General features: G+C 65.9%; 98 protein-coding genes and 1 pseudogene (2 of these 99 cut by a window edge). 52 read left to right on the top strand and 47 right to left on the bottom strand.

From position 1 onward, the window contains the following. The 9 genes from hprK to kdsD all read right to left on the bottom strand — a co-directional run. Positions 1-303 carry the beginning of an HPr(Ser) kinase/phosphatase gene (hprK, locus tag LJ656_RS05550; protein WP_230508264.1) on the bottom strand. 666 nt of this gene lie to the left of the window's left edge, so the window shows 303 of its 969 coding nt (coding positions 1-303); the start codon lies at positions 301-303; its stop codon lies off the left edge, out of view. Between the two features lie 74 nt (positions 304-377). Then, positions 378-893 (bottom strand): PTS sugar transporter subunit IIA, encoded by a 516-nt coding sequence (locus LJ656_RS05545; RefSeq protein WP_167048288.1) that lies wholly within the window; start codon positions 891-893, stop codon positions 378-380. A 341-nt stretch (positions 894-1,234) separates the two neighbouring features. Further along, positions 1,235-1,591, bottom strand: coding sequence for a ribosome hibernation-promoting factor, HPF/YfiA family (hpf, locus tag LJ656_RS05540; protein ID WP_075295280.1), 357 nt, complete (start codon positions 1,589-1,591; stop codon positions 1,235-1,237). A 170-nt stretch (positions 1,592-1,761) separates the two neighbouring features. Then, positions 1,762-3,279, bottom strand: coding sequence for an RNA polymerase factor sigma-54 (locus LJ656_RS05535; protein ID WP_230508263.1), 1,518 nt, complete (start codon positions 3,277-3,279; stop codon positions 1,762-1,764). A gap of 205 nt (positions 3,280-3,484) precedes the next feature. Beyond that, positions 3,485-4,273 (bottom strand): LPS export ABC transporter ATP-binding protein, encoded by a 789-nt coding sequence (lptB, locus tag LJ656_RS05530; RefSeq protein WP_230508377.1) that lies wholly within the window; start codon positions 4,271-4,273, stop codon positions 3,485-3,487. A 5-nt stretch (positions 4,274-4,278) separates the two neighbouring features. Continuing rightward, complete coding sequence (gene lptA, locus LJ656_RS05525) at positions 4,279-4,950, bottom strand: lipopolysaccharide transport periplasmic protein LptA (RefSeq protein ID WP_230508262.1); 672 nt, start codon at positions 4,948-4,950, stop codon at positions 4,279-4,281. Between the two features lie 32 nt (positions 4,951-4,982). Further along, a complete protein-coding gene (lptC, locus tag LJ656_RS05520; protein WP_230508261.1) occupies positions 4,983-5,582 on the bottom strand; it encodes an LPS export ABC transporter periplasmic protein LptC in 600 nt (199 codons plus the stop codon). Then, positions 5,579-6,139, bottom strand: a complete 561-nt coding sequence (locus LJ656_RS05515) for a KdsC family phosphatase (protein ID WP_230508260.1) — start codon at positions 6,137-6,139, stop codon at positions 5,579-5,581. Before LJ656_RS05515 ends, lptC begins: the two co-directional genes overlap by 4 nt. After that, entirely contained in the window at positions 6,139-7,122 is a 984-nt protein-coding gene (gene kdsD, locus LJ656_RS05510; RefSeq protein ID WP_230508259.1) for an arabinose 5-phosphate isomerase KdsD, read from the bottom strand. Before kdsD ends, LJ656_RS05515 begins: the two co-directional genes overlap by 1 nt. A gap of 205 nt (positions 7,123-7,327) precedes the next feature. On the opposite strand from kdsD, the gene LJ656_RS05505 reads away from it, so the two are divergent. From LJ656_RS05505 to purU, 5 genes are all read left to right on the top strand, one after another. Then, entirely contained in the window at positions 7,328-9,331 is a 2,004-nt protein-coding gene (locus LJ656_RS05505; protein ID WP_230508258.1) for a monovalent cation:proton antiporter family protein, read from the top strand. Between the two features lie 150 nt (positions 9,332-9,481). Then, entirely contained in the window at positions 9,482-10,048 is a 567-nt protein-coding gene (locus tag LJ656_RS05500) for an adenine phosphoribosyltransferase (RefSeq protein ID WP_230508257.1), read from the top strand. A 19-nt stretch (positions 10,049-10,067) separates the two neighbouring features. Continuing rightward, the gene (locus LJ656_RS05495) at positions 10,068-10,682 is read left to right on the top strand and encodes a LysE family translocator (RefSeq protein ID WP_230508256.1); all 615 of its coding nucleotides are present in this window, start codon (positions 10,068-10,070) and stop codon (positions 10,680-10,682) included. A 12-nt stretch (positions 10,683-10,694) separates the two neighbouring features. Further along, complete coding sequence (locus LJ656_RS05490; protein WP_230508255.1) at positions 10,695-11,555, top strand: NUDIX hydrolase; 861 nt, start codon at positions 10,695-10,697, stop codon at positions 11,553-11,555. A 97-nt stretch (positions 11,556-11,652) separates the two neighbouring features. Further along, positions 11,653-12,522, top strand: coding sequence for a formyltetrahydrofolate deformylase (purU, locus tag LJ656_RS05485; protein ID WP_230508254.1), 870 nt, complete (start codon positions 11,653-11,655; stop codon positions 12,520-12,522). Between the two features lie 62 nt (positions 12,523-12,584). Here the strand turns inward: purU and LJ656_RS05480 are convergent, their stop codons facing one another. The 3 genes from LJ656_RS05480 to uvrA all read right to left on the bottom strand — a co-directional run bounded on the left by LJ656_RS05480 (position 12,585) and on the right by uvrA (position 18,067). Beyond that, a complete protein-coding gene (locus tag LJ656_RS05480) occupies positions 12,585-13,817 on the bottom strand; it encodes a PepSY-associated TM helix domain-containing protein (RefSeq protein ID WP_230508253.1) in 1,233 nt (410 codons plus the stop codon). Positions 13,818-14,066: 249 nt separating this feature from the next. After that, complete coding sequence (locus tag LJ656_RS05475; protein WP_230508252.1) at positions 14,067-15,158, bottom strand: AI-2E family transporter; 1,092 nt, start codon at positions 15,156-15,158, stop codon at positions 14,067-14,069. A 35-nt stretch (positions 15,159-15,193) separates the two neighbouring features. Next, a complete protein-coding gene (uvrA, locus tag LJ656_RS05470) occupies positions 15,194-18,067 on the bottom strand; it encodes an excinuclease ABC subunit UvrA (protein ID WP_230508251.1) in 2,874 nt (957 codons plus the stop codon). A 298-nt stretch (positions 18,068-18,365) separates the two neighbouring features. Here uvrA and LJ656_RS05465 point away from each other — a divergent pair, with 298 nt between their 5' ends. Beyond that, the gene (locus LJ656_RS05465; RefSeq protein WP_230508250.1) at positions 18,366-19,553 is read left to right on the top strand and encodes an MFS transporter; all 1,188 of its coding nucleotides are present in this window, start codon (positions 18,366-18,368) and stop codon (positions 19,551-19,553) included. 146 nt (positions 19,554-19,699) lie between these two features. Then, positions 19,700-20,233 (top strand): single-stranded DNA-binding protein, encoded by a 534-nt coding sequence (locus tag LJ656_RS05460; RefSeq protein WP_230508249.1) that lies wholly within the window; start codon positions 19,700-19,702, stop codon positions 20,231-20,233. A 120-nt stretch (positions 20,234-20,353) separates the two neighbouring features. Here the strand turns inward: LJ656_RS05460 and LJ656_RS05455 are convergent, their stop codons facing one another. Next, a complete protein-coding gene (locus LJ656_RS05455) occupies positions 20,354-21,154 on the bottom strand; it encodes a bestrophin-like domain (RefSeq protein ID WP_230508248.1) in 801 nt (266 codons plus the stop codon). A gap of 237 nt (positions 21,155-21,391) precedes the next feature. On the opposite strand from LJ656_RS05455, the gene LJ656_RS05450 reads away from it, so the two are divergent. Continuing rightward, complete coding sequence (locus tag LJ656_RS05450) at positions 21,392-23,038, top strand: methyl-accepting chemotaxis protein (protein WP_230508247.1); 1,647 nt, start codon at positions 21,392-21,394, stop codon at positions 23,036-23,038. A 52-nt stretch (positions 23,039-23,090) separates the two neighbouring features. Here the strand turns inward: LJ656_RS05450 and LJ656_RS05445 are convergent, their stop codons facing one another. The 7 genes from LJ656_RS05445 to LJ656_RS05415 form a co-directional block, all read right to left on the bottom strand. Beyond that, positions 23,091-23,897: a c-type cytochrome gene (locus LJ656_RS05445; protein ID WP_230508246.1), complete on the bottom strand. Its 807-nt coding sequence runs from the start codon at positions 23,895-23,897 to the stop codon at positions 23,091-23,093. Continuing rightward, entirely contained in the window at positions 23,894-25,519 is a 1,626-nt protein-coding gene (locus LJ656_RS05440; RefSeq protein ID WP_230508245.1) for a b(o/a)3-type cytochrome-c oxidase subunit 1, read from the bottom strand. Before LJ656_RS05440 ends, LJ656_RS05445 begins: the two co-directional genes overlap by 4 nt. Continuing rightward, positions 25,506-26,075, bottom strand: coding sequence for a cupredoxin domain-containing protein (locus tag LJ656_RS05435; protein WP_230508244.1), 570 nt, complete (start codon positions 26,073-26,075; stop codon positions 25,506-25,508). The genes LJ656_RS05440 and LJ656_RS05435 overlap by 14 nt, the downstream gene beginning before the upstream one ends. A 2-nt stretch (positions 26,076-26,077) precedes the next feature. Next, entirely contained in the window at positions 26,078-26,320 is a 243-nt protein-coding gene (locus tag LJ656_RS05430; RefSeq protein ID WP_230508381.1) for a hypothetical protein, read from the bottom strand. A gap of 8 nt (positions 26,321-26,328) precedes the next feature. After that, positions 26,329-27,669, bottom strand: a complete 1,341-nt coding sequence (locus tag LJ656_RS05425) for a c-type cytochrome (protein WP_230508243.1) — start codon at positions 27,667-27,669, stop codon at positions 26,329-26,331. Continuing rightward, positions 27,666-28,394: a c-type cytochrome gene (locus LJ656_RS05420; RefSeq protein WP_230508242.1), complete on the bottom strand. Its 729-nt coding sequence runs from the start codon at positions 28,392-28,394 to the stop codon at positions 27,666-27,668. The genes LJ656_RS05425 and LJ656_RS05420 overlap by 4 nt, the downstream gene beginning before the upstream one ends. Before the next feature lie 592 nt (positions 28,395-28,986). Further along, the gene (locus LJ656_RS05415) at positions 28,987-29,877 is read right to left on the bottom strand and encodes a LysR family transcriptional regulator (protein WP_230508241.1); all 891 of its coding nucleotides are present in this window, start codon (positions 29,875-29,877) and stop codon (positions 28,987-28,989) included. Between the two features lie 95 nt (positions 29,878-29,972). On the opposite strand from LJ656_RS05415, the gene LJ656_RS05410 reads away from it, so the two are divergent. The 8 genes and pseudogenes from LJ656_RS05410 (at position 29,973) to LJ656_RS05375 (ending at position 40,604) form a co-directional block, all read left to right on the top strand. After that, positions 29,973-31,388: an MFS transporter gene (locus tag LJ656_RS05410; RefSeq protein ID WP_230508240.1), complete on the top strand. Its 1,416-nt coding sequence runs from the start codon at positions 29,973-29,975 to the stop codon at positions 31,386-31,388. A gap of 296 nt (positions 31,389-31,684) precedes the next feature. Continuing rightward, the gene (locus tag LJ656_RS05405; protein WP_230508239.1) at positions 31,685-32,359 is read left to right on the top strand and encodes a response regulator; all 675 of its coding nucleotides are present in this window, start codon (positions 31,685-31,687) and stop codon (positions 32,357-32,359) included. Positions 32,360-32,589: 230 nt separating this feature from the next. Beyond that, positions 32,590-32,790, top strand: a pseudogene (locus LJ656_RS05400) (response regulator transcription factor); the annotation flags it as partial. Positions 32,791-32,870: 80 nt separating this feature from the next. Beyond that, on the top strand, positions 32,871-33,071 hold the full coding sequence (locus LJ656_RS05395; RefSeq protein ID WP_230508238.1) for a hypothetical protein: 201 nt from the start codon (positions 32,871-32,873) through the stop codon (positions 33,069-33,071). 16 nt (positions 33,072-33,087) lie between these two features. Further along, on the top strand, positions 33,088-33,837 hold the full coding sequence (aqpZ, locus tag LJ656_RS05390; protein WP_230508237.1) for an aquaporin Z: 750 nt from the start codon (positions 33,088-33,090) through the stop codon (positions 33,835-33,837). Continuing rightward, entirely contained in the window at positions 33,834-38,525 is a 4,692-nt protein-coding gene (locus tag LJ656_RS05385) for an ATP-binding protein (RefSeq protein WP_230508236.1), read from the top strand. Before aqpZ ends, LJ656_RS05385 begins: the two co-directional genes overlap by 4 nt. 492 nt (positions 38,526-39,017) lie before the next feature. After that, on the top strand, positions 39,018-39,452 hold the full coding sequence (locus tag LJ656_RS05380) for a CHRD domain-containing protein (protein WP_230508235.1): 435 nt from the start codon (positions 39,018-39,020) through the stop codon (positions 39,450-39,452). A gap of 183 nt (positions 39,453-39,635) precedes the next feature. After that, positions 39,636-40,604, top strand: a complete 969-nt coding sequence (locus tag LJ656_RS05375) for an alpha/beta hydrolase (RefSeq protein ID WP_230508234.1) — start codon at positions 39,636-39,638, stop codon at positions 40,602-40,604. Here the strand turns inward: LJ656_RS05375 and LJ656_RS05370 are convergent. Then, positions 40,601-41,440: an EcsC family protein gene (locus tag LJ656_RS05370; RefSeq protein WP_230508233.1), complete on the bottom strand. Its 840-nt coding sequence runs from the start codon at positions 41,438-41,440 to the stop codon at positions 40,601-40,603. The genes LJ656_RS05375 and LJ656_RS05370 overlap by 4 nt on opposite strands. 139 nt (positions 41,441-41,579) lie before the next feature. On the opposite strand from LJ656_RS05370, the gene LJ656_RS05365 reads away from it, so the two are divergent. Both LJ656_RS05365 and LJ656_RS05360 read left to right on the top strand, forming a co-directional pair. Further along, the gene (locus LJ656_RS05365; RefSeq protein WP_230508232.1) at positions 41,580-43,175 is read left to right on the top strand and encodes an MFS transporter; all 1,596 of its coding nucleotides are present in this window, start codon (positions 41,580-41,582) and stop codon (positions 43,173-43,175) included. A gap of 30 nt (positions 43,176-43,205) precedes the next feature. Next, positions 43,206-43,703 (top strand): MarR family winged helix-turn-helix transcriptional regulator, encoded by a 498-nt coding sequence (locus LJ656_RS05360; protein ID WP_230508231.1) that lies wholly within the window; start codon positions 43,206-43,208, stop codon positions 43,701-43,703. A 100-nt stretch (positions 43,704-43,803) separates the two neighbouring features. On the opposite strand, the gene LJ656_RS05355 is transcribed toward LJ656_RS05360, so the two are convergent. Continuing rightward, complete coding sequence (locus tag LJ656_RS05355) at positions 43,804-45,081, bottom strand: amino acid deaminase (RefSeq protein ID WP_230508230.1); 1,278 nt, start codon at positions 45,079-45,081, stop codon at positions 43,804-43,806. Between the two features lie 154 nt (positions 45,082-45,235). Between LJ656_RS05355 and LJ656_RS05350 the strand changes: the two genes are divergently transcribed. The 3 genes from LJ656_RS05350 (at position 45,236) to LJ656_RS05340 (ending at position 48,076) form a co-directional block, all read left to right on the top strand. Then, positions 45,236-46,126 (top strand): MurR/RpiR family transcriptional regulator, encoded by an 891-nt coding sequence (locus tag LJ656_RS05350; RefSeq protein ID WP_230508229.1) that lies wholly within the window; start codon positions 45,236-45,238, stop codon positions 46,124-46,126. 3 nt (positions 46,127-46,129) lie between these two features. Beyond that, positions 46,130-47,611, top strand: a complete 1,482-nt coding sequence (locus tag LJ656_RS05345) for an N-acyl-D-amino-acid deacylase family protein (RefSeq protein WP_230508228.1) — start codon at positions 46,130-46,132, stop codon at positions 47,609-47,611. 78 nt (positions 47,612-47,689) lie between these two features. Next, positions 47,690-48,076 carry a RidA family protein gene (locus LJ656_RS05340; protein WP_008923846.1) on the top strand — a complete coding sequence of 129 codons (387 nt, stop codon included), beginning with the start codon at positions 47,690-47,692 and terminating at the stop codon, positions 48,074-48,076. A gap of 105 nt (positions 48,077-48,181) precedes the next feature. Here the strand turns inward: LJ656_RS05340 and queF are convergent, their stop codons facing one another. Genes queF through ilvA form a run of 3 tightly spaced genes read right to left on the bottom strand, consistent with a single transcriptional unit; the run spans position 48,182 to position 51,496 of the window. Next, positions 48,182-49,006 (bottom strand): NADPH-dependent 7-cyano-7-deazaguanine reductase QueF, encoded by an 825-nt coding sequence (gene queF / locus LJ656_RS05335; RefSeq protein ID WP_230508227.1) that lies wholly within the window; start codon positions 49,004-49,006, stop codon positions 48,182-48,184. Then, positions 49,003-49,905 (bottom strand): 5'-nucleotidase, encoded by a 903-nt coding sequence (locus LJ656_RS05330; RefSeq protein WP_230508226.1) that lies wholly within the window; start codon positions 49,903-49,905, stop codon positions 49,003-49,005. The genes queF and LJ656_RS05330 overlap by 4 nt, the downstream gene beginning before the upstream one ends. Before the next feature lie 25 nt (positions 49,906-49,930). Continuing rightward, positions 49,931-51,496 carry a threonine ammonia-lyase, biosynthetic gene (gene ilvA, locus LJ656_RS05325; RefSeq protein WP_329958819.1) on the bottom strand — a complete coding sequence of 522 codons (1,566 nt, stop codon included), beginning with the start codon at positions 51,494-51,496 and terminating at the stop codon, positions 49,931-49,933. A 527-nt stretch (positions 51,497-52,023) separates the two neighbouring features. Here ilvA and LJ656_RS05320 point away from each other — a divergent pair. The 18 genes from LJ656_RS05320 (at position 52,024) to LJ656_RS05235 (ending at position 74,789) form a co-directional block, all read left to right on the top strand. Then, the gene (locus tag LJ656_RS05320) at positions 52,024-56,118 is read left to right on the top strand and encodes a DUF3683 domain-containing protein (protein WP_230508224.1); all 4,095 of its coding nucleotides are present in this window, start codon (positions 52,024-52,026) and stop codon (positions 56,116-56,118) included. Between the two features lie 34 nt (positions 56,119-56,152). Next, positions 56,153-56,581, top strand: coding sequence for an HIT family protein (locus tag LJ656_RS05315; protein ID WP_230508223.1), 429 nt, complete (start codon positions 56,153-56,155; stop codon positions 56,579-56,581). An 85-nt stretch (positions 56,582-56,666) separates the two neighbouring features. Next, positions 56,667-57,080, top strand: coding sequence for a gamma-butyrobetaine hydroxylase family protein (locus LJ656_RS05310; protein ID WP_230508222.1), 414 nt, complete (start codon positions 56,667-56,669; stop codon positions 57,078-57,080). A 70-nt stretch (positions 57,081-57,150) separates the two neighbouring features. Beyond that, the gene (gene ubiE / locus LJ656_RS05305) at positions 57,151-57,882 is read left to right on the top strand and encodes a bifunctional demethylmenaquinone methyltransferase/2-methoxy-6-polyprenyl-1,4-benzoquinol methylase UbiE (RefSeq protein WP_230508221.1); all 732 of its coding nucleotides are present in this window, start codon (positions 57,151-57,153) and stop codon (positions 57,880-57,882) included. A gap of 37 nt (positions 57,883-57,919) precedes the next feature. Beyond that, positions 57,920-58,915: a Tim44 domain-containing protein gene (locus tag LJ656_RS05300; RefSeq protein WP_230508220.1), complete on the top strand. Its 996-nt coding sequence runs from the start codon at positions 57,920-57,922 to the stop codon at positions 58,913-58,915. 170 nt (positions 58,916-59,085) lie between these two features. Beyond that, positions 59,086-59,730, top strand: a complete 645-nt coding sequence (locus LJ656_RS05295; protein WP_230508219.1) for a ubiquinone biosynthesis accessory factor UbiJ — start codon at positions 59,086-59,088, stop codon at positions 59,728-59,730. A 15-nt stretch (positions 59,731-59,745) separates the two neighbouring features. Beyond that, complete coding sequence (gene ubiB / locus LJ656_RS05290) at positions 59,746-61,323, top strand: ubiquinone biosynthesis regulatory protein kinase UbiB (protein ID WP_230508218.1); 1,578 nt, start codon at positions 59,746-59,748, stop codon at positions 61,321-61,323. 42 nt (positions 61,324-61,365) lie between these two features. Further along, positions 61,366-61,989, top strand: a complete 624-nt coding sequence (locus LJ656_RS05285; protein WP_230508217.1) for a methyltransferase domain-containing protein — start codon at positions 61,366-61,368, stop codon at positions 61,987-61,989. Between the two features lie 190 nt (positions 61,990-62,179). Continuing rightward, the gene (locus tag LJ656_RS05280) at positions 62,180-62,512 is read left to right on the top strand and encodes an FmdB family zinc ribbon protein (RefSeq protein WP_230508216.1); all 333 of its coding nucleotides are present in this window, start codon (positions 62,180-62,182) and stop codon (positions 62,510-62,512) included. 76 nt (positions 62,513-62,588) lie between these two features. Then, positions 62,589-63,245 carry a DUF502 domain-containing protein gene (locus LJ656_RS05275; protein WP_230508215.1) on the top strand — a complete coding sequence of 219 codons (657 nt, stop codon included), beginning with the start codon at positions 62,589-62,591 and terminating at the stop codon, positions 63,243-63,245. A 75-nt stretch (positions 63,246-63,320) separates the two neighbouring features. After that, the gene (aspS, locus tag LJ656_RS05270) at positions 63,321-65,120 is read left to right on the top strand and encodes an aspartate--tRNA ligase (RefSeq protein ID WP_230508214.1); all 1,800 of its coding nucleotides are present in this window, start codon (positions 63,321-63,323) and stop codon (positions 65,118-65,120) included. A 255-nt stretch (positions 65,121-65,375) separates the two neighbouring features. After that, complete coding sequence (nudB, locus tag LJ656_RS05265; protein WP_230508213.1) at positions 65,376-65,894, top strand: dihydroneopterin triphosphate diphosphatase; 519 nt, start codon at positions 65,376-65,378, stop codon at positions 65,892-65,894. Beyond that, complete coding sequence (gene clsB, locus LJ656_RS05260) at positions 65,891-67,147, top strand: cardiolipin synthase ClsB (RefSeq protein WP_230508212.1); 1,257 nt, start codon at positions 65,891-65,893, stop codon at positions 67,145-67,147. The genes nudB and clsB overlap by 4 nt, the downstream gene beginning before the upstream one ends. A 296-nt stretch (positions 67,148-67,443) precedes the next feature. Continuing rightward, entirely contained in the window at positions 67,444-68,043 is a 600-nt protein-coding gene (locus tag LJ656_RS05255; protein ID WP_230508211.1) for a TetR/AcrR family transcriptional regulator, read from the top strand. Positions 68,044-68,137: 94 nt separating this feature from the next. After that, complete coding sequence (locus LJ656_RS05250) at positions 68,138-69,925, top strand: acyl-CoA dehydrogenase C-terminal domain-containing protein (protein WP_230508210.1); 1,788 nt, start codon at positions 68,138-68,140, stop codon at positions 69,923-69,925. Positions 69,926-70,036: 111 nt separating this feature from the next. Next, a complete protein-coding gene (locus tag LJ656_RS05245; RefSeq protein WP_230508209.1) occupies positions 70,037-72,472 on the top strand; it encodes a 3-hydroxyacyl-CoA dehydrogenase/enoyl-CoA hydratase family protein in 2,436 nt (811 codons plus the stop codon). A gap of 223 nt (positions 72,473-72,695) precedes the next feature. Continuing rightward, positions 72,696-73,895: an acetyl-CoA C-acyltransferase gene (locus LJ656_RS05240; RefSeq protein WP_230508208.1), complete on the top strand. Its 1,200-nt coding sequence runs from the start codon at positions 72,696-72,698 to the stop codon at positions 73,893-73,895. Positions 73,896-74,009: 114 nt separating this feature from the next. Further along, positions 74,010-74,789 carry an enoyl-CoA hydratase gene (locus LJ656_RS05235; protein ID WP_230508207.1) on the top strand — a complete coding sequence of 260 codons (780 nt, stop codon included), beginning with the start codon at positions 74,010-74,012 and terminating at the stop codon, positions 74,787-74,789. 24 nt (positions 74,790-74,813) lie between these two features. Here the strand turns inward: LJ656_RS05235 and fdhD are convergent, their stop codons facing one another. Beyond that, positions 74,814-75,686 (bottom strand): formate dehydrogenase accessory sulfurtransferase FdhD, encoded by an 873-nt coding sequence (gene fdhD, locus LJ656_RS05230; protein ID WP_425605902.1) that lies wholly within the window; start codon positions 75,684-75,686, stop codon positions 74,814-74,816. Between the two features lie 118 nt (positions 75,687-75,804). Between fdhD and LJ656_RS05225 the strand changes: the two genes are divergently transcribed. Beyond that, a complete protein-coding gene (locus tag LJ656_RS05225; RefSeq protein WP_075295390.1) occupies positions 75,805-76,281 on the top strand; it encodes a nitrate reductase associated protein in 477 nt (158 codons plus the stop codon). A gap of 203 nt (positions 76,282-76,484) precedes the next feature. Continuing rightward, positions 76,485-79,724 (top strand): sensor domain-containing protein, encoded by a 3,240-nt coding sequence (locus LJ656_RS05220; protein WP_230508206.1) that lies wholly within the window; start codon positions 76,485-76,487, stop codon positions 79,722-79,724. 53 nt (positions 79,725-79,777) lie between these two features. Here LJ656_RS05220 and LJ656_RS05215 read toward each other — a convergent pair whose 3' ends face one another. Both LJ656_RS05215 and LJ656_RS05210 read right to left on the bottom strand, forming a co-directional pair. Beyond that, positions 79,778-80,389, bottom strand: a complete 612-nt coding sequence (locus LJ656_RS05215; RefSeq protein ID WP_230508205.1) for a glutathione S-transferase family protein — start codon at positions 80,387-80,389, stop codon at positions 79,778-79,780. A 65-nt stretch (positions 80,390-80,454) separates the two neighbouring features. Beyond that, positions 80,455-80,850: an acyl-CoA thioesterase gene (locus LJ656_RS05210; protein WP_230508204.1), complete on the bottom strand. Its 396-nt coding sequence runs from the start codon at positions 80,848-80,850 to the stop codon at positions 80,455-80,457. A 325-nt stretch (positions 80,851-81,175) separates the two neighbouring features. Between LJ656_RS05210 and LJ656_RS05205 the strand changes: the two genes are divergently transcribed. Beyond that, positions 81,176-83,086 carry an ABCB family ABC transporter ATP-binding protein/permease gene (locus tag LJ656_RS05205; protein ID WP_230508203.1) on the top strand — a complete coding sequence of 637 codons (1,911 nt, stop codon included), beginning with the start codon at positions 81,176-81,178 and terminating at the stop codon, positions 83,084-83,086. 21 nt (positions 83,087-83,107) lie between these two features. Here LJ656_RS05205 and murU read toward each other — a convergent pair whose 3' ends face one another. Continuing rightward, positions 83,108-83,815 carry an N-acetylmuramate alpha-1-phosphate uridylyltransferase MurU gene (murU, locus tag LJ656_RS05200; RefSeq protein WP_230508202.1) on the bottom strand — a complete coding sequence of 236 codons (708 nt, stop codon included), beginning with the start codon at positions 83,813-83,815 and terminating at the stop codon, positions 83,108-83,110. Between the two features lie 9 nt (positions 83,816-83,824). After that, a complete protein-coding gene (locus LJ656_RS05195) occupies positions 83,825-84,892 on the bottom strand; it encodes an aminoglycoside phosphotransferase family protein (RefSeq protein WP_230508201.1) in 1,068 nt (355 codons plus the stop codon). Between the two features lie 225 nt (positions 84,893-85,117). On the opposite strand from LJ656_RS05195, the gene LJ656_RS05190 reads away from it, so the two are divergent. The 4 genes from LJ656_RS05190 (at position 85,118) to rsmA (ending at position 90,905) form a co-directional block, all read left to right on the top strand. Beyond that, positions 85,118-87,490 (top strand): LPS-assembly protein LptD, encoded by a 2,373-nt coding sequence (locus tag LJ656_RS05190; protein ID WP_230508200.1) that lies wholly within the window; start codon positions 85,118-85,120, stop codon positions 87,488-87,490. Between the two features lie 65 nt (positions 87,491-87,555). Continuing rightward, on the top strand, positions 87,556-88,920 hold the full coding sequence (locus LJ656_RS05185; RefSeq protein ID WP_230508199.1) for a peptidylprolyl isomerase: 1,365 nt from the start codon (positions 87,556-87,558) through the stop codon (positions 88,918-88,920). A gap of 13 nt (positions 88,921-88,933) precedes the next feature. Further along, on the top strand, positions 88,934-89,944 hold the full coding sequence (pdxA, locus tag LJ656_RS05180) for a 4-hydroxythreonine-4-phosphate dehydrogenase PdxA (protein WP_230508198.1): 1,011 nt from the start codon (positions 88,934-88,936) through the stop codon (positions 89,942-89,944). 118 nt (positions 89,945-90,062) lie between these two features. Then, the gene (rsmA, locus tag LJ656_RS05175; RefSeq protein ID WP_230508197.1) at positions 90,063-90,905 is read left to right on the top strand and encodes a 16S rRNA (adenine(1518)-N(6)/adenine(1519)-N(6))-dimethyltransferase RsmA; all 843 of its coding nucleotides are present in this window, start codon (positions 90,063-90,065) and stop codon (positions 90,903-90,905) included. Positions 90,906-90,924: 19 nt separating this feature from the next. On the opposite strand, the gene LJ656_RS05170 is transcribed toward rsmA, so the two are convergent. Then, the gene (locus LJ656_RS05170) at positions 90,925-91,893 is read right to left on the bottom strand and encodes a DMT family transporter (protein WP_230508196.1); all 969 of its coding nucleotides are present in this window, start codon (positions 91,891-91,893) and stop codon (positions 90,925-90,927) included. Between the two features lie 240 nt (positions 91,894-92,133). Between LJ656_RS05170 and gloA the strand changes: the two genes are divergently transcribed. After that, positions 92,134-92,520 (top strand): lactoylglutathione lyase, encoded by a 387-nt coding sequence (gene gloA, locus LJ656_RS05165; protein ID WP_230508195.1) that lies wholly within the window; start codon positions 92,134-92,136, stop codon positions 92,518-92,520. A gap of 60 nt (positions 92,521-92,580) precedes the next feature. Here the strand turns inward: gloA and LJ656_RS05160 are convergent, their stop codons facing one another. The 8 genes from LJ656_RS05160 to LJ656_RS05125 all read right to left on the bottom strand — a co-directional run bounded on the left by LJ656_RS05160 (position 92,581) and on the right by LJ656_RS05125 (position 101,901). Next, entirely contained in the window at positions 92,581-93,492 is a 912-nt protein-coding gene (locus tag LJ656_RS05160; RefSeq protein WP_230508194.1) for a M48 family metallopeptidase, read from the bottom strand. Between the two features lie 40 nt (positions 93,493-93,532). Then, complete coding sequence (locus tag LJ656_RS05155) at positions 93,533-94,291, bottom strand: lysophospholipid acyltransferase family protein (protein WP_230508193.1); 759 nt, start codon at positions 94,289-94,291, stop codon at positions 93,533-93,535. Between the two features lie 52 nt (positions 94,292-94,343). Next, positions 94,344-94,898: a D-glycero-beta-D-manno-heptose 1,7-bisphosphate 7-phosphatase gene (gmhB, locus tag LJ656_RS05150; RefSeq protein WP_230508192.1), complete on the bottom strand. Its 555-nt coding sequence runs from the start codon at positions 94,896-94,898 to the stop codon at positions 94,344-94,346. Between the two features lie 10 nt (positions 94,899-94,908). Then, a complete protein-coding gene (glyS, locus tag LJ656_RS05145) occupies positions 94,909-97,008 on the bottom strand; it encodes a glycine--tRNA ligase subunit beta (RefSeq protein ID WP_230508191.1) in 2,100 nt (699 codons plus the stop codon). 15 nt (positions 97,009-97,023) lie between these two features. Continuing rightward, positions 97,024-98,031 (bottom strand): glycine--tRNA ligase subunit alpha, encoded by a 1,008-nt coding sequence (glyQ, locus tag LJ656_RS05140; protein ID WP_075295440.1) that lies wholly within the window; start codon positions 98,029-98,031, stop codon positions 97,024-97,026. 180 nt (positions 98,032-98,211) lie between these two features. Next, complete coding sequence (locus tag LJ656_RS05135; protein WP_230508190.1) at positions 98,212-99,822, bottom strand: FMN-binding glutamate synthase family protein; 1,611 nt, start codon at positions 99,820-99,822, stop codon at positions 98,212-98,214. A gap of 240 nt (positions 99,823-100,062) precedes the next feature. Continuing rightward, entirely contained in the window at positions 100,063-101,301 is a 1,239-nt protein-coding gene (mnmA, locus tag LJ656_RS05130; RefSeq protein WP_230508189.1) for a tRNA 2-thiouridine(34) synthase MnmA, read from the bottom strand. A gap of 120 nt (positions 101,302-101,421) precedes the next feature. Beyond that, positions 101,422-101,901 carry an NUDIX hydrolase gene (locus tag LJ656_RS05125; protein WP_230508188.1) on the bottom strand — a complete coding sequence of 160 codons (480 nt, stop codon included), beginning with the start codon at positions 101,899-101,901 and terminating at the stop codon, positions 101,422-101,424. A gap of 283 nt (positions 101,902-102,184) precedes the next feature. On the opposite strand from LJ656_RS05125, the gene LJ656_RS05120 reads away from it, so the two are divergent. From LJ656_RS05120 to LJ656_RS05110, 3 genes are read left to right on the top strand one after another with little or no spacing between them, the layout of a single operon-like run. Then, a complete protein-coding gene (locus tag LJ656_RS05120; protein WP_230508187.1) occupies positions 102,185-103,327 on the top strand; it encodes a Re/Si-specific NAD(P)(+) transhydrogenase subunit alpha in 1,143 nt (380 codons plus the stop codon). Between the two features lie 13 nt (positions 103,328-103,340). Next, the gene (locus LJ656_RS05115) at positions 103,341-103,667 is read left to right on the top strand and encodes an NAD(P) transhydrogenase subunit alpha part 2 (protein ID WP_230508186.1); all 327 of its coding nucleotides are present in this window, start codon (positions 103,341-103,343) and stop codon (positions 103,665-103,667) included. Further along, entirely contained in the window at positions 103,668-105,119 is a 1,452-nt protein-coding gene (locus tag LJ656_RS05110) for an NAD(P)(+) transhydrogenase (Re/Si-specific) subunit beta (protein WP_230508185.1), read from the top strand. Between the two features lie 61 nt (positions 105,120-105,180). Here the strand turns inward: LJ656_RS05110 and LJ656_RS05105 are convergent, their stop codons facing one another. From LJ656_RS05105 to LJ656_RS05070, 8 genes are all read right to left on the bottom strand, one after another. Continuing rightward, positions 105,181-105,921: a helix-turn-helix transcriptional regulator gene (locus LJ656_RS05105; protein ID WP_230508184.1), complete on the bottom strand. Its 741-nt coding sequence runs from the start codon at positions 105,919-105,921 to the stop codon at positions 105,181-105,183. Positions 105,922-105,975: 54 nt separating this feature from the next. Beyond that, on the bottom strand, positions 105,976-106,356 hold the full coding sequence (locus LJ656_RS05100; RefSeq protein ID WP_230508183.1) for a VOC family protein: 381 nt from the start codon (positions 106,354-106,356) through the stop codon (positions 105,976-105,978). Between the two features lie 277 nt (positions 106,357-106,633). Then, a complete protein-coding gene (locus LJ656_RS05095) occupies positions 106,634-107,923 on the bottom strand; it encodes a THUMP domain-containing class I SAM-dependent RNA methyltransferase (protein WP_230508182.1) in 1,290 nt (429 codons plus the stop codon). Between the two features lie 29 nt (positions 107,924-107,952). Then, complete coding sequence (locus LJ656_RS05090) at positions 107,953-110,190, bottom strand: site-specific recombinase (RefSeq protein ID WP_230508181.1); 2,238 nt, start codon at positions 110,188-110,190, stop codon at positions 107,953-107,955. 260 nt (positions 110,191-110,450) lie between these two features. After that, the gene (locus LJ656_RS05085) at positions 110,451-111,260 is read right to left on the bottom strand and encodes a PqiC family protein (protein ID WP_230508180.1); all 810 of its coding nucleotides are present in this window, start codon (positions 111,258-111,260) and stop codon (positions 110,451-110,453) included. Beyond that, positions 111,257-112,918: a PqiB family protein gene (locus tag LJ656_RS05080; protein WP_230508179.1), complete on the bottom strand. Its 1,662-nt coding sequence runs from the start codon at positions 112,916-112,918 to the stop codon at positions 111,257-111,259. Before LJ656_RS05080 ends, LJ656_RS05085 begins: the two co-directional genes overlap by 4 nt. Further along, positions 112,911-113,561, bottom strand: coding sequence for a paraquat-inducible protein A (locus tag LJ656_RS05075; protein ID WP_230508178.1), 651 nt, complete (start codon positions 113,559-113,561; stop codon positions 112,911-112,913). Before LJ656_RS05075 ends, LJ656_RS05080 begins: the two co-directional genes overlap by 8 nt. Before the next feature lie 7 nt (positions 113,562-113,568). Continuing rightward, entirely contained in the window at positions 113,569-114,300 is a 732-nt protein-coding gene (locus LJ656_RS05070) for a paraquat-inducible protein A (protein ID WP_230508177.1), read from the bottom strand. A gap of 432 nt (positions 114,301-114,732) precedes the next feature. Here LJ656_RS05070 and LJ656_RS05065 point away from each other — a divergent pair, with 432 nt between their 5' ends. Beyond that, the gene (locus LJ656_RS05065) at positions 114,733-115,293 is read left to right on the top strand and encodes a cytochrome b (protein WP_230508176.1); all 561 of its coding nucleotides are present in this window, start codon (positions 114,733-114,735) and stop codon (positions 115,291-115,293) included. Positions 115,294-115,301: 8 nt separating this feature from the next. Beyond that, positions 115,302-115,343, top strand: partial view of a YceI family protein gene (locus tag LJ656_RS05060; RefSeq protein ID WP_230508175.1) — the beginning only. The gene runs 522 nt beyond the window's last position; only the first 42 of its 564 coding nucleotides appear in the window; the start codon lies at positions 115,302-115,304; its stop codon lies off the right edge, out of view.

Raw genomic sequence — 115,343 nt, 5'->3', positions numbered from 1 at the left:
GGCAACGCCGCCGGCCACCACCAGGAACGGCGGCTCCAGCGCGATCAGCTCGGCCATATGGCGCGAGCGATCTTCGTCGGTCTGGCGTTTGTAGTAGTCGATTTCGGCGTCGCCCAGCACCTGGATCCGGTTCGGGTGGATCAGGTTCAGGTGGCCGACGAGGTCCGCGCTCGATGTGGCGTTCGCGACCGATTCCACGGAAAACCCGCGCTCCCAGCCTTCATGCCCGGTCAGCCAGCTGAGTTTCAGCATGGCGGCGTTGTCGTCGAAAATGCTCTGGGCGTTGATGCTGGACGTATCCATGAGTCAGTGACTCCAGTGTGAGCCGCTTGCCGGGCCGTACCTGCGTGCGCGTCTGAATTACCGCCGGCAATGCATCAAGGTTGCCATTGAGTGAGCAGCCGATGCAACGATTCGCGGTCTTCTTCCGTGTGCAGACGCTCGCGGGCCTCGCGATCGGACAACAACTGGGCGATCTCGGAGAGGATTTCGAGGTGCTGCTGGGTGGCCTGTTCGGGGACGAGCAGGAAAATCAGCAGGGATACCGGCTGACCGTCCGGGGCTTCGAAGGGGATGGGTTCTGCGAGTCGGACGAAGGCGGCGAGCGGTTGCTTGAGGCCTTTGATCCGCCCATGCGGGATCGCGACGCCTTCGCCGAGCCCGGTCGAGCCGAGGCGTTCGCGCGCAAAAAGATTGTCTGTGACGGTACTACGGGCGATGCCGTTCTGGTTCTCGAATATCAGGCCCGCTTGCTCGAACACGCGTTTCTTGCTGGTGACCGATAGTCCGATGACGACGTTCTCGAGGGGAAGAAATTTGGCTAAACGATTCATGTTGACAGGCGAAAACGTGGCCTGGGTTCTCCCCACCGGGGCGTTTAAATGGCGTTCCATTCGTTCGATGCTCTTGAGGACAGGGACAGACGGTGAATGTCGCCACCCGCAAAACTTTCGCCGGTCGCACTTCGTAAGAGCTGGCTTGACCCCGATGGTAACCGGAACATTATAGAACAGGGTAACGGCCGATGGTGCGGCGCGCCATTCATGCATATCAGGTTTTTCACGGCTTGCGCAATCGCGCATGTCGCATTGCGCAAACTTCGTTGCATCGCGCGCAAGGTGATTGCTCCGGGCGGTCTGGCGTTGCGCGAAAACCTTCGTCGCAAACGAAAAACCGCCCGGATGAGGGCGGTTCGAAGCGAACTACGGAAATGAGGAGTTTCCTCTAATTTCCCTTATTGCGGCGGCACATCCACTAGCGGTGCCGGCTGATATTTGATCGCCTCGTGCGCATGGCCCTGCAGACGGTCCTTGTGGCGTATTACCTGCCTGTCGAGCTTGTCGATCATCAGATCGATCGCAGCGTACAAATCACTGTCACAACTCTCGACGAAAATGTCTTTACCCTTCAGATGGAGGTTGATCTCAACCTTCTGACGCTTGTCCTTTTCCTTATGGTTGTCGACCGAGAGGACCACACTGCCGTCGATGACCTGATCGAAATGTCTTAGCACCCTGTCCAGTTTGGTGATCACGTATTCGCGCAACGCAGGCGTTACTTCGAGGTGGTGTCCACTGATCTTGAGATTCATAGTGCTTCTCCAAGCTAATGGCCGCTTGGTCCGCACAATGGCAAAGGTCCGGTCGATCTGACGGCTCGCCTGTGTCGCCCCCCGGTGACGATCATCTGGCAGGTCGCAGCGGCCGACCTGTCCGCCAGGTGCGGAGCGGCCGGTAAATGCTCGCTGCAAAACGCAGCGGGCTACAGAGACTTGCGCAGGTTGACTGCCGGGATCTTGAGCGCTTCACGGTATTTCGCAACGGTACGCCGTGCGACCACGAAGCCCTGTTCCGCCAGCAGTTCGGCTATGCGACTGTCTGAAAGTGGCGATTTCGGGTTTTCCGCTCCTATCAGTTGTTTGATCAGCGCGCGAATGGCCGTGGATGAGGCCGCGCCGCCGGTGTCGGTCGAAACGTGCGAGCCGAAAAAATACTTGAATTCCAGCGTCCCGAATGGGGTCAGCATGTATTTACCGGTTGTCACACGCGAGACCGTCGACTCGTGTAGGCCCAGCGTATCAGCAATTTCCCGCAAAACCAAGGGGCGCATGGCAATTTCGCCGTGCACAAAAAAGCTCTTCTGACGCTCGACGATCGCCTGCGCAACCCGCAAGATCGTCTCGAAACGCTGCTGGATATTCTTGATCAGCCAGCGTGCTTCCTGAAGTTGCTGGCGCAACGATCCGCTACCCGGATCGCCGCGGTTATTGCGCAGAATGTTCGCGTACAGATGGTTGATACGCAGCTTCGGCACCACCTCCGGATTCAGTTCGGCCTGCCATCCTTGTGCGGTTTTGCGCACCATGATGTCGGGCACCACGTAGTCCGCTTCGGCCTTGCCGTAGGCTGCGCCGGGAAACGGTTCGAGCGAGCGGATCAATACGTGCGCGTCGCGCAGATCGTCGTCGCTGGCTTTCAGGTGCTTGCGCAGACGCGTGAAATCGCGCGCGGCGAGCAGTTCCAGGTAATGGCCGACAATGTCTAGCGCGAGCGTACGCGTGGGCGACGGCTCGAGGCGCAGCAGTTGCAGCTTCAGACATTCGGACGCCGAGCGTGCGCCGACCCCGGCCGGGTCGAAGCTGTGCAGCAGTGCGAGCGCCGCATTCACTTCGTCCATATCGACTTCGAGTTCTTCGGGCAGATCGGCCAGCACTTCCTCGAGCGTCGCGGCGAGGTAGCCGTCGTCGTCGAGCGATTCGATCAGAAAGGTGATCAGCGCGCGGTCGCGCGGGCTGGCCTGGGTGACGCGCAACTGCGCCATCAGGTGATCGCGCAGCGAGGTGCTCGATTCGTGGATTTGCAGCGGCGGCAGGTCGTCATCGTCCGACGCGTTGCCGGAGCGGCCGTAGTCGTCGAGGTTCCATTGGGACGAATCGCTGCTGCTGTCGCCCGCGAGGCCGTTGTATTCGTCGACGCCCTGCGGTTCGCCGCTTTCGGCGCGCTCGCCGGAGCCGTCGGATGAGCCCGAGCCATTGCCGGACATCGGATCGCTCGGCGCGGAAGAACCCGGCGTCTGCGCGATCACCGAACCGTCGGCCGCCACCCGCAATGGGCTCGCGATCCACTCGTCCTCGTTTTCGAGGAGCGGATTCTGCGAGATTGCCATCGCGACTTCCTGCTGCAATTCGAGCGTAGACAACTGCAGCAGCCGGATGGACTGCTGAAGTTGCGGCGTCAGCGCAAGATGCTGCGATAGGCGGAGTTGGAGGCTGGCTTTCATGGCAAGTTGAGATTCATTGTAGAGAGTTTGCCACGACCGCGATACCTTGCGGCACTCGCAATTTACGGATACGCCTATTGCAGGCGCCGCGAATCGTCGGCCGGCGCCGCCGGAAAAATCGACGTTGGGGAATGTGCGGTTGCCGCAAAAAGCGGCGACAGGGGCCGGCCGAACGCGTTCGCGTGACCGGCGATCCTGTGGGTGCTTACATGCGGAAATGCTCGCCCAGATAGACGCGCCGCACGCTTTCGTTCTCGATGATTTCGCTGGGCGCGCCGGCCGCGAGCACGCTGCCGTCGCTGATGATGTACGCGTGGTCGCAGATGCCGAGCGTTTCGCGCACGTTGTGATCGGTGATCAGCACGCCGATATTGCGCTGCTTCAGGAATTTGACGATCTTCTGGATTTCCAGCACCGCGATCGGGTCGACCCCGGCGAACGGTTCGTCGAGCAGAATGAAGCTCGGGTTGGTCGCCAGCGCGCGGGCGATTTCGACCCGGCGGCGCTCACCGCCCGACAGCGACAGCGCCGGATTGTCACGCAGATGCGCGATCTGCAACTCGTCGAGCAGCGCTTCGGTGCGCGACGTGATCGCATCCTTGCTGAGCCGCTTGCCGTTTTCCTCATGCTGCAATTCCAGCACCGCGCGAATGTTCTGCTCGACGGTGAGCTTGCGGAACACCGAAGCTTCCTGCGGCAGATACGACAAACCCAGCGACGCGCGCTTGTGGATCGGCAGCAGGCTGATCGATTTGCCGTCGAGGTCGATCTCGCCGGCATCGAGCGGCACGAGGCCGACGATCATATAGAACGAGGTGGTCTTGCCGGCGCCGTTCGGGCCCAGCAGGCCGACCACTTCGCCGCTTTTCACGTCGAGCGACACGTCCTTGACGACCGTGCGCGAGCCGTAGCGCTTCTTCAGATTGCGCACGACCAGCGAACTGCTGGTGCCGGCCGGCTTGCGATGGGGCAGGGGCGCGGTGGGGGTGCTGATGGTGCTCACTGGTTCGGCGCTCCCTGGATCGAGTTGGACGGCGCGAGCGCGGCCGACGCGCCGGTTATCGGCGCGGCGCCGGCGTTGCGCGGCGTCAGCATCGCGCGCACGCGGCCGGTCGGATTGCCCGGACCGGCGACGTCCTTGCCCGCCTTCGCGGTATAGAAGTCGTTCTGGCCGTCGTATGTGATCACGCTGCCGCGCACGGTGTCGAGCAGCGTGGTCAGACCTTGCAGGCGGCGCACCGTTGCGTTGGTGGTGAGCGTGGTCAGGTCCTGCCTGCCGTCGTAGTCGATCCGCACGGCCGTGCCTTCGATGTACTCGTCGAGACCTTCGCGCTTCTGGCGGAAATACGACAGATTGCCGCCGCTCGACGTGCCGGTCGCGTACTGGTAGCCCTGCGGGTCTTGCGACACCTCGACGCGATCTGCCTTGATCAGGATCGTCCCCTTGGTGGCGACCACGTGGCCGGTGAAGATGCTGACCTGGCGAAGGTCGTCGTAAGTCATGTTGTCCGCTTCGATGTTCAGCGGCTTGTCCTTGTCGGCACGGTCCGCGTGCGCGAGCGGCGCGAAGCCGGCGAGCGGCAGCGCGACCAGCAGCGCGGCGAGTCCGGCGCGGCACGCGGACAGCGCGCGCGAGCGGCCGGTATCAAAACGGGGGAGCGATTCGTTCATGCAGTCACGCCTGGAATGGATGGCCCGGGTTGTTAGTGGGACGAGCCGCCGCCGGCGTCGGATGCGGCGATTGCGCCTCTTACATTGCCGAACAGCTGCATAACCCGGGTGACATTGTTGTATTTCATGCCGCTGGCTGTCATTACCGACACGCCGCGCTGAAGTTTAACTGGCTTTTCAGTCTCGATCACATCGTCGTTCACGAGCACCCTGAAATGCTCGGAGTCGGCCTGCATCTGCGGATCGCCCGCGCCCGGCGCGCGCAGGATCCGCGCATTGCCGTACAGATCGACGATCGACGCGTCCGCGTTGACCGTACCGGTGTCGCCGGTCGCGGTGACGATCGGCTTGCCGGGCTGGAACGCGCGCATCGCCGGCTTGACGAGGTCGCTCACTTCGGTGTCCTCGTAATGGATCAACGATTGCGCGGTCAGCCGGTATTGCGTCGCGCCCGACTGATCGAGCTCGGACACCGAGAAGTTGTCCGCGAAGTAGTCCGGCGTGTGCTCTTTCGGACGCGCCACGTCTTCGTTCTTGCGCGGCAACGTGGCTTGCAGCAGCCACCAGGTGATGCCCGCGAGCGCCGCCATCGCGATCAGCGGGATCAGCGAAGTCCAGCGAAACTGATTCATCCGACGAGCCCTTTCTGCTCGCCGCTGCATGCCTGCGCCAGCAACGCTTCATATTTGTTCTGCGCGCGCAGCAGCGTGTCGCAGACTTCGCGCGCCGCGCCGTAGCCGCCGCGGGCCTCGCTGACCCAGTGGGCGCGCGCGATCACTTCGGGATGCGAATTGGCCGGCGCGGCCGCGAAGCCGACTCGCAGCATCACCGCCAGATCGACCCAGTCGTCGCCCATGTAGCCGCAATCTTCGGCGGCGAGGCCGGTCTTCTGCAGCAGGTCGGCGAACGCCTGCGGTTTGTCCTGCACGCCCTGATAGACGTGCGCGACGTTCAGATCCTTGACCCGCGCCGCGACGATGCCGGACTTGCGCCCGGTGATGATCGCGGTCTCGATGCCGGCCTGGCGCAGCAGCTTCATGCCGTGGCCGTCCATCGAGTTGAAGCCTTTCATCGTGTCGCCTTCCGCCGTGAACAGCAGACCGCCGTCGGTCAACACGCCGTCGACGTCGAAAATCATCAGCTTGACGCGGCTGGCGCGTTCGGTAGCGGTAGGAGCGGTCACGGCCATCAGATCACCTTCTTGGAAAACAGGTCGTGCATGTTGAGCGCGCCGATCAGCTTGCCCGCGTCGTCGACGACCAGCATCTGATTGATGCGATAGCGCTCCATCAGTTCCACGGCGGCCACCGCGAGCTCGTCCGGGCCGATCGTGCGCGGGCCGGCGGTCATTACCGAGGCGATCGGCAACTGGCGGAAATCGCCGTCGCGTTCGAGCACGCGGCGCAGGTCGCCGTCGGTGAAGATGCCGGTCACGCGGCCTTCGTGGTCGACGATCGCGGTCATGCCCATGCGCTTCGCGGTCAACTGGAAGAGCGCGTCGCTGACGGTCGCTTCCGGCGTGACCTGCGGCAACTGGTCGCCGGTACGCATCACGTCGCGTACATAAGTGAGCAGGCGCCGGCCGAGCGCGCCGCCCGGATGCGAGCGCGCGAAGTCGTCGCGGCCGAAGCCGCGCGCGTCGAGTACCGCGACCGCGAGCGCGTCGCCGAGCGCGAGCGCGGCGGTGGTGCTGGCGGTGGGCGCGAGATTCATCGGACAGGCTTCTTTCGCGACGCCGGAATTCAGATGCACGTCGGCCAGTTGCGCGAGGCTCGAGCCGGGGCGGCCGGTCATCGCGATCAGCTTCGCGCCGATCCGCTTGATGAGCGGCAGGATCGCCATCAATTCGTCCGTTTCGCCGGAATTGGACAGCGCGAGGAACACGTCGTCGGCGGTCACCATGCCAAGGTCGCCATGGCTGGCTTCCGCGGGATGCACGAAGAACGCGGGGGTGCCGGTACTGGCCAGCGTGGCCGCGAGCTTGCGGGCCACGTGGCCCGACTTGCCGATGCCGGAGACGACGACCCGTCCGCGGCAACCCAGGATGAGATCGACCGCGCCGACGAACTCGCCGTCGAGCTGGTCGCGAAGCGCGCGCACGGCGTCTGCTTCGATGTCGAGTACGTCGCGAGCAAGCGTGAGTGCCCTGTCGCCATTGATTTTCGCTATCATGCGCGGAGTATAGCAAAGGCGCCTGTTCGCCGCGCCGGCCGGGCTGCGCCCGACGGCTGTCCGCATCAGCCTGTCGACAACCTCTTTTTCAGCCGTTTTGCCGCCTGTTGGCTGCTTTTTAACCGGCTCCCCGACCCTGTCGCACGGCGCTCTCGTGCGTGGTTCCGCTGACGAACGAGGACGCTTTACCCATGCGTTTTTGCCGATGATCTCTCCGCTCGAGATGACCTTGTTCCTGCTGCTGGCATCGGTGGCGGGCGTGGTGATCTTTCGTTTCCTGAACCTGCCGCCGATGCTCGGCTATCTGACCGTCGGCATCGTGGTCGGGCCGCACGCGTTCGGGCTGATTCCGGATTCGGCCGGCGCGCAGAACCTCGCCGAATTCGGCGTCGTGTTCCTGATGTTCTCGATCGGCCTCGAATTCTCGCTGTCGAAGCTGCGCTCGATGCGCCGGCTCGTGTTCGGCCTCGGTCTGTTGCAGGTGATCGGCACGGTCGCGGTGGCGGTGTCGCTCGGCTTTGTGCTGGAGCGCTGGGTGCACATCACATGGCAGGCGAGCGTCGCGCTCGGCGGCGCGCTGGCGATGTCGTCGACGGCGATCGTCAGCAAGATGCTCGCGGAGCGGCTCGAGATCGAGACCGAGCACGGCCGCAACATCTTCGGCGTGCTGCTGTTCCAGGATCTCGCGGTGGTGCCGCTCCTGATCATCATCTCCGCGCTCGGCGGCCGCTCGGAGAACCTCGCCAGCGCGCTCGGCATCGCGGCGGTCAAGATCGTCGTCGCGCTGGCGCTGCTGCTGATCGTCGGGCAGAGCTTCATGACGCGCTGGTTCAACGTGGTCGCGCGACGCCGCTCGCAGGAACTGTTCGTCCTCAATCTGCTGCTGGTCACGCTCGGCGCCGCGTTCATCACCGACAAATTCGGCCTGTCGCTCGCGCTCGGCGCGTTCATCGCCGGCATGCTGATCGCCGAGACGCCGTACCGGCATCAGGTGGAAGAGGACATCAAGCCGTTTCGCGACGTGCTGCTCGGCCTGTTCTTCGTCACGACCGGGATGCTGCTCAATCCCGAGGTGATCTGGCAGCACCCGCTGATCGTGCTGGGCTTTTTCATCGGCCCGGTGCTGCTGAAGGCGGTCATGATCACCGGCCTCGCGCGGCTGTTCGGCGCGTCGCCGGGCGTCGCGATGCGCACCGGCATCGGGCTCGCGCAGGCCGGCGAGTTCGGTTTCGTGCTGCTGAACCTGATTCTCGACCGCCATCTGGTCAACCCGACGCTGCTGCAGGCGATCCTCGCGGCGATGCTGCTGTCGATGCTGGCCGCGCCGTTCATGATCCAGAACGCGGACCGGATCGTGCTGCGGCTGTCGTCGACCGAGTGGATGATGCAGTCGCTGCAGATGACCCGCATTGCGACGCAAAGCCTCAAGCAGAGCGGCCACGTGATCATCTGCGGCTATGGCCGCGCGGGCCAGAACCTTGCGCGCATGCTCGAGCACGAAGGGCTCTCGTACGTCGCGCTCGACCTCGACCCGGACCGTGTATCGGCGGCGGCGGCGGCCGGCGAATCGGTGGTATTCGGCGACGCCGGGCGGCGCGAGTCGCTGCTCGCGGCCGGTCTGCATCGCGCGGCCGCGATCGCGATTACCTATGCGAACACGCCGTCGGCATTGCGCGTGCTGCACAACATCCACGAGATGGAGCCGACGCTGCCGGTGATCGTGCGCACGGTCGACGACGCCGATCTGGAAAAACTGCTGGCCGCCGGCGCGACCGAGGTGATTCCGGAGATCGTCGAGGGCAGCCTGATGCTCGCGTCGCACACGCTGGTCGTGATGGGCGTGCCGATGCGGCGCGTGGTAAGGCGCGTCGAGGAGATGCGCGACGAGCGCTACTCGCTGCTGCGCGGCTATTTCCACGGCGCCGACGACGTCGATGACGACGACGGCCACGAACAGGTGCGGCTACAATCGGTGCCGGTCGACGAGAGCGCCGACGCGGTAGGGCGCACGCTCGCGGAACTCGGCCTGTTCGAACTCGGGCTCGAAGTGACCGCGATCCGCCGGCACGGCATCCGCGGGGTCGAGCCGGATCCGTCGACGAAACTGCGAGCGAGCGACATCGTGGTGCTGCGCGGCTTGCCCGAACAACTGGCGCAGGCCGAGGAGCGGTTGTCGAAGAAGCGCCGCGCGGGCGCCGCCGCGGCTTGAGGTTCGCGGCCACCGCCCGCCGCCGAGGTAACTCATCTGGCGGCGCGACGAGGAATCGCCCTTCACCCGGGCCATGACGCAAGCCCGGCCCGCCGGGCCCCTCTGATTCAGGCTTTTCACCGGACCTAGCGAGGTCCATCCGGAGACATCATGTCCAACGCGCTCCACAGCGCGCCGCTCGATGCGGCCGACTACATCAGAAGTCACATACGCACGGTGCCCGACTGGCCGCAGCCGGGCGTGCAGTTTCGCGACATCACGCCGCTGCTGCAGGAGCCGAAGTCGCTGCGCGTGCTGATCGACCTGTTCGTGCAGCGCTATATCGACGCGAAGCTCGACTACATCGCCGGGCTCGACGCGCGCGGCTTCATCATCGGCCCGATCGTCGCGCACGAGCTGAGCGTCGGCTTCATTCCGATCCGCAAGGCGGGCAAGCTGCCGTACAAGCGGATTTCGCAATCGTATGAACTGGAATACGGCACCGCGACCGTCGAGATTCACGAAGACGCGTGCAAGCCGGGCGACCGTGTCGTGATCATCGACGATCTGATCGCGACCGGCGGCACGATGATGGCCGGCAAAATGCTGCTCGAGCGGCTCGGCGCGAGCATCGTGGAAGGCGCCGCGATTGTCGACCTGCCGGAACTCGGCGGTTCGAAGCTGCTGCGCGACGGCGGCCTCGAGCTGTACACGGTGACGAGTTTCGACGGCCACTAAGTTTCCCGAGAGCCACGCGATGCCCAACTTCCTGCTGTTTCTCGCCACCTCGATCGCGATCACGGTCGCGCCCGGTCCCGACAATCTGCAGGTGCTCGCGCGCGGCATTTCGCAGGGCCGCGCAGCCGGCCTCGTCGCGGCGCTCGGCTTTGCCGCCGGCATCACGTTTCACACCACGCTGGCCGCGCTCGGCGTCGCCGCGCTGCTGCGCTCGTCGCCGCTCGCGTTTGAGGCGATCAAACTCGTAGGCGCCGCGTATCTGGTCGGGATCGGCATCAAGGCGCTGCGCAGCGAGGGGCTCGCGACCGCCCATCAGCGCCCGCCGCAGCCGCTCGCCGCGGTGTTCCGCCAAAGCGTGCTCGGCAATCTGCTCAATCCGAAGGTCACGCTGTTCTTCATCGTGTTCCTGCCGCAGTTCGTGCAGCCGCACGGCGCGCAAAGCGTGACCGTGCAGATGCTGGAGCTCGGCGTGCTGTTCATGCTGCAAACGGTCGTGGTGTTTTCGCTGTTCGGCGTATGCGCGGGGGTGATCGGCAACTGGCTGCGCCGCCGCCCGCGGGTCGGCGTGTGGCTCGACCGGCTGGCCGGCGCGACCTTTATCGCGATCGGCATTCGCGTCGCGTTGCGCGACTGACTGGAGTTTTCTATGAGCTTGCCTTGCATCGCCGCCGCGCGCCGCTTCGACGCGAACGCGCATCGGCCGTTTCTGATCGGCGCCGAACAGGTCGGCTGGATTCGCGACAGCGACGTGCCGCTGCTCGCGCGCTGGCCCGACGTGTTCGAGATCGACCGGGCCGGCGTCACGCTGGTCGCCGCGTTCGATACCGTCGATCTGCGCAGCGCGGCGCTCGCGTCGGTGATCGGCGCGCTCGCCGCCGACGGCCGCATCCCGGGTTGGCGCGACGAAACCTACGCGATCCGTAACGCGTTCGACGCGCCGCCGCTCGCGTATATCGAACGCGCCGCGTCGCGCTTCTTCGGCACGATGACCTACGCGGTGCATCTGAACGGCGTCGTAGAATACGCGGATGGCGGCGCGCCTCAGATGTGGATCGCGCGCCGCAGCGACACCAAGGCGACCGATCCCGGGATGCTCGACAATGTCGTCGCCGGCGGGATCGGCTGGGGCTTCGGGGTCGCCGAGACGATCGTGAAGGAGTGCTGGGAAGAAGCCGGCATTCCGCGGGAGATCGCGTCGCGCGCGGTCGCGGGCCGCACCGCGCACGTGCTGCAGTCGTTGCCGGAAGGCACCCAGGCCGAGCAGGTTTTCATCTACGACCTCGCGCTGCCTGCCGATTTCGCGCCGCGTAATCAGGACGGCGAAGTGGGCGAGCACCGGCTCGCGCGGATCGACGAAGTCGCGCGCTGGATCGAGGAAGGCGCGCTGACGGTCGACGCGAGTCTCGCGACGCTCGATTGCCTGCTGCGCCGCCGCTGGATCGACGAGGACGCGTGCGGCGGGATCGACGCGCTGTTCGTGCCGCCGGCGCCTGGTTTCAGGGGCTAAGGCCCCGCGCGGGAAGCACCGGCGCCTCAAGCATCCGCGCATCCAGACAGCACACACCGAAACAAACCACGCATTGAAGAAGGGAGTCACGAAGGTCATGTCGACCGATCACAGCTTTATCCTCAAACTGTCGTGCGCCGACCGGCCCGGCATCGTTCACGCCGTGTCCGGCTTTCTGTTCGAGCGTGGCAGCAATATTCTCGACTCCGCGCAGTTCGGCGACAGCCGCACCGGCGAGTTCTTCATGCGCGTGCACTTTCAGCAGGTGGGCGGCGATCCGGGACTCGACGCGCTGCGCGCGTCGTTCGTGACGCTCGCCGAACAGTTCGGCATGAGCTGGGAATTGCACGATGCGTCGGTGAAGCCGCGCGTCGTGATCATGGTGTCGAAGATCGGCCACTGCCTGAACGATCTGCTGTTCCGCTACCGCACCGGCCAGCTGAACATCGAGATCCCGGCGATCATCTCGAACCACAAGGAGTTCTACCAGCTCGCCGCGAGCTACGACATTCCGTTCCATCACTTCCCGCTGCTCGGCGGCACGTCGGACGCCAAGGCCGCGCAGGAAGCACGCGTGCTCGAAGTGATCAACGAGCATCAGGCCGACCTCGTGGTGCTCGCGCGCTACATGCAGATCCTGTCGCCGCAGCTGTGCGAAGCGCTGGCCGGCCGCGCGATCAACATCCATCACTCGTTCCTGCCGAGCTTCAAGGGCGCCAAGCCGTACTACCAGGCGTTCGACCGCGGCGTGAAGCTGATCGGCGCGACCGCCCACTACGTGACGACCGATCTCGACGAAGGCCCGATCATCGAGCAGGAAGTCGAGCGCGTCGATCACAGCATGACGCCGGAGCAACTGACGGCGATCGGCCGCGACGTCGAATGCGTGACGCTCGCGCGCGCGGTGAAGTGGCACGTCGAGCATCGCGTGGTGCTCAACGGCAGCAAGACGGTGGTGTTCCGCTAAAAAATGCGCCGGTCAAGCCGGCGCATTTTTTTTTCCACGTCTGGTTTGTCTTCCTTCGGCCTTTACGGCTGCGCTGCCGCGCCGCCGGCCTGATTGCCGTTGCGCGCGAGATTCGCGTTTTGCGCGGAGCGGCGCCGGCCATTGAACTTCTTCAGCCAGATCAGCAGTCCGGTCACGCTCAGCGTGGCGACCGCAATCCCGACCGCGCTGATCAGAATCCGCCCGCCCAGACCGAGGATCCGCCCCGAGTGCAGCGGGAACTGTAGCTGCATGAAGATATCGCCGGCGGTGCCGCGGCCCGGAATCTGCGCGGCGAGCGGCTTGCCGGTCACCGCATCCCAATAGAGCCACGGGTTGCCGAGGCCGCTGCCGTGATCGTTGCCGGCCGTGTAGTAGCCGACGCCGTACGTATGCAGCAAGTGGGCGTAGTAGAGACCGCCAGGCGGCGCGCTCAGATGCTTGTCGCGGCCGGCCTGCTCGGCCAGTGCGACGATGCGCTCGCGGCTCAGTATCTGATCGCCCGGTTGCGGCTTGCGCAGGATTTCCGGGTTGTTGATCGGATCGGGCGTGAGCGTCGAGATGCGCGAGACGAGCGGCCGGACCACCTGCGACGGCAGATTCATCGAGATCGACGTCAGCGCGACCAGCATCAGCAGAGCCCAGATCCACACGCCGCCCGAGCGGTGCAGATCGAACGTCAGCGCGTAACCGCCGCGCTTCACGCGGAACGCCAACGACTTGCGCCACGCCTTCACGCTCGGAAACGACAGGAACAGCGCGATCATGCTGTCGAACAGCCACACGATGCCGACGATCCCCATCAGCCACGTACCGGTGTCGAAGCCGCCGGCGAACGGCAGATGCAGCGTGTAGTGCAGCTTGTAGATGAACGGAATCAGATTGAGCGGCGCAAGCGACACGGCGCCCCATTCGCGCCGTCCCTGGATTTCGGCGGTGACCGGATCGACGGCGATCTGGTTGAACTCGAGCGGGTAGGGCTGTTGGGTCGCCGGGTCGATGCGCGGCAGCACCATCATCTGCAGCGTGTGTCCCGGCTCGATTTCGAGCGGCAGATAGGTGACCTGCAGGCGCGGATCGGCAGCTTCGACGCGGCGCGCAAGTTCAAGGCTGGACAGCGTTGGTCCGCTGCTGCGGGCCTGATAGAACGACGGATTCAGCGCGGAATCGAGCGCATGGTCCCACGCGATGATCGCGCCGGTGAGGCCGGCGACGAACAGGAACAGCGCAGTGCCGATGCCGAACCAGCGATGCAGACGGACGAGCTGGCGTCTCATGCGCGGGCCGGCGGGAACGAGCGGACAGTCGAACGGAAAGCGGAGCGTGGCGTCACGAGGCGAACATTTGTAAATGGGAATTGTTCGCATCTTAGGGGCTTGCACGTTCCACCGCAAGTGTTCTGTCAGGAAACGGAGCGCGCGACGCTTTGCCGGCGACACGATTCGCGCGGATGCAAAAAGCGGCACCGCAGTGCCGCTTCGTGGTGGATGACCGCGTGTGACCGATCATTCGCTGGGTGTGAGCGGTCACACCAGCCGCAAATAAATCAGCTCCCGCTTGATGTACGCATAGAAAATCGGCGCGGCGATGACCCCGGCGATCCCGAACGCCGCTTCCATCACCAGCATCGCGATCAGCAGTTCCCAAGCGCGCGCCTCGATCTGGCCGCCGACGATCCGCGCGTTCAGGAAGTATTCGAGCTTGTGAATCAGGATCAGGAATACCAGCGACATCACCGCCGCCGGAAAGCTGACCGACAACGCGACCGCGACGATGATCGTGTTCGAGATCAGATTGCCGATCACCGGCAGCAGCCCGACGATGAACGTGATCAGCACCAACGTTTTCGACAGCGGCAGCTGATCGTGGAAGATCGGCAGGATCAGCAGCAGGAAGATCGCGGTGAAGACCGTGTTGAGCGCGGAAATCTTCACCTGCGCGAATACGATGCGGCGGAATGCGTCGGCGAAGCGGGTGACGCGCGTGACGAACGCGGTGGACAGCGGCAACCGCTGCACGTGGTTCTGCGCGCCGACCGCGATGATCGCGCCGATCACCATGCCGAGCAGCACGTGGGTGAAACCGCGCGCGGCGGTCGTGCCGCTTTGCTGCAGCATGTTCGCGTGGGTCTGCATCAGTTCGGCCGCGCGCGTCTTCATCTGCTCGGTGTCGACCGGCAGATAGCTGGCGATGAACTGCGGAATCCGGCCGCGCGCCTGGTCGATCAGCTGCATCGCCTGATCGAGCAGGTTCTGCACGCTCGGCACGTCGTTCTCGATGCGCGACGTGACCGCGAGCGTGAGGCCCGTCAGCGCGCCGACGATCACCGCCGACAAGAACACCACCGCGAGCCAGCGCGCCCGCTTGCTCGACATGTGCCGCTCGATGCGCGGCGCGATCATGTGCACGAGCTGGAACACCAGCAGCCCGGCGAGCAGCGCGCCGAGCAGATGCAGTGCGATCACCGCCCACATGCCGAGCAGCGTGACCACATAGCTGCCGATTTCGACCGCCGACAGCTTCGGCAGGCTCATGTCGCTGGTCAGCCTGACCGGGCGCGGGCGCAGGTCCTGCACCCGGTCGCGATCTTCTTCGCGCGCCTGATTACGCTTGGCCATGGCTTATTCCGTCTCCAACCTTCGGTAGTGCAGCGTTACTTTGCGGCGGCGGTGCGCTTGAGCAGCGGCGCCAGATATTTGCCGGTAAAACTTGCCTTCGACTTCGCGACCTGCTCGGGCGTGCCTTGCGCGATGATCTGCCCGCCGCCCGCGCCGCCTTCAGGACCGAGATCGATGACCCAGTCGGCAGTCTTTATTACATCGAGATTATGTTCGATGATCACGACGGTATTACCCTGGTCGCGCAACCGGTGAATCACTTCGAGCAGCAGCGCGATGTCGTGAAAATGCAGGCCCGTGGTCGGTTCGTCAAGGATGTATAGCGTGCGACCGGTATCGCGCTTGCTCAGTTCCAGCGACAGTTTCACGCGCTGCGCCTCGCCGCCCGACAGCGTGGTCGCCGACTGGCCCAGCCGGATATAGCCCAGACCCACGTCCAGCAAGGTTTTCAGCTTGCGCGCGACGACCGGCACCGCCTTGAAGAAGTCGTACGCATGCTCGACGGTCATGTCGAGCACTTCGCTGATGTTCTTGCCTTTGTACAGCACGTCGAGCGTTTCGCGGTTGTAGCGCTTGCCGTGGCAGACGTCGCACGGCACGTAGACGTCGGGCAGGAAGTGCATTTCGACCTTCAGCACGCCGTCGCCCTGGCAGGATTCGCAGCGCCCGCCCTTCACGTTGAACGAGAAGCGGCCCGGATCGTAGCCGCGCTCCTTGGCGGCCGGCACGCCCGCAAACAGTTCGCGGATCGGCGTGAACAGGCCCGTGTAGGTGGCGGGATTCGAGCGCGGCGTGCGGCCGATCGGCGACTGGTCGACGTTGATCACCTTGTCGAAATGCTCGAGGCCCTCGATCGACTCGTGCGGCGCCGGCTCGGTGGACGAGCCGTACAGGTGCTGCGCGACCGCGTGATACAGCGTGTCGTTGATCAGCGTCGATTTGCCCGAGCCGGACACGCCGGTCACGCAGGTGAGCAGACCGACCGGCAGATCGAGCGTGACGTTGTGCAGGTTGTTGCCGTACGCCTCGACGATGCGCAGGCGCCGCTCGTCGGGCTCCTTGCGCTCGTCGGGATAGACGATCGTGCGCGCGCCGGACATGTACTGCCCGGTCAGCGACGCCGCGTTCTTCTGCACCTCTTTCGGCGTGCCTTCGGCGATCACCATGCCGCCGTGCTCGCCGGCGCCCGGCCCCATGTCGACCACGTAGTCGGCCATGCGGATCATGTCTTCGTCGTGTTCGACGACGATCACCGAGTTGCCGAGGTCGCGCAGGTGCTTGAGCGTGGAGATCAGCCGGTCGTTGTCGCGCTGATGCAAGCCGATCGACGGTTCGTCGAGCACGTACATCACGCCGGTCAGCCCCGAGCCGATCTGCGACGCGAGGCGGATACGCTGGGCCTCGCCGCCCGACAGCGTTTCGGCGCTGCGCTCCAGCGACAGGTAATCTAGCCCGACGTTATTCAGGAACATCAGCCGCGCGACGATTTCTTTTACGACCTTGTCGGCGATCTCGCGCTTCGAGCCTTCGAGGCGCAGCGTCTGGAAATAGCCGAGCGCGTCGCGCAGCGGCCAGCCGCTGATCTCGAAGATGCCGCGCGCGTCACCGTCCGCGCCGATGCGCACAAAGCGCGCTTCACGGCGCAGGCGCGTGCCGGCGCAGGCCGGGCACGCCTGGTTGTTCTGATACTTCGAGAGTTCCTCGCGCACCGCGGCCGAATCGGTTTCGCGGTAGCGCCGCTCCAGATTCGGGATGATCCCTTCGAACACGTGCTCGCGTACCGACGTGCGGCCGCGCTCGTTGATGTACGAGAACGGGATTTCCTGCTTGCCCGAACCGTACAGCAGGATCTTGCGCACTTTCTCCGGCAGGTCCTCGAAGGCCGTGTCGATGTCGAAGTCGTAGAACACCGCGAGGCTCTGCAACATCTGGAAGTAGAACTGGTTGCGCCGGTCCCAGCCCTTCACCGCGCCCGCCGCGAGCGACAGCGACGGATGCGCGACCACCCGCTTCGGATCGAAGAAGGTGATCTGGCCGAGGCCGTCGCATTCCGGGCACGCGCCCATCGGGTTGTTGAACGAGAACAGGCGCGGCTCCAGCTCCTGCAGCGAATACGAGCAGATCGGGCAGGCGAACTTCGAGCTGAACAGATGTTCTTTGTCCGTATCCATTTCGAGCGCGATCGCGCGGCCGTCGGCCAGACGCAGCGCGGTCTCGAACGATTCGGCCAGGCGCTGCTTCATGTCCGGGCGCACGCGCAGACGGTCGACCACGACGTCGATCGTGTGCTTGTCGTTTTTCTTCAGCTTCGGCAGCGAATCGACTTCGTAAATCTTCGCGCTCTCTTCGTTCGCGGTGCCGCCGCCCGAGCGCACCCGGAAGCGCACGAAGCCCTGCGCCTGCATGTCTTCGAACAGATCGGTGTGCTCGCCCTTGCGGTCGGTGACGACCGGCGCGAGGATCATCAGGCGGGTTTCTTCGGGCAGCGCGAGCGCCGCGTCGACCATCTGCGACACGCTTTGCGCTTCGAGCGGAATCTCGTGGTCGGGGCAATAGGGCGTGCCGACCCGCGCGAACAGCAGGCGCAGATAGTCGTGAATTTCGGTGACGGTGCCGACGGTCGAGCGCGGATTGTGCGAGGTCGCCTTCTGCTCGATCGAAATGGCCGGCGACAGACCTTCAATGAGGTCGACGTCCGGTTTTTCCATCAGTTGCAGGAACTGGCGCGCATAGGCCGACAGACTTTCGACGTAGCGCCGCTGTCCTTCCGCATACAGCGTATCGAACGCCAGCGACGATTTGCCGGAGCCGGAAAGCCCCGTGATGACGACGAGCTTGTGACGCGGTAAGTCGAGATTGACGTTCTTCAGGTTGTGGGTGCGAGCCCCACGAATACGGATTTGTTCCACGGATTTATTCCATGAACTGCGCCATGAACTGCGGCAAAGGGGAGGAGGCCAAACCTGCTACTATAACGACTTTTCCAGACCGCCGTTACGGCTTCCTGACAACGGGAACGAGGCGCGAGGGCAGGTTCGGGTCGGACTGTAGAGTTGTCGCCTGGCGCGACGGGCGGCACGGCGGGGCGCCGCGGGGAAGTGGTCTAACTGGGGCCGTTTTCCGCGACTACAAGACGCCAACTCTGTGCCGGCAGTCACGGCTGTCCCCCACGGGCTCGCCGCCCGGTTCATTCAAACAACGCTTCCGATGTCCAATCCGTCAGCCGTCTCCACACGCATGAGCGCGCCCGAGTTGCGCGCGACCGTGTCGCTTGCCGCCATCTTCGCTTTGCGCATGCTCGGTCTGTTCATGATCATGCCGGTGTTCTCGATCTATGCGAAAACCATCCCGGGCGGCGAGAACGTGCTTCTGGTCGGCATCGCGCTCGGCGCGTACGGCGTCACGCAGTCGATGCTCTACATCTTCTACGGCTGGATCTCCGACAAGGTCGGCCGCAAGCCCGTGATCGCGACCGGCCTGCTGATTTTCGCGATCGGCAGCTTTGTCGCGGCGGGCGCGCACGACATGACGTGGATCATCGTCGGGCGAGTGATTCAGGGGATGGGCGCGGTTTCTTCGGCGGTGATCGCGTTCATTGCCGATCTGACCTCGGAGGAGCATCGCACCAAGGCGATGGCGATGGTCGGCGGCAGCATTGGTATTTCGTTCGCGGTCGCGATCGTCGGCGCGCCGATCGTGTTTCACTGGCTCGGCATGAGCGGCCTGTTCACGCTGGTCGGCATCTTCGCGATTCTGGCGATCGGCGTGGTGCTGTGGGTCGTGCCCGATGCGCCGAAGCCGGTGCACGTGCGCGCGCCATTCGCCGAAGTGCTGCACAACGTCGAGCTGCTGCGCCTGAATTTCGGCGTGCTGGTGCTGCACGCGACGCAGACCGCGCTGTTTCTCGTCGTGCCGCGCATTCTCGAAGCCGGCGGCCTGCCGGTCGCGTCGCACTGGAAGGTTTATCTGCCGGTGATGGGGCTGTCGTTCGTGATGATGGTGCCGGCGATCATCGCCGCCGAAAAGCGCGGCAAGATGAAGATCGTGCTGCTGTCGGCCATCGGTCTTATCCTGATCGGCCAATTGTTATTGGGCGTCGCTGCGCATACGATTCTGAGTGTGGCGGCGATCCTCTTCGTCTACTTCCTCGGCTTCAATATTCTCGAGGCGTCGCAGCCTTCGCTGGTGTCGAAGCTGGCGCCCGGCACCCGCAAGGGCGCCGCGGCCGGCGTGTACAACACCACGCAGTCGATCGGTCTCGCGATGGGCGGGATGATCGGCGGCTGGCTGCTCAAGGTGGACGGGCAGAGCGCGGTGTTCTTCGCGTGCTCCGGGCTGGTATTTTGCTGGCTTATAATCGCCGCGAAGATGAAACCGCCGCCGCGTAGGGCGTAACGCAGCGTACCCGGGAACCCCACCCGAATCATCCAGAACTCACCCGGCGGCGGGCAGAGGCGCTGTTCCGGTCTCGGGCCTGCCGGCCATGGGACGCGAACCGCGAAGGGCCGCGCCGCCTGCAACAGGAATCAACAGGAGAAATCATGGCATCCGTGAACAAGGTCATTCTCGTCGGCAACCTCGGAGCCGATCCGGAAGTCCGCTATCTTCCGAGCGGCGACGCAGTGGCGAATATCCGCCTCGCGACGACCGACCGCTACAAGGACAAGGCATCGGGCGAGATGAAGGAAGCCACCGAGTGGCACCGCGTCGCGTTCTTCGGCCGCCTCGCCGAGATCGTCAACGAATATCTGAAGAAAGGCTCGTCGGTGTACCTCGAAGGCCGTATCCGCACCCGCAAGTGGCAGGCGCAGGACGGCACCGACCGTTACTCGACCGAGATCGTCGCTGAACAGATGCAGATGCTCGGCGGCCGTGGCGGCGCGTCGATGGGTGGCGGCGACGAAGGCGGTTATAGCCGCGGTGAGCCGTCGGAGCGCAGCGGTGGCGGCGGTGGTGGCCGCGCTATGTCGTCCGGTGGCGGCGGCTCGCGCGGTGGCAGCGGCGGCGGTTCGAGCCGTCCGAGCGCGCCGGCTGGCGGCGGGTTCGATGAGATGGATGACGACATTCCGTTCTAAGCCGTTTCCGAGCTACACAGCTTTTCGCTGAGCAGAATCACCAAAGCCCGCTTCCCAAAAGGAAGCGGGCTTTTTTACGCCATAACGTTGCGCCGCGCTTGCATATTCGCCCTATGACGCTCAGCGCATCAAATGCGCCAACGTATCCCGCAACGGCCCACTCGATACCACGATCGGCCCGGAAAACGGCGTATCGAGATCGACGATCACATAAACCGCCGAAGCAATCGACACCGCGCCCAGCATGATCGTCACCAGCGCCAGCGCATTACGCGGCGCGATCAATCCGAAGCTCAGAAAAATCACCCCGAGCCAGAACGTCAGCGTCTTGAAGAACGGCCGCGAGATCGAGCTATGTGCTTCCTCGATCAGCTTCCAGCGCGCATCGACGACGCGCCGGTATTGCGTCAGCGCATCGTCGAGCGCGCGTTGTTGCAGCGAATCGTGCGCGCGCAGTTGCCGCAACTCGCGGCCCACCGTCGTCAGCATGTCGCCGAGCCGCACGTTCTCCAGTTTTTCCGGCGTGTCGGGCGCTCCGAGATCGCGCGGATAGTCGCCGGCCGGCGCCGCCTCGTGCGGCCACGTCGATGCGATCGCCGCCGCCGTGTACTGGCGCAGCAGCTGCCGCGACTTGTCGGCGGCGCTGCCGAGTTCGCGCAACGTCGTATCGAATTCGATCAGCTCGGCCGCATAGGTGCGCAGATCGTTCGACGCGGTATCGAAGCCCGCTTTCGCCGATGCGGTCATCAACCCCAACACCAGCGCCGCGAACGTCACCAGCATGCCGATCACCAGTTGCACGAGCTGGACCGTCTCGTGCGCCTTGTGTTCCTCCGGCAGCAGCGGCCGCACGCCGACGCCGATGCCGGTCGCGATCAGCAACAGCGCGAACACGAGGACTGCCGAACCGATTTCCGACATTGAGCGCTCCGAAATAAAAGCGGGCATCGATCACTTTATTGATTTAGCTCAAGCGGCAGATGCGATCAACCATAAAGTTTTCGCCGGGCCGGCCGTAGTTGCGGAATGTGGTGATTGCTTACATTTCAATAAAGTTGCGGACCGGGCCATCTGGGCGTGGAGCGCAGCGCGCGCAGCCGGAGCGCTGTTGGAGACAGCCGTGAGCGCCGGCCGCGCGGCCCGATGGAGACCCGTCCGATGTTGAAGAAGCTGTCGATTCGCACCAGCCTCACGCTGATGATCGTGTTTTTCGGCCTCGCGCTGTTGCTTGGCGCCGCGGCTGGCTTGCTGTCGCTGCGCTCGGCAAATATGTCGCTGCAGCAGATGTACACGGTCGATACCCCCGCCGTCGCCGACCTCGAAGGCAGCTCGGGCCAACTGCTGCGCCTGCGTCTGGCGCTGGCCACTTACGCGTCGCTCGCCGCGCTCGGCGATGAGGACGGCGCGAACGCGGTACTCAAGCGTTTCGATCAGTACCGCAAAGCATCGGACGAGCGGCTTGCCCACTATCTGAACAAGGCCGGCACCGATACCGATCAACAGCGTCTGATCGCGGACATGCAGCAGCGCCGCGACACCTTTCTGCGCGACGGCGTCGAGCCGGCGTTGGCCGCGCTGAAGTCGGGCGACACCAACGCGTTCCAGCAACTGCAGGCGCACAAGCTGCCGTCGCTGTACAGCGCATACGAAAAAGCGATGCTCACGCTCGAACAGTTGCAGCTCGATCACGGCGCGCAGCGCTATCAGGATGCGCAGAATCTGTTCTACGCGATTTGCACGACGGTCGCGATCGGCATGGTGCTGTCGCTGCTCGGCGCGTGGCTGTGCCGCGCGGTGCTCGTGCGCGCGATCGTCCGCCCGGTTGATGCGACGATCGCGCAGTTCGAGCGCATCGCGCAAGGCGATCTGACCGGCCGCATCGACGTCGCCGGCGACAACGAAATGGGCCGTCTCGCGGCCGCGCTGCGCAAGATGCAGGTGTCGCTGGTCGAGACCGTGAACTCGGTTCGTCAGGGCACCGAATCGATCGACACCGGCGTCAGCGAAATCGCCGCGGGCAATGCCGATCTGTCGCAACGCACCGAGGAGCAGGCCGCATCGCTCGAAGAAACGGCCGCGAGCATCGAGCAGTTGACGTCGACGGTCAAGCAGACCGCCGACAACGCGAAGCAGGCGAGTTCGCTCGCACAGGGCGCGTCGACGCTGGCCGCGCAGGGCGGCGAGCTGACCGGGCAGGTGGTCGGCACGATGCACGAGATCGTCGACGACTCGCGGCGGATCGCCGATATCGTCGGCGTGATCGAGGGCATCGCGTTTCAGACCAACATCCTCGCGCTGAACGCGGCGGTCGAAGCCGCGCGCGCGGGCGAGCAGGGGCGCGGTTTCGCGGTGGTCGCGAGCGAGGTGCGTTCGCTCGCCCAGCGAAGCGCGGCGGCGGCCAAGGAGATCAAGGGCTTGATCGATGCATCGACCGCGCGGGTCGAGCAGGGTTCGCAACTGGTCGAGCGTTCGGGCACGACGATGTCCGAGATCGTCGCGGCGATCGCGCGCGTCAGTTCGATCATGGGCGAGATCGCGGCGGCCGCGCTCGAACAGAGCACCGGCATCGATCAGGTCAATCTGGCGGTCGCGCAGATGGACGAGGTCACGCAGCAGAACGCGGCGCTGGTCGAACAGGCTGCCGCCGCGGCGGGTTCGCTGGAAGAGCAGGCGCGGCGTTTGACGGCGGCGGTCGCGGTGTTTCAGACCGGCAGCGGGGCGCGGGCGGGAACCGCGGCGGCCGGTCGGCACGCTACGAGCGTTGCCGCCGGCTCGAAGCTCGAGGAAGCACTGGCGATAGCGTAATCGTCATGCGCAGATTCGTAGTGGCGCTGCGCATCGCACCGTCACTGCCGCGCTACTGCAGCGCCGCGTAATACTTCGCAACGCTATCTATTTCCTCTTCCGTCATCTGCCGCGCGACATTGCGCATCTGCTCGTTGATGTCGTTGTGCCGCGCGCCGGAAGCGAACGCGCGCAGTTGCGCGGCCAGATAATCGGCCGACTGTCCGCCGAGCCACGGCGCCGCGCCCTTGCGATCGAGCTGGCCATGGCAGGCCGCGCACGGCGCGATATTGCGCGCCGGGTCGCCCTGCATCACGAGCCGCACCGCGGTCGCATCCGGCTGCGCGCCGGCGCGGATTTTCTCGGCCGCTGGCGGCCGTTCGAGCGACGCGTAGTAGTTCGCCAGATCGCGCAGATCCTGATCGCTGCGCGCCGCGATGATCGCCTGCATCACCGCGCTGGGCCGCTGGCCGCTCTGGAAATCGCGCAGTTCCTTGTACGTGACGTCCGCATACTGACCGGCGAGCGCGGGCGCGGTGACCTGCACGGTGCCGAGCACGCCGTGGCACATCGAGCAGTGCTGGTTCGCGAGCGTCGCGCCGCGGCCGATCGAGTCGGCGGCCGCGCGTGACGAGCTTCCCGGCGGCAACACGACCACGTCGCTCGGCACGTGGCCCGTCGCGTTGCCGCTGTACCAGCTCGACGGCACGCCGGCCGCGCCGCAGATCCGCGCCCACAAGCCGAGGTCGCCGAACGCGCTGCTGGCCGACGGCAACCACACGAAGCCGATCAGAATCGCGACGAGCGCAAGCGCGACCGTGCCGCCGACGCTCCACGCGAACCACGGATTGCGCAAGCTGAACAGAGGATGTTCGTTCATCGCTGCGCTCCGATGACGACCGCCGGCACCGACGTCTGCGGCAGTCTGAGCAATTGCAGGATCGGCACGCTGTAGTTGACGACCGTCAGCCCGATCATCAGCGCGACCCACAAGCCGAAGCTGTTGAGCGCGACCGGCACGCGCTCGACCGGCTGCGCTGCGCTCGCGAAGCGGAACGCCTGCGGCTGCACGACCGGGCCGAATTGCGACTTCGCGAGGATGTAGATGAACAGCAGTCCCGACACCAACAGGATCAGGCCGCCGACCGCCGATACCCCGACCCAGAACCCCTGTCCCGCGACGCCGCTCATCGCATAGTCGTAGTAGGCCATCCGGCGCGGCGCGCCGAGCAGACCGACCCAATGCCACGGGAGCGTCACGACCATCATGCCGATGAACCACAGCCACAGTTGCGTGCGTATCAGCTTCGCCGCGACGATCGCGCGGCCGGTCAGCTGCGGCCACAGTTCGTACGCAATCGCGAAGTACATGATCACGATCGCGCCGCCGAAGATCAGATGGAAGTGGCCGGTCACCCACTGCGTGTTGTGCACGGTCGAGTTCAGCTGATAGCTCATGTTGATCAGCCCGCCCGCGCCGCCGAAGCCAAGCATCACGAACGAAAACGCGACCACCAGCATCATCGGATTGCGCCACGGCAACGCGGCGATCCAGCCGAACGCGCCTTTGCCGCCGCGCAGCCGGCCGGCGATTTCGACCGATGCGCAGATCGTGAACACGGTCAGCAGCGTCGGCACCGACACCATCCCGGTGAACACCGCGTGCACGAACTTGAAGCCGGCGCCGACCTGCGGATCGACGAACAGATGGTGGATGCCGATCGGCATCGCGAACACGAGAAACAGAATGAACGACACGCGCGCCATCGAATCGCTGTACAGCCGTCCGCCGATCGCGCGCGGCACCAGCGTGTAATACGCGATGTAGGCGGGGAACAGCCAGAAGTAGACGATCGCGTGCAGCGTCCACGAGAACAGCAGGCGCGCGAGGCCGGCGTCGATCGTATGGGCGAAGCCGAGCGCAACCGGCAGGATCTGGAACAGGATTTCGAGCGCCGCGCCGACCGCGGTCCACGCCCACAGATACGCGCCGGCCACGTTCGCGAACATCGCGAGCGGCACCGGCTTGCCGGGGTTCGCGCGCTTCCAGATGCGCAGATTCACGTGCATCAGCGCGACCCAGATCCACGAGCCGACCACCACCAGCACGACGCCGAGGTAATAGAACGGACTGCCAATCATCGGCGGATAGAACGTGTACAGCACCGACGCCTTGCCGAGCGCGACTGGCGCCATCGCCATCACCGCGCCGACCAGCAGCAGGTAGAACGCGGCCCACGCCCATTTGAGGCCGACGAGGCGCTGCGCGAGCGCGAGTTCGACGATCGCGTAGCCGAAGCCCATCGCGACCAGGGTCGGCATCACGTAGGCCATCACCGAGCCGTGCGCGGTCACCGACCGGTAGTACAACTCGGGGTCGCCGATCCACGGCGCGAGCGGGCTGCGCACCACCATCTGCCAGGCGCCCAGGCACAGCGCGATCGCGAACGTGATGAAGGCGAGCCAGAAATGCGCGAGAACGAGTCGCTTAGCGTGGAACACAGCTCAGCCTCCGTGATTGTTTGGCCTGCTCGAAGAAGGCGGCTTTATCGATCACTTTCACGTGCGCCCACATGGTCTGGTGACCGAAGCCGCAGAACTCGTGGCACGGCATCACGTGCTCGGCGGGGCGGTCGAAGCGCGCGTTCAGCGTCGCCACGTAGCCGGGCACGACCATCGTGTTGATGTTGGTGTCGGCGATCACGAGGCCGTGCACGACGTCCGCGCTGGTGGTGCGGATCGTGATCGGCGTGTCGGCCGGCACCAGCAGGCATTGCGGCGTGAACGAATACTGCTGCGCGATGAACCGCACGAGCACCGAGCCGTCGGGCTGCACCGCGCTGCCCAGGTTGTCTTCGACGAATTCGCCCGACAGTTGCAGGCGCGCCGGATCGATGGTCTCGACGCGCGACGGCGGCATCATCGCCCAGTGCACGCCGGAAAACACGATGATCGCGAGCATCAGCACGATCAGCGCGCTTGCGTAGATGGCCCAGCGCCGCTCGGCGCGCAGCGCGACCGCGTGGCCGCTGTCCGGGTGATTGGAGTCGGTCGACATGGTCAGTGAATGATGCCGCGCGGTAAAAACGCGAAAAAGTAGAACGCGAACCAGATCGCCATCATGATCACCGTGGCGACGCCGGCCAGCGCGATGGCGCCGCCGGGGCCGGCCCGCACCACGCGTTCGACTTCGTCGTCGGTCGGCGGGGCGGCGCTGTGCGGGTCGTTCGCTTCCATCTCGATGGTTCTCCAGTACGGCGCTTCAGACAGTGCTGCGAGGCTGCGCGCGGTCTTGTATGTCACTGCGCGCGTCAGTGCAGCGGCGCCTTGCGCAACTCGTTGACCTCGCGAGCCGTCACCGGCTGGCCGTGATTGCCCCACGCGGTGCGGATGAAGGTGACTACCGCGGCCGCCTCCTCGTCGTTCAACTCCTGGGCGAACGGCGGCATTCCGTACGGATGCGGATTGCGCTTCGTGGCCGGCGGAAAACCGCCGTTCAGCACGATCCGGATCGGATTGACCGCCGAGTCCATTTCGATCGACTGGTTGGCCGCGAGCGGCGGGTAGTGCGGCAGCTCGCCCTCGCCGTTCTCGCCGTGGCAGATCGCGCATTTATCCGCGTAGATCTGCTTGCCGAGCGCGAAGACCTTCGGGTCGGGCGTCGCGCTCGGGCCGCTCTTGCGGCCGCGCACGTCGGGCAGCGATTTCAGATAGACGGCCATCGCGCGGACGTCTTCGTCGGTCAGGTACTGCAGGCTGTGATAGGTGACTTCGGCCATCGGCCCGTAGACCGCGCCGCGCTTCGATACCCCGGCCTGCAACAGATCGACGATGTCATCGATGGTCCAGTCGCCGAGGCCGCCGTCCTTGTCCGAAGTCAGCGACGGCGCATACCAGTTCTGCACCGGAATCAGCCCGCCGGCGAACTGCTCGCGCTCCGACGAGCCGCCGAGCATGTTGATGCGCGTGTGGCACATCGTGCAGTGACCAAGCCCCTGGACCAGATACGCGCCGCGATTCCACTCGACCGATTGGGCCGGATCGGGCTGGAATTCGCCTTCGCGGAAATACAGCGCGCGCCAGCCGTACAGCAACTCGCGCTTGTTGTACGGAAAGCGCAGCGTGTGCTTGCGGTTCGGCTGCCGCACCGGCTCGATGCTCCTGAGGAATGCGAAGATCGCGTTGGAGTCCTCGCGCGTGACCTTGGTGTACTGCGCGATCGGCATCGCCGGGTAGAGCGGCGAGCCGTCCGGCCGCAGGCCGGTGCGCAGCATCTTGAAGAACGCTTCCTCGCTCCACGTGCCGATCCCGTACTGCGGGTCCGGCGTGATGTTCGGCGAAAAGAGCGTGCCGAACGGCGTTTCCATCGCGAGGCCGCCGGCGAACAGCCGGCCGCGCGGCGCGGTGTGACAGGCGATGCAGTCGCCGGCGCGCGCCAGGTATTCGCCGCGCTTGACGATCTCGGGGCGATTGTCGGGAGCAGCCGCGGCCGCCGTTTGAGTGCTTTCCGAGGGCTGCGTCGCGGTGGCCGCCTGCGCGCTGCTCAGCAGCGATGCGTGCAGCAGTTGTGCGAGCACCAGCACGCCGGCGGCGACAAGGTTGACGGTGCGTGCGCGGCGCGGCAGGCCAGCTTGGCGAAGAGTCGGCTTCATTGCGGTTGGCTCCCGCAAGCGAGAGGCAGCCGCTGCGCGGATGCCGGTGCGGGCCGGGGATCGGCCGGGCGCGGCTGGCGCGCGAGCCAGTGCGATACCGCGGCGATGTCGTTGTCGTTCAGCTTCAGCGCGATGGTGCGCATGCAGTCCGGCGCGATCGCGTGACGCGTGCCGGAGCGCCAGGTGCCCATCTGTCCGGCGATATAGCTCGCGTGCAGCCCGAGCAGCCCCGGAATGCCCGGCTGCGTGCCGGTCATGCGCTCGCCGTGACACGCGATGCAGGCCGGGATCTTGCGCGCGGGATCGCCGTGCATCACCAGTTGCTGGCCGGCGGCGAGCAGTTTGGGCGCCACCTCGGTGTGATCGGATTCGGGGTAGGGCGGCTGCAGGTCGGCGAAATACCGGGCGATCTGGCGCAGGTAGTCGTCCGGCAGGAAGGCGAGCAGATAGCCCATCGGCGGATAGGTGCGGCCGCCGTCGCGAAATGCGATCAACTGGTTGAAGAGATACTCGGCCGGCTTGCCGGCGATGCGCGGGAAGTAGTCGTTGTTGCGGCCCTGGCCCTCGACGCCGTGGCACGACGTGCATGCGCGCACGCGCTTGTCCATCTCCGCGGGCATCGTGACGGGCGCCGGGTCCGCCGCGGCACGCGCGGCGCCGCTGCCCAGCAGCTGAAGCACGCACAGCACCAACAGAATCGACGATCCGATAGCTCTGCGATACACACCGGGCCTCGTGGGGAACGTTCTGCCTGGTCGATTAATGCTTCATGCGCGAATGCCGGTTGCGTGACGATTCAGCAAACGGCGCATGAAGGTCTGCCAGCTTTGCTTTATTGCACTTGCGCTTGTATCTGCATTTGGCGCTGCGTTTGGATCCGCGCTAGTACGTGCATTAACAGCTAATCGAAACGGACTTATTCGGGCGGCGAAGTGCTAAAAAACTGATCTGCGACAACGTTCCGTGCTAAATGCGCGTGGGGGACGGCGATTTTCGGGTGCGACGGCGACGCATGAGAGGCTCGAATGCGTGGCAGCGAGTAGCAGGGTGCAGCAATTCAACGGAGGCGTCAATAGAGTTTAGGGCGGAAACAGACACTGCGCTAATTGCCGGTGCCCATAGGCGAAAGCTAAAGAAAGTGGGCCTTTGTTATGGCCGAAGTTATCGGCAATGCCCGAAATAACTGCGTGACATCGATACGTCACGCGAATGTAATTGTTTAATGCATTTCAACGAGTTTGATTCGCATTCGATTTGGCGTGCGTTTGACACCGCATTCGCATTTCAGTGATTTCGCGGATTGCCGCGCATTGCGCGTTACGCGAACAGCCGCCGCAACGCTTCGCGCGCATTGCCGACGAGTTCGCTCTCGCCGGCGCGCGCCGGCAGCAGATGAAATTCGAGCGCCGGCAGCGCGGGCAAACCGATGTTGGCCCCGCACGCGACGACGCCGCCGCCGAGCGACGACTCGTTCAGACAGGAAATGCCGAGCCCTGCTTTCAACGCGAGCTGCAAACCCGCGACGCCCGACGCCGAATGCGACACCACGTACGCGACCTTGTGTTCGTCGAGCAGCCTGACGACGAAGCGCTGCAACTGGCAGGTGGTCGGCAGCAGCACCAGTTGATACGGCGCGGCGGGGCGCGAATCGGCATCGGCGGCGCTGGCCCACAACAGTTTTTCGCGCCGTACCGCGGTGCTGGCGGCGCGGCTGCCCGCGGCGGCGCGCGCAGCGCCCGGGCCGCTGACGAGGCGCGCCGACAAACCGATGTCGAACGACGCGTGATCCTGCGCGCCGCTATCGATCACCGTGCTCGGCAGCACGGTCACATGCAGCTTCAGCCGCGGATGCTGCTCCGAGAACGTCTTGAGGATTCGCGCGATGTCGTGCGGGCGGTAGTAGTCGGTGATTGCGATGCGCAGCTCGCCGTCGAGCGCGCGACCCTGCAGGTCGTCGAACGCCGCTTCGTTCATCGCGAGGATACGGCGCGCGTGTTCGAGCAGACGCGCGCCGGCCGGCGTCGTGCTGACGCCCTGGCGGCCGCGCACGAACAGCGGCTGGCCGGCGCGCTCCTCGAGCTTCTTCAACTGCTCGCTGACCGACGACTGCGACAGGAACACCCGCTCGGCGCCCGCCGACACGCTGCCCGAGTCGGCGACCGCGACGAAGGTGCGCAGCTGGGCGAAATCGAAACCGCGTTGACTCATGATTCGGATATTCCGATATGTTAGATCTGAATTTCCGGCTTTTCCGATGGAAAGCCCAGCCGTAGCATACCTCCGAATCATTTGCGGAGGGTGTAATGAACAAGGTGTTTTTGACGGCGCCGGGCGGTTCCCGCCAATTTGGCGTGCAGCATCGGTGGAAAGTGCTGGGCGTCGGCTTTGCCGCGAACGCGAGCTTTTCGGCGGCGTTTTCGGGCATCCCGACCACTGCGGTGTTTTTGCGTTCGGGCTACCACCTGGGCAACCATGAACTTGGTCTGGTGCTCGGCATGCTGGGTCTCGGCATTGCGGTGAGCGAACTGCCGTGGGGGCTGCTGACCGACCGTTGGGGCGATCGGCGGGTGTTGCTGCTCGGCTTGCTGTCGACGGCCGCGGCGCTCGCCGGTCTCGCGTTGTTCGTGTCGCCGGGCTCCGGTTATGTGCCGGGCATGAGCATGCTGGCGCTCGGACTGCTGCTGGTCGGACTGCTCGGCGGCAGCGTCAATGGCTCGAGCGGCCGGGCGGTGATGGCGTGGTTCCGCGAGGGCGAACGCGGCCTCGCGATGAGCATCCGGCAGACCGCGGTGCCGGCGGGCGGCGGACTCGGTGCGCTGGTGCTGCCGCTGCTCGCGTCGCGTTACGGGTTTGCCAGCGCGTATGCGGTGCTCGCGGTGGCCTGCGCGGTGACCGCGTGGTTTGCGTGGCGGTGGTTGCACGAACCCGCGCCAGCGGATGACGCGGCCGCGGAAGTTTCGAACGTGACGCGTGGCCGCAATGCGGTGCAACGCTCTGCGGCGGCAGATCGGCCGAAAACGGCGCACAACATTTCGAAGCCGTCGCACGGCGCGCAGCGGCCGGCAAGCGCCGCGCCGGCGAATGCGGCTGCGGCGCCATCCGGCACCCGCTCGCCGCTGCGCGAACTGTCGATCTGGCGCGTCGCGCTCGGCGCCGGCGCGCTGTGCGTGCCGCAGATCGCGGTGATCACGTTCGGCACTGTGTTTCTGCACGACTTCGGCCGCGCCGGCGTGTTCGCGATCAGCGCGACGATGGCCGCGGTGCAGACCGGCGCCGCGGTCGCGCGGGTCTGGAGCGGCGCATGGACCGACCGGCGCGGCAATCGCCGCGCGTATATGCGGGCCTGCAGTCTGCTGACCGCGCTGCTGTTCGCAGTGCTCGCGCTGGCGACCGGTCTCGCCGGCCTGCATCGCGGCATGAGCGTCGTGCCGTTCGCCGTGCTGCTCGTGCTCGGCGGGGTCAGCGCGTCGGCATGGCACGGCGTCGCGTTCACGGAACTCGCGACGCTCGCCGGCACCCGCCGCGCGGGCACCGCGCTCGCGATGGGCAATACCTGCGTGTTTCTCACGCTGTTTCTGACGCCGCTCGCGATTCCGGCGTTGCTGTCGATAGGGGCGTGGCCGTTGGTGTGGGCGCTCGCGAGCGCCTGTGCGTTGCTCGCGTGGCCGGTGTTGCCGGCCGCGGCGGCGGCATGCGCGATGCGGGCCGCGCGGGTCTGACGCGCTGTACCGCGGACGGTACAGCGAACGGTATCGCGGCCGGTATCGCGGCCGGTACGGCGGACGGTAGGGCGGCAAGCGGCACCGCTCGTGAGCCGCTGCCCGCCGCCCGGCAGTCCTCCGTAATTAACAGTTGTTTGCAGCGACATAGGATCGTTCCGATTGCCGCGACGGTGTCAGGGTGATGTGATGGCTTGCCCGCCAGCGCCTGGCTGCGGGGCGGCAGCGGCGTCGTGCGCGGATCACGCGGCGCTGCCTGCGCGCTAACCCACCTCTGACAACGAGCGAGAACAATCGTGGCGAATCTTCGAATCATTCTGGCTGACGACCATCCCTTCGCACTGCTGGGCTTCAGATCGACGCTGGCGGCTTGCAAGGATATTTCCATCGTCGGCGAAGCGCCCACGCCCACCGCGTTGCTCGCGCTGCTGCTGCGCACGCCGTGCGACGTGCTGGTCGTCGACCTGTCGATGCCGGAGACCCCCGGCGTCGAGGAGGACGGTGTGGACCTGATCAAGCGCATCCGCAACACGCGGCCCGCGCTGCGCCTGCTGGTGATGACCGCGCAGACCAACCCCGCGATCCTGCGCACGGTCGCCGCGGACGGCACCGTCAGTCTGTACAGCAAAAGCGACTCGCTCGCCGAACTGCCCGACGCGATTCGCGCGTGCGCGCGCGGGGGGCGTCACCTGAGCCCGTCGATGAGCGTGGCGCTCGAGCGCGCCTATCGGGACGGCAGCATGCTGGTCGGCGCGCTGCTGCTGACCAAACGGCAGAGCGAGATTCTGCGCCGGCTGGTCGACGGCGAGACTATCGACGAGATTGCGCTGGCGCTCGGCTGCCGGCGTCGCGCGGTCGCCAATCAGAAGCGTGAAGCGATGGCGCGGCTCGGCGTGCGCGACGAAGCCGCGCTGTTTTCGCGGATCCGCAGCAACGGGATGCTGTTTCACTGGCGCGAGCGCGAGTCCTGAACGGCGCTTCACCGGCTCAGCGGCGGCGAGGACGGTCCTCGACCGCCACCACCAATAACCGCCCCCAATGACCGTCACCCATAGCGGGCGGCGCGCGCACGCGCCAGCATCGTTGTCGACAGGATTCGGGGATGCTCCGTTGCGGGTAGCAGGGCTTGCCGGCAACGCAACAAAAAGAAAGAACAAGACAACGCATGAGAAAACTGCAAGTCGCACTGTCGCCGCACGACGGCTCGATGAGCGCGCGCGAGTGGGAAGTGTTCCAGCTCTATGCGCAAGGCCTGCCGGTGCGTGAGATCGCCGCGCGTCTGCACTGCAGCGTCAAGACGGTCAGCACGCACAAGCGCACCGCGATGCGCAAGCTCGGCCTCGATACGGAAGCCGAGCTGGCGAGGTACGCGAGGCAGATCGGATTGCTCCAGCTGATTTGATCTGGCGCAAACGTGATTCGATCATTCGCTTTTTTAGTACGAATACCGCACCCGACGGAGATTTCGTAGGACTTTTCCGATTGGCTGCCTGGGATGGCACCTCCTACATTGACCGCCTGACCGAAGCGCGTCGTTCGCGTGTTCCGCGATGCGGCAAATGCTTCGGCTTTTTCTTGATCCTGAGCTTCATCGTCCTGCGTTTCATCGCGTGCGAATACGGATCGGGAAATCGGCAGCGGATGCTTCGCGCAAGCGCGCGGCGCGTTCCGTTTTATGGCTGAACGAACAGGAGGGCGGATGGCTGGATTAGGCAAGCGATTGGGGTGCGAAGCGATGGGCACGGCGTGGCTCGTGTTCATCGGCTGCGGCAGCTCGGTGCTCGATACTCACCGGGTTCTGCAAGGCAGCGGCGTGCTGGAAATGTCGCTGGCATTTGGTCTGGCGCTCGTCACCGCCAGTTACGCGTTCGGCAAGGTGTCCGGCGCGCATTTCAACCCCGCGGTCACGGTCGGTTTCGCGGTCGCGAATCGCTTTCCGGTGCGCGACCTGCTGCCCTACATCGCCGCGCAGATTCTCGGCGCGTTGCTGGCCGCCGCGTTGCTCGCTCACATCGCGAGCGGGCGGCCGGGGTTCGAGCTGGCGGCGAGCGAATTCGCGGCGAACGGCTTCGGCGCCCATTCGCCCGCCGACTATCCGTTGCAGTCGGTGTTGGTGCTGGAGTTCGTGCTGTCGTTCGCGTTCGTCGCGGCGTGCCTGCTGACCGTCGCGCGCAAGGAGCTCGCGCCGCTGGCGCCGTTCATCTGCGGCTGCTCTCTGATGCTCGTCTACCTGATTTCGATTCCGGTCACCAACGGCTCCGCCAATCCTGCGCGCTCGACCGCTCAGGCGCTGTTCGTCGGCAACTGGGCGCTCGATCAGCTGTGGCTGTTCTGGGCCGCGCCGCTGGCCGCGGCGATTGCGGCCGGCCTGCTGGTGTCGTTTTTGAAGGGGCCGCCGGAGGTATCGGCACAGGCGCAGCGCGCCGACGGTCAGGTCGACCTCGCATGAGCGGGCAGCGCAGTGGCCGGCGCGTGGCCAACGCGGGTTGGTTGCGCGCGGCGGCGCGGCTGGCGGGGCGGTTCGCGTTACCGCGTTGGCTTGCCTGCGCTTTGCTGCTGGCTGCTTATGGCATCGCGGTACCGCCGGCCGCTGGCGGCGCGTCGCAGGGGCCGGCCGAACGCGCGGCGAGCCCCTTTCCCGCGCGCCTGACGGTCGGCATTCTCGCGGACGGCTGGCCGCCGTTCGACATCTCGCGGGACGGTCAACTGACCGGCATGAGCGGCGAGCTGCTGCGCGCGCTGGTGGGGCCGGACGTCGTCATCGAGACGAAGACGTTTGCCGACCTCGCGCAGATGCTCGCGGCCGCCTGCGCCGGCCAGGTCGATCTGCTGGCCAGCCTTCCGCGCACGCCCGAACGCGAACGCTGCCTGAGCTTCACCGCCCCGTATTTCCGCTCGTCCGTGTCGGCGGTCGTGCGACGCGGCGACGACCGTCACGCGAAACCGGCCGTGCCGGCCGGCACGCGGATCGCGGTCGAGCGCAGTTTTTCGCGCGAACGCCTGCTGCGCGCCGGGATGCCGCGCGCCGAACTCGTCACGTTTGCGAACACGCGTGAAGCGCTCGACGCGGTGCTGCGCGGCGCCGCCGACATCTACTTCGGCTCGACCGCGGTCGTCCAGTTCGAACTGGCGACCGACGCGTTTCGCGATCTGCGCGTGGCCTACGAGCAGCGCGGTAGCGCGCTCGACGTGCGCATCGCGGTGCCGCTCGCGCGCTCGGCGTTGCGCGATCAACTCGATCGCGCGCTCGCCGCGCTGAACCCGGCCGAAGCCGCGGCGATCCGCGCGCGCTGGCTGTCGGTCGACTTCGACGCGCGCTCGCTGCCGTCGGTGCTGTCGCTGCCGGATGCGCCGGGGTTCCGGCTTAGCGCGGACGAAAAGCGTTGGCTCGGCGCGCTGCCGCCGTTGCAGATCGGCTTCGACAGCGACTGGCATCCGTTCAGCTACGTCGACGGTCGCGGCCGGCCCGCCGGCCTGACCGCCGACTACCTCGCTTACCTGAGCAGCACGCTGGGCATCCAGTTCAGGCGCGCGCGCATCGACGACTGGGGCGCCACCGTCGAGGCGTTCCGGCGCGGCGAGCTCGCGATGCTGTCCACCGCGTCGAGCCGGGGGCCGCTGCTCGAGGGCGCCAGCCGCAGCCGCGTGTACGAAAGCACGCCGCTGGTGCTGGTTGGGCGCCGCGGCGCGGCGCCTATCAAAAAGCCGGGGGATTTCGCGAGCGCGCGTATCGTGATGTCGTCGCATGTGGCCGACTGGCTGCCTCTCGCGCTCGCGGCGGTGCCGCCCGAGCAGATCGTCGTCGCGCGCAGTGTCGGCGACGCGCTGCGCCAGGTGGCGAGCGGCGAGGCGGACGTGCTGGCCGGCAACGCGGCGGCGATCGGCGCGCAACTGCGACAGGGCTATCAGGGCGTGCTCGAGGAGCTCGGCACGCTCGGCGAAGCCGATTCGCTGTACTTCGCGGTGCGCGAGGACCTGAGCCCGCTCGTCAAGCTGATCGACCGCGCCTTGCAGGCGATGCCCGCCGCCGAAAAGCAGCGCATCCGCGACAAATGGGTGGGCGTCGACGAGCCGGCCGACGCGACGCTGAGCGTGTCGGCGATGCGCCTGCTGCCGGTGCTGATCGGCATCGGCGTCGTGCTGCTGGTCACGCTGCGCGCGTATCTGCTGTTGCAGCGAGAGGTCCGGCTGCGCAAGCAGACCGAGCGCGAGCTCGCGCTGCAGCTCAATTTCCAGGAAACGATGATGAAGACGGTGCCGTATCCGCTCATCGCCAAAGGCCTGGACGGGCGCTACATCGCGATCAACGAGGCGTACGAGAAAGCGTCCGGACTGAGCCGCGCGGCCGTGCTCGGGCGCACCACCACCGAGACCGGCGCGTGGGGCGAGGTCAACAGCCGCAAGCTCGACGACATCACGCGCGAGATTCTGGCCGGCGCGGACACGGCAAAGGTCGAGCTGCAATTCGAGGACGCCACCGGCGACCAGCGGCATGGCGTGTTCTGGACCCGCGTGTGCCACGGCAGCGACGGGCAGCCGGTGTGCGTGCTCGGCACGATGGTCGACATCACCGTGATCCGCCGCGCGCTCGAACGCGCGCGCAAAACCCAGCGGCGGCTGTTCGACGTCACCAGCTCGCTGCCCGCGGTGGTGTTCCAGTTGCGGCGCACGCCGGCCGGCGAGTACTCGTTTCCGTATATCGGCGGCGACACCCGTTCGCTGCTCGGCGCCGCGTGGCGCGGGCAACGCGCGCGGGTCGATTTCCGCCGCGTGGCGGAGGCGGACCGGGCAATGGTGATCGCCGAACTGGAGCGTTCCGCCAGCGCCGCGACGCCGGTGCATATCGAGTTTCGCCTCGACAGCGCGGGGCAGCACAAGTGGGTCCGCGCCGAACTGGTGCCGCGCCGCGACGCGGACGGCGGCGTGATGTGGAGCGGCTACTGGGTCGACGCGAGCGTCGAGCGCGCGCGGGCGGAGGAACTCGCGCGGGCGCGCGACGTGGCCGAGGCGGCCTCGCGTGCAAAAGACGATTTCTTCGCGATGATGAGCCACGAAATCCGCACGCCGATGAACGGCGTGCTGGGTCTCGTCGAAGTGCTCGAACGCACGCCGCTCAGCACCGACCAGAGCGAGATGCTCGGCATGATCGACGAATCGGCGGGCGCGCTGCTGCAGATTCTCGACGACCTGCTCGACTATTCGAAGATCGAAGCGGGCCGGCTCACGCTCGAAGCCGAGCCGCTCGATCTGCGCGAACTCGTCGATAACGCGGTCGGCTTGCTGGCCGGACGCGCTCATGAAAAGGGCTTGCGGGTGCGCGTCGAGATTGCGTCGGAGGTCGGCGCAACGCTGCTCGGCGACAGCGTTCGGCTGCGGCAGATTCTGTTCAACCTGGTCGGCAATGCGATCAAGTTCACTGCCCAGGGCGAGGTGGGCGTGAGCGTGGCGGTGCTCGAAGCGCACGACGCCGTGCCTGCGTCCGCATCCGCGCACCGCTTCGCGCAGACGCTCGAAATGATCGTGCACGACACCGGTATCGGCATTGCGCCGGACGTGCAGGCGCGCCTGTTCGAGCCGTTCGTGCAGGCCGAATCGTCGACCACCCGGCGCTTCGGCGGCACCGGGCTCGGCCTGACGATCTGCCGCAAGCTGATCGAGATGATGAACGGCACGCTCGAATTGCGCAGCGCCCCCGGGTGCGGGACCAGCATGATCGTGCGGCTGACGCTGCCGGTCGTCGCGCGGCACGCTGCGCCTGGCGGCTTGCGCGGCAAGCGCGGCGTCGTGATCGCGAGCGATCCGGGCATCGGTCGCGCTCTGGTGCAGTTCGGCACGGCGCTCGGGCTCGATTTGCACAGCATGGCAGCCGATGTGCCGGCGTTGCGCGAGCGCGCGGCGCTCGCCGACGCGCACCTGCTGTTCGTTTGCGACGGCGTGAAACTCGCGGCGCAGCCCGGTGCGGCGACGCGCATCGTCACGCTGAGCGACGAGCCGAGCCCAACCGGCTACCGGATTCTCGACGGCAACGTGCGACTGAGCGTCAATCCGCTGTCGTTGCGCGGTCTCGTCGCCGCGTGCACGGCCGCGCTGACGGGCGGCACGACGGGCGGCACGACGGCGGCGCGGCACGCGGGCGCAAGGCCGCTGGCGGCGCAACCCGCGATGCCGCCGCCGGATCGCGAACGGGCGCTCGCGCGCGGGCGGCTGATTCTGGTCGCGGAGGATCATCCGGTGAATCAGGAGTTGATTCGTCATCAGCTGGCGTTGCTCGGCTATGCGTGCGACATCGTGAGCGACGGCGCGCAAGCGCTCGCCGCGCTGCGGCGCACGAACTACGGCTGCCTGATCACCGATTGCCACATGCCGAATCTGTCCGGCTATGCGTTGACGCGGCGCATTCGCGCGGACGAGGCGCGCGCCGGCGGCGCGCGGCGTCTGCCGATTCTCGGCATCACCGCGAACACCGCACCCGACGATCTGCGGCAGTGCCGCGAGGCCGGCATGGACGACAGCCTGATCAAGCCGACCCGGCTGGCTACGCTGCGCGACTATCTGAGCCGCTGGTTCGACAGCGACGCCGGCACGGACGGCGACGCAGACGCAGACGCAGACGCAGACGCAGACGCAGACGCAGACGCAGACGCAGACGCAGACGGCGAGCGGCCAGCGGCGCCGGCGCAAGCGCACGCGCACGCGCAGGCGGCCGAAGAGTCGCCAACTGCACCGGCGCTATCGTCAAACGACTCGCCCGCGCTGCGGCCCGACCCCGCCGAACCGTTCGGATCGGCCGATCTCGCGCGAATGATGCGATTGTGGGGGAGTGAAGCGACGGTCAAGGCGCTGCTCGACTCGTTCGTTGCTTCGCTGCGCGACGATCTGAACGCGCTCGCGGCGCTGCTGGAGCAGGCGGAACTGATGGAGCAAGCGAAGCTGACGCCGTTACGCGAATGGCTGCATCGAGTGTCCGGAGCGGCGAGCGTGCTGCAATATGCGCCGCTGGTTCACGCGCTGGACGCATACCGGCAGGACCTCGCCGGAAGCTCGCCCGAGCAGTGGCGCGAGCGGGGTCGCGCGTTGCTCGAAACCATTACTGCGATGCTCGACGGTATCGAACAGCAGACGGCGTTGCTCGGATGACGAAGTGGCTCGCATCGCGCGGACACCGTGATCGCGTGCGCAAAAAACCGGCAATGCAAACGCTGAAGACGAAAAAAAACGCGGCCCGAAAGCCGCGTTAAAGATTTGGAGACATCCTTCGATGAAGGAGTCACTTCTCGCAGGCAGAAGCATACCAGGGATAACGCGACTTATTCATTACGAAATGTGCAATTAACTCTTCGGTTAAATCGCTTGAAACGCGGCGACCGGACCTCCAATCGTGCGCATTCGACACCTGTTTTTACGCACGTTTTGCGCATTGCACGCGCTTTTCGCTGCGAGCCGCATGTTTGAATTGTGCTTGACGATCGATGCGTTCGGCCTCGCGCAGCGGCGTGGCAATCGTGCGCGCAGGCCGGCGGGAGCCGCCCCGCAGCCGCCACCGGCGGCGAACGATTTGCACTAGTATGTGGAAGCTCCGCGCGGCTCAAGCGTCGCCGCGGCGGCGCATCGAAAAGTCCGGAGAAGACCATGCTTACGCTGCGAAAACTGAATTTGGCCGTGTTGTGGTGGGCGCTTGCATCGGGCGTTGCGTGCGCGGATACGGTCGAGTTGAAGGCGGCTCTCGAGCCGTCGAGCGAAGTGCCGCCGCGCGTGAGCCGCGGGCACGGCGTGCTGAACGCAACCTTCGACACCTCCAGCCAATCGCTGCAATGGACCATCACCTACGACGGCTTGAGCGGCCCGGCGACCGCCGCGCATTTTCACGGTCCCGCGCCGGTCGGTCAGAACGCGAAGGTCCAGGTGCCGATCGAGAAGAATGCGCTCGCGAGTCCGATCAAGGGCAGCGCGAAGCTGACCGAGCAGCAGATCACCGACCTGATGGCCGGACAGTGGTATTTCAACATCCATACTGCGCAGAATCCGATGGGCGAGATTCGCGGCCAGGTGTTGCCGGCGAACTAGTCGCATAGCCGCGCCTTCACGCTCGCCGCAACCGCAGCGTCGCGCGCGCAGCGATCGACCCAAACCGACGATTGGCGCGAACGACCCAACCCGCCGCGATTAGAACCCGCCACCCACCGGTGTCCCCGCCAACGCACGTACGATGACGGCACTTCAACGAAGGAAACGAAGGAGCATGTCCCGATGAGCTGGCAACGCGCGCTCGCCTGCTGGTATTTGCGGCGGAATTTCCGGCCGGAAACCCTCAAGCCGTCGATCAATGTCGACCGGGCTCGCGCGCTGACCGCGAAGCGCGTGTGGTCGCCGAAGGTGCCGCGCGGCTGGCGACTGCGCGAAAGCTACGGCGCCGCCGACGCGCCGCTCGTCGGCGAATGGTTCGAGCGCGCGGACCACGCACCGGCCAACGCACCGACCAACGCGGCCCCGCCCACCGTGCTGTATTGCCACGGCGGCGGCTATTACTTCTGCTCGCCGAGCGCGCATCGACCGCTGACCTTCGGACTCGCCACCCGCGCCGACGCGCGGCTCTTTTCCCTCGACTACCGCCTCGCGCCCGAGCATCGCTTCCCGGCCGCGCTCGACGACGCCACCGCCGCCTATCGCCAGTTGCTCGCGCGGGGTATCGCGCCGGGCTCGATCGTGATCGCGGGCGATTCGGCCGGCGGCGGGCTCGCGCTCGCCACGCTGGTCGCGCTGCGCGACGCCGGCGATCCGCTGCCCGCGGGCGGCCTGCTGTTCTCGCCGTGGACCGATCTCGCGACGACCGGCGCAAGCCTGCGCGGCAACGACGCGGTCGATCCAATGTTCTGCGGCGCGTCGATCGAACGCGCGGCGAAGATTTACCTCGGCGATGCGGCGCCGACCGATCCGTATGCGTCGCCGGTCTATGCACAGTTGCGCGGACTGCCGCCGCTGTTCATGCTGGCCGGCAGCACCGAAGTGCTGCTCGACGACGCGCGCCGGGTCGCCGACAACGCGCGCGCGGCCGGTGTCGAGTGCGAATGCGAGGTGTGGAAGGACGTGCCGCACGTGTGGCCGCTGTTCGCGCCGTTCATGCCGGAGGCGAACCGTGCACTCGATCGCGCGGCCGCGTTCGTGCGCCGCGCGACCGGCCGCGCCACCGCGGCGGCGGGTGCCGCGCAGGCCGCCTAAGCGTCGAGCGTAACGTCGAGCGTCTTATACACGGCCTCGATCGTTTGCTGGCCGTACTGCCGTTCGAGCCGCCGCACGGTGAAGTGGCCGTGCGCGACCTGCTGGAAGTGATCGATGAAGACCGTGTTGACCATCGCGCCGAGCACCGCGCCGATCGCCGGAATCGACTTGGCCGCGATCTGCTCGCTGACCTGCACGGAAAAACGCGCGGCGATCGCGTTCAGCAACCGCAGCAGCGCGGCCGAGCCGTGCGTCGTAAAACCCTTGCTCGCCACTTCCGACGACGCCTTCGACACCGCCTGCGCGAGCGCGCCGCGCATGAAGAAGTAGCCGAGGTCGGCGTCGTCGTCCTCGCTCGACGTGCCGCCCATGCCGAGCACGGTCAGACATTGCAGCTGGGTTTCGACCGAGGTCAGATCCTCGCCCTCGCTGCGTGCGATATCGCAGATCGAGCGGAACATCAGCGTGGTCGTGACCGGCAACTCGACCGGCAGCGCGAGCAGGCCGAACGCGCCGCCGGCCGCTCCGGTAGTCGCGACCGCGAACTTGTGCAGCAGATTGTTCGGCTTGTCGGGCGCGAGCTGCCGCGCGGCGTCGCGCCGGCCGAGCGTGCGCAGCGCGATCGCCAGGCATTTGCGCAGCGCGGCCTGGGTCGCATCGGACACTTTCTCGTTGGCGAACGCCGGAATGCGCGATAGCAGCTTCTCGATCGGCGCGCCGATGACGCTCGCGAGTTTCATCGTCAGCGCGGGGCTTTCGAGCTGGTGTTTCGCGCGCCGCAGCGCGTTCAGATCCTGTTCCGATAAGGTTTGGGCGGCGAGCGGACTCGGCTGCATGGCACTCCCTGACGTCGTCTTGTGGGTGATGTGGAGCAGTGTAACGGCGCGTTGCGGGGCGCCGACACGTCCGGTTTAGAGCCTCGCACCGTGATATGATTCCGCATCCTTTGACAAGTCAACTTTTGCTCTATCAAAAATGGCTGTCCACACCGCCGCCCACCATTCGAGCGGGCAAGTTCTACCGTTCCGCGAATCCCTGCTGGCCATGCTCGGCATTTCGTTCGTCACGATGCTGGTCGCGCTCGACCAGACCGTGGTCGGCACCGCGCTGCCCACCATCGTGTCCGAACTGCGCGGCTTCGAGCTGTACGCATGGGTCGCGACCTCGTATCTGCTGACCTCGGTGATCACCGTGCCGATCTTCGGGCGGCTCGGCGATTACTACGGGCGCAAGCCGTTCGTGATCGCCTCGATCGTCGTGTTCACCGGCGCGTCGGTGCTGTGCGGCGCGGCCAACAGCATGATGTTCCTCGTGCTCGCGCGCGGCCTGCAGGGGATCGGCGGCGGGATGCTGGTCGGCACCGCGTTCGCGTGCATTCCCGATCTGTTTCCCGACTCGGTCGTGCGCTTGCGCTGGCAGGTGCTGATGAGCTCGGCGTTCGGCATCGCCAACGCGATCGGCCCGTCGCTCGGCGGTTTTCTGACCCAGTACTACGGCTGGCGCTCGGTGTTCTACGTGAATCTGCCGGTCGGCCTGCTGTCGCTGTTTTTCGTCTGGCGCTTCCTGCCGCATCTGCGCCACGTCGCGCACACCGGCAAGATGCGGCTCGACTGGCCCGGTGCGCTGCTGATCGCGGTCACGCTCGGCTCGCTGCAACTGTTCGTCGAACTGCTGCCCAAGCATGGGATCACGCTCAGTGCGTTGGCACTGCTCGGGCTCAGCGTCGCTTCGGCGATCGCGCTGTGGCAGTGGGAAAAGCGCTGCCCGACCGCGATCCTGCCCCTCGATATGTTCCGCAACCGCAGTCTCGCCGCGCTGTTCACGCTGGCCGTGCTCGGCGGCTTCACGATGTTCTCGCTGCTGTTCTACGCGCCGCTGCTGTTCCAGGGCGGCTTCGGGATGTCGCCGAAAGAAGCGGGGCTGGTGATCACGCCGCTGGTCGTGTTCATCACGATCGGCAGCATCGCGAACGGGCGCGTCGTGTCGCGCGTGAAGAATCCGAATCTGATGCTGTACATCGGCTTCTCGATGATCGCGTTGTCCTGTCTCGGCGTGGTCGTCGCGACCCGTTCGATGCAGCAATGGGTGCTGATGTCGTTCATGGTGGTCGGCGGCCTCGGCCTCGGTTTCGTGATGCCGAACCTGACGATCTTCGCGCAGCAGAGCGCCGGCCGCGAGCACCTGGGCATCGCGACCGCGCTGCTGCAATCGTTGCGGATGATCGGCGGGATGATTGGCACCGCGCTGACCGGCACGCTGGTCACGCACATGTACCGCAGCGGCGTGCGCGGCGCGCTGGATAGCGCCGGCGCGACCCACTGGTTCGCCGATCTGGGCGATCCGCAGATCCTGATCAACCGCGATGCGCAGGCGAGCGTCGTCACGCAGCTCGCGCAAGCCGGGCACAACGGCGCAATGCTGCTCGAAAGCGCGCGCGAGGCGCTGGTCGGCGCGATCCACCTCGGCCTCGCGATGGCCGCGCTGATCGCGGTCGTGTCGGTGTGGCAAAGCCGCCGGGTGCCGCCGATCAAGCTGCAGCGCAAGCTCGAGCCGGTGGTTCACGCGGACTGATTTTTTGACTTGGTGTTTGGCAGGGAAAACATGGAAGAACAGGACCGCGTCGCCGTCATGCAGCAGTTCGGTCGCACGTATCGGGTGTTCATGTCGGCATTCGAGGCCCAGGTGGGCCATCCGTTGCCGCGCTGGCGCATTCTGCTGTCGCTGCATGAACTGGGCGAATCGTCTCAGAAGCGGCTGGTCGAGCGCTTGCGCGTCGATCCGGGCGCGCTCACGCGGCAACTGAAGACGCTCGAAGGGATGGGCTGGATCGCGCGCAGCATGGATACGCGCGACAACCGCGTGACCAATGTGCGCCTGACCGAGGCCGGGCAGGCGGCGACGGAAGAGAGCCTGCCGCGCCGCAATGCGTTCTTGCACGACACGATGGCGTCGTTGCCGGACGAGGCGCTCGGCGCGCTGTCGGGCGCGCTGAAGATGCTGGAGGCGCGAATCGGCGAGGTGATGGCGAACGCCGCCTCGACGGCCGCGGGCGCCGCTGCCAATGCCGCGCAGGCGGGCGCCGGCGACGAAGTCGCGTAACACACGCATCGTTCGCGCGCCGCGCAGGGCGATAAAAAGGCTGTGGACTGAAGGTCCACAGCCTTTTTTTATTTGCAAGGCGCGCGGCGGCGCGCTCCGCTCAGAAGAACGTTTCGATCACTTCCTTCACGCGATACTGCGGATCGACGACCAGCACCTGCTTCCATTTGTCGAAGGTCAGGCACGGGTGCGAGATGTCGAACGCGATCATGTCGCCCACTTTCAGATCGGCGCTGGCGGGAATCCGCAGATAGGCGTGCTGATCCATCAGACCGAAGATTTCCCAGCCCTCGCTCGCGGCGACGTCGCGCGGCGCGTCGGTGCCCGGCCGGTAGTGGCGGGCCGGCTCCGGCATCCCCGCGTCGAATGCGGAGTCGCGTTTGCCGAGGCCGATGATCGCGCGATCGGGCTCCGGAATCGACTGCACGTATGCCCACAATTGCAGCGCCGGCAGCAGTCCCTCGCCCATTTTCTTCGCGACCGGATTGCGCTTGAAGATGTCGGTCTGCGCCTTGCGATAGATGCCGACGTCGTGGGTCAGATAGCAGCCGGGGCGCAGCACGACCTCGACCTTGCCGCTTTGGGTGGCCTGCGCGAATTCTTCGGCGACCACGTCGTACCACGCGGAGCCCGCGCCCGACAGCACGGCCGGCGTGCGCGCGAAGCGGCCTTGTTCGACCAGTTCGCGGGTAATCGCGACCGCGCCTTGCAGGAACGCGCGCACCTCGGCTTCTTCTTTCAGCACACCTTCATACACCTCGACGCCCGCGAGCCTGATTACATCCGGATAGCGGGCGATCGCGTCGAGCACCGCGTTGCGCTGCGCGTCGTCGCGCACACCGGTGCGGCCGCCCGGCACGCCCAGTTCGAGCAGCACCTGCAACGGCTTTTTCACCGACGTGAAGAACTTGCCGAGTTGCTCGACGCCCTCAGCCGAATCGACGAGGCAGAAAAATTCGAAGTCGGGATCACTGAGCAATTCGGCGATCATCATCATGTTGCGGCGGCCGACCAGCTGGTTCGCCATCAGGATGCGCGACACCCCGCCGTGATAGGCGGCGCGCACCTGGTGCGCGGTCGCGAGCGTGATGCCCCACGCGCCGGTTTCGAGCTGGCGGCGAAACAGTTGCGGCGCCATCGTGGTCTTGCCGTGCGGCGCGAGCTTCACGCCGTATTCGGCGACGAACGCCTGCATCCACTTCAGGTTGTGCTCGACGCGATCCGCGTACAGCACCGCGGCCGGCAGGCTCACGTCTTCGTCGAGCAGATTCCATTCGAGGCGCGCGGCATCCGTGAGCTGGATGCTGGTGCCCGGAACCATGCCCAAGCCCTTGCTATAAGGATCAATCGTCGCGCCCTGATAGTTTGTAACTTTCATGTCTCCGTGCTCCATCGTGCGGTTAAATTGAATCGGGATTTGACTTTATCATGTTACCGAAAGTACGATGTTCGCACGAATGTTATTTAGTACCACGTCTTTCGCGCGGCTTGCATCGGGCCGCTGAAGCCAGTTCGCCAACCCGCCGCCCGCCATGAACACTAGCGCCGAACCGCTGGCTTTCGACATCGTCGCGCGCATCGCCGAATGCGCGCCCGAGTTGCGTTCGGCCGAGCGCAAGGTCGCCGCGCTGATTCTGGACGACCTCACCGGCGCGTCGCGCGCGAGCATCGGCGCGCTCGCGCAACAGGCCGGGGTCAGCATCGCGACCGTCACGCGTTTCGCGAAGGCGGTCGGCTGCCGCGACGTGCGCGAACTGAAGCTGCGGCTCGCGCAGGCGGCCGCGGTCGGCCAGCGGTTTCTGGAGCGCGACGCAGCAAGTGACGCACCCGAGCCGATCGCCACTCGCGTGTTCGACGAACTGCAAACCGCGCTCGCGCACAACCACCAGCTGCTGCGCCAGGCGCCGCTCGCCGAAGCGGCGGCCGCGCTGCGCGCCGCGCGGATGATCTACGTGTTCGGCATGGGCGGCGGCTCGACCGCCTTGGCCGACGAAATGCGTTTCCGGCTCGTGCGGCTCGGCCGGCCGGTCGCGACCTATCAGGACGGCCTGTTGCAGCGAATGGTCGCGAGCACGGTGTCGCGCGACTGCGTGGTGCTCGCGCTGTCGACCACCGGGCGCGTGCCCGAACTGCTCGAAAACTGCCGGATCGCGCGCAGCTACGGCGCGACGGTGATTGCGCTGACCGCGCCGGCCTCGCCGCTCGCGAAGCTGGCCGACTGGGTGATCCCAATCGTCGCGTTCGAAACCGATTTCATTTACAAGCCGTCGTCGTCCCGTTACGCGATGATGATGGCGCTCGACGTACTCGTCACCGAACTCGCGGTCAGCCAGGGCGACGAGAGCCGTGAACTGCTGCGCCGCATGAAGCACGCGCTCGACGCGCACCGCGGCGGCGGCGACCGACAACCGTTAGGAGACTGAACCATGCATTCGCATCCCGAAGCCGCCGATACGCTGATCGTCGGCGCGCAACTGTACGACGGCACCGGCGCGCCGCCGGTCGAGCGCGACGTGGCGATCCGCGACGGGCGCATCGTCGCGATCGGCAATCTGTCGAACTGGCTTGCGGAAGAGGTGATCGAGGCCGACGGGCGCGCGCTGGCGCCGGGTTTCATCGACGTGCACACGCACGACGACACCCACGTGATCCGCTCGCCGCAGATGTTGCCGAAGATCACTCAGGGCGTGACCACGGTGATCGTCGGCAATTGCGGGATCAGCGCGTCGCCGGTGTCGCTGAAGGGCGATCCGCCCGATCCGATGAACCTGCTCGGCGAGCGCGACGCGTTCCAATATCCGACCTTCGCCGCCTATGTGGACGCGGTCAACGCCGCGCGCCCGGCGGTCAACGTCGGCGCGCTGATCGGCCATACCGCGCTGCGCAACAACCAGATGGACCGGCTCGACCGCGCGGCAACTTCGCAGGAAATCGACGGCATGCGCGTGCAGCTCGAAGAAGCGCTCGAACACGGCGCGCTGGGCTTGAGTTCGGGGCTCGCGTACGGCTCGGCGTTCGCCGCGCCGACCGAGGAGGTGATGGCGCTCGCCGAGCCGCTCGCGCTCGCCGGCGCGCTGTACACCACACATATGCGCACCGAGTTCGACGCGATTCTCGACGCGATGGACGAGGCGTACCAGGTCGGCCGCCATGCGCGCGTGCCGGTCGTGATCTCGCATCTGAAGTGCGCGGGGCCGTCGAACTGGGGGCGCAGCGTCGAGGTGCTGAAGTCGCTCGAAGGCGCGCGCGGCTCGCAGCCGGTCGGCTGCGACTGCTATCCGTACAACCGCAGTTCGTCGACGCTCGATCTGAAGCAGGTGACCGGCGACATCGACATCACGATTACGTGGTCGGAGCCGCATCCGGAAATGGCCGGCAAGCTGATCAAGGAGATCGCGGCCGAGTGGGGCGTGTCGCAACAGGAGGCCGGCAAGCGCCTGCAACCGGCGGGCGCGGTCTATCACAACATGTCGGAAGACGACGTGCGGCGCATCCTGTCGCATCCGGCGACGATGGTCGGCTCCGACGGTCTGCCGAACGATCCGCTGCCGCATCCGCGGCTGTGGGGTGCGTTTCCGCGCGTGCTCGGCCATTACGTGCGCGATGCCGGCCTGCTACCGCTCGAAGAGGCGGTCCGCAAGATGACCAGCCTGTCCGCGCGCCGCTTCGGGCTCGCGCAGCGCGGCGAGGTGCACGTCGGCTATCACGCGGATCTGGTGCTGTTCGACCCGGCCAAGGTGCTCGACGTCGCGACCTTCGACAAGCCGCAGCAGGCGGCGGCCGGCATCGATGCGGTGTGGGTGAATGGCGTGCTCACGTATCGCGACGGCGCGGTGACCGGCGAACGGGCCGGCCGTTTCGTCGCGCGCGGCGCGGTGCCGAAGGCCGACTCACCGCACGCGTTCTGATTTTTTCTCGAATCGATTGATGGTGGCACGCGCGGCGACGGCGCCGCGCGGATGCCCGACTTTTTAAGGAGTGTGACGATGAAGCGATATGGGGTGGAAGGCGGCAAGGGTACCGGCGGTCAGGTGATGCCCTTTGCGCGCGCGGTCGAAGCGGACGGCTGGCTGTTCGTGTCGGGCCAGACGCCGATGGAAAACGGCGAAGTGATCAACGGCGGCATCGTCGAGCAATCGCACAAGGCGATCCAGAATGTGTTCGCGATCCTGAAGGAAGCCGGCTACGGCGCCGAGCACGTGGTGCGCTGCGGCGTGTGGCTCGACGATCCGCGCGACTTCGCGTCGTTCAACAAGGTGTTTCGCGAGTACTTCGGCGAAAACCCGCCGGCGCGCGCGTGCGTCGTATCGTCGATGGTGATCGACTGCAAGGTCGAGGTGGACTGCGTCGCGTATAAGAAGCCGGCGGCCTGAGCGGCTTAGCTGAGACGCAGAAAACGGCAGGGGCGCCGGGGACCATGATGGTCCCCGGCGCCCCTGTTGCGTTTGCGGCTGTACGCGCGGTTCAGCCGCGCTCGCTCACTGCCGCGCGAGCCGCAGATTGTCCGGCATCGGCGAGTTGTAATTGGTGCGGAACGGATTGATATCGAGCCCGCCGCGCCGCGTGTAGCGCGCGTACACCGCGAGCTTCAACGGTTTGCACATCTTCATGATGTCGACGAAGATCCGCTCGACGCATTGCTCGTGAAAGCCGGTGTGATTGCGGTACGAGATGATGTAGCGCAACAGGCTCGCCTGATCGATCTGCGGACCCGCGTAATGAATCTGCACGCTGCCCCAGTCGGGCTGGCCGGTCACCGGGCAGTTCGACTTCAGCAGGTTCGAGAACAGCGTTTCCTCGACCGGCGCTTCGTCGTGCGCGGCGCTCAGCAGCGACGCGTCCGGCTGATAGATGTGCGCATCGAGTTCGAGCCGGTCGAGCGACAGACCGTCGAATTCTTCCATCTTCAGTTTGGCGAATTCATGCGGGGTGGCCAGATGCACCGACACGGTCGCGCCGCACGACGCGGACACGTCGCGCTTGATCGTGTCGCGCACATTTTCGACCGACTCGAACGCGGTTTGCGCGAACGAGCCGAGATACAGCTTGAACGACTTCGACTCGACGATGTTCGGCGAATCGGCCGGCACGAAGAAGGTCGCGACCGCGATCTGCGGCTTGCCGCGCGTGTTCAGCCACGACAGTTCGTACGCGTTCCAGATGTCGGTGCCGAAAAACGGCAGGCGCGCGCCGATGCCGATCGCCTCGCGCGCGTTGCTGCGGGCGATCGGGAACAGCAGCGTCGGGTCATATTGTTCGGTGTAAGTCGAGGACTTACCCAGCGGGGATTGTTCGGGTGTCATGATGCATTCACGATGCCACTCAGCACGTGCCCGGTCGCCGTTACGACGCGGGCCGATTCGCAGTGGCCAAGCTGGTCGTCGAAGAAAAAGTCCGGCTCGAACTCGCGCAGGAACGCGCTTTTGTCGAGGCCGCCGAGGAACATCGCTTCGTCGATTTCGATGTTCCAGGCCATCAGGGTGCGGATCGCGCGCTCATGCGCGGGCGCCGAGCGGGCGGTAACGAGAGCCGTGCGAATCCGCATTTGCGCGGCGCTGTCCGCGAGTTTCTGCAGACGATGCAGCGCTTCGAGCAGCGGCTTGAGCGGGCCGTCCGCGAGCGGCAGGTGCTTGTTGTCGATCTCGTGACTGACGAATGCACGCAGGCCGTCGTTCTGGAAGATCCGCTCCGCTTCGTCGGAAAACAATACCGCGTCGCCGTCGAACGCAATGCGGATTTCGTCCGGGTACTTGCCCGCCATTTTCGCCGATTCCGGCAATACGCGCGCGGCCGGAAAACCGGCGGCAAGCGCATCGCGCACGTCCTGCTGATTCGCGGACAGAAACAACGACGCATTGAGCGGCTTCAGATAACCGAACGGCGGGCGGCCGCGCGTGAACACGCCGCGCTCGACCGCGAGGCCGTGTTCGCGGCACGAATGAAACGCGCGCAGACCGCTGATCGGATCGCTGCGCGACAGGATCACCACTTCAACGCGATGGCCGCCGGTGTTCAGCGCGAGCAGCTTGCGGATCAGCGGAAACGCGACGCCCGGCTTGGCGGGCACGTGCAGGCGCTCGCGTTGCAGCGCCTCGTACGCGCGCAGGTCGCCGGCCTCGTACACGCGGTTCTCCTCTTCGAAGTCGAACAGCGCGCGCGACGAGATCGCGACGACCAGTTTGTCGGCGAGTGATATCGGCATCGATACGTTCCGGTGTCCGAATAAATCAGCCAAGAAACAACCGGTAGACCGGATTTTTGGTCTCTTCCCAGTTCGGATAACCGAGCGTCGCGAGGAAGCGGTCGAACTGCGCGTTCTCGCTTTCGGGCACCTGAATACCGACCAGAATCGAGCTGTAATCCGCGCCCTGGTTGCGGTAGTGGAACAGGCTGATATTCCAGTTCGGCGCCATCGACGACAGGAACTTCATCAACGCGCCCGGCCGTTCCGGAAACTCGAAGCGGAACAGACGCTCGTCGTGCGCGAGTGGCGAGCGGCCGCCGACCATGTAGCGGATGTGCTGCTTCGACAGTTCGTCGAAGGTCAGATCGACGGTCGGGAAGCCGTGCGCTTCGAACGCGCCGGCAATCTGCGCGGACTCGCTGCGATTGCGGATCTGCACGCCGACGAAGATGTGTGCGCAATTGGCATCGGCGATCCGGTAGTTGAACTCGGTCACACTGCGCGTGCCGACCAGTTCGCAGAAGCGTTTGAAGCTGCCGCGCTCTTCCGGGATCGTCACTGCGAAGACCGCTTCGCGTGCTTCGCCGACTTCCGCGCGTTCGGCGACGAAACGCATCCGGTCGAAGTTCATGTTCGCGCCCGACGTGATCGCGATCAACGTCTGGTTCTCGATGCCCTCGCGCTCCGCGTACTGCTTCAGACCGGCCACGGCCAAAGAACCCGCCGGTTCGAGCACGCTGCGGGTGTCCTGGAACACGTCCTTGATTGCCGCGCACAGAGCATCGGTATTCACGAGCAGCACGTCGTCGAGGTATTCGCTGCACAGGCGGAAGGTTTCCTCGCCGACCAGCTTTACTGCCGTGCCGTCGGAGAACAGGCCCACTTCGTTCAGCGTCACGCGCTCGCCGGCTTTCAGCGATGCGGCCATCGCGCACGAATCGTCGGTCTGCACGCCGATCACCTTGATCTCCGGACGCACGGACTTCACGTACGCGGCCACGCCGGCCGCCAGTCCGCCGCCGCCGATCGGCACGAAGATCGCGTGAATCGGCCCCTGATGCTGACTGAGGATTTCCATCGCGACCGTGCCCTGACCGGCGATCACATACGGATCGTCGAACGGGTGCACGAAGGTCAGCCCGCGCTCTTCCTGCAACTTGACCGCGTTCGTGTACGCATCGCTATACGACTCGCCGTGCTGCACGACCTCGACGGTCGGGCCGCCATGCGTGCGGATCGCATCGACCTTCACCTGGGGCGTCGTCACCGGCACGACGATGATCGCCTTCACGCCCATCCGCGCCGCCGACAACGCGACACCCTGCGCATGATTGCCCGCCGATGCGGTGATCACGCCGCGCGCGAGCGCATCGGCCGGAATATGCGCCATCTTGTTGTACGCGCCGCGCAGCTTGAACGAGAACACCGGCTGGTTGTCCTCGCGCTTCAGATACACCGGGTTATGCAGCCGCGCGGACAGATTCGGCGCGCGTTCGAGTTCGGTCTCGCGCGCGACGTCGTAGACGCGGGCGGTCAGGGTCTTTTTCAGGTAGTCGTGGGAGGCCATACGGGTGGCGCGGGGCGCTGTGTGAGACGGGAAAGCGCCAATGATAGCGCCAACGGTGTTCGCGCCGGCCTTTCCGCGTGTTCCTCGCTAGCGTCGGCGAGCCCATTGCGGCGGGGCACCGTCGCGTATGCTGGCGCAGCCATGTCAACCGTCCGGGCGGTCAGCCAATCGCGAGCCAAAACCGGCTCGATCTACCGCCCGGCGCGCCCCCCGATTCGTCCCGAAAACGCCCGAACCCCCGCCGCTGCCCGATTTCCGCCCGCAACGCCCGGCGGCATCATGCGGTAGAATTTCGTTTTGGAATAAGGATCGGAAGATGCACTGGCAGCCCCGGAGCGCCCACTTGATGCCCGTCCCGCGCGAATCGTGTCCCGCGGCGGAGCGTCATGTCCGTCATGCACGATCGTGTAGCTGCCTCTGAGTGCCGCGAAGCGACCGGCGTGGGTAGACCGCCGGCCGTGCTCGCTTCCTTGCAAGCCCTAGAAGATTTCAAGCATTGCGCCCCACGCGCATTGTCGGCCGACGCCTCGCGATGAGAGCGCCCGGCTGACCTACCGAGTCGTCCAAACATGAACGCACCTCAAGTTTTCGATCCGCACGGCGCCGCCGCTGCGGTGGCCGCCGATCCCGAAGCGCGCCTGCGCGAAATTCCCTATAACTACACGTCGTTCTCCGATCGCGAAATCGTCATCCGCCTGCTGGGCAACGACGCCTGGGACGCGCTCGCCGAACTGCGCGCCGAACGCCGCACCGGCCGCTCGGCGCGGATGTTGTACGAAGTGCTCGGCGATATCTGGGTAGTGCGCCGCAACCCATATCTGCAGGACGATCTGCTCGACAATCCGAAGCGCCGCGCGATGCTGATCGAGGCGCTCCATCACCGCCTCGCGGAAATCGAGAAGCGCCGCCGCGCCGATCTGAGCGAACACGGCGACGAAGCCGGCATCGAGCGCGCCGCCCGGGTCGAGAAGCTCGTGCAGGCCGCGCGCCGCGCCGTCGAAGAATTCGGCAAGGAATTCCAGCAGACCTACGACCTGCGCCGCCGCGCGACCCGCGTGCTCGGCAAGGTCACGCAAAAAGACAACATCAAGTTCGACGGGCTGTCGCGGGTCGCGCATGTGACCGACGCGACCGACTGGCGCGTCGAATATCCGTTCGTCGTGCTGACGCCCGACTCCGAGCAGGAGATCGCCGGCATGATCAAGGCCTGCTTCGAGCTCGGCCTGACCGTGATTCCGCGCGGCGGCGGCACGGGCTACACGGGCGGCGCGGTGCCGCTGACGCCGTTCTCGGCCGTGATCAACACCGAGAAGCTCGAACAGCTCGGCCCGGTCGAGATGACCGAGCTGCCGGGCGTCGATCGCAAGGTTGCGACGATCTTCTCCGGCGCGGGCGTCGTGACGCGGCGCGTGACCGAGGCGGCCGAGCAGGCCGGCTTCGTGTTCGCGGTCGACCCGACTTCGCTCGATGCGTCCTGCGTCGGCGGCAACGTCGCGATGAACGCGGGCGGCAAGAAGGCAGTGCTGTGGGGCACCGCGCTGGACAACCTCGCATGGTGGCGGATGGTCGACCCGGAAGGGAACTGGCTCGAAGTCACGCGTCTCGATCACAACCTGGGCAAGATTCACGACATCGAAGTCGCGCGTTTCGAGCTGAAGTGGTTCGACGGCAACTATGCGCCGGGCGAGAAGCTGCTGCGCAGCGAAGCGCTCGACATCAAGGGGCGTGTGTTCCGCAAGGAAGGCCTCGGCAAGGACGTCACGGATAAATTCCTCGCCGGCCTGCCGGGCGTGCAGAAGGAAGGCTGCGACGGTCTGATTACGTCGGCGCGCTGGATTCTGCACAAGATGCCCGCGCATACGCGTACCGTCTGCCTCGAGTTCTTCGGCCAGGCGCGCGAGGCGATTCCGAGCATCGTCGAAATCAAGGACTACCTGTTCGAAACGTCGCGCCAGGGCGGCGCGATTCTCGCCGGTCTCGAACACCTCGACGAGCGCTATCTGCGCGCGGTCGGCTATGCGACCAAGAGCAAGCGCAACGCGTTTCCGAAGATGGTGCTGATCGGCGATATCGTCGGCGACGACGCGGACGCGGTCGCGCAGGCTACCTCGGAAGTCGTGCGGATGGCCAACGGCAAGAGCGGCGAAGGCTTCGTCGCGGTCAGCGCCGAGGCGCGCAAGCGCTTCTGGCTCGACCGCAGCCGCACCGCCGCGATCGCCAAGCACACCAACGCGTTCAAGATCAACGAAGACGTGGTGATTCCGCTCGACCGGATGGGCGAGTACACCGACGGGATCGAGCGCATCAATATCGAGCTGTCGCTGAAGAACAAGCTGCAACTGGTCGACGCGCTCGAAGCATTCTTCAAGGCCGGCAAGCTGCCGCTCGGCAAGTCCGACGACGCGAACGAAATCCCCAGCGCCGAACTGCTCGAAGACCGTGTGCAACAGGCGCTCGATCTGCTCGCGCGGGTGCGCACCCGCTGGGAGTTCGTGCGCGACAAGCTCGATCTGTCGCTGCGCGAGGCGCAGCACTACCTCGTTGGTCTCGGCTACGAAGCGTTCGCCGAGAAGTTCGCCGACCGCGTCGATGCACAGCCGGACGCGACCGTCTTCCATCTCGCGCAGGACCGCACGATCCGCGTGTCGTGGAAGCAGGAAATCCGCGCCGAACTGCGGCAGATTTTCAACGGCGGTGAATTCAAGCCGATCCTCGACGAAGCCCAGGCGATCCACAAGCGGGTGCTGCGCGGCCGCGTGTTCGTCGCGCTGCATATGCACGCCGGCGACGGCAACGTGCACACGAACCTGCCCGTCAACTCCGACAACTACGAGATGCTGCAGGACGCGCACGTCGCGGTCGCGCGCATCATGAAGCTCGCGCGTTCGCTCGACGGCGTGATCTCCGGCGAACACGGCATCGGCATTACGAAGCTCGAATTCCTGACCGACGACGAAATCGGCGAATTCCGCGCGTACAAGCAGCGCGTCGATCCGCACGGCCGCTTCAACGCGGGCAAGCTGCTCGAAGGCGCGGACCTGCGCAACGCGTACACGCCGAGCTTCGGGCTGATGGGCTACGAATCGCTGATCATGCAGCAGTCCGACATCGGCGCGATTTCCGAGTCGATCAAGGACTGCCTGCGCTGCGGCAAGTGCAAGCCGGTGTGCGCGACCCACGTGCCGCGCGCGAACCTGCTGTACAGCCCGCGCAACAAGATTCTCGCCACCTCGCTGCTGGTCGAGGCGTTCCTGTACGAGGAGCAGACCCGCCGCGGCGTGTCGATCAAGCACTGGGACGAATTCAACGATGTCGCCGATCACTGCACGGTCTGCCACAAGTGCGTGACGCCGTGCCCGGTGAAGATCGACTTCGGCGACGTGACGATGAACATGCGCAACCTGCTGCGCAAGATGGGCAAGAAGAAGTTCAATCCGGGCAACGCGGCCGGCATGTTCTTCCTGAACGCGACCAATCCGCAGACCATCAATCTCGCGCGCACCGCGATGATGGGCGTCGGTTACAAGGCGCAGCGGCTCGGCAACGAGGTGCTGAAGAAGTTCGCGAAGAAGCAGACCGCGCATCCGCCGGCAACGGTCGGCAAGCCGGCGATCACCCAGCAGGTGATCCACTTCATGAACAAGAAGATGCCGGGCAATTTGCCGAAGAAGACCGCGCGCGCGCTGCTCGACATCGAGGACAACAAGATCGTCCCGATCATTCGCAATCCGAAGACCACCACTTCGGATACCGAAGCGGTGTTCTACTTCCCGGGCTGCGGCTCCGAGCGGCTGTTCTCGCAGGTCGGTCTGGCGACTCAGGCGATGCTGTGGGAGGCGGGCGTGCAGACGGTGTTGCCGCCTGGCTACCTGTGCTGCGGTTATCCGCAGCGCGGCTCGGGCCAGTTCGACAAGGCCGAGCAGATCGTCACCGATAACCGCGTGCTGTTCCACCGCGTCGCGAATACGCTGAACTATCTGGACATCAAGACGGTGGTGGTGTCGTGCGGGACCTGCTACGACCAGCTCGCCGGTTATGAATTCGAGAAGATTTTCCCGGGCTGCCGGATCGTCGACATTCACGAGTACCTGCTCGAGAAAGGCATCAAGCTCGACGGCGTGAACGGCGTGCGCTACATGTACCACGACCCGTGCCACTCGCCGATCAAGACGATTGACCCGGTCAAGCTGGTCAATCAGTTGATGGGCTCGGAGAACGACGGTTACAAGATCGAGAAGAACGATCGCTGCTGCGGCGAATCGGGCACGCTCGCGGTGACGCGTCCGGACGTGTCGACCCAGGTGCGCTTCCGCAAGGAAGAGGAAATCCGCAAGGGTGCCGCGAAGCTGCGCGGTATTCCGCTGGTCGCCGAAGCGGGCGCGAATGCGATCAATCCCGCCAATGCATCGGCGGGCGCCGCCGGCGCGCCGAACGGTTCGGTGCTGAAGGCCGGCGACGGTCCGCAGCCGAACGGGGCGACCGACGTGAAGATCCTGACCAGCTGCCCGTCGTGCCTGCAAGGGCTGTCGCGCTACAACGAGGACGCCGGCACCGAGGCGGATTACATCGTGGTCGAGATGGCACGTCACGTGCTCGGCGAGAACTGGATGGCGGACTACGTTCAACGGGCGAACAATGGCGGAATCGAGCGCGTGCTGGTTTAATGGCACGACCGACGATTCTTTGCTGAGGACGACGATGGACTGCGTTTTTTGCCGTGAAGACGGCGGCGATGTGCTGTGGCAGGACGACTCGCTGCGGGTCGTCCTCGCCGACGAACCCGATTACCCGGGCTTTTGCCGGGTCATCTGGAATGCGCATGTCGCGGAGTTTTCGGATCTTTCCGGTGGCGAGCGCGATCGCGTGATGCACGCGGTGTACGCGGTCGAGCGCGCTCTGCGGCGCGTGATGCAACCGGCGAAGGTCAACCTGGCGAGCCTTGGCAACCAGGTGCCGCATGTGCACTGGCACGTGATTCCGCGTTATTCGAACGACGCGCATTTCCCCCTGCCGATCTGGGCGCCGCGCCAGCGCACGGTGTCCGAAGCGATGCTGTCGGCGCGCCGTGCGCAAGCCACGCTGCTGCGCGAGGCGGTGCGGCAGGAAATCGAACAGGCGCTGGGCTGAACGTCCCTGCGCCGGGGCAGTTCGCCGGGTTCGCCGCTGATGGCGCGGTGAGCCCGGCGAGCGCCGTTATCTATTAGAGGCCAACATGAGCGGATTGACCCCCGAGACGCCGGTGCCGACCGGCGTGGTCGTGCATTCGAAGTCGCGTGTGCTCGAATTGCAGTACGCAAACGGCGAAGCGTATCGCGTGCCGTTCGAACTGCTGCGCGTGTATTCGCCGTCGGCGGAAGTGCAGGGCCACGGGCCCGGCCAGGAAACGCTGCAGACCGGCAAGCGCGAGGTGACGATCACGATGATCGAAGGCGTCGGCAATTACGCGCTGCAGCCGACGTTCTCCGACGGCCATTCGACCGGCATCTATTCGTGGGACCTGCTGCACGACATGGCGGTGCGCCAGGACGAGCTGTGGCGCGCATATCTTGCGAAGCTGGCGGCGGCCGGCCTCGACCGCGATACGCCGATGGCGCCCGCCGCGGCGGCGCACGGCCACTGTCACTGATACGATTCGCCCCCTCACGCCGCGCGAGCGGCGCAACATTCAAGAAAGAACACGCGAAAGGACGAGCGCGATGAGCAAAACCCACTTCGGCTTTCAATCGGTCGACGAACAGGACAAGGCGCAGAAGGTGGCGGGGGTGTTCCACTCGGTGGCCTCCAACTACGACTTGATGAACGACCTGATGTCGGGCGGATTGCACCGCGCGTGGAAGATGTTCACGATTGCCCAGGCGAATGTGCGGCCGGGCTACCGGGTGCTCGATATCGCGGGGGGCACCGGCGATCTGTCGAAGGCATTCGCGAAGCAGGCGGGCGAGAGCGGCGAAGTCTGGCATACCGACATCAACGAATCGATGCTGCGGGTGGGCCGCGACCGGCTGCTGGACAAGGGCGTCATCACCCCGACACTGCTGTGCGACGCCGAGAAAATTCCGTTTCCGGACAACTACTTCGACGTCGTCACGGTCGCGTTCGGTCTGCGTAACATGACCCATAAGGACGTCGCGCTCGCCGAGATGCGGCGCGTGCTGAAGCCGGCCGGACGTCTGCTGGTGCTGGAATTCTCGAAGGTGTGGGAGCCGCTCAAGAAGGTCTACGACGTGTACTCGTTCAAGGTGCTGCCGTGGCTCGGCGAGCGTTTCGCCAAGGACGCGGACAGCTACCAGTACCTGGCGGAGTCGATTCGCATGCATCCGGACCAGGAAACTTTGAAGACAATGATGGAACAAGCGGGTCTCGACGGCGTCAAATATTACAATTTGTCAGCTGGCGTGGTAGCGTTACATGTGGGGACGAAATACTAGGGTCCCTAACCCATCGATTTTTAAAGGAAATTCCGAAATGTCCGATTCCACGTTGTTATCTCCCTGTAAGGTCAAGCGGTCGCTGGCGAGAAGAATCGGACTGATCGCGATGGTCGGTCTGATCATGACCGGCACCCTTGCCTCTATCGACGCCGAAGCCCGCCGCATGGGCGGCGGCCGCAGCATCGGCCGTCAGTCGAACACCGTTCAGCAGCAGCACCAGAGCCCGCCGCCGTCGCAGCCGGGCCAGAACAGCCAGGCTCTCCAGCAGCAGCGCGCGCCGACCCCCACGCCGACGCCGCCCGCGGCACCTAATCGCAACCGCTGGCTCGGGCCGATCGCGGGTCTCGCCGCGGGTCTCGGTATCGCCGCGTTGCTGTCTCACTTCGGCCTCGGCGAAGCATTCGCCGGCATGTTCGCGAACGTGATCGTGATCGCGTTGATCGCGATGGTCGTCATCTGGCTGATTCGCCGTTTCACCAACCGCAAGCGCGCCGGGTCGCAGCCGGCGTATGCGGGCGCCGCGCCGTCGCTGAACACGAGCCAGACCGGCTATACGCAGGAGCCGCGCTACAGCGCGCCGCCTACCGGTTCGTACCTGGAGCCGCAAGGTAATCCGCTCACCACGCCGGCAGTCGGCGCGACGCCGTCGGTGCCGGCCGGCTTCGACTCCGAAGCGTTCCTGCGCAACGCGAAGGTGTACTTCGTGCGCCTGCAAGCCGCGTGGGACGTCGGCAACGTCGACGATATCCGCGAATTCACCACGCCGGAAATGTTCGCTGAAGTGCGCGTCGACCTCGCGTCGCGCGGCGCGCAGTCGAACCAGACCGATGTCGTCCAGTTGAATGCGGATCTGCTCGGCGTCGAGGAGCGCGGCAACGAGTACCTCGCGAGCGTGCGCTTCTCCGGGCTGATTCGCGAACAGCCGGGTGCGGCGGCCGAGCCGTTCGTCGAAGTCTGGAATCTGTCGAAGGCGAATCGTGCCGGCGAAGGCTGGCTGCTTGCCGGCATTCAGCAGGTCGAACAGCACTGAAGTGCTGAAGCGCCGCGCGCGGCTCACAAAAGCCCCGCGCGGCGTTGATCCGGTTCGTCGCCGATGCATCGCATAGGCCGTTCGGCATAGCAGGCCGCGAAGCGAACGGACGTTACAATAGAAACCCGCGCGAGCACCTGGCTCGCGCGGGTTTTTTCTTGCCACTTTCGATGACCCTTGCCGCCAAGCCCTTCGCTGCTGCTGTCAATCATCTGCTCGCCCGCGAATCGTGGGCTCGCGAGCGCCTCGTCCCCTACGCGGGCAAGACCGCCCGTCTGTCATGTCCGCCTGTCGTACTGGTGTTGCTGGTGCAACCGGACGGCTACCTCGGCACTGTCGACGAATCCGATGCGCCTCAGTTCGATGTGACGGTCTCAGTGCCGTCCGACGCGCTGCCGGCGTTCCTGCAAGGCGGCCAGGCCGCCGTGATGAAGCACGTGAAGATCGAAGGCGATGCCGAGTTCGCAACGGTGATCGCAAAGCTTGCCGAGCATCTGCGCTGGGAGCCGGAAGAGGATCTGTCGAAGCTGATCGGCGATGGGCCGGCGTGGCGCATTGCTTCACTGGTGCGCTCGATCGGCGGGCACGTGCAACGCACCGGCCGCAATCTGCTCGATACCGCGGCCGAATATCTGCTCGACGAAAATCCGCAACTGGTGCGCCGCGCAGCGCTCGCGGATTTCAACGTCGAGCTGGCGCGCGCGCGCGATGCGCTGGCGCGTGTCGAAAAGCGAATCGAGCGTCTCGAACAGAAGGTCGAAGCCCGAGGCGCGCATGCGCCGGGCGGCGCCGCCACGTCGCGCGGCACGCGCTAGTCACCGGGCCCAGTCATGCGTTTTCTGCGTTTCCTCAAAATATTTTTCACCGTCATCCGCTTCGGTCTCGACGAGATGATGCTCAGCCGCATCAACGATCGCCGCGTGCGTTTGTTGCTGCGTATCACCACGCTCGGCCGCAAGTTCGATGCGCCGCCGGGCGTGCGTCTGCGGCTCGCGCTCGAAAGTCTCGGGCCGATCTTCGTCAAGTTTGGCCAGGTGCTTTCCACGCGCCGCGATCTGCTGCCGGTCGACATCGCGAACGAACTCGCGAAGCTGCAGGACCAGGTTCCGCCGTTCGACTCGGCGGTCGCGATCGCGCTGGTCGAGAAGTCGCTCGGCGCGCCGGTCGACGTGCTGTTCGACGACTTCGAGCGGGTGCCGGTCGCGAGCGCGTCGATCGCGCAGGTTCACTTCGCGAAAGTCAAGGCCGGTCAGCATGCGGGTAAGGCCGTCGCGGTCAAGGTGCTGCGCCCGAACATGCTGCCGGTGATCGATTCCGATCTCGCGCTACTGCGCGACATCGCGGTGTGGGCGGAGCGCCTGTGGGCCGACGGCAAGCGCCTGAAGCCGCGCGAGGTGGTCGCCGAATTCGACAAGTATCTGCACGACGAGCTCGATCTGATGCGCGAGGCGGCCAACGGCAGCCAGTTGCGGCGCAACTTCCAGGGACTCGACCTGCTAATGGTGCCGGAGATGTACTGGGAGTTCTGTACGCCGACGGTGCTGGTGATGGAGCGGATGGTCGGGGTGCCGATCAGCCAGGTCGACACGCTGCGCGCGGCCGGCGTCGATATTGCGAAGCTCGCGCGCGAAGGCGTCGAAATCTTCTTCACGCAGGTGTTCCGCGACGGCTTTTTCCACGCCGACATGCACCCGGGCAACATCCAGGTGAGTCTCGATCCGGCGCACTTCGGACGCTATATCGCGCTCGATTTCGGCATCATCGGCGCGCTGTCGGACTTCGATAAGAATTACCTCGCGCAGAACTTCCTTGCGTTTTTCAAGCGCGACTACCATCGCGTCGCGACGCTGCATCTCGAGTCCGGCTGGGTGCCGCCGACCACTCGCATCGAAGAACTGGAAAGCGCGATCCGCGCGGTCTGCGAGCCGTATTTCGATCGCGCGCTGAAAGATATTTCGCTCGGCCAGGTGCTGATGCGGCTGTTCTCGACCTCGCGCCGCTTCAACGTCGAGATTCAACCGCAACTGGTGCTGTTGCAGAAGACCATGCTGAACGTTGAAGGCTTGGGCCGTTCGCTCGATCCCGAACTCGACCTGTGGAAGACCGCGAAGCCCTATCTCGAACGCTGGATGAACGAGCAGATTGGTCTGCGCGGCTGGTACGAGCGGCTCAAAATCGAAGTGCCGCAGTGGAGCAAGACGCTGCCGCAACTGCCGCGTCTGATCCATTACGCGCTGGCCGAGCATCACAACCCGGTCGGCGGCGCGAACGACGACGTGATCCGCCAGATCCTGCTCGAGCAGAAGCGCACCAATCGACTGCTGCAAGGCCTGCTGCTGTTTGGCGTCGCGGTCGGTGTCGGCGCGGTGCTCGCGCGGGCGTTCCTGATGTTCGCTTACGGCGGCTGAGCGCGGCTGACGCTGGCCGGCCGCAACTGCACGAGGTATCCGATGAGCGATCCGACCCAACCCTCTGCGCCCGATTTCGAGACCCGCGATCCGAACTCGCCCGAGTTCTGGGACGAACGCTTCGAGCGCCACTTCACGCCGTGGGACCAGGCTGGTGTGCCGTCCGCGTTTCGCGTGTTTGCCGAACGTCATCGCGACGCCGCGGTGCTGATTCCCGGCTGCGGCAGTGCGTACGAAGCGGTGTGGCTCGCGCGTCAGGGCAACCCGGTGCGCGCGATCGACTTCTCGGCGGCGGCGGTTGCGGCGGCGCGCGAGCAGTTGGGCGCGCAGGACGCCCAACTGGTAGAGCAGGCGGATTTTTTCACTTATGAGCCGCCGTTCGAACCGGCGTGGATTTATGAGCGCGCGTTTTTCTGCGCGTTGCCCCCGGCGCGCCGCGCCGACTACGTGCGGCGGATGGCGGAGCTGTTGCCGCCCGGCGGCTTGCTCGCGGGATTCTTTTTTCTCGGCGCGACGCCGAAAGGGCCGCCGTTTGGCACCGAGCGAGCCGAACTCGACGCGCTATTTGCGCCGCACTTCGAGCTGATCGAGGACGAGCCGGTGGCCGATTCGATCGCCGTGTTCGCCGGCCGCGAGCGTTGGCTGAGCTGGCGGCGACGCGCATAACGGCGCGGACCGCACCGTATCACGCGGCGCGCTCTTGACAGTGGCGCGGGCCGCCCCCAACTGACGCGACGGCGCGCGCGTCGCGCGCCCGCTTCCCGAAAACCGGGGAGCGGCCATCGTTTGCGGCTATAATTCAAGGCTTTGCAAGCGTTTACAAGATTTCAGTAGGGATTTGGAGTAGGAAACGATCATGCCGATCTACGCTTATCGTTGCGGGTCATGCGGTTTCGGGAAGGACGTGCTCCAGAAGATGAGCGACCCCCAATTGACGCAGTGCCCCGAGTGCGGAAAAGACACTTTTAGCAAGCAGCTCACCGCTGCCGGCTTCCAGCTGAAAGGCTCGGGCTGGTATGTGACCGATTTCCGCGGCGGCAGCGGCGGAACCAGCGCGTCGGCCACCTCGGAAACGAAGTCCGAGCCGGCCGCCGCGACTTCGGACGCACCGGCCGCAGCCCCTGCCGCGCCCGCTGCCTCCGCTGCGGCGGCGCCCGCCTCGAGCCCGAGCGGCTCCGGCAGCGCCTAGTAGCACAGCCGCCCTGCGTGGGCGGCGCATCTGTCGCGCGGCGGGCCTCGGCTCACGCGGCTTTCTGGCGGTACACATGACGACGAAAAAAACCACGCTCAAATCGGTGTTTCTGACTGGCCTGCTGGTGCTGGTGCCTCTGGCCATCACACTGTGGGTGCTCGGTCTGATCATCGGCACGATGGACCAGACGCTGTTGCTGCTGCCCATGTCGTGGCAGCCGGAACGCGCGATCGGTTATCGGCTGCCGGGCCTCGGCGCGGTGCTCACGCTCGCGTTCATCTTTGTCGTCGGCCTGTTGACGCAGAACTTCATTGGGCAGAAGCTCGTCCAGTGGTGGGAGCTGCTGGTCGCGCACATTCCGGTGGTCGGCCCGCTCTACACCAGCGTCAAGCAGGTGTCCGACACGCTGCTGTCGAGCAGCGGCAACGCGTTCCGCAAGGCGCTGCTGATCGAGTACCCGCGCCGCGGTTCCTACACGATCGGGTTTCTGACCGGCGTGCCGGGCGGCGACGTGGTCAATCACCTGCGGGAAGACTACGTCAGCGTGTACGTGCCGACCACGCCGAACCCGACGTCCGGCTTCTTCCTGATGGTGCCGAAAAGCGAAGTGATCGAGCTCGACATGACCGTCGACGCTGCGCTCAAGTACATCGTTTCGATGGGCGTCGTGGCGCCGTCCGCGCCGCCGCCGGCGCCGGTGCGCCGCACCACCGTCGAGCCTCCGCTGTAATGCCGGTGCGCAACGTTTCATGCAGGATCGCCTGCGGCGCGCCGATCAACCAATGCAAAACGAAAGACAAACATCATGTCGATGAGATCTGAATACTGCGGTCTGGTGACCGAAGAACTGCTGGGCCAATCCGTCTCGCTGTGCGGCTGGGTAAGCCGCCGCCGCGACCATGGCGGCGTCATCTTCATCGACCTGCGCGATCGCGAAGGGCTCGTCCAGGTCGTCTGCGACCCGGATCGCGCCGACATGTTCAAGGTCGCCGAAGGCGTGCGCAACGAGTTCTGCGTGCAGGTCAAGGGCGTCGTGCGCGGCCGTCCGGAAGGCACCACGAACGCGTCGCTCAAGAGCGGCAAGATCGAAGTGCTGTGCCATGAGCTGATCGTGCTGAACGCGTCGGTCACGCCGCCGTTCCAGCTCGACGACGACAACCTCTCGGAAACCACCCGCCTCACGCATCGCGTGCTCGATCTGCGCCGTCCGCAGATGCAGCACAACCTGCGTCTGCGCTACCGCGTCGCGATCGAAGTGCGCAAGTACCTCGACGAACAGGGCTTCATCGACATCGAAACGCCGATGCTGACGAAGAGCACGCCGGAAGGCGCGCGCGACTACCTGGTGCCGTCGCGTACCAACCCGGGTCAGTTCTTCGCGCTGCCGCAGTCGCCGCAGCTGTTCAAGCAGCTGCTGATGGTCGCGAACTTCGACCGTTACTACCAGATCACCAAGTGCTTCCGCGACGAAGACCTGCGCGCCGACCGTCAGCCGGAATTCACGCAGATCGACTGCGAAACCTCGTTCCTGACGGAACAGGAAATCCGCGATCTGTTCGAGGCGATGATCCGTCACGTGTTCAAGACCACGATCAACGTCGAACTCGCCGAAAAATTCCCGGTGATGGAATACGCGGAAGCGATGCGCCGCTTCGGTTCGGACAAGCCGGACCTGCGCGTGCAGCTCGAATTCACCGAGCTGACCGATGCGATGCGCGACGTCGACTTCAAGGTGTTCAGCACGCCGGCCAATACGAAGGACGGCCGCGTCGCGGCGCTGCGCGTGCCGAAGGGCGGCGAGCTCTCGCGTGGCGACATCGACAGCTACACGGAATTCGTGCGCATCTACGGCGCGAAGGGCCTCGCGTGGATCAAGGTCAACGAAGTTGCGAAGGGCCGTGACGGTCTGCAAAGCCCGATCGTCAAGAACCTGCACGACGAAGCGCTGAAGGCGATCATCGAGCGCACCGGCGCGCAAGACGGCGACATCATTTTCTTCGCGGCGGATCGCGCGAAGGTCGTCAACGACAGCCTCGGCGCGCTGCGTCTGAAGATCGGTCATTCGGAATTCGGCAAGGCCAACGGTCTCGTGCAGTCGGGCTGGAAGCCGCTGTGGGTGATCGACTTCCCGATGTTCGAATACGACGAGGAAGATAACCGCTACGTGGCCGCGCATCACCCGTTCACGAGCCCGAAGGACGAGCACCTCGAGTACCTCGAAACCGATCCGGCACGCTGCCTCGCCAAGGCCTACGACATGGTGCTGAACGGCTGGGAAATCGGCGGCGGCTCGGTGCGTATCTACCGCGAGGAAGTGCAGAGCAAGGTGTTCCGCGCGCTGAAGATCAACGCGGAAGAAGCGCAGGCCAAGTTCGGCTTCCTGCTCGACGCGCTGCAATACGGCGCGCCCCCGCACGGCGGTATCGCATTCGGTCTGGACCGCATCGTCACGATGATGGCCGGCGCCGACTCGATCCGCGACGTGATCGCGTTCCCGAAGACGCAGCGTGCGCAGGATCTGCTCACGCAGGCGCCGAGCGAAGTCGACGAGCGTCAGCTGCGCGAACTGCACATCCGTCTGCGTTCGCCGGAACCGAAGGTGTAAGTAAGACGAGGGGCCGCCGCCCGCGGCCCGTAGGTTTGGCGGCGGGCTGTCCGCTGTCGGCGACACCCTGCAAGCAGCAGGTGAGCGCCCGACCCGCCGCCGCAAAAAAGCGACACACGCGCTATGAAAAGGCGCTGAGGTGACCCCGCCTCAGCGCCTTTTTCGTTTTTTGCGTTACAGTGAAGCCACCGTTTTCCGACCCTTTCGACTGTCATCCGACATGTACCGCGCGCGCGTCGCGCCTCGTTTTCAGCCATGCCGAAACCGCCGAAAATTCCGCAGTCCGTCCTCGTCGTTATTCATACGCCCGCGCTCGATGTGCTGCTGCTCGAGCGCGCCGACCATGCCGGCTTCTGGCAGTCGGTGACGGGCTCGAAAGATCGTATCGACGAGCCGCTCGCCGACACGGCGGTGCGCGAGGTCGGCGAGGAGACCGGCATCATGATCGGCGGCGCGCTGGTGCCTCGCACCGCGCTGTTCGACTGGCAATACTCGATCGACTACGAGATCTACCCGGAATTTCGCCACCGCTACGAAGCGGGCGTGATCCACAACACCGAGCACTGGTTCAGCCTCGAGGTGCCCGAGCGCATCGACGTGACGCTCGCGCCGCGCGAGCACACCGCGTTTCAGTGGCTGCCGTATGAAGAGGCGGCGTCGCGTTGCTTCTCCGCGTCGAATGCCGATGCGATCCTGCAGTTGCCACGCCGGCTCGGCGCACGCGCGGTCGTCGGCACCCAGGCCGGCCCGCTCGCCGGGGAGCGCAGCCAGTGAGCGCAGGCGGCGGTCGTTTCTCCCGTCTGCGGCACACGCTGCTCGGCCGCCGTTACTGGCAGCGCTACCGCTTCACCAGTAACAACGAGGTCAAGCTGCTGCGCTCCGGCGACGAGTTCTTCGACGCGCTGATCGAGCGCATCGATGCCGCCGAGCAAAGCGTCGCCCTCGAAACCTACATCTTCTGCGACGACGAGTCCGGCCAGGCGGTCAACGACGCGCTGCTGCGCGCCGCGAAGCGCGGCGTGCGGGTGCGCGTGATCACCGACGGCATCGGCACCGCGCGGCTGAAAATGTTCGAGCAATGGCCGGCCGCCGGCATCGAGCATCGCATTTACAACCCGCATATCTTCGGCCGCTTCGGCTTTTCGCGTACTCACCGCAAGCTCGCGGTGGTCGACAACGAGGTCGGCTATTGCGGCGGCATCAACATCGTCGACGACTACGAGAACAACGGCCAGAAGCTGCCGTACCGCCGCTGGGACTTCGCGGTCGAGTTGCGCGGCCCGGTAGTCAGCGACATCCGCGACGCGATCGAGGTGCAGTGGCGGCGCATTCACGTCGGCCACCGGCCGCTCGACTCGATCAAGCCGGACCTGTCGCCGCACGACACGAGCTCGCTCGGCAGCTTGCGGCGGCGCCGCCGGCGTCGCAACGAGGAACTGTGGGCGGGCGGCGAGCCGTGCGTTGCGTTCGTCGCGCGCGACAACCTGATCAACCGCCGCGCGATCGAAAAGGCCTACCTCGCCGCGATCGGCCAGGCGCGCCACGAAATCCTGCTGGCCAATCCGTACTTCATGCCCGGGCGCAAGCTGCGGCGCGCGCTGGTGTACGCGGCGCGGCGCGGCGTGGAGGTGAAGCTGATCATCGGCCGCAAGGAGTTTAAGGCGCTCGATTACGCGGTGCCGTTTCTCTACAACGCGCTGTTGCGCGCGGGCGTGCAGATCGCCGAGTACGAGAAGACGCTGCTGCACGGCAAGGTCGCGGTGGTCGACTCCAACTGGGGCACCGTCGGCTCGTCGAATCTCGATGCGTTGAGCCTGATGCTGAATAACGAGGCGAACGTCGTGCTGGTCAATGATCAGTCGATTGCGCGCTTGCGCGAGGCGATTCTCGGCGCGGTCGCGGACGCGCGCCCGATCGATGAAGCGCACTATGAAAAGCGCCCGGCACGGGTGCGCGCGATCAGCTGGATCGCGTACACGAGCTACCGCGTGGCGATGAAAGTGTTGACGGTTGGCGGTTACGACTAGCGGCACCCCGGCTCCCTGCTTGCCGTACGATGTGAGCCGTTACAGCAGGTGCGGAGCAGCGATGCAAGTGCAGCGCACGCAACACAGAAAGAGAACAGGCGCGTGCCGACCGGCAAGCCTTGACACAAGGCAAACGCCTCTAAAAATCTGATTGATCTGATTGACGAAAACCGCAACATTAGAGGCCGGGTTAGAAACCGGTTTCTAATAAAGTCCTTGTTTAGCGGACGGTCGCCCACAATAATAGTACGGCCGTTCGTTTTTAATTCTGGTCACATTAGAACGGTAAAAAAGCTATGCGAAAAGGCGAACAAACGCGAGCCGCGATTCTCGATGCAGCACTCGATCTGGCAAGCCGTGACGGACTGGAAGGTCTGACCATCGGCCTGCTCGCCGAGCGTATGCAGATGAGCAAGAGTGGAGTGTTCGCGCATTTCGGGTCGCGCGAGGATCTGCAGGTCGAGGTCGTACGCGAATATCACCGCCGCTTCGAAGAGGAGGTGTTCTTCCCGAGCTTGCGTGAGCCGCGAGGTCTGCCGCGCCTGCGCGCGATGATTTCCCGCTGGATCGAAAAGCGCATCCAGGAAGTCACGACCGGCTGCATTTATATCAGCGGTGCGGTCGAGTACGACGATCGCGCGGACAGCCAGGTGCGCGAGCAGCTGGTGGCGAGCGTGACGATGTGGCGAGCGGCGCTCACGCGCGCAATATCGCAGGCGATGGAAGAAGGGCATCTGCGGGCCGATACCGATCCGCAACTGATGCTGTTCGAACTGTATAGCGTCACGCTCGGTCTGCATCACGACGCGCGCTTCCTGCATCTGCCCGATGCGGTGCGTCTGACGTGGGCCGCGCTGGAAAAACTGATTAATTCGTATCAGAGCGAAAGCCGTTAGGCGCGTCGCCGGCTCCGCCGGCAACGCGCGGCGCCGAAAGTCCGTCGACGGACTCAGCCAGCGGCCTGGCTTCTTGTCAAACTTGGAGAGAGTCATGGGACAGTACGCCGCGCCGCTGCGCGACATGCAATTCGTGTTGCACGAACTGCTCAACGTCGAAGCCGAACTCCGGCAAATGCCGAAGCACGCGGATCTCGATGCCGACACGATCAACGCGGTGCTCGAGGAAGCCGGCAAATTCTGCTCCGAAGTGCTGTTCCCGCTCAACCATAGCGGCGATCAGGAAGGCTGCACGTACGTCGGCGACGGCGTCGTCACCACGCCGAAGGGTTTCAGGCAAGCCTATCAACAGTATGTGGAAGCCGGCTGGCCGGCGCTCGGCTGCGATCCGCAGTACGGCGGCCAGGGGCTGCCCGCGTTCGTCAACAACGCGCTGTATGAAATGCTCAATTCGGCGAACCAGGCGTGGACGATGTACCCGGGCCTGTCGCACGGCGCGTACGAATGTCTGCACGCACACGGCACGCCCGAGTTGCAGCAGCGTTATCTGCCCAAGCTCGTGGCCGGCACCTGGACCGGCACGATGTGTCTGACCGAGCCGCATTGCGGCACCGACCTCGGCATTCTGCGTACCAAGGCCGAGCCGAACGGCGACGGTTCGTACGCGATCAGCGGCACCAAGATCTTCATCTCGAGCGGCGAACACGATCTGGCGGAAAACATCGTGCACCTCGTGCTCGCGCGTCTGCCCGATGCGCCGAAGGGCACCAAGGGCATTTCGCTGTTCATCGTGCCGAAGTTCATCCCGAACGACGCGGGCGAACCGGGCGAGCGCAACGGCGTGAAGTGCGGCTCGATCGAACACAAGATGGGCATTCACGGCAACGCGACCTGCGTGATCAATCTCGACAACGCGAAGGGCTGGCTCGTCGGCGAGCCGAACAAAGGCCTGAACGCGATGTTCGTGATGATGAATGCCGCGCGTCTGGGCGTCGGTATGCAGAGCCTGGGGCTGACTGAAGTTGCGTATCAGAACTCGCTGACCTACGCGAAAGAGCGTCTGCAGATGCGTTCGCTGACCGGCCCGAAGGCGCCGGAGAAAGCCGCCGATCCGATCATCGTGCATCCGGACGTGCGCCGCATGCTGCTCACGCAGAAGGCCTACGCCGAAGCGGGCCGCGCGTTCTCTTACTGGGCCGCGCTGCATATCGACAAAGAGCTCTCGCACGCGGACGAAGCCGAGCGCAAGGAAGCGGCCGACCTCGTCGCGCTGCTCACGCCGATCCTGAAGGCGTTCCTGTCGGACAACGCGTTCGAAGGCACCAATCACGCGATGCAGATCTACGGCGGCCACGGCTTCATCGCCGAGTGGGGCATGGAGCAGTACGTGCGCGATGCGCGTATCAACATGATCTACGAAGGCACCAATGGCATCCAGTCGCTCGACCTGCTCGGCCGCAAGGTGCTCGGCGACATGGGCGCGAAGATGAAGAAGTTCGGCAAGCTGGTCGCCGCGTTCGTCGAAGGCGAAGGCATCAAGCCGGAAATGCAGGAGTTCGTGAACCCGCTCGCCGACATCGGCGAAAAGGTCCAGAAGCTGACGATGGAAATCGGCATGAAGGCGATGCAGAACCCGGACGAAGTCGGCGCCGCTGCGGTGCCGTATCTGCGCACCGTCGGCCACCTGGTGTTCTCGTACTTCTGGGCCCGCATGGCACGCATCGCGCTCGACAAGGAAGCGTCGGGCGATCCGTTCTACAAGTCCAAGCTTGCCACCGCGCGCTTCTACTTCGCGAAGCTGCTGCCCGAAACCGCGATGACGATCCGCCAGGCGCGCGCCGGTTCGAAGCCGATGATGGACGTCGAAGAAGCGTTGTTCTGACGCCGGCCCGTCACGCGAGGCGCCGCACGCTGCGCCGCCTCGCTGCCGTCACATTCTGCGCGAAGCCTGTCTGACGCTTCGCACTACCGCATAACTCCCCGGAGAAACGACGTGAGCAATCTGATCATTCGCAAGGTAGCCGTGCTCGGCGCCGGCGTGATGGGCGCGCAGATCGCCGCGCACCTGATCAACGCCAAGGTGCCCGTGCTGCTGTTCGACCTGCCTGCCAAAGAAGGCCCGAAGAACGCGATCGCGCTGAAGGCGATCGAGAATCTGAAGAAGCTGTCGCCGGCGCCGTTCGGCGTGAAGGACGACGCGCAATACATCCAGCCGGCCAACTACGACGACGACATCGCCAAGCTCGCCGAATGCGACGTGGTGATCGAAGCGATCGCCGAACGGATGGACTGGAAGCACGACCTGTACAAGAAAGTCGCACCGCATCTCGCGCCGCACGCGATCTTCGCGACCAATACGTCGGGTCTGTCGATCACTGCGTTGTCCGAAGGATTCTCCGACGAGCTGAAGGCGCGCTTCTGCGGCGTGCACTTTTTCAATCCGCCGCGCTACATGCATCTGGTCGAACTGATCCCGACCGCGACGACCCGCCCGGAAATCCTCGACCAGCTCGAAACCTTCCTGACCAGCGTGGTCGGCAAGGGCGTGGTGCGCGCGAAGGATACGCCGAACTTCATCGCGAACCGGGTCGGCATTTTCTCGATCCTCGCGGTGATTGCCGAGGCCGCGAAGTTCGGTCTGCGCTTCGACGAAGTGGACGACCTGACCGGCTCGCGGCTGGGCCGCGCGAAGTCGGCGACGTTCCGCACCGCCGACGTGGTCGGTCTCGACACGATGGCGCACGTGATCAAGACGATGCAGGACACGCTGCCGGACGATCCGTTCTTCCCGGTCTACGAAACGCCGGCCGTGCTGGCTGAACTGGTGAAGAAGGGCGCGCTCGGTCAGAAGAGCGGCGGCGGCTTCTACAGGAAGGAAGGCAAGGCGATCAAGGTGCTCGATCCGAAGACGGGCGAGTACGTCGACGGTGGCGCGAAGGCGGACGAGATCGTCGGCCGCATTCTCAAGCGTCCGGCTGCCGAACGTCTGAAGCTGCTGCGCGAAACGCAGCATCCGCAGGCGCAGTTCCTGTGGTCGATCTTCCGCGACGTCTATCACTACATCGCGGTGCATCTGGAGTCGATCGCCGACAACGCGCGCGACGTCGATCTCGCAATCCGTTGGGGCTTCGGCTGGAACGAGGGCCCGTTCGAAGGCTGGCAGACCGCCGGCTGGAAGCAGGTCGCCGAGTGGGTGCAGGAAGACATCGCGGCGGGCAAGGGTCTCGCGAACGTGCCGCTGCCGTCGTGGGTGTTCGAAGGTCCGGTCGCGGAGCAGGGCGGCGTGCATACCGCCGAAGGTTCGTGGTCGCCGGCCGCGCAGCGCTTCGTGCCGCGCTCGTCGCTCGACGTGTACAGGAAGCAGGTGTTCCGCGCGCCGCTCGCCGGCGAAACCGGTGCCGATCCGAAGACCTACGGCAAGACGCTGTTCGAAACCGACGCGGTGCGCGCATGGGTCGACGATCGCGCGGGCGAGGACGACGTGCTGATCGTGTCGTTCAAGAGCAAGATGAACACGATCGGACCGTCGGTGATCGACGGTCTGACGCAAGCGATCGAGCTGGCCGAAAAGGACTACAAGGGGCTGGTGGTGTGGCAGCCCACGTCGCTAAAGCTCGGCACGCCGGGCGGTCCGTTCTCGGCGGGCGCGAACCTCGAAGAGGCGATGCCCGCGTTCATGATGGGCGGCGCGAAGGGCATCGAGCCGTTCGTGAAGAAATTCCAGCAGGGCATGCTGCGCGTGAAGTACGCGAACGTGCCGGTGATCTCGGCGATCTCGGGGATCGCGCTCGGCGGCGGCTGCGAGCTCGCGCTGCATAGCGCGAAGCGGGTTGCGCACATCGAGAGCTATATGGGCCTCGTCGAAGTCGGTGTGGGTCTGGTGCCGGCCGGCGGCGGTCTGAAGGAAGCGGCGCTGCGCGCGGCCGAAGCCGCGGGCCAGGTCGGCGCGACCAGCGATCTGCTGAAGTTCCTGCAGAAGTCGTTCGAGAACGCGGCGATGGCGAAGGTCTCGGCGTCCGCGCTCGACGCCCGCACGATGGGCTATCTGAAGCAGTCCGATACGATCGTCTTCAACGTGTTCGAGCTGCTCGACGTCGCGAAGAAGGAAGCGCGCGCGCTTGCCGCCGCCGGGTACCGCGCGCCGCTGCGCGCGGTGGCGGTGCCGGTCGCGGGCCGCTCGGCGATCTCGACGATCAAGGCGTCGCTCGTGAACATGCGCGACGGCCGCTTCATCAGCGAGCACGATTTCCTGATCGCGAGCCGGATCGCCGAGGCGATCTGCGGCGGTGACGTGGAAGCGGGCAGCCTGGTCGACGAAGAGTGGCTGCTGCAACTCGAGCGCCGTGCGTTCGTCGATTTACTCGGCACGCAGAAGACGCAGGAACGGATCATGGGCATGCTGCAGACCGGCAAGCCGGTGCGCAATTAAGAGCGGCTGATCGCAACAAGACTGCATGGGGCGGGAATCGTTGGCGCCAAGCGCTAATCCCCGTCTGGCAACCAGTTGCATGGGACCAGAGTAAGCGCTAAAGCGCTAACCAGGCAACCCGTACATGGGACCAGAGTAAGCGCTAAAGCGCTAACCAGGCAACCCGTACATGGGACCAGAGTAAGCGCTAAAGCGCTAACTCTGGTCGACATAGGAGATTCAAATGGCAAAGCAATTGCAGGACGCATATATCGTCGCCGCGAGCCGTACGCCGATCGGCAAGGCGCCGCGCGGCATGTTCAGGAACACGCGCCCGGACGAACTGCTGGTGCACGCGATCAAGTCGGCCGTCGCGCAGGTGCCGGGTCTCGACACCAGCGTGATCGAAGACGCGATCGTCGGCTGCGCGATTCCGGAAGCGGAGCAGGGCCTGAACGTCGCGCGGATCGGCGCGCTGCTCGCCGGCCTGCCGAACACGGTCGGCGGCGTCACCGTGAACCGCTTTTGCGCGTCGGGTCTGACCGCGCTCGCGATGGCCGCGGACCGCATCCGCGTCGGCGAAGCGGACGCGATGATCGCCGGCGGCTGCGAATCGATGAGCATGGTGCCGATGATGGGCAACAAGCCGTCGCTGTCGCCGCATATCTTTGATCGCAACGAAGACATCGGCATCGCGTACGGGATGGGCCTGACCGCGGAGAAAGTCGCCGAGCGCTGGAAGATCAGCCGCGAAGCGCAGGACGCGTTCTCGGTCGAATCGCACCGTCGCGCGATCGCCGCGCAACAGGCCGGCGAGTTCAACGATGAAATCGCCGCGTACACGATCACCGAACGCTTCCCCGATCTGGCGACCGGCGAAATCCGCGTGAACACGCGCGAAGTGTCGCTCGACGAAGGTCCGCGCGCGGAAACCTCGCTGGAAGGCCTCGCGAAGCTGCGCGCGGTGTTCGCGAACAAGGGCTCGGTGACGGCCGGCAACAGTTCGCAGACCTCGGACGGCGCGGGCGCGCTGATCGTCGTGTCGGAAAAGATCCTCAAGCAGTTCAACCTGACGCCGCTCGCGCGCTTCGTCAGCTTCGCGGTGCGCGGCGTGCCGCCGGAAATCATGGGCATCGGCCCGAAAGAAGCGATTCCGGCCGCACTGAAGGCCGCCGGCCTGAAGCAGGACGACCTCGACTGGATCGAGCTGAACGAGGCGTTCGCCGCGCAGTCGCTGGCGGTGATCCAGGACCTCGGGCTGGACACGTCGAAGATCAACCCGCTCGGCGGCGCGATCGCGCTCGGCCATCCGCTCGGCGCGACCGGCGCGATTCGTGCTGCGACCGTCGTGCACGGGCTGCGTCGCCGTAACTACAAGTACGGGATGGTGACAATGTGCGTCGGCACCGGGATGGGCGCGGCGGGCATCATCGAGCGTCTGTAAGCGGGTGTCCAATGGTCCGCGCGGGGTGGGGTGCCAGCCGCGACGGACGACCCAACGGTTCGCAGGCCGCCCGGCTTGCGAGCCGTTTTTCACATTCAGCAGGAGCGAGACGAGATGGAACAAACGACGACGGACATTCTGGTCGAGCGCGCCGATGCGGTGCTGACGATCGCTTTCAACCGGCCCGGCAGGAAGAACGCGATCACCGCCGCGATGTATCAGACGATGGCCGATGCGCTCGTCGCGGCGCAAACGGATACCGCGGTGCGCGCCATTTTGATTCGCGGCAGCGCCGGTATTTTCAGCGCGGGCAACGATCTCGAAGACTTCATGAAGACGCCGCCGGTCGGCAATAACCCGCCGGTGTTCCAGTTCCTGCGCGCGCTCAGCTCGGCGGAAAAGCCGGTGGTCGCGGCGGTCGCGGGTCCGGCGGTCGGCATCGGCACGACGCTGCTGCTGCATTGCGATCTGGTCTACGCGGCCGATACCGCCAGTTTCTCGCTGCCGTTCACGCAGCTCGGACTGTGCCCGGAAGCGGCGTCCAGCCTGCTGTTGCAGCGCGTGGCCGGCTATCAGGCGGCGGCCGAAAAGCTGCTGCTCGGCGAGGCGTTCGATGCGGCTGAAGCGCACCGGATGGGCATCGTCAACCGGGTGCTGCCGGCCGCCGATGTCGATACGTTCGCGGCGACCCAGGCTGCGAAGCTGGCCGCGCTGCCGGCGTCGTCGCTGCGGATCACCAAGAGTCTGATGAAACGCGCGAGCCACCAGGAACTGCAGACGCAGATGGACGAGGAAGCGGTGCACTTCGCGAAGATGCTGCTCGCGCCCGAAGCGCGCGAGGCGTTCAAGGCGTTCTTCGAGAAGCGCAAGCCCGATTTCCGGCAGTTCGACTGACTCGCCGGGAGGCGGGCGCCGGGTTCAGGCGTGGGTGTCGTAATCGACGTAGCTCGATTCGCGGCAGAAGCTGACGAGCCGCACCCCGGCCTGACGCGCAATCGCGATCGCCAGCGACGAGGGCGCCGAGATCGTCGCGAGCATCGGCACGTCGACGCGCGCGGCTTTGCGCACCAGCTCGTAGCTCGCGCGGCTCGACATGAACACGAAGCCGTCACTCGTGTCGGCGTGCGATAACACCAGTTGGCCGATCAGTTTATCCAGCGCGTTGTGGCGGCCGACGTCCTCGAACGCGTAGCGGATCGCGCCTTGCGCGTCGCACCACGCGGCCGCGTGCAGGCCCCCGGTCAAACGGGTGAGTGCCTGGTGTTCGGGCAATGCGCGCGCGGCGCGCGCGATTGCATCGGGCGCGAGGCGTTGCAGAAAGCCGGTGTCGGGCACGCGCTGCGGCTCCAGATCGAGCAGATCGATGCTTTCGATCCCGCACACGCCGCAGCCGGTGCGCCCGGCGAGCGCGCGACGCTTTTCCTTCAGACCGACGAACGCCTGCTGCACGACCTGCAGTTGCACTTCGGCGTGCGGTAGCTCGCCATGATCGTGGAACTCGACTTCGATGTCCTGAATATCGCTGCCGCGCTCGACGATCCCTTCCGAAATCGCAAAGCCGACCGCGAACGCTTCGAGATCGCGCGGCGTGCACATCATCACCGCATGCGAAATGCCGTTGAACACCAGCGCGACCGGCCACTCCTGGCCGACGTGATCGCTGGCGGTTTCGACCGACGTGCCGCGATGGCGGCGCACTTCGAGTTGCAGCGCGCCGGGCTGTTCGGCGGGATCGCTGCCGTGCGCGCGGGCGGGGTCGCCGCCGGGCCGCGCGTGTTCGTGTTCGTTCAAGCTGCTTCACTCCTGTTCGGTGCCGCGCCCGCCGGCTGGGCCGCCGGCGCGCGGATAAGGTTCTAAAATACCTCAAGCGACGCCCGCACGCTGCCCGTCATCGAGAAGGAGCCTTGTCATGGGACTCAACGAAGCACCGCTTCTGTTCGACTTCGAAGTCGCGTCTTCGGAGAATTTCACCTATATCCCGATGTCGGTGCGCTTCAATCTCGACCGCTTCGGACTGCGCATCTCGCTCGCGCAATGGCAGCAATTGCCGCTCGAAGACCGTAAGCTGCTCGCGCGTTTCCCGGTCGATGAAGACACGCAGATCGAGCCGAATTTCGACCACGCGCTGTTCGAAATGCTGCGCACCCACGCGAACGTCGAACCGGAATGGTTCACGCCCGACGATGCGCCCGCATGGCGCCGGACCGATAGTGTGCCGGAAGGCGTCACCCATCAGGCGGGGCTGGCGGGTCTCGCCGCGCCGAGCGTCGCGCGCTGGGCCGAGCTGGAGCCGTTCAAGCGCTATGTGCTCGCGAAGCTGTCGCGCAAGCCGGAAGCCAACCATGACTTCGTTCCGGCGATGCGGGAGTTCGGTGCGGCCGGCTAGGTGCGGCTGGCTAGGCGCCCGCATAAAGCCAGGTGCGGCCGGCCAGGCGCGCCGCATAAATTTTTCCCCACCACCCTCAACCCGGCCCCGAACGCTGCCGATATCCAAAGGTTGGCGCGTAAAAGAATCGCGTCGCTGCGGCCCGCACGCACCGACAGGCGAGCGCGCGCTCCCGCCCTCGGAACGATCGACGTTCGGAACCCATGAATCCTCTCTTATCGAAGCGGCTACTGATCAATCTCGCGGTCGTGGTCGTCGCTGTCGGGGCCAACGCGTTCATCGCGTACACGCAGATTCGCGGGCAGCGCGATGCCGACGCCCGTCTGCAGCAATCGGCCAGCGTGCGCCAGAGCATCGACGCATATCGCGCCGCGCTCGATAACGGTCTCACCGCGCTGCGCCGGCTCAAGGCCGCGGGCGAGCCGGTGCCGCCCGCGGCGGCCGCTTCGATCACGACTGAGCTTGCCGGCCGCGAGCAGGTGTTGCGCGACGAACTCGCGAGCGAACCGCGCATGGCCGGCGCGCTGGCGAGCCTGAGCGCGGCGCGCCACGCGCTGCAACACGATCTCGAGGAAACGCTGCGAAAAAACGCGAGCGCCGTGGCGGTTGCCGCCAACGCGGCATCGAACATGGCGCCGAACGCCACGCCGGAAGCGAGCCTCGACGCCGCGCCGACCGAGATTCCTCGCGCGACACCGAATCCCCTCCCAGCCGTCCCCGCAAGCGCCGCCGGGACCGCTACCGCCGCCACCGCCACGCCCATCCGCCCGCGGCTCGCCCCCGCGCTCGCGCGCATCGAAGCCGCGCTCGCGGTGCTGCGCGACGAGGAGAACCGCGCGTTACAGAACTCGCTCGCGCGCTCGGCCAGCGACAGCGAACGCGCGCTATTCGTGCTGATCGTCGCGATGCTGGCCGGCAGCACGCTGCTGCTGCTGACCTTCGGCGTGCGCGAGAGCAGCGCGCGCGAAAAGCTGCGCAGCGTCCGCGCGCTGGTGCGCAACGACGATCGCTTTCGCAGCATGTTCGACGATCACTCGGTGCCGATGTACATCTTCGATCGCAACACGCTGCGCTTTCTGGCCGTCAATGCGGCTGCGATCGAGCAGTACGGTTACGCCGAAAGCGAGTTTCTGAACATGACGATCCGCGCGATCCGGCCAGGTAGCGAGATCGCGCGCCTCGAAATGCATCTGCAGCGCAGCGCCACGCTGCGTCAGGGGCACACCATGGCGGGTATCTGGCGGCACCGGCGCAAGGACGGTTCGCTGATCAGCGTCAACGTGTCGTATCACTCGCTCAATTTCGCCGGCTGCGACGCGCAGTTCGTGCTGGCCGACGACGTCACCGACCAGATCAACGCGGAAGCCGAGGCGCTGCGTTCGAGCCAGATGCTCGAAGCGGTGATCGACAACATCCCGCAGCGGATCTTCTGGAAGGACCTGAATTCGCGTTATCTCGGCTGCAACATGGCGTTCGCGCGCGACGCGGGCCTCGCGTATCCGGAGCAGGTGGTCGGCAAGAGCGACGCCGAGCTGCCGTGGCGCGCGTTCACCGCGCTCTTTACCGAGCACGATCGGGAAGTGGTCAGCACCGGGGTGCCGAAGATGAACTTCGAGGTCGACTTCGTGATCGACGGCGAACATCGCACCACGGTCACGAGCAAGCTGCCGTTCACCGACAACGACGGTCAGGTGATCGGCGTGCTCGGCTCGTACACCGATATCACCGAGCGCAAGCGCGCCGATCTCGCGCTGCGTCTGCAAAGCCGCGCGCTCGACGCGAGCGTCAACGCGATTCTGATCACCGCGCCGTCGCCGGCGGGCAATCTGATCGAGTACGTGAACCCGGCGTTCATGCGGATCACCGGCTACGATCCGGCCGAAGTGATCGGCCACGACTGCCGGGTGCTGCAACGCGACGACCGCGATCAGGAAGGAGTCGCGCTGATTCGCGAGGCGCTCGCGGCGAACCGCGAGGTCAGCGCGGTGGTGCGCAATTATCGTAAGGATGGCGCACTATTCTGGAATCAGCTGTTCATCGCGCCGGTGCCGAATGCCGAAGGCGTGATCACCCATCACATCGGCGTGATCAACGACGTGACCGAACTGATGCGCTATCAGGAACAGCTCGAATATCAGGCCAATTACGACGAGCTGACCCGGCTGCCGAACCGCAATCTGCTGCGCGACCGGCTCGAACATGCGTTGGTGATCGCGCAGCGCCATCACAGCGGCGTGGCGGTCGTGTTCCTCGATCTCGACGGCTTCAAGAACGTCAACGACAGCCTCGGGCACAGCGTCGGCGACCGCTTGCTGAGCGTGGTCGCCGAGCGGCTCGCGCGCTGCTCGCGCACCAGTGACACAGTCGCGCGCCACGGCGGCGACGAGTTCGTGATCGTGATGACCGACACCGTCGATGAACAGTCGCTGATCGCATGGATGGAGCGGGTGCGCGCCGCTATTTCGGAGCCGGTGTGGCTCGACGGCACTGAGTTGTATGTCGGCTGCAGCATGGGCGCGAGTCTGTACCCGCAGGATGGCGACGACGCCGAAACACTGATGAAGAAGGCCGACGTCGCGATGTATCGCGCCAAGGACATGGGCCGCAACACGTTCCAGTTCTATCAGCCGGAGATGAACGCGAGCGCGGGCGCGCGCCTGAATCTCGAACGCCGCCTGCGCCGCGCGCTGCGCGATAACGAATTCCTGCTGCACTATCAGCCGCAGGTCGATATCGGCAGCGGCCAGATCGTCGGCATCGAGGCGCTGGTGCGCTGGCACGACCCGGAGGTCGGGCTGGTGCCGCCGTCATCGTTCATCCCGCTTGCGGAGGAAAGCGGGTTGATCGGCCCGCTGTCCGAGTGGGTGCTGCGCGAGGCGTGCCGGCAGAACAAGGCGTGGCAGCAGCAGGGGCTGCCGCCCGCGCGGGTGTCGGTGAATCTGTCGGCGCGGGTGTTCCAGCAGCGCGATATCGCCAAGCTGGTGATGCAGGTGCTCGCCGAAACCGGGCTCGAACCGAAGTATCTCGAACTGGAACTGACCGAGAGCACGATCATGCGCAACGCGGAGGAGGCGGTGTCGATGCTCAACGAACTGCACGCGCTCGGCATCGGTCTCGCGATCGACGACTTCGGCACCGGCTATTCGAGCCTCAGCTATCTGAAGCGCTTCCCGGTCGACCGGCTGAAGATCGACCGCTCGTTCGTGTCGGACATCGGTATCTGCGGCGACGACGAGACGATCACGTCGGCGATCATCGCGCTCGCGCATTCGCTGAAGTTGCAGGTGATCGCCGAGGGCGTCGAGACGTCGGCGCAGCTCGACTTCCTGAAGGCGCGCGCGTGCGACGAGATGCAGGGCTTTTACTTTGCGAAGCCGCTGTCGACCGAGGCGATTTCGGAGCTGCTGCACGGCGGCCAGGTGCGCGAGCTGGAGCCGGCGTAAAAAACAGGGCGCCACGGGGCGCCCTGTTTTGCTTCGGATCGCTCAACCGCCGTTCACTCCGGCGGCGTGTCCTTGAATACCGCGAGGCTTTCCGCGTGCGCGGAAAACTTCTCCAGCCGCGGATGCGCGGCCTTGCTGACCATCTCCGGCAGCATCATGTGCGTGAACTGCCACGCGACCGCAACCGCCACTTCCGCTGCGGTGAACTGCTCCTGGCGCTCGGGCAACGGTGCGGCGGCCAGCTCGCGTTCGAGTTCATCGAAAGCGGCGAGCAGTTGCGCGCGCACCCGTTCGAGCCACGGTTCATGCCGCTTCTCGGCCGGCCGCAGATTGCGTTCGTAGACGATCTGCACGGCCTTTTCGTCCGCGGCGAGCGCGAGGCCGGTCAGACGCGCGGCGCGCAATGCCGCGTCGGGGGCGGTTGGGAACAGCGGCGTCGGACCGCTGAGCGTCGCCAGATACTGCAGGATCACCGTCGAATCCATCAGCGTGGTGCCGTTGCCGGTGATCAGCGTCGGCGCCTTGACGACCGGGTTCAGCGCCTTGAACTGCTCGTAAGTACGGAATACCGAAATCGACTCGTGAGCGAATTCGAGCCCCAGCAGCTTCATGCAGATGGCGACGCGCCGCACGTACGGCGAGTCGAGCATTCCGATCAGTTTCATCGCATTCCCGTTCGAAGATAGACAGCGAGCGCCCGGACCCCGGGCGCGGGGCAAATCAGATCTGCTCAGTCCAGCACCGGCAGCGCGCGCGGGCGGCGGTCGCTGTCGGTGGCGACGTAGGTGAGGATTGCTTCGGTGACCTTGACGACTTCCTGGGTGAGGCTCATCCGCTGCGCGTAGACCTCGACCGACACCGTAATCGACGTATTGCCGGTCTTGACGATATCCGCGTAAAAGCTCAGCAGATCGCCGACGAACACCGGCTGCTTGAACAGGAACGAGTTGACCGCGATGGTCGCGACCCGGCCGTTCGCGCGGCGGCTGGCCGGAATCGAGCCGGCGATGTCGACCTGCGCCATGATCCAGCCGCCGAACACGTCGCCGTGGATGTTCGCATCCGACGGCTGCGGCATCACGCGCAGCGCGCAGGGTTTGGACGGAAGTTGAAGAAGCTCGCTCATCGGGACATCCTTAGGGATTCGGGTTCACGCGGGTGGTTGCTGCGTGGTGATTGTCGTATCGGCCGGAAAGGACCGGCCTTATCAGTGTCGAGTGTCGCGCGAGGCGCGCTGACGGCACGCGATGGACGGCCCGCGAAAAGCGCCGCCAGCCGGCTTCTGCGACAATACCGGGATCAGGAATTGTACGGGAAAGCGCCCAGCGAAGCGCGGCTCCCGCGCGGCGCGGCGGCCCTCGGGCCGGGCGTTTCGCGCGGCTCGCCCAGGCTCTTCGAGCCTCCTTGCGCCGCTGCGAACTCCGGCACTTCCACTCTCTCCCCGAAGACCCATGCGCCGCGCCCTGCCGTCCGAACCCTCGCCGATTTCCACCCAGCCCCGCAACGACTGGCAGACCATTGTGTCGCTGCTGCCGTATCTCGCGACCTACAAATGGCGCGTCGGCTTCGCGCTCAGTTGCCTGATTGGCGCGAAGGTCGCCAATCTCGGCGTGCCGATCGTGATGAAGCGGATCGTCGACAGCCTCGCGTCGGTCCAGCATCTGACCGCGCTCGGCCGCGCGCAGGACGCGCCCGGCATCGTGCTGCTCGGCGGCGTCGGTCTGTTAGTGGTTGCCTACGCGGTGGTGCGGCTGTCCACGTCGTTCTTCACCGAACTGCGCGAGATTCTGTTCTCGAAGGTGACCGAAAGCGCGGTGCGCCAGCTCGCGCTGAAAGTGTTCCGTCATCTTCACGGGCTGTCGTTGCGCTTTCATCTGGAGCGGCAGACGGGCGGGATGTCGCGCGATATCGAACGCGGCACCCGCGGGATCACGCAGCTGATTTCGTATTCGCTGTACAGCATCCTGCCGACGCTGGTCGAAGTCAGTCTCGTGCTGGGCTTTTTCGTCGTCAAATACGAGGCCTATTACGCGATCGTCACGTTCGCCGCGCTCGCGGTGTACATCGTGTTCACCGTGAAGGTCACCGAATGGCGCACGCATTTTCGCCGCACGATGAACGAGCTCGATTCGAAGGCGAACTCGCGCGCGATCGATTCGCTGCTGAACTACGAGACGGTCAAGTACTTCGGCAACGAGGAGTGGGAGGCGAGCCGCTACGACGACAATCTGAAACGCTATCGCAGCGCGGCGATCAAGTCGCAGCGCTCGCTGTCGGCGCTGAACTTCGGCCAGCAGGCGATCATCGGCACCGGACTGGTGTTTATTCTGTGGCGCGCGACTCAGGGCGTGATGGCCGGGCGCCTGACGCTCGGCGATCTGGTGCTGATCAACACGTTCATGTTGCAGCTCTATATTCCGCTGAATTTTCTCGGCGTCGTGTATCGCGAGCTCAAGCAGAGCCTGACCGACATGGACCGGATGTTCTCGCTGCTCGGCGCGCCGCAGGAAGTGCCCGACGCGCCCGATGCGCGCGCGTTGCAGGTGAGCGGCGCGCAGGTGCGTTTCGAGCACGTGAGCTTCGGCTATGAACCGACGCGGCAGATTCTGCACGACGTCAGCTTCACGATCGCGGCCGGCACGACGACCGCGGTGGTCGGCCATAGCGGCTCGGGCAAGTCGACGCTCGCGCGGCTGCTGTTCCGCTTCTACGATCTGCAGCGCGCCGACGGCGGCGCGATCCTGATCGACGGGCAGGACATTCGCGACGTCACCCAGGATTCGCTGCGCGCGTCGATCGGCATCGTGCCGCAGGACACCGTGCTGTTCAACGATTCGATCTACTACAACATCGCGTACGGCCGGCCGTCGGCGAGCCGCGACGAAGTGATCGCCGCCGCGCGCGCCGCGCATATTCACGAGTTCATCGAAAGTTTGCCGAAAGGCTATGACACGCCGGTCGGCGAGCGCGGGCTGAAGCTGTCGGGCGGGGAAAAGCAGCGGGTCGCGATTGCGCGGACCATCCTGAAGAATCCGCCGATCCTGCTGTTCGACGAAGCGACCTCCGCGCTCGATTCGCGCTCCGAGCGCGCAATCCAGCATGAACTGGACGTCATCGCGCGCGAACGCACGACACTGATCATCGCGCACCGGCTGTCCACGGTCGTGCACGCGCAGCAGATCATCGTGATGGACAAGGGGCGGATCGTCGAGCGCGGCACGCACGCGCAATTGCTGCGCGCGAACGGGCTGTTCGCGCAGATGTGGGCGTTGCAGCAGCGCGCCGCGCAGACGCCGGAGGTGCCGCCGGACGCGCCGGAGGCGGTCAGCGGCGAAGTCGGCGCGGATTCCGGCGCGCGGTGAGCAGGGCGGCCGTTAGTACGGTCAGCGCGCCCGCAATGCCTGGTCTAGCGCCTCCAGCTGCGCCTGGGTCCCGACGTTCTCCCACAGGCCTTCATACAGCTCGCCGCTCGCGAGCCCACGCGCGATCGTCTCGCGATAGTACGGGCTCAGCGCGCGCCGCGTGCCGCGCGGCAGAGCGCGGAACATCCGCGTGTCGTACAGCCCGAAACTCGCGAACGTGAAACGCGGCTGCGTATCGAGCGACAGCACGCCGTCAACGAGACCGAAGTCGCCGTGCGGATGAAACGCCGGGTTCGGCACCATCACCAGATGCATGCCCGGCTCGGGCAGCGCCTGCAAGCGCGCGGCGTGCGCGTGCAGCGTCGCGTAGTCGAACTCGGTGTAGACATCGCCGGCGAGCGCGACGAACAGCTGGTCGGCGCCGCCGTCGGTCAATAGCGGCAACGCCTGCGCGATCCCGCCGGCGGTTTCCAGCGCTTCATGCTCGGCCGAGTAGCGCAACTCGACGCCCCAGCGCGAACCGTCGCCGAGCGCCGCTTCGAACTGCTCGCCGAGCCACGCATGATTGATCACGATGCTGCGGATGCCGGCCCGCGCGAGCCGTTCGATCTGCCACACGATCAGCGGCGCGCCGCCGGCTTCGAGCAACGGCTTCGGGCGCGCATCGGTCAGCGGACGCATGCGCTCGCCGCGCCCGGCGGCGAAAATCATCGCTTTCTTGATGGACATCGTGCTCGCTCAGAACGTGTAGCCGACTTCCTGCGCGCGGCCTTCGAGGTCGTCGAGCAGTTTCGCGAAGCCGCGCAGCGGCGCATAACGCTCCGCCACCTTGCGCGCGTAGCCGATGAAGCGCGGCAGGTCGTTCATGTAATGCGCCTTGCCGTCGCGGTAGTTGATCCGGCAGAACAGGCCGAGCACCTTGATATGGCGCTGCAGCCCCATCCATTCGAGCTGGCGGTAGAACTCGCCGAAATCCGGGTCGACCGGCAGGCCGGCTTTTTTGGCCCGCTCCCAGTAGTACGCGAAGCAGTCGAGTTCGAACTCCTCGTCCCAGCTCAGGAACGCGTCGCGCAGCAGCGACACCACGTCGTACGTGAGCGGTCCGTACACCGCGTCCTGGAAGTCGAGCACGCCGGGGTTCGGTTCGGCGATCATCAGATTGCGCGGCATGAAATCGCGCAGCATGAAGCCTTGCGGCTGCGCGCGCGCGCTCGCGACCAGCAGCGCGAACGTGCGATCGAGCAGCGCGCGGGTCTCTTCGTCGACCACGCGGCCCAGATGGCGGCCGATGAACCACTCGGGCATCAGCTCCATTTCGCGGCGCAGGAACGCTTCGTCGAACGGCGGCAGCACGTCTTCGCGCGAACTGAGCTGCCAGCGGATCAGCGCGTCGAGCGCGTCGCGCATCAGCGCGCGGGCGCGGCGGGTGTCGCCGGCGGCCTGCGCATCGGTCAGCGCGCCGAGGTACGACGCGCTGCCCAGATCGGTGACGAGCATGAAGCCGGCGTCGAAATCGACTTCGAGCACGCGCGGCACGTGCACGCCGGCGGCTGCGAGCAGTTCGGCGATCTGCGCGAATTCGCGGCATTTTTCCGGCGGCGGTGCGTCGACCGCGATCAGCGTGGCCGCGCCAGTGCCTTGCGGCGCCTTACCGGCGAGCCGGAAATAGCGGCGGAAACTGGCGTCGGAAGAGGCGGCGACGAGGCTGTCGAGCTCGAGCGCATGATGCGCCGCGTGGCCTTGCAGCCAGGCTTTGAGCAGGGAGAGACGGGAGTCTTGGTGGGCTTGGGTGGCGGGCAGCGTCATGAAAACCGGCGGCAAATTCTTGGGGGCAACGTCTTGCCATATAATACCCCACGACTTTTTTGACGCGACTCACACGCCAGCTTTTGCGTGTTGCGTTTTACCGCCCGCCTTAGCATCGGCAAATAGTGAATCCAGTGGTGCAGCCGACTCTCGCGGTCGCGATGCGCAGGCGGTGGATCGTGACGACGGCAAGCCTGGCTCACGGGTCGATTCGCCAAACGATACATGCCGCCCAGACAGCTTTCCGATTCCACTCCCTCCTGTGCAGTAGTGCCGCGCAAACGGCGGCTCGTCGCGGCGCTGGTTGCCGTTCCGGGTCTGATGCCCGCGCTTGCGCACGCCCAGCTGGCGGGGGAAGCTGCGCAGCCGCAACCGATCGATCCGCCGTGGGGCATGCAGATGGCCCCGCAGCTGGAAGAGCATCCGCGGCAAAGCGGCCAGCGGCCCGCCACCTTCGTGCTCGGCGAGCACGCGGCCGGCACGATCGACCAGGATCTCGCGGTCAAGGGTGCGGCCGAGGTGCGCCACGGCACCGCCGTGATCAAGTCCGACGCGCTGCACTATGACCAGGACACGGACATGGCCGACGCGTACGGCAATGTCCACGTGATCAATACCGGCAATACCTTCATCGGTCCCGAAGCGCATTTGCGCGTCGATTCGACCGAAGGGTTCATGACCTCGCCGAAGTACCACTTCAACGTGACGGGCGGCTCCGGCAGCGCGGAGCGGGTCGATCTGCTCGACGCCGAGCGCTCGGTGTTCACGCGGGGCACTTACACGGCGTGCGCGTGCGCGGACAACCCGGCCTGGTACATCAAGGGCAGCGAGTTCGATTTCGACACCGGTGCGGACGAAGGCGTCGCCTACAACAGCGTGCTGTTCTTCCAGGGCGTACCGGTGTTCGCGTCGCCGTGGCTGTCGTTCCCGCTGTCGGGCGACCGGCGCAGCGGGCTGTTACCGCCCACGTTTTCGCTCAGCTCGACCAATGGCTTCGAGCTGTCGGTACCGTATTACTTCAATATCGCGCCGAACCGCGACCTGACGCTCACGCCGCGGCTGATCTCGAAGCGCGGGGTGCAGTTGCAGGCCGCGTTCCGCTATCTGTCGCCGACGTACTCCGGCTCGATCACCGGCGAGTTCCTGCCCAACGACCGGCTGACGAAGACCAACCGTTACGCGCTGTACATCCAGCACAACCAGAACTTCGGTAACGGCTTCGGCGGCTACATCTATTACAACAAGGTTTCGGATAACACCTATCCGGAAGACCTGTCGTCGTCGGTCAACCAGTTCATGAACGGCACCCAGCTCCTGTATCAGCAGGAAGCCGGGTTGACCTACAACACCGGCCCGTGGTCGGTGCTCGCGCGCGAGCAGCACTGGCAGACGCTGGAGCCGTCGGTCGCGCCGTACGGCCGCGAGCCGCAATTGAACGTGAAGTACGCGAAGTACAACGTCGGCGGCTTCGACTTCGGCGCCGAGGCCGACTACACGCGTTTCCGCATCACTACCGCGGACGTGACCGAAGGCCAGCGGGTGATGTTCAACCCGTACCTGTCGTACTCGATGGTGGGGCCGGGCTACTTCGTCACGCCGAAGGTGCAATGGCACTTCGCGTCGTACGACCTGAACAACATCGGCACGGATCTCGCGGGCGTGCCGAATCCGCAGAAGAACTTCACCCAGTCGATTCCGACTTTCACGTTCGACACCGGGCTGATCTTCGAGCGGTCGGTGCGGGTGTTCGGCGCGGACTATATCCAGACGCTGGAGCCGCGCCTGTACTACGTGTACACGCCGTACCGCAATCAGGACAACGCGCCGCTGTTCGACACCGCCGAGTCCGACTTCGGTCTGGCGGAAATCTTCACGCCGAACACCTTCGTCGGTAACGACCGGATCGCCGACGCGAACCGCCTGACCGCGGGCCTGACCACCCGCTTCATCAACCCGGCGACCGGCGACGAACGCGCGCGCTTCGTGATCGCGCAGCAGTACTATTTCCGCGATCAGCGCGTCACGCTGCAGCCTAGCCAGACCAGCACCCAGGCGACCCACTCGGACCTGATCGTCGGCGCGTCCGTCAAGCTGGGCGCCGGTTTCGCGTCGGAAACGGCGTTCCAATATAATGCCGACAACAACCAGCTCGTGAAAACGAGCGTCGGTTTCGGCTTCAGCCCCGCGACCGGCAAGGTGCTCAACGTCGGCTATCGCTACACCCGCGCGAACACCACGCTGGACAACCAGCCGATCAATCAGATCGTGATCTCGGGGCAATGGCCGCTGACGCACCGGGTGTTCGGGGTCGGCCGCTTCAATTACGACCTCGGCGGCCACCGGATCGTCGACGGTCTGGTCGGGCTGCAATACGACGCGGACTGCTGGACGCTCGGCGCCGGTCTGCAACGCTATGCGAACGGCCTGAACACGTCGGGACAGAATCAGTCGAGTACGCGGTTCCTCGCGCAATTGACGTTCAAGGGCCTGTCGAGCGTCGACAACGGGCTGATCACCGCGTTCCGCAGCAGCGTCGCCGGTTACACGCCGCTGCCGCCGCCGCCGCCGCCCGAGTCGCGGTTCACCAATTACGAATGACGTTCGCGCGGTCATTCATGGCATGCGAAAAGACGGGCGAAGCGCCCGACATCATTGGAGTATCTGTGGCAATCATCAAACAGCTTCGCTTGGCAACGCTCGCGGCGGCTCTCGCCGGCGCGGCGTCTTTCCTTCCGGTTGCGCCGGCACAGGCGCAGGCGTTGGGCGGCAGTAGCGGCCAGACGGTCGACACCATCGCCGCGGTGGTCAACAACGGTGTCATCACGCGGCGCGAACTCGAAGAACGGGTCAGCCTGATCTCGCACCGCCTGAATCAGCAGAACGCGCCGGTGCCGCCGCTCGACCAGCTGCGCCAGCAGGTGCTCACGCAGATGGTGCTCGAGCGCATCCAGTTGCAGAAGGCCAAGGAAGACGGCATCAATATCGACGACGCGGCAGTGCAGCGCACGCTCGAGCGTCTCGCGCAAGCGAACAACATGACGTTCGAAATGTACCGCGCGCGGATCGAGGCGCAGGGCGTGCCCTGGAGCACGTTCACCAGCGACGCGCGCACCGAGCTGACGCTGTCGCGTCTGCGCGAGAAGGAAGTCGACAGCAAGATCACGGTGTCGGACGCCGAGGTCGCGAACTACATCGCCAGCCAGCGCGGCCCGAACGCCGGCCAGACCAACGACCTGCGGATCCAGCACATCCTCGTGAAAGCGCCGCTGAACGCGGCGCAGACCGACATCGAAGCGGCCCAGAAGAAAGCCGAAGCGCTGCTCGCCGAAGCGAAGGGCGGCGCCAGTTTCGAAAAACTTGCGAAGTCCAATTCGCAGGCCGCGGATGCCGCGAAGACCGGCGGCGATCTTGGTTTCCTCGCGCCGGCGAAGCTGCCGCCCGAGTTCGTGAAGGCCGCGTCGGCATTGCGTCCGGGTGAGGTCAATCCGGAGCTGATTCGCACCAACGACGGTTTCGAAATCGTCCGTCTGGTCGAGCGCCGCGCCGGTCAGGGCGCCAGCGCGGATGCGCCCAAGCTCGTGCAGACGCACGTGCGCCACATCCTGCTACGCGTCGGCGACGGTCAGTCCGAGCCGCAAGCGCGCCAGAAACTGCTCGACATCCGCAGCCAGGTCGCCGCGGGCGGCGACTTCGCGAAGTTCGCGCGCACCTACTCGCAGGACGGTTCGTCGTCGCAAGGCGGCGACCTCGGCTGGATCAGCCCGGGCGAAACCGTGCCGGAGTTCGAGCGCGCAATGAACTCGCTGCAGGACGGCCAGATCAGCGAGCCGGTGCGCAGCGAGTACGGCTACCACCTGATCCAGGTGCTGGGCCGCCGCGACGCGGAAGGCTCGATCTCGCAGCAGATGGACCTCGCGCGTCAGGCGATCGGCCAGCGCAAGGCGGAGCAGGCATACGCGGACTGGCTGCGCGAGCTGCGCGACACCGCGTACGTCGAAGTGAAGCCCAGCGTGACCGGCGTGCAATAAGCGGAATCACGTAATGACCAGCGCCGCCCCGTCCGTTCAACGCCCGCTGCAGATCGCGATCACGACCGGCGAGCCCGCCGGCGTCGGTCCGGAGCTGACCGCGCAGGCGCTGGCCGGCGCGGCCGCGCACTGGCCCAACGCACAGTTCACCGTACTCGGCGACGCGCAGTTGCTGGCCGAACGGGCGCGCGCGGTCGGCGTCGACTGGGCCGCGTTGACGAGTGGCGGTGCGCGCGTGCGGGTCGAACATCACGCGCTCGGTGCGCCGTCGCGGGCGGGCAAGCTCGACGCCGCGAACGGCCGCTATGTGCTCGATCTGCTCGACGCGGCGATCGACGGCGCGGTGGCCGGCAGCTTCGACGCGATCGTCACCGCGCCGCTGCAAAAAAGCACGATCAACGATGCCGGTGTGCCGTTCACCGGCCACACCGAATATCTGGCCGAGCGCACCCACACCCCGCGGGTCGTGATGATGCTGGCCGGCACCGGCAAGCGGCCGCTGCGGGTTGCGCTCGCGACCACCCATCTGCCGCTGAAGGACGTGTCGGCAGCGTTGACGATCGACAGCCTCGTCGACACGCTGCGCATCATCGATCAGGATTTGCGCCAGCACTTCGGTCTGCCCGCGCCACGTATTCTGGTGACCGGACTGAACCCGCATGCGGGAGAAAACGGCTACCTCGGCCGCGAGGAAATCGACGTGATCACACCGGCGTTGCAGCAGGCGAACGGCGCGGGCATCGACGCGCGCGGGCCGTATCCGGCCGACACGCTGTTCCAGCCGCGCTATCTCGACGAAGCCGACTGCGTGCTGGCGATGTTCCATGACCAGGGCCTGCCGGTGCTCAAATACGCGACGTTCGGCGAAGGCATCAACGTGACGTTGGGATTGCCGATCATTCGCACGTCGGTCGACCACGGCACCGCGCTCGATCTGGCCGGCACCGGCCGCGCCGACGCGGGCAGCCTGATCGCCGCGATCGATACCGCGGTGTCGATGGCGCGGCATCGGCGCGGCGGCTGATGGCGCTCGCGCTGTAAGCGGGCCGTTCGCGCATGGCGCGGCTTCCCGCGGTTTTCCCGCGGTTTTCCCGCGGTTTCCCTTTTCTCAAGCAGTTTTCTTTCTAGCGTTTCTTTCTTCGATGTCCACCAGCAGACAGCAAGGCCGGCACCAGGGCCATCTCGCGCGCAAGCGTTTCGGTCAGAACTTTCTGGTCGACATGGGCGTGATCGATTCGATCGTCGACGTGATCCGGCCGCAGCGCGGCGAGCGCATGGTCGAGATCGGGCCGGGGCTTGGCGCGCTGACCGAACCGCTGATCGAGCGGCTCGCGACGCCCGAGTCGCCGCTGCACGCGGTCGAACTGGACCGCGATCTGATCGGCCGTCTGAAAACGAAGTTCGGCGCTCTGCTCGAACTGCACGCGGGCGACGCGCTCGCGTTCGACTTCGGTTCGCTCGCGGCGCCGGGCGAGAAGGCGTCGCTGCGCATCGTCGGCAATCTGCCGTACAACATCTCGAGTCCGCTGCTGTTTCATCTGGCGACTTTCGCCGAGCGCGTGATCGATCAGCACTTCATGCTGCAGAACGAGGTGGTCGAGCGGATGGTCGCGGAGCCGGGCACCAAGGCGTTCAGCCGGCTGTCGGTGATGCTGCAGTACCGCTACGTGATCGACAAGCAGCTCGACGTGCCGCCCGAGTCATTCCAGCCGCCGCCCAAAGTCAATTCGGCGATCGTCCGGATGATTCCGTACGAGCGGCATGAACTGCCGGTGGTCGACGAAAAGGTGCTCGGCGAAGTGGTGACGGCAGCGTTCTCGCAGCGTCGCAAGATGCTGCGCAATACGTTGTCGGCGTTTCGCGATGCCGTCGATTTCGACGCGCTCGGTTTCGACCTGCAACGGCGCGCGGAAGACGTGCCGGTCGCCGAATATGTGAGCGTCGCGCAGGCGGTGGCGGCGCGCTCGGCGGGGGCGGCGCAGTAAGCGCCGCGCCGGGCGGACGCTAACCGGCGGCCCGTTTCGCCGGCGCGTTGACCAGCGCGATCCCGCTCAACGCCAGCAGCGCGGCGACCAGAAAGCGCGTGCTGAACGACTCGCCGAGCAGCAGCACGCCGAAGGTCACGCCGAACAGCGGCGTCAGAAACGAAAACACCGACAGCCGCGAAGCGATATAGCGCGTCAGCAACCAGAACCACAACAGATAGCTGACGAACGCGACCACCACCGCCTGATACGCGAGGCTCGCGAGCGCGAGCGGCGTCACCGTCTCGACCCGCATCTGGCCGAGTCCGAGCGCAAGCGCGAGCAACACCGCCGCCGATACCGCCAGTTGATAGAACAGCGTCTTGCTCGCACTCGTATGCGCGAGTCGCGTGCCGCGCACGACCACGGTAGTCGCGGCCCACGCGATGCCGGCCAGCACGCCGAGCGCATCGCCGGCGGCACCCGCGAGCGTCGAGCCGTGCGTTGCGCCGGCGCCCGGTGTTGCAGCCGAACCCGCGCCAGGATGCAGGAAGCCATCCGCGAATGCGAGCGCGATCCCCGCGAACGCGACGCCGATGCCGAGCCATTGGATCCGCCGCATCCGTTCGCCGTCGACGAACCAGTGCAGCCCGAGCGCGGTAAAGCACGGCGCGGTGTACAGGAACACCGCTATGCGCGACGCACTCGTCAGCGTGAGGCCGAGAAAGATGCAGACGAACTCGGCCGCGAACAGCACCCCGGCGAGGAGTCCCGCGCCGAGCGTGCCGTCGTCGCGAAACAGCGGCGTGCCGCGCGAGCGTGCCCACGCCCACACCAGCACCGACGCGATCGCCGAGCGCAGCCCCGCCTGAAAGACCGGCGGCAGCGCCACATTGGTGGTTTTGATCGCGACCTGCTGCAGGCCCCAGATCGCGCACAAGCCGACCATCAGCAGCATTGCGAAGCTATCCGGCGCGCGGCGCGCGGGTGAGGCAGTGGTCGTGCTCATGGGCGGGGTCGGGGGACGCGGGAATGTCTCAGGATGTTATGTTCGAGCGGCGTGCACGATGCGCTCGCGCGGCAGACGCATACGATAGCAAACCTGCCTGCGCGGCGAGCGAAGTGCGCCGGCCGCGTCGTTCATTCACGCCGCGCGACGAGGCACGCGGGATGCTGCTTCGTCCTGCAACGGCGCCCGATTCCGGGTACATTTACGGTCTCGTTATTCAGCAACAAAAGGGAGTGCGCAATGCGCCTGCTTCACACCATGCTCCGCGTCGGCGACCTCGATCGTTCGATTAATTTCTACACCGAACTGCTCGGCATGAAACTGCTGCGCCGCGAAGACTATCCGGACGGCAAATTCACGCTGGCTTTCGTCGGCTACAGCGATGAGCGAGACGGCACGGTCATCGAACTGACGCACAACTGGGACACGCCGTCGTACGATCTGGGCAACGGTTTCGGCCACCTCGCGGTGGAAGTCGAAGACGCGTATGCCGCGTGCGAGAAGATCAAGGCGCAGGGCGGCAATGTCGTGCGCGAAGCCGGCCCGATGAAGCACGGCACGACCGTGATCGCGTTCGTCACCGATCCGGACGGCTACAAGATCGAATTCATTCAGAAGAAAAAGTGATGTGAGCGGCGGGCGACGCGGTTGGATACGCGTCACCGCCGCCCCTCTGTCGCCGCCGCGTCAAAGCGTCGGCAACAACTCCGGCGGATGCGACTTCAGCGTCTGCCGCGCCTCGCGAAACTCCGGAAAAATCGATTCGACGGTCTGCCAGAAGCGCGGACTGTGATTCATCTCGCGCAGATGCGAGAGTTCGTGCGCGACCACGTAGTCGATGATCGACAGCGGGAAGTGGATCAGCCGCCAGTTCAGGCGGATCTTGCCGTCGCTCGAACAACTGCCCCAGCGCGTCGCCGCCGACGACAGCGCGTACGTCCGATAACTCACTCCCAGCTTCTGCGCGTAGATCGCGAGCCGTTCGCCGAACAGGCGCTTCGCTTCGCCTTGCAGCCAGCCCTGCACGCGGTCCTTGATCTGCTGCGGATCGGCCTGTGACGGCAGCGGCAATTGCAGGATGGCCTGCTGCGGATCGAACGCGAGCGTCCCGCGCGGCGCGCCGAGCATCACGCGCACCGGCTGGCCCAGGTAGGGCACCTCGGCGCCATCCTTCCAGTCGATCTTCGGCAACGCGCGTTGCTCGACGCGCGTCTGCCATTCGATCAGCTTCGTGAAAATCCAGCGCTGTTTTTCGGTGATCGCGTTTTCGATGTCGGCGAGCGTGACCCAGCGCGGCGCGGTGATCGTGAGGCCGGTGCTGTCGATCGCGAAACCGATCGAGCGGCGTGCCGAGCGCTTGAGCGCGTAGTGCAGCGTGCGCGAACCGATGGTCAGGCTGCGCAGCTTGCTGCCGTCCGGCGCGAGCAGCGACGCGGGCGGCTGGAGCAGGGATGACGGCGCCGCCGCGCCGGGCAAAGCGGGCGCGGGCGACACAGGTGATGGAGACGACGCTGTCGACCCCGGCTCGGCGAAGAGCGGGAGATCGAGTTGCCGGTTTTCGAGCGCCGCGGCGGGTTGCGGCGTGGGAGACTTCTGCATCGGCTTCGCTTCGCGCAACGCGCCCTGAGGGCGTGGCGCGTCAGATGGGAGCGGCGGCGGAATCGTCGGCCGCCGCGCGGTACGCAGCGGGATCGATGCGGCGCATTTCGGCTTCGATCCACTGCTCGACGCGCTTGTTCACTTCATCGGGCGTGAGGCCCGTCGTGTCGATCGGCTTGCCGATCGACACCGTGACTATACCCGGATATTTCAGGAACGAGTTACGCGGCCAGACGCGGCCCGCGTTGTGCGCAATCGGCACGACCGGCGCGCCGGTCGCGATCGCGAAGCGCGCGCCGCCCGTCTTGTACTTGCCCTGCTTGCCGGTCGGCGTGCGGGTGCCTTCCGGGAACATGATCACCCACGCGCCTTCGGCCATGCGCGTCTTGCCCTGGTTGATCACCGACTCGAACGCGTACTTGCCTTCCTTGCGGTTGATGTGAACCATCTTCAGCATGCCGAGCGCCCAGCCGAAAAACGGCACGTACAGCAGCTCGCGCTTGAATACGTAGCACAGTGGCCGCGGCATCAGCGCCGGAAAAGCGAGCGTTTCCCACGCCGACTGGTGCTTCGACAGCAGCACGGCCGGACCGTCGGGCAGGTTCTCGTAGCCTTCGATCCGATAGCGGATGCCGTTCAGCCAGCGCACTGTCCACAGCGTCAGACGGCACCAGCCGGCCGCCATCCAGTAGCGGTTTTCCGCGCGCAGGAACGGGAACGCGATGAAGCACGCGGTCGCGTACGGCACCGTGACCAGCACGAAATAGATCAGCAGCAGCAGGGAGCGGAGTGTGCGCATCGGCGTAAAGATTGGGGGTAGGGAGCGCGCGCGGCACGCGAGGGTGCCGGCTTCACTCCTGGGCGTCGGCGAGGAAGTCCAGCGCGAACGCGCGCAGGTCGTCGTGCACGATCGTGCCTTCGGGCAGGCCGCCGGCGGCGAGCGTCTTGCGGCCCTTGCCGGTCAGCACCAGATGCACCGGATGACCGAGCGCCGCGCCCGCCTGCAGGTCGCGCAGCGAATCGCCGACCACGTGCGTTTGCGCGGGATCGATTTCGAAGCGCTCGGCGATCATCTTCAGCATGCCGGGCTTCGGCTTGCGGCATTCGCAATGATCTTCCGCCGTGTGCGGGCAGAAGAACACCGCTTCGATGCGCGCGCCGACCGCGGCGGCGGCGCGGTGCATCTTCAGGTGCATGGCATTCAACGCGTCCATGTCGAACAGGCCGCGGCCGATACCCGACTGATTGGTCGCGACCGCGACGCGATAGCCCGCCTGGTTCAGGCGCGCGATCGCTTCGAGCGCGCCGGGCAGCGCGACCCACTCGTCCGGCGATTTGATGAACGCGTCGGAGTCGACGTTGATCACGCCGTCGCGGTCGAGAATCACCACTTTCTTGTTCGGCATGGCGCGATGCTCAGGCGGCGAGTCGGGAAATGTCGGCGACGCAGTTCATCTGCTGATGCAGCGCGCCGAGCAGTGCCAGACGGTTCGCACGCAACGCCGGATCTTCGGCGTTGACCATCACGTCGTTGAAGAACGTGTCGACCGGTTCGCGCAGCGCGGCGAGCGCGGTGAGCGCGCCGGTGTAGTCGCGCGCGGCCAGTTGCGACTGCACGCGCGGCGTGACCTGCTCGAGCTGCGCGTTGAGCGCCTGCTCCGCCGCTTCGGTCAGCAGCGCCGGCTGCACGCCGCCATTGCCCACGCCTTCCGACTTCTTCAGGATGTTCGAAATGCGCTTGTTGGCCGCCGCGAGCGATGCCGCTTCGGCGAGCGACGCGAATTCGCGCACCGCATCCAGACGCGCGACGATGTCGTCCAGGCGCGTCGGGTTCAGCGCCAGCACCGCGTCGATTTCGCCGGCCGCGTAGCCGCGTTCGCGCAGCAGGCCGCGCAGGCGGTCCATGCTGAACTCGTAGATCGCGGCGGTCGAATCGGCGACGTTCGGCACGCCCGCGAATTGCGCATACGCGGCGCGCAGCAGTTCGACGAAGTCGACCGGCAGTTGCTTCTCGACCAGAATCCGCAGCACGCCGAGCGCGTGACGGCGCAGCGCGAACGGGTCTTTCTCGCCGGTCGGTTGCAGGCCGATGCCCCAGATGCCGACCAGCGTTTCGAGCTTGTCGGCGAGCGCGACGACGGTGCCGGTCGCGGTGGTGGGCAGCGCATCGCCGGAGAAGCGCGGCTGATAGTGCTCCGAGCACGCGAGCGCGACTTCTTCCGGCTCGCCGTCGTGGCGCGCGTAGTACGTGCCCATCGTGCCTTGCAGCTCGGGGAATTCGCCGACCATGTCGGTGATCAGGTCGGCTTTCGCGAGGCGCGCGGCGCGCTTCGCGAGCGCGACGTCCGCGCCGGTCAGCGCGGCGATCGCGCCGGCCAGCCCTTCGAGACGCTCGACGCGTTGCAGCGCCGAGCCGAGCTTGTTGTGATAGACGACGTTGGCGAGCAGCGGCACGCGCTCGGCGAGCGGCTTCTTCTTGTCCTGCGTGAAGAAGAACTTCGCGTCGGCCAGACGCGGGCGCACCACGCGTTCATTGCCTTCGACGATCTCGTTCGGCGTATCGGTCTCGATGTTCGACACGATCAGGAAGCGCGAGCGCAGCTTGCCGTTCGCATCGGTCAGCGCGAAGTACTTCTGGTTGGTCTGCATCGTCAGGATCAGACATTCCTGCGGGACCTGCAGGAATTCGTCCTCGAAGCGGCATGCGTAGACGACCGGCCATTCGACCAGCGAGGTCACCTCGTCGAGCAGCGCGTCCGGCATCACGACCTTGTCTTCGCCGGCCAGCGCGAGCAGTTGCGAACGGATCGCTTCCTTGCGCTCGGCGAAGCTGGCGATCACGCGACCGCGATGTTGCAGCGTTTCGGCGTACGACTGCGCGTGCTGGATCTGCACGAAGCCTTCGGACAGGAAGCGGTGGCCGAGCGTGGTGTCGTCGGCGTCGATGCCGAGCGCGCTGACCGGCACGACTTCTTCGCCGTGCAGCGCGGTCAGGCGATGCACCGGGCGCACGAACTGCACGCTCGAGCCGTCCGGGCGCTGATAGGTCATTACCTTCGGAATCGGCAGCTTCGCGAGCGTTTCGTCGAGCGCGGCCTGCAGGCCGTCGGCGAGCGTCGCGCCCGGCGCCGCGTAGCGCAGGAAGAACGCTTCGGCCTTGCCGTCCTGCGCGCGTTCGAGGTCGTTCACCGAGAAGTCGGGGAAGCCGAGCGCGGCGAGCTTCTTCGCGAGCGGCGCGGTGGGCTGGCCGTCTTTGTCGAGCGCGACGGAGACCGGCAGCACTTTTTCGCGCACGTGTTTTTCCGGCGCGACCGCGCGCACGTTGTGGATCGTCACCGCGAGGCGGCGCGGCGTCGCGTAGCGTTCGAACGACGGTTCGCCGTCGATCAGGTCGCGCGCCGCGAGGCGCTGCACGATGCCTTCGGCGAACGCGTCGCCGAGACGCGCGAGGGCCTTCGGCGGCAGTTCTTCAGTCAGCAGCTCGACGAGCAGGGTAGCGTGTTGAGATTGAGTCATGAGGTGAAATTCTCGTCAGTCCTGATCGATCTTGCGTTCGACTTTCAGCGGCGGAGCCCACGCGGGCATCGCGGCTTCCTGCTCGTCAGTGGTGAGGCCGGGCACGCCGTGCACCGGATTGCCGAGCATCGGGAAGCCGAGCTTCTCGCGCGATTCGTAGTAAGCCTGCGCGACGAGGCGCGACAGCGCGCGAATCCGGCCGATATAGGCCGCGCGTTCGGTGACCGAAATCGCGCCGCGCGCGTCGAGCAGGTTGAACGTGTGGCCGGCCTTCAGCACGAGTTCGTAGGCGGGCAGCGCGATCTGCGCTTCGATCATGCGCTTCGCTTCCGCTTCGTAGCTGTTGAAGAACGTGAACAGCAGGTCGACGTTCGCATGCTCGAAGTTGTAGGTGGACTGTTCGACTTCGTTCTGGTGATACACGTCGCCGTAGGTCAGGCGGCGCAGTTCCGGGCCGTTCGGGCCTTGCTCTTCCCACTCGGTCCAGACCAGGTCGTAGACGTTCTCGACCTTCTGCAAGTACATCGCGAGGCGCTCGAGGCCGTAGGTGATCTCGCCGAGCACCGGCTTGCAGTCGATCCCGCCGACCTGCTGGAAGTACGTGAACTGGGTCACTTCCATGCCGTTCAGCCACACTTCCCAGCCCAGCCCCCACGCGCCGAGCGTCGGGTTTTCCCAGTCGTCCTCGACGAAGCGCACGTCGTTCTGCTTCAGGTCGAAGCCGAGCGCTTCGAGCGAGCCGAGGTACAGGTCGAGGATGTTTTCCGGCGCCGGCTTGAGCACCACCTGGTACTGGTAGTAGTGCTGCAGACGGTTCGGGTTCTCGCCGTAGCGGCCGTCTTTCGGGCGGCGCGACGGCTGCACGTAGGCGGCGCGCCACGGCTCGGGGCCGATCGCGCGCAGGAAGGTGTGAACGTGGGACGTGCCCGCGCCGACTTCCATGTCGATCGGCTGGAGCAACGCGCAACCCTGCTTGTCCCAGTAGGACTGCAAGGTCAGGATGATTTGCTGAAACGTGAGCATGAAGTGCCTTTCGGGCATGGGGCCGTGCCGCGTACGTCGGAGCGCGCGAGGCGGCCGTGGAGCGAAGTGCTAAACCCGAGATTTTAGCGGAAAGGACAGCCGGACGGCCCGTTTTGCGGGTGCCGGCGGGACGGGATGCGGTTTTTGGGCGGCTGCCGCTTCGAAATCGAAGGCGCCGGCTCAGCTCGCCGCCAACTCCACCTTCGGCGAAAACGAATCGGCCTGCGCGATCGGCCAGTACTTCTCGAACAGCGAATAGCGATAGTTGCCGTTGAGCAGATCGTTCGGTTGCAGGTACTTCAGCAGTTCCGACATCAGCCGCACCTCATGCGACGACACCCGCCGCACGATGTGATGCGCGCGCAGCTCGGCCGGATGCTTGAGCCCCGCCGCCTGGATGATCTCCCGCAACGCATGCAGCGTGTTGTGGTGGAAGCTGAACACGCGGTCCGCCTTGTCCGGCACCACCAGCGCGCGCTGGCGCACCGGGTCCTGGGTCGCGACGCCGGTCGGGCAGCGGCCGGTGTGGCAGGTCTGCGCCTGGATGCAGCCGACCGCGAACATGAAGCCGCGCGCCGCGTTGACCCAGTCCGCGCCGATCGCGAGCGTCTTCGTGATATCGAACGCGGTGATCATCTTGCCGCTCGCGCCGATCCGGATGCGCTGCCGCAGACCGATCCCGACCAGCGTGTTGTGCACCAGCAGCAGCCCTTCCTGCAACGGCACGCCGACGTGATCGGTGAATTCGAGCGGCGCCGCGCCGGTGCCGCCCTCGGCGCCGTCGACGACGATGAAGTCCGGCAGGATGCCGGTTTCCAGCATCGCCTTCGCAATGCCGAAGAATTCCCACGGATGGCCGATGCACAGCTTGAAGCCGGTCGGCTTGCCGCCCGACAGCGTGCGCAGCCGCTCGACGAATTCGAGCAGTTCGCGCGGCGTCGAAAACTCCGAGTGAGTGGCCGGCGAGATGCAGTCGCGGCCCATCGGCACGCCGCGCGTCTCGGCGATTTCCGGCGTGATCTTCGCGGCCGGCAGCACGCCGCCGTGACCCGGCTTCGCGCCTTGCGACAGCTTGATCTCGATCATCTTCACCTGCGGCTCGGCGGCCTGCTTCGCGAATTTCTCGGCGCTGAAGGTGCCGTCGTCGTTACGGCATCCGAAGTAACCGGACGCGATCTCCCAGATGATGTCGCCGCCATGCACGCGGTGATACTTCGACATCGAGCCTTCGCCGGTGTCGTGCGCGAAGTTGCCTTTCTTTGCGCCGAGGTTCAGCGCCATGATCGCGTTCGCCGACAGCGAACCGAAGCTCATCGCCGATACGTTGAAGATCGACATCGAATAAGGTTGCGCGCGATCGGGGCCGACCACGATGCGGAAGTCGTGATTGTCGAGTCTGGTCGGCGCGAGCGAGTGGCTGATCCATTCGTGCGCGGTCGCCTTGACGTCGAGTTCGGTGCCGTACGGGCGGCTGTCCACGTCGTTCTTCGCGCGCTGATAGACGATGCTGCGTTGCGCGCGCGAGAACGGCTTTTCGTCGGTGTCGTCTTCGACGAAGTACTGGCGGATTTCCGGGCGGATGAATTCGAAGACGAAACGCAGGTGGCCCCAAAGCGGGTAGTTGCGCAGGATCGCGTGGCGTTCCTGCGTCAGGTCGTACACGCCGAGCGCGACGAGCGCGACCGGCGCGATGATCCAGAACCACGACAGATGATGCGTCGCGGCGAGCGCGGCGCAGGCTGCGAACAGTGCGATCGCGCACCACATGGCCAGATAGCGTCGAGAAAACATGGGGACTCCAGTGCGAGGAAGATCGTTGCGGCGGGAGCGTCCGCGCGGCTGGCGCGGGCGGAATCCGTCGCGAAGGAAAACTGGCGCTCGCGGCTCACGGGACGGCGCACTTCAGACGAAAGGCGCGGCGCCCGTCGGCGCAAGCGCGCAGCGTGCGGACGTGGGAAGTCCGAAGCCAAGGTGCGAACCACCGACAGTGCCGAAGCCACCCGATCCGCCGCGCTCGCCGTGGCGCATCGCTTAGCGCTCGCCCAGCAGCGCCGCTTTTTGCCGCGTGGCTTGCGGCTCGCCTTGCGCGCGCTTGTGCGCGTGCTTGCGCCGCTGCGCGCGCGTTTGCGGCTCCGGCTGATCCGGCGGCAGCTCGGCCGGCTGGCCGGTCATCGCGCGTTCGATGATGCCGCCGCCCAGGCACACGTCGCCGTCGTACAGCACCGCTGACTGGCCCGGCGTGACCGCCCATTGCGCGGTTTCGAAAGTCAGCTGGAACAGGCCCTCGCCGCTGGCGGACGCACCAGCGGCCGCATTGAAGGTGCACGCGGCGTCGGCTTGCCGGTAGCGGGTTTTCGCGCCGCACGCGAAGCCTTCAGCCGGCGGCTCGCCGGCGACCCAGCTGGTATTGCCGGCCACCAGCGTATTGCACAGCAGCCACGGATGATCGTGACCTTGGGCCACATACAGCGTGTTGCTCGGAATATCCTTGCCGGCCGCGAACCACGGCTCGCCGCTGCCGTCCTTGCTGCCGCCCAGACCGATGCCCTTGCGCTGGCCGAACGTGTAGAACGCGAGGCCGATGTGTTCGCCGACGGTCTTGCCGTCGGTGGTCTTCATCGGGCCCGGTTTGGTCGGCAGATAGCGGTTCAGGAAGTCGCGGAACGGCCGCTCGCCGATGAAGCAGATGCCGGTCGAATCCTTCTTCTTCGCGTTCGGCAGACCGATCTTTTCGGCGATCTCGCGCACTTGCGTCTTCGGAATCTCGCCGAGCGGGAACAGCGTCTTCGACAGCTGTGCCTGGTTCAGCCGGTGCAGGAAGTACGACTGGTCCTTCGTGTGGTCGAGCGCCTTCAGCAGTTCGAAGCGGCCGTTGTTCTCGCGCACGCGCGCATAGTGGCCGGTCGCGATGGTTTCCGCGCCGAGCGACATCGCGTGATCGAGAAAGGCCTTGAACTTGATTTCGGCGTTGCACAGCACGTCCGGGTTCGGCGTGCGGCCGGCCGAGTACTCGCGCAGGAATTCGGCGAACACGCGGTCCTTGTATTCGGCCGCGAAGTTGACCGCTTCGACGTCGATGCCAATCAGGTCCGCCACCGACACCACGTCGATCCAGTCCTGCCGCGTCGAGCAGTATTCGCTGTCGTCGTCGTCTTCCCAGTTCTTCATGAACAGGCCGACCACGTCGTAGCCCTGTTCCTTCAGCAGCCACGCGGTAACCGACGAATCGACGCCGCCCGACATGCCTACTACGACTTTACGCTTGCTCATAAGGTACTCACTGGGTGCTGCATCACTGCGTGGATCCGTGGGGTGGCCGCGCGCGGCGGCCTCGCCGGAATGATTGGATGATTGCGCCGCGGTTCTGTCCGCGGTCCTGCTGCTCGGGTTTTACCGCCTGGGCCCGACCGAATGCGTGTGCACGAAGTCGAGCGGGAAACGCCGGCCTGCCAGGTAATCGTCGATACATTGCATCACGAGCGGCGTGCGGTGCCGCTCGGGGCACGCGCGCAGTTCGTCGGCGCTCATCCAGACGGTGCGGACGATATCGGCGTCGAGCACGAGCGCGGGGTCCGCGTCGCCGCCCGCGCCGCAATAGGTGAAGCGCAGATACGTGGTGCCCTCGCCGGCCGGCCGCTCGAAGTGGGTCATGTACATGCCGACGAGAGCCTCGGGCACGAACGGGTGGGCGGTTTCCTCGAGGGTTTCGCGGATCACCGCTTCCAGCAAGGTTTCGCCCGCCTCGAGATGGCCGGCCGGCTGGTTCAGCCGCAAGCCCGCGGACGTGTGTTCCTCGACCAGCAGGAAGCGTCCGTCACGCTCGACGATCGCCGCGACGGTCACGTGCGGCAGCCAGGTTTCCGGTTTCATGGCTGCGCATTTTACCGGTTATGGGCGGCGCCTGCCGGGCGCCGGCCCGCCCCGCAACCCGCGCGGCGCACGGCTGCGCGAGGGCCGGTCGGAGCGGGCGCCGGAACCCACCGGCGGCCGCTGCCGGACCCGCCGGCAGGCGTCCCGCACCCCAGCATTGACCCCGATTTTTGCGCCATGGTGCTTTCGGTTACAGTGGGGCCTGCGTTAGCCGTTGCATTTGCAAGCCGGCGTGCCTCGTCGGCAGCTCTGTCGTCAAACAGGAAGTCGAGGAGGAACCACGATGCACATCGGAGTGCCAGCCGAGACGCGCGCGCATGAAACCCGCGTGGCCGCGACGCCCGAAACGGTCAAGAAGTACGCGGCGCAAGGCCACCGGGTGACCCTCCAGAGCGGCGCCGGCGCCAGCGCCAGCTTTCCCGACGACGCCTATACGGCGGCCGGCGCGGAAATCGTCGATGCCGCCGCTGCGTTCGGCGCCGACCTCGTCCTCAAAGTCCAGTCCCCCACCGATGCCGAACTGCCGCTGCTCAAACGCGGCGCGACGCTGGTCGGCATGCTCGATCCGTTCAACGCCGACAACGCCCAGAAGCTCGCCGCGGCCGGCGTGACCGCGTTCGCGCTCGAAGCGGCGCCGCGCACGACCCGCGCGCAGAGCCTCGACGTGCTGTCGTCGCAGGCGAACATCGCCGGCTACAAGGCGGTGCTGCTCGCGGCGACGCTCTATCCGCGCTTCATGCCGATGCTGATGACCGCGGCCGGCACCGTGAAGGCCGCGCGCGTGCTGATTCTCGGCGCGGGCGTCGCCGGGCTGCAGGCGATCGCGACCGCCAAGCGGCTGGGCGCGGTGATCGAGGCGTCGGACGTGCGCCCGGCCGTGAAGGAGCAGATCGAATCGCTCGGCGCGAAGTTTCTCGACGTGCCGTACGAAACCGACGAAGAGCGCGAAGCCGCGCAGGGTGTGGGCGGCTACGCGCGGCCGATGCCGCCGTCATGGCTCACGCGCCAGTCGGCGCTGGTCCACGAGCGCGCGAAGCAGGCCGACGTGGTGATTTCGACCGCGCTGATCCCGGGCCGCGCGGCGCCGACACTGATCTCGGTCGAAACCGTGCAGGCGATGAAACCCGGCTCCGTGCTGGTCGATCTCGCGGCCGGCCGCGGCGCGGAGTACGAAGGGCGGCGCGGCGGCAACTGTCCGCTGACCGAGGCGGACCAGGTGGTGGTTCGTTACGGGGTGCAGATCGTCGGTTATACGAACCTTGCCGCGATGGTGCCCGCCGACGCGTCGTCGCTGTACGCGCGCAATCTGCTCGACTTCCTGAAGCTGATCGTCACGAAGGAAGGTCAGCTCAACATCGATCTCGCGGACGACATCGTCGCGGCCACGCTGCTGGCGCGCGACGGTCAGGTCGCGCGCAACGCATAGGGAGGTGACGGCCATGGAAGTCATCAATCACACGGTGATCAATCTGATCATCTTCGTGCTGGCGATCTACGTCGGCTACCACGTGGTCTGGAACGTCACGCCCGCGCTGCATACGCCGCTGATGGCGGTGACCAATGCGATTTCGGCGATCGTGATCGTCGGCGCGATGCTCGCGGCCGGGCTGACGGTCGGCGGCGCCGGCAAATTCTTCGGCACGGTTGCGGTCGCGCTCGCGGCGGTCAACGTGTTCGGCGGCTTTCTCGTCACCAGACGAATGCTGGAGATGTTCAAGAAGAAAGAACCGAAGAAGCTTCCGGCGGCCGGCAAGGAGGGTGCGTAAATGAGCCTGAACGTCGTCACGCTGCTATATCTGGTCGCCTCGGTCTGCTTCATTCAGGCGCTCAAGGGGCTGTCGAATCCGAAGACCGCGCGGGTCGGCAATACCTTCGGAATGGTCGGGATGGCGATCGCGATCCTGACCACGATCGCGCTGATCTCCCGCCAGGCCGAAGTGCTCGGCTCCAATCTCGGCCTCGGGCTCGGTCTGCTGCTGTTCGGGCTGGTGGTCGGCGGCGCGGTCGGCGCGTTCGTCGCCGCGCGCGTCGAGATGACCAAGATGCCGGAACTGGTCGCCGCGATGCACTCGCTGATCGGTCTGGCGGCCGTGTGCATCGCGTATGCGGTGGTATCGGAGCCGGCCGCGTTCGGCCTCGCCGATCCCGACTATCCGATTCCGGGCTTCCTGCCGTTCGGCAACCGGATCGAGCTGTTCATCGGCACCTTCGTCGGCGCGATCACGTTCTCCGGTTCGGTGATCGCGTTCGGCAAGCTGTCGGGCAAGTACAAGTTCCGGCTCTTTCAGGGCGCGCCGGTCACCTACGGCGGCCAGCATCTGATCAACCTGATGCTCGCCATCGCGATGGTGGGCTTCGGCATCCTGTTCTTCCTCACGCAGTCGTGGCTGCCGTTCATCATCATGACGATCATCGCGTTCGTGTTGGGCGTGCTGATCATCATTCCAATCGGCGGCGCGGACATGCCAGTGGTGGTGTCGATGCTGAACTCGTACTCGGGCTGGGCGGCGGCGGGGATCGGCTTCTCGCTGAACAATCCGATGCTGATCATCGCCGGCTCGCTGGTCGGCTCGTCCGGCGCGATCCTGTCGTACATCATGTGCCGCGCGATGAACCGTTCGTTCTTCAACGTGATTCTCGGCGGTTTCGGCAACGAGCCGGGCGCGGCGGCGGCCGGCGCGGCCGAGCAGCGTCCGGTCAAATCGGGTTCGGCCGACGACGCATCGTTCATGCTCGGCAACGCCGAGACCGTGGTGATCGTGCCGGGCTACGGTCTCGCGGTCGCGCGCGCGCAGCATGCGCTGAAGGAGCTGACCGACAAGCTGGTCGAGAAGGGCATCGAGGTCAAATACGCGATTCACCCGGTGGCCGGGCGGATGCCGGGGCACATGAACGTGCTGCTCGCGGAAGCCGAGGTGCCGTACGACATGGTCTACGAGATGGAGGACATCAACGGCGAGTTCGGCCAGGTCGACGTGGTGCTGGTGCTCGGCGCGAACGACGTGGTCAATCCGGCCGCGAAGAACGATCCGAAGTCGCCGATTGCCGGGATGCCGATCATCGAGGCGTACAAGGCGCGCACGGTGATCGTCAACAAGCGTTCGATGGCCGCCGGCTACGCGGGGCTCGACAACGATCTGTTCTATATGGACAAGACGATGATGGTGTTCGGCGATGCGAAGAAGGTGATCGAGGACATGGTGAAGGCGGTCGAATAACAGCTTCGCCGCAGCCAACTCGCAAAAGAATCGCGGCGCGCCACGCCGCGATTTTTTTTGCCTACCGGGATTTCGCGTTCACATGGCGCAACAGATCGGCGAGCCGTCTGCCTTCCTGATCGGGATAGGTTTCGAGCACTTCGAGCGCGTCGATCTTTTCCAGTCCGAAGTTGCGGAAGTCGCCGCGCAATTCGCACCATGCGCCGAGCGTCCAGCGCGCGCCCCAGTACGCGAGCGCGAGCGGCCACACGCGCCGTTCGGTGGCCGCGCCGTTCGCATCGATGTACGCGAAGCGCACCACGTGGCGGGCGTCGATCGCGCGATGCAGCGTGTCGAGCTGCGCGGAAAAATCTCCTTTGATATGAAACGACGGCGCGAAGATCGCCAGCTGCTCGAGCGTCGCGCGCTTGTCGGCGGGCATCGCCGATGCGATCTTCGCGAGCGCGCCGCGCGCGCCGCTCGCGAAGCCGGCGCCGCCCCACGATTCGAGCATCCGCGCGCCGGCCGCGAGCGCGGCGAGTTCGTCGGCGGTGAAGGTGAGCGGCGGCAGACTCGCGGAACGCGACAGCCGGTAGCCGATTCCCGCTTCGCCTTCGATTGGCACCCCTGACAATTGCAGATCGCGCACGTCGCGGTAGACGGTGCGCGGCGACACGTTCAGCCAGTCGGCCAGTTGCTGCGCGGTGGTCAGACGGCGGCCGCGCAGCAGCTCGGCGATCTGGAACAGGCGGTCGGCGCGGCGCGTCATCGTGGGCGTCGGGTAGAGGAGGAGGGGGACGGTCCCGCGATGATAGCGCCGCATGCTGGCCCGCGCTGCGGTTGAGCGGCAGGCGTACGAGCTTCGCGCGGCCGTTGCCTAGTTGGTAAGCGAGTGCAAGCCGAGCCGGTTGCCTTCGCTATCGGTGAAGAACGCGATATAGCCGATATCCTGCGGCAGCTTGATCACCGGTCCGTCGCTCTTGCCGCCGGCCTTTTCGATCCGCGCGAGCGCGGCGTCGACGGTGGGCTGCGCGTTCAGATAGACGATCACGCCGCCGGCGACGGGCTTGAGCGACGGGTTGTGAACGATCGCGCCGCCGCTGGCCGGCTCCTCGTACTTGAACACCGCGATCGGCTGGCCGCCGAATTCCTGGCGGTTCAGCGTGGTAGCGAGCGCGGCTTCGTAGAAGCGCACCGCGCGGTCGAAATCGACGGACGGAATCTCGAACCACGCAACGACTTTGGGCAACGCGGACATGACACTCTCCTTCGGATGGCAGTAGGCCGGTTCAGCGCCGGATGGCGTGAGAAGGAGTGTGCGGGGGTGCTGCTGACAGCGTGGTGTCAGCAGCCAGAAGTGGCTCGCGGCACGAAGAAGCGGCTCGCAACAACGGACCCATGACGATGCGCCGGCGTACGCCGATGCGTTGTTCGTCGCGTCAAACAAAAAAGCCGCGGACTTTCGTGCCGCGGCTTTTCTTGCCGGAATAACGTGCTGCGAACGCAGCGTCGCTCGCGCCGCGAACGCGCCGGCCTCAGTCCGCCGGCGTATCGCTCTGCGGCCGCTGCCGCACGCTGCCCGCGATCAGATCGAAGCGGAACAGACGGCATTCGAGCGCGCCGTTAAAGAGCGGCGTCTTGGTCGATTCGCGCAGCCGCAGCTGCCCCGGCAGCTTGCGATCCGACGTCAGAATGAACGCGTGCCAGCCGGTGAAGCGCTGCTTCAACGCGTTGCCGAACAGCTGGAAGAACTCGCTGTCCGGCGCTTCTTCCTGAATTCGCCGGAAGCCGTCGTCGCGCTGCTCGCGATTGCCGCGGTCTTCGCGCAACTCGCCGCGCGCGTTGCGCCCGCGCACTTCGATCCGCTCGCCATACGGCGGATTCGCGACCAGAATGCCCGGCGCCGAACTCGGCGGCGTCATGTCGCGCGCGTCGAGCTGCTTGAGCTGGATCTGCGGCAAACCGGCTCGCTCGAAATTCGCGCGTGCCTTATCGAGCATGTTGATCGAAATTTCGCTGCCGAAAATCTGCAGATCGGCACGCGAGCCGCGCGCCGCGTTCTTTGCGTCGAGCGCGGCGTTTTTCAGCTCGCGCCATGCCTTCGAGTCGAATTGCTTGAGCTTCTCGAAGCCGAACTGGCGCTCGGCGCCAGGCGCGATGTTCAGCGCGACCTGCGCGGCTTCCGCGAGGAACGTGCCGCTGCCGCACATCGGGTCGTACAGCGGCGTGCCGGCCTGCCAGCCGGTCAGGCGCAGAATCCCCGCCGCGAGGTTTTCGCGCAGCGGCGCGGCGCCCTTGTCCAGCCGCCAGCCGCGTTTGAACAGTGGGTCGCCGGAAGTGTCGAGATACAGCGTGCAGTCGGTCGCGGTCAGGAATGCGAACACCCGCACGTCGGGCATCGCGGTGTCGATGCTCGGGCGCGCGCCGCTCTTTTCGCGCAGCCGGTCGCAGATCGCGTCCTTCACGCGCAGCGTCGTGAATTCGAGGCTCCGCAGCGGCGACTTGATCGCGGTGACGTCGACGCGCAGCGTTTCGTGCGCGGAGAACCACTGCTCCCAGCGCTGTTCGACCGCGAGCGCGTAGATGTCCTGCTCGTTGCGGTACGGTCGTTGCGCGATTTTCAGCAGCACGCGGCTCGCGAGCCGTGAATGCAGATTGGCCGCCATGCCGGCGGCCCAGCCGCCGCGAAAATGCACGCCGCCCGGCACCTGGGCGCCGGCCGTGAAGGCGGCGCCGTGCAGATGCCTGGCGGCAATTTCGGCGAGTTCGGCCGCGAGCGGGGCTTCGAGACCGCGCGGGCAGGGGAGGAAGAAATCGAAGGACATTAGGTTGCCGGAAGGCGTTGAATAAGGCGCTATTGTACGCGGTCGGGGTGCGCCGGCCCGGCCACCGGCCACACCAGTTCCAGCGGCCGCCGTCTGAGCCGCTGCCAGATCGCGCCGCGCAGCGAACGCACCGCATTGCGCCGCAAGTCGCGCGATTTGACCGCCATATAGAACGCCAGCGCGAAACTGACCGCGACGTTCAGAATCGCCATGCTGGCCACGCCCGCCACCGCCCACCAGAGCGCAGGCAGCTTCAGCGCATCGGGGCCGAGCACGCCGAGCGCGACGCCGATCGAGCCGGCGCTGAGCGTCACGTGACGCACTTCGAAACTGAATGCGAACGCGGTCAGGATCGCCGGCACGAGGCCGAGCATCAGGCCGAGCGTGATATTGCCGACCACCCCGGCGACGTTGCTCCGGCAAAAGCGCGCGAGACGCGCGGCCCCCGCCGCGCCGAGCGTCAGGCGCAGGCGGCGGTTGTAGGCGAGCGCGTCGCCGACCCGATGCAGGATGAACCAGTTGTCGGCCCAGCCGGCCAGCAGACTCGACGACCACAGCAGCACGCCGGTCAGCGCCGCGTAGAACGGCGTCGGCCCGAGCAGCGAGAACGAGCGCAGCGTCGCGAGCGCCTTGTCCTGCGAGATCAGATCGGTATGAAACAGCGCGTGCCATAGCAGATCGACGCCCAGGCACACCGGGAACACCAGCAGCACGTTGCCGAGCACCGCGGCGGCCTGGGTGCGCATCAGCGCGGTCACCGAACTGACGAAACTGTCGACGCCGGCCGGCGTGCCGACCCCGTCGAGTTCGCGCGCGAGCGTCGGCGCGGTCATCGCCGGTTGCTTGGTGGCGAGGGAGAAGTGCAGGAAGTGCATCAGCAGAAAGCTCGCCGCGTAGTTGATGCCGGCCAGCAGGCCTTCGAACATCGCCTGGAAATGCGCGCCGGTGATGGCGAACTTCACGCACACGGTGACCACGGTGACGAGTCCGCCGCCGGCCGCCATCCGCAGCATCTTCAGATATTCGGCGCGGTCGCGCGCGATGTAGTGCTCGCCGGTGTCGGCGCTGTACTCGACGACCTTGCGGGCGAGCAGCGAGAAATTGCTGCGTGCGAGGTGCGCGACGCTCTGGCTCGCGAGATTCGCGCGCACCAGCTCGGCGGTCAGGCGCGCGCCCGCGTGCGGATCGTGCTGGGCCATCCACGCATCGAGCAGATGCTCGGCGCGTTCGATGCGCATGCGCATCCGCTCGACCTGAAACACGATGTCGACGCTCACGCCGTTGCGGTACAGATGCGCGAACACGTTGCCGGTCGCGCTGCGGCATTCGTCGAGCAGCAGACGCAGATAGTTGACCTCGCGCAACAGCGGTTCCTGCGGGCCGCCGGCCGCGTACGCCTGATGCGCGGTCTCGAGCGCGAGCATCGCGCGGGTGAGGCGGTAGAACGGCTGGCTTTCCATCGCGACGCGCATATCGGCGGTGTCGGTGCGGTGCTCGTTGTGCTCATCGTGCTCGTCGCCATCGTCGCGATTGCCGCCCAGGCGGCTGCGCACCGTCTGCGACAGGCCGGTCGAGCTGATCTGGCAGGTCAGGTTGTGCAGCGCGGCCAGCAGATCCAGCGAGAACGGCGTGCTGTCGCCGGCTTCGTCGGTGTCGCGCGCGTAGTCGAACAGCGCGTGAATCCGCACCAGCAGATCGGTGGGCAGCGTGTCGATCCAGTCGGCGTCGCGCTCGGAGCCGAACATCAGCGTGACGATCGCGCTGAGCTCGCGACGGTTCGGCGCGGGCGGGATCAGCGCCGCCTCGACGCGCTCGAACACCGCGCCGAGCAGCCCCGAATGCACCGGCATCCCGGCGTCGCACAGCAGCGACAGGCCATCGCTTTCGCGCAGCAGCGCGCGCAGGATGCCGGCGACGTTCGCTTTCCACGCCGGGTTGCGGTCGAGTACGTGCAGCAGGTAGCGGATGCGGGTGTGGGCCGGGTTCGAAGCCTTGACGGGGACGGCGTCGGCGTTGGCGTTGGTCGCGTTGGCCGCGTTGGCTGGGGTGTCGGCATGCTCCGTGGCGCTCGCGGCATTGGCCGGCGCGCTCGCGCCGCCACGCACCGCGTTGCCGCGGCGAATCCAGTGCGCGAGTTCGATCAGCCACGCGCTGCGTTCCGAGTAAGGCGCGTCGCGGTCCGCGATCGCCAGTAGCGCGTCGAGTTGATGGCCGCCGTCACGCGACGCACGCCACTTTTTTATGATTCGTTTGATGGAGTCGAACATGGGTTTTTCCTGCGCACGAGCGCGCCGGGATACGGGGCCGAGGCGGCGGACATCCGCGCATCGGCCGCATGCAGGCGAGCATCGTGGGGGAGGTTGGGGAGAGCGTTGCCCGGCAAGAGGGCGGGCAACGGTTCTTGCTGGAGGGCTTTGACTCGCGCATAGCACACAACGTTTGCGCGACGTTGCGAGAAAAATTGACGCGGATCAAAGGAAGCACAAGTAAGTTCATGTGTTCGTCTGACCCGCGCCAGCGGCGCCCGTCAGGCGCCGGGTCCGGCGGCGCCGCTCGTTGCGGCGTTGGCCGCCGGGTGGGTCGCCTGGCTAGCCGCCGCGGAAGTGGCCGCCGACGGACACGGCGGCACCGCGCTCGCAGCCGCCTTGCCGGCCGCCGACGAGCGCCCGCTGCCCGTCGAGCTGCCCGTTGCACTGCCCGCGGCCGCCACCATCGCCCGCACGCCCGCCGCGATCTGCGTCGACACCTGTTCGAGCGCGCGCCGGTGTCCGTCGACGAGTGCGTCATAGCCGCCGCCGACCGGCTCGCTAACCACGCTGCGGCACGTCATCACCGCATTGCTGCGCACCGCGCGCACGCTCCACACGGCGTCGAGCAACGCGTGCGAGCCCGGCCACGATTCGAAGCGCTGCACGTTCATCGCGATCCGGTACACCGCGACGTCGTCGGGACGCGCGGTGCCGAACGCGTCCAGCGTGCCGAGCTGCCCGGTCAGATCGGTCGACAGCGCGCGGCGAATCTCGTCGCCGGGCAGCGAGGCCCAGCGCTCCTGTTCGAGCAGCTGCACCTGGGTCGGGCCGGTCTGCACGACCAGCTGATTTCTCGCCACCTGCGGCGGCACGTTGACCGGCGCGACTTCGATCAGCCACGCGGGCGCGCTCGCGGTACGGGCCACGGCCGGCGCCGCGCCGTCCGGGCCCGCGGCGCCGCCCAGCGTATAGAAGCGGCTCGACGGCGACGAACACGCGGCCAGCGCGAGCGCCGCGGCCAGCGCGCCGAGCTGCGCGGCAGCGCGCGCGAGCGTGCGCGGCGAGCGGGGGAGCCGGGCAAACATCATGGTTTATCTCCTGATTTACCGCGCAACAGCGATTCGGGGTGACGCTCCAGGTAATCCGACAGCGCGTTCAGCGACTGCAACGTGCGCGTCAGTTCCTGCAACGCCTGATGAACGTCGGACTGCAGCGGCGAGTCCTGCTGCAACGTCGCCTGGGCCGAGCTGAAGGTCTGCTTCGCGGCCGACAGCGTGTCGCGCGCCTGCGGCACGACTTCCTTGTCCAGCCGCGCGAACAGCCGGTCGGCGTTCTTCAGCGCGCTGTTCAGGTTGTCGCCGATCTGGTCGAACGGCACCTTGTCGAGCTTCTTCGCGATATCGGCGACCTGCAGCTGCAACTCGTCGAGCGTGTTCGGAATGGTCGGCAGCTCGAGCGGATCGCCGGTCACGTCGACCTTGGCCGGCGGCGCTTTCGGGAAGATGTCGAGCGCCACGTACAGCTGGCTCGTGATCAGGTTGCCGGTGCGCAACTGGCCGCGCAGCCCGTGCCTGACCAGTTGTTCGAGCATCGTCTGGCCGGCCAGCGTGCCCGGCGCCGGCGCGTTTTCGCGGAAGCGCTTGCCGAGGCGGTCCGGGTAGATGTTCATCGTCACCGGCATCGTGAAGCTGCGGGTCTTCGGATCGTAGTCGATGCCGATGTTGGTCACCTGGCCGAGCACGATGCCGCGGAAGTCGACCGGCGCGCCGACCGACAGCCCGCGCAGCGACTGGTTGAAGTTCATCACGACCCGCAGCGGCACGCCGTCCGGCTCGCGCATCGCGTCCGCCTCATCCGACGCGAGCCGGAAGGTCTGGTCGTTCGGCGCCTGCGGGCCCATGTTCTGGCCGGGCGGCGACTGGAACGACAGACCGCCGACGATCACCGTCGCGAGCGATTGCGTGTTCAGCTTGAAGCCGCTCGAATCGAGCCGCAGATCGACGCCGCTCGCATGCCACCAGCGCGAGTTGGTGCCGACGTACTGGTCGTACGGCGCCGACACGAACACCTGCATCGTCACGCCGGTGCCGCTCTTGTCGAGCGAGAAGCCGACCACCTGGCCGACCTGCACGCGCCGGTAGAAGATCGGCGAGCCGATGTCGATCGAGCCGAGCGAGTCGCCGTGCAGAATGTACTGGCGGCCCTTCTGATCGCCGGTGACGGGCGGCGGGGTTTCGAGGCCGACGAAGCTGTCCGCGGTGTCGTCCGAGCGGCCCGCGTCCGCGCCGATGTACGCGCCCGACAGCAACGTGGTCAGACCGGACACGCCGCTCGCGCCGACCCGCGGGCGCACCACCCAGAAGCGCGAATCCTTGACCGCGAATTTGCCGCCCTGCTTGGTCAGCTGTACTTCGACCAGCACGTGCGACAGATCCTGCGATAGCGTGATCGTCTTCACCGCGCCGACCGTCACGTCCTTGTACTTGACCTGGGTCTTGCCCGGTTCGAGCCCTTCCGCGCTGACGAAGCTGATCGTGATCACCGGGCCGCGCTGGTTGACCGAGCGGATCACGAGCGCGATGCCGATCAGCGCGGCAATCAACGGAATCACCCACACCAGCGACGGCAGCCAGCGGCTGCGCGGTTCGATCTCCGGGTCGGGTAACTGGGGCGGCAGGCTGGGTCCGTTCGAATCGTTGCGCGGCGCGTCACCGGAAGCGGGCGTCGGTCCTTGCGGGCTAGTCATGTTTGGAATCCTGAGGGGTTGGGGTGCTGCCTTCCACGGGGTCCCAGATGAGCCGTGGATCGAATTGCATGGAAGCCATCATGGTCAGGATCACGACCGCGCCGAACGCGATCGCGCCCGGCCCGGCCGTGATCACGGCCAGCGATTTGAAGCGCACCAGCGCGACGGTCAGCGTGACGACGAACACGTCGAGCATCGACCAGCGGCCGATCCGCTCGACCATCCGGTACAGCGTGGTGCGCTGTTGCGGACGCCAGCGCGAGCGGCGCTGCGCGGTGATGGTGAGCAACACCAGCACGCTGAGTTTGAGCATCGGCACCATGATGCTGGCGATGAACACGATCACCGCGAGCGGCCAGTCGCCGGAGGTCCAGAAGTAGACGACCCCGCTCATGATCGTGTCGTCCTCGGCGCCGAGCAGCGATGCGGTGTGCATCACCGGCAACAGGTTGGCCGGAATATACAGCAGCGCGGCGGCGATCAGCAGCGCCCACGTGCGCATCAGGCTGTCGGGATTGCGCGAGTGCAGGCGCGCGCCGCAGCGGCTGCAGTGCTGCGGCGCGACCGAGCGGATGCGCGGTTCGACGCGGCCGCACGAATGGCACGACACGAGGCCCGCGCTTTTCGCGGTGACGTATTTCATCGCGGGGTCATCCTTCGCGCCGGGTGGTGCGAGCGTCCGGCTGCTGGTGCTGAGGCTGCTGCTGCTGCGCCGGTGTGCCGACCGCGAGCGCGGCGCTGTCGGCCGCCGTGCGCGGCAGTGGCGGCTGGTCCGGCGCGCCGAGTTCGTCGGCGATGTCCCACAGCACGCGCGGATCGAACGTGACGACGACCGCGAACATCAGCGTCAGCGCGCCGAACGCGAACAGCGCCGCTTCGGGAATCACGCGCGCGAGGCTGACCATCTTCACGATCGTGATCAGCACGCCGAGCATGAACACTTCGATCATCCCCCACGGCCGCACGAACTGGATCGCGCGCAGCACGCGGTTGAACTGCGGCGGCACATAGCCGGCGCGCAGCGGCACCAGCACATACAGCAACGCGACCAGTTCGGTGAGCGGAAACAGCACCGTCGAGCAGAACACCATCACCGCGACGATCTGCATGTCCTCGCCCCACAGCGCGACGAGCGCGCCGAACAGCGTGGTCTGCGAGGTGATGCCGTTGGTCTCGAGTTCGACGATCGGAAAGCCCTGCGCGATCACGAACGTGATCAGCGCGGCGAGCGTCATCGCGCAGATCGCGTCGAGCCTGCGCGAGACGCCGCGATAGAGCGATGCGCCGCAGCGCGCGCAGCGCGCGGCGGTGCGCCCGACAAGCCGTGGCTTGCGAAACAGCGTGTCGCATTCATGGCACGCGATCAGATGGTCATGTTCCATGCGGCTAGCTGCGTGACGACGCGGTTGAGTGACTTGAGTGGCGGCGCGGCAAGGTCCGTGTTTCGAGAAAAGTCAGGCGAAAGTGGGAGCAATAGTACCAAACGCGGCCCCGCGCAACAGCGCGAAACGCCCAACCACGGCGCGACGGCGGGCACATGCGGGCCGGACTACGGCGTTTCGGACCGACTTGCCCCCAATTTGTTCGGGACGACCCGTTGAATCCGCCGCGCGCTGCTGCAAAAATCGGACCTGTCCGGTTCTGCTCGCTCAAGCCAGTCCGGCGCGCTTCGGGTAGCATGGCGCCCTTGGCCTGCGCGCTGGCGGTTCGGCGCGATCGATGCAGGTCGGATCGCGCGCCGCCGGGGCCGCCGGCAGCGCGGAATAGCCGGGTCGGCCGCGCCGTTAACTCTTATCAGCCTGCGTTGCTCAGTCATGACACCCAATCCCTCGTTCGGTAATCAGGAGTCGTACACGCGGACCGCCATCGCGTTTCACTGGCTGATCGCGCTGCTGATCGGCTGCGGCTTCGCGCTCGGCTGGGTGATGACCGACATCCCGGGCTTCACGCCGACCAAGCTGCGTTACTTCTCCTGGCACAAATGGATCGGCGTGACCGTGTTCGCGCTCGCGATCCTGCGCATCGTGTGGCGCGCGACCCACCGCGCGCCGTCGCTGCCGCGCCGCATGCCCGGCTGGCAGCGCGGCGCCGCGCATCTCACGCATCTGCTGCTGTACGCGCTGATGGTCCTGATTCCAGCCTCCGGTTATCTGTATAGCTCGGCCGCCAACGTGCCGGTCGTCTATCTCGGCCTGATCCCGCTGCCGCGCCTGATCGCGCCCGACCCGCAGCTCAAGGAAGTGCTGAAGGCCGTGCATGTCGCGCTGAACTACACGTTGCTGGTGCTGGTCGCGCTGCATGTGCTGGCTGCGCTCAAGCATCAACTGGTCGATCGCGACGGGCTGCTGTCGCGCATGCTCCCTTTCCTCAAATAAGGACTGCCATGAAGGTTCCGTTTTATCGCTTCATGCTCGCCGCGCTCGCG

It is taken from the genome of Paraburkholderia sejongensis, assembly GCF_020880815.1.
In the GTDB taxonomy this organism is placed as follows: Bacteria; Pseudomonadota; Gammaproteobacteria; order Burkholderiales; family Burkholderiaceae; genus Paraburkholderia; species Paraburkholderia sejongensis.
The sequence above is the reverse complement of the archived record's forward strand: the minus strand, read 5'-3'. Positions and strand labels throughout refer to the sequence as shown.

Coding starts and splice junctions, on each gene's coding strand:
- LJ656_RS05465 (WP_230508250.1), top strand. CDS start 18,366: ATGTCCAATCCGTCAGCCGTCTCCACACGCATGAGCGCGCCCGAGTTG.
- LJ656_RS05195 (WP_230508201.1), bottom strand. CDS start 84,892: ATGACGCTGCCCGCCACCCAAGCCCACCAAGACTCCCGTCTCTCCCTG.
- LJ656_RS05220 (WP_230508206.1), top strand. CDS start 76,485: ATGAATCCTCTCTTATCGAAGCGGCTACTGATCAATCTCGCGGTCGTG.
- LJ656_RS05455 (WP_230508248.1), bottom strand. CDS start 21,154: ATGTCGGAAATCGGTTCGGCAGTCCTCGTGTTCGCGCTGTTGCTGATC.
- LJ656_RS05385 (WP_230508236.1), top strand. CDS start 33,834: ATGAGCGGGCAGCGCAGTGGCCGGCGCGTGGCCAACGCGGGTTGGTTG.
- LJ656_RS05545 (WP_167048288.1), bottom strand. CDS start 893: ATGGAACGCCATTTAAACGCCCCGGTGGGGAGAACCCAGGCCACGTTT.
- rsmA (WP_230508197.1), top strand. CDS start 90,063: ATGTCCACCAGCAGACAGCAAGGCCGGCACCAGGGCCATCTCGCGCGC.
- LJ656_RS05275 (WP_230508215.1), top strand. CDS start 62,589: ATGACGACGAAAAAAACCACGCTCAAATCGGTGTTTCTGACTGGCCTG.
- LJ656_RS05080 (WP_230508179.1), bottom strand. CDS start 112,918: ATGACTAGCCCGCAAGGACCGACGCCCGCTTCCGGTGACGCGCCGCGC.
- LJ656_RS05480 (WP_230508253.1), bottom strand. CDS start 13,817: ATGAGACGCCAGCTCGTCCGTCTGCATCGCTGGTTCGGCATCGGCACT.
- LJ656_RS05535 (WP_230508263.1), bottom strand. CDS start 3,279: ATGAAAGCCAGCCTCCAACTCCGCCTATCGCAGCATCTTGCGCTGACG.
- LJ656_RS05205 (WP_230508203.1), top strand. CDS start 81,176: ATGCGCCGCGCCCTGCCGTCCGAACCCTCGCCGATTTCCACCCAGCCC.
- LJ656_RS05280 (WP_230508216.1), top strand. CDS start 62,180: ATGCCGATCTACGCTTATCGTTGCGGGTCATGCGGTTTCGGGAAGGAC.
- pdxA (WP_230508198.1), top strand. CDS start 88,934: ATGACCAGCGCCGCCCCGTCCGTTCAACGCCCGCTGCAGATCGCGATC.
- mnmA (WP_230508189.1), bottom strand. CDS start 101,301: ATGAGCAAGCGTAAAGTCGTAGTAGGCATGTCGGGCGGCGTCGATTCG.
- LJ656_RS05340 (WP_008923846.1), top strand. CDS start 47,690: ATGAAGCGATATGGGGTGGAAGGCGGCAAGGGTACCGGCGGTCAGGTG.
- LJ656_RS05370 (WP_230508233.1), bottom strand. CDS start 41,440: ATGCAGCCGAGTCCGCTCGCCGCCCAAACCTTATCGGAACAGGATCTG.
- kdsD (WP_230508259.1), bottom strand. CDS start 7,122: ATGATAGCGAAAATCAATGGCGACAGGGCACTCACGCTTGCTCGCGAC.
- LJ656_RS05160 (WP_230508194.1), bottom strand. CDS start 93,492: ATGCAGAAGTCTCCCACGCCGCAACCCGCCGCGGCGCTCGAAAACCGG.
- LJ656_RS05225 (WP_075295390.1), top strand. CDS start 75,805: ATGGGACTCAACGAAGCACCGCTTCTGTTCGACTTCGAAGTCGCGTCT.
- LJ656_RS05300 (WP_230508220.1), top strand. CDS start 57,920: ATGTCCGATTCCACGTTGTTATCTCCCTGTAAGGTCAAGCGGTCGCTG.
- LJ656_RS05250 (WP_230508210.1), top strand. CDS start 68,138: ATGGGACAGTACGCCGCGCCGCTGCGCGACATGCAATTCGTGTTGCAC.
- queF (WP_230508227.1), bottom strand. CDS start 49,006: ATGACACCCGAACAATCCCCGCTGGGTAAGTCCTCGACTTACACCGAA.
- LJ656_RS05445 (WP_230508246.1), bottom strand. CDS start 23,897: ATGAACGAACATCCTCTGTTCAGCTTGCGCAATCCGTGGTTCGCGTGG.
- LJ656_RS05095 (WP_230508182.1), bottom strand. CDS start 107,923: ATGTCCTTCGATTTCTTCCTCCCCTGCCCGCGCGGTCTCGAAGCCCCG.
- LJ656_RS05075 (WP_230508178.1), bottom strand. CDS start 113,561: ATGAAATACGTCACCGCGAAAAGCGCGGGCCTCGTGTCGTGCCATTCG.
- LJ656_RS05435 (WP_230508244.1), bottom strand. CDS start 26,075: ATGTCGACCGACTCCAATCACCCGGACAGCGGCCACGCGGTCGCGCTG.
- LJ656_RS05365 (WP_230508232.1), top strand. CDS start 41,580: ATGGCTGTCCACACCGCCGCCCACCATTCGAGCGGGCAAGTTCTACCG.
- LJ656_RS05065 (WP_230508176.1), top strand. CDS start 114,733: ATGACACCCAATCCCTCGTTCGGTAATCAGGAGTCGTACACGCGGACC.
- LJ656_RS05170 (WP_230508196.1), bottom strand. CDS start 91,893: ATGAGCACGACCACTGCCTCACCCGCGCGCCGCGCGCCGGATAGCTTC.
- LJ656_RS05460 (WP_230508249.1), top strand. CDS start 19,700: ATGGCATCCGTGAACAAGGTCATTCTCGTCGGCAACCTCGGAGCCGAT.
- LJ656_RS05215 (WP_230508205.1), bottom strand. CDS start 80,389: ATGAAACTGATCGGAATGCTCGACTCGCCGTACGTGCGGCGCGTCGCC.
- LJ656_RS05315 (WP_230508223.1), top strand. CDS start 56,153: ATGGACTGCGTTTTTTGCCGTGAAGACGGCGGCGATGTGCTGTGGCAG.
- LJ656_RS05410 (WP_230508240.1), top strand. CDS start 29,973: ATGAACAAGGTGTTTTTGACGGCGCCGGGCGGTTCCCGCCAATTTGGC.
- LJ656_RS05135 (WP_230508190.1), bottom strand. CDS start 99,822: ATGTTTTCTCGACGCTATCTGGCCATGTGGTGCGCGATCGCACTGTTC.
- LJ656_RS05495 (WP_230508256.1), top strand. CDS start 10,068: ATGCCCAACTTCCTGCTGTTTCTCGCCACCTCGATCGCGATCACGGTC.
- LJ656_RS05415 (WP_230508241.1), bottom strand. CDS start 29,877: ATGAGTCAACGCGGTTTCGATTTCGCCCAGCTGCGCACCTTCGTCGCG.
- LJ656_RS05320 (WP_230508224.1), top strand. CDS start 52,024: ATGAACGCACCTCAAGTTTTCGATCCGCACGGCGCCGCCGCTGCGGTG.
- LJ656_RS05070 (WP_230508177.1), bottom strand. CDS start 114,300: ATGGAACATGACCATCTGATCGCGTGCCATGAATGCGACACGCTGTTT.
- ubiE (WP_230508221.1), top strand. CDS start 57,151: ATGAGCAAAACCCACTTCGGCTTTCAATCGGTCGACGAACAGGACAAG.
- LJ656_RS05255 (WP_230508211.1), top strand. CDS start 67,444: ATGCGAAAAGGCGAACAAACGCGAGCCGCGATTCTCGATGCAGCACTC.
- glyQ (WP_075295440.1), bottom strand. CDS start 98,031: ATGCTCACGTTTCAGCAAATCATCCTGACCTTGCAGTCCTACTGGGAC.
- LJ656_RS05285 (WP_230508217.1), top strand. CDS start 61,366: ATGAGCGATCCGACCCAACCCTCTGCGCCCGATTTCGAGACCCGCGAT.
- hpf (WP_075295280.1), bottom strand. CDS start 1,591: ATGAATCTCAAGATCAGTGGACACCACCTCGAAGTAACGCCTGCGTTG.
- ubiB (WP_230508218.1), top strand. CDS start 59,746: ATGCGTTTTCTGCGTTTCCTCAAAATATTTTTCACCGTCATCCGCTTC.
- lptA (WP_230508262.1), bottom strand. CDS start 4,950: ATGAACGAATCGCTCCCCCGTTTTGATACCGGCCGCTCGCGCGCGCTG.
- glyS (WP_230508191.1), bottom strand. CDS start 97,008: ATGACTCAATCTCAACACGCTACCCTGCTCGTCGAGCTGCTGACTGAA.
- LJ656_RS05110 (WP_230508185.1), top strand. CDS start 103,668: ATGAGCCTGAACGTCGTCACGCTGCTATATCTGGTCGCCTCGGTCTGC.
- LJ656_RS05120 (WP_230508187.1), top strand. CDS start 102,185: ATGCACATCGGAGTGCCAGCCGAGACGCGCGCGCATGAAACCCGCGTG.
- murU (WP_230508202.1), bottom strand. CDS start 83,815: ATGTCCATCAAGAAAGCGATGATTTTCGCCGCCGGGCGCGGCGAGCGC.
- gmhB (WP_230508192.1), bottom strand. CDS start 94,898: ATGCCGAACAAGAAAGTGGTGATTCTCGACCGCGACGGCGTGATCAAC.
- aqpZ (WP_230508237.1), top strand. CDS start 33,088: ATGGCTGGATTAGGCAAGCGATTGGGGTGCGAAGCGATGGGCACGGCG.
- LJ656_RS05355 (WP_230508230.1), bottom strand. CDS start 45,081: ATGAAAGTTACAAACTATCAGGGCGCGACGATTGATCCTTATAGCAAG.
- aspS (WP_230508214.1), top strand. CDS start 63,321: ATGTCGATGAGATCTGAATACTGCGGTCTGGTGACCGAAGAACTGCTG.
- lptC (WP_230508261.1), bottom strand. CDS start 5,582: ATGAATCAGTTTCGCTGGACTTCGCTGATCCCGCTGATCGCGATGGCG.
- LJ656_RS05375 (WP_230508234.1), top strand. CDS start 39,636: ATGAGCTGGCAACGCGCGCTCGCCTGCTGGTATTTGCGGCGGAATTTC.
- LJ656_RS05100 (WP_230508183.1), bottom strand. CDS start 106,356: ATGTCCGCGTTGCCCAAAGTCGTTGCGTGGTTCGAGATTCCGTCCGTC.
- LJ656_RS05115 (WP_230508186.1), top strand. CDS start 103,341: ATGGAAGTCATCAATCACACGGTGATCAATCTGATCATCTTCGTGCTG.
- LJ656_RS05345 (WP_230508228.1), top strand. CDS start 46,130: ATGCATTCGCATCCCGAAGCCGCCGATACGCTGATCGTCGGCGCGCAA.
- LJ656_RS05425 (WP_230508243.1), bottom strand. CDS start 27,669: ATGAAGCCGACTCTTCGCCAAGCTGGCCTGCCGCGCCGCGCACGCACC.
- LJ656_RS05105 (WP_230508184.1), bottom strand. CDS start 105,921: ATGCGGCGCTATCATCGCGGGACCGTCCCCCTCCTCCTCTACCCGACG.
- LJ656_RS05210 (WP_230508204.1), bottom strand. CDS start 80,850: ATGAGCGAGCTTCTTCAACTTCCGTCCAAACCCTGCGCGCTGCGCGTG.
- LJ656_RS05090 (WP_230508181.1), bottom strand. CDS start 110,190: ATGTTCGACTCCATCAAACGAATCATAAAAAAGTGGCGTGCGTCGCGT.
- LJ656_RS05500 (WP_230508257.1), top strand. CDS start 9,482: ATGTCCAACGCGCTCCACAGCGCGCCGCTCGATGCGGCCGACTACATC.
- gloA (WP_230508195.1), top strand. CDS start 92,134: ATGCGCCTGCTTCACACCATGCTCCGCGTCGGCGACCTCGATCGTTCG.
- LJ656_RS05085 (WP_230508180.1), bottom strand. CDS start 111,260: ATGATGTTTGCCCGGCTCCCCCGCTCGCCGCGCACGCTCGCGCGCGCT.
- LJ656_RS05505 (WP_230508258.1), top strand. CDS start 7,328: ATGATCTCTCCGCTCGAGATGACCTTGTTCCTGCTGCTGGCATCGGTG.
- LJ656_RS05515 (WP_230508260.1), bottom strand. CDS start 6,139: ATGGCCGTGACCGCTCCTACCGCTACCGAACGCGCCAGCCGCGTCAAG.
- LJ656_RS05380 (WP_230508235.1), top strand. CDS start 39,018: ATGCTTACGCTGCGAAAACTGAATTTGGCCGTGTTGTGGTGGGCGCTT.
- LJ656_RS05190 (WP_230508200.1), top strand. CDS start 85,118: ATGCCGCCCAGACAGCTTTCCGATTCCACTCCCTCCTGTGCAGTAGTG.
- purU (WP_230508254.1), top strand. CDS start 11,653: ATGTCGACCGATCACAGCTTTATCCTCAAACTGTCGTGCGCCGACCGG.
- LJ656_RS05155 (WP_230508193.1), bottom strand. CDS start 94,291: ATGCGCACACTCCGCTCCCTGCTGCTGCTGATCTATTTCGTGCTGGTC.
- LJ656_RS05125 (WP_230508188.1), bottom strand. CDS start 101,901: ATGAAACCGGAAACCTGGCTGCCGCACGTGACCGTCGCGGCGATCGTC.
- LJ656_RS05240 (WP_230508208.1), top strand. CDS start 72,696: ATGGCAAAGCAATTGCAGGACGCATATATCGTCGCCGCGAGCCGTACG.
- nudB (WP_230508213.1), top strand. CDS start 65,376: ATGCCGAAACCGCCGAAAATTCCGCAGTCCGTCCTCGTCGTTATTCAT.
- LJ656_RS05235 (WP_230508207.1), top strand. CDS start 74,010: ATGGAACAAACGACGACGGACATTCTGGTCGAGCGCGCCGATGCGGTG.
- LJ656_RS05350 (WP_230508229.1), top strand. CDS start 45,236: ATGAACACTAGCGCCGAACCGCTGGCTTTCGACATCGTCGCGCGCATC.
- LJ656_RS05475 (WP_230508252.1), bottom strand. CDS start 15,158: ATGGCCAAGCGTAATCAGGCGCGCGAAGAAGATCGCGACCGGGTGCAG.
- LJ656_RS05450 (WP_230508247.1), top strand. CDS start 21,392: ATGTTGAAGAAGCTGTCGATTCGCACCAGCCTCACGCTGATGATCGTG.
- LJ656_RS05360 (WP_230508231.1), top strand. CDS start 43,206: ATGGAAGAACAGGACCGCGTCGCCGTCATGCAGCAGTTCGGTCGCACG.
- LJ656_RS05295 (WP_230508219.1), top strand. CDS start 59,086: ATGACCCTTGCCGCCAAGCCCTTCGCTGCTGCTGTCAATCATCTGCTC.
- LJ656_RS05490 (WP_230508255.1), top strand. CDS start 10,695: ATGAGCTTGCCTTGCATCGCCGCCGCGCGCCGCTTCGACGCGAACGCG.
- LJ656_RS05310 (WP_230508222.1), top strand. CDS start 56,667: ATGAGCGGATTGACCCCCGAGACGCCGGTGCCGACCGGCGTGGTCGTG.
- LJ656_RS05330 (WP_230508226.1), bottom strand. CDS start 49,905: ATGCCGATATCACTCGCCGACAAACTGGTCGTCGCGATCTCGTCGCGC.